Raw genomic sequence first — 114,679 nt, forward strand, 5'->3', positions numbered from 1 at the left:
CGCGAGTTCATCGCTGATGTTCTGGTCTGGGGAACCGGATTCCATGTCACTGATGTCGCCGATAATCTCGACATAACTGGAACCAATGATCTGACACTGAAACAGGCCTGGTCAGGGGGTATGCAGGCCAACCTTGGCACCGCAATTGCCGGGTTTCCTAATTTCTTCATGTTACTCGGCCCGCATACCGGGCTGGGGCACAACTCTGTCGTGCTTATGATCGAAGCACAGGTGGCTCATATCGGTCGTGTTCTAACAGAAATGCAGGAGGGTGGTCTTCGCACCATCCCCCCGAAAACCGACAAACAGGTGGCGTTTACGAAAGAGATGCAGGACCGTCACCTCGAAAGCGTTTGGCAATCTGGGGGCTGCACCTCATGGTATCAGGACGCTGAGGGGCGCAATACAACGCTGTGGCCGGGCACTGTGTCCGAGTACAGAAAACGCATGGCGCGATCCGGGCTCGAACAATATCATCCTGTGAGAGAAACGATCGGAGACCCATGATGTCGATCCTGCTGACGATTGTCCTGCTGCTGGTGGCTTTCCTGCTGTGCATGAACTTCTGGACGCGCCGCCTGACCCGTCAAGGGATCGAGATGGTGCCACAATTGGGACAAATCGTGGCCGTTCAGGGAGGCAGCATCCACTATGTCGAAAAGGGCGACCCCGTTAATCCGACCATCGTCCTGATCCACGGCCTCTCGGGCCAGTTGCAGCATTTTACATACGCATTGATGGATGATCTGGCAGAGGAATATCACGTTCTCGCGGTCGACCGACCGGGTTGCGGTTACTCAACCCGTGATACCGCTGCGCTGGCCGCCCTGCCTGAACAGGCCCGGATGATCCACGCATTTCTGGAAACCAAGAACGTCGACCAGACCATACTGGTTGGCCATTCGCTTGGCGGCGCGGTATCGCTGGCAATGGCATTGGACTATCCCGACACTATCTCGGCGCTGGCACTTCTGGCCCCTCTCACGCAGCAGATGCCCGAACCGCCTGCCGTCTTCAAACCACTGGAAATCCGCTCCGATTGGTTGCGCAGTCTAATCGGAAACACCATCGCCGTGCCGATGGCCCGTAAAACAGCACCGCTGGTTCTGAAAGATGTCTTCGCCCCTGAACCCGCGCCAACCGATTTTCTGAACCGCGCCGGGGGCGCTCTCGGCCTGCGACCTTCGGCCTTCATCACCGCGTCGCAAGACGTCATCGGCGTAGAAAGCAGCATGGGTGAACTAACCCAACGATACAGTGATCTGAAAACGCCCGGGGGCATCCTGTTCGGCACCGAAGATCCGATCCTGTCGGCTGAGACACACGGTGCATCAATGACGAAATTCGGCCTCACCTTCGAAAAACTGGAACACCGAGGTCACATGATCCTGATCACAGAGCCTGATATCTGCGCACGTTTCATCCGCCAGATCGCTGGCATGACCCACGCCGACATGACAAAACAAAACCCTCACTGAAAGTGCACACAAAGAATCCCATCAGACCCTCATTTCCCTCTTGACCCTCTCCGGTCCGTCGCTTACATCGCCTCTCACTCGTGGCGGAGTAGCTCAGTTGGTTAGAGCAGCGGAATCATAATCCGCGTGTCGGGGGTTCAAGTCCCTCCTCCGCTACCAAATTCTCTCATAAAAATCAGATAGATACTCGAGTATCGCACCACTCGCACGCACTCCAAATATGCTTTGGGTGACATTTTGGGTAACAGCAGACGAATTTTGTAGCCTAGGTACCGATTTTCGTGCGCTGGATGCGACCATCGACGCGTGGTGAACAAAACCACGTCTTGCGACCAGTCGTTGAAACGCGAATGCCGAAACTCGGCAGCACCAAATCGTAGACTTCTAAGCGCTTTGGGTCAGGCGCGGTGACGGTTTCAACGTAGCGGGATGTGAGCTTCTTTTTCATACAAGATATATAATCTGACAGTCGACCAATCTCATGGGTGACAGCAGATATTATCTCACGAAAACAGATGCTTGTCTCCGCGCCAGATATGGCGGGATGTGGCCGTATGTGGCGAACCGTCGAGGCGAGTAGAAGCCACAAATTCCCGCTAAAGCTTATTTCCGGCGAATCAAAGACGCATAAGGCGCAATATGGAATGCTTCGGACAAGGCATGAGCCACGAGGCTTAAATAATGCCACCCAAATCTTAAATCTTGGAATTCCTCTATCCGCCTACAGAAATCCTCACGACGGATTCCGGCTGGACTTTTTGGAATCTAAATGCGGTCGTGAAAGCGACAGACATGCGGGCATGTGCGCCAAACCGGTCATAGAGCGGCGTTGCCGGTAACGGCAAGTGTGCGGACAAAGCTGCCATTAGCTAATAAGTGGGCAATGGTAGCGGTTCGCGAAAAGCGGACATTTCAGCTCCACATGTGGGTCCGGACGACGGCCTTGGCTTGAATCAATCACAGTGTAACCTCCGCACGTTTACCTTTTAAGCAGCTACACTAACTCGAAACACGGCCTTCTGTGCGGCCGATAAGACAAACAGCAGCATCTAGGCGACGTCGTACTGCGAAGTTGTCTTGCCAGTTTGACAGGATGTACTCGGGTTTCTCTCCGCCTCCCCTTAACAAATTCGGATTTTTGACTTTGATTAGTAAGCGCGTACAATTGTAACAGCTTTAGGCGCAAAATCCGCAAGTTAGGCCACCTTCACAGCGACGAAGAGAGGAACGCGGGCGGCACGGGAGGGGGATATGAAGAGATTATCGATTTGGCTTTTAGCCTTCGTGTTGCTTACCGGCTGCTGGGAGAAAGAAGAAGAAGCAACCCAAACACTAATACGACCTGTCAGAGCCACCGAGATTTCTGACCTATCCAGTTTGCATGACCGCTACTTTGTCGGAACGGCGAGAGCCGCACGCGAAGTGTCGTTGGCGTTTCGCGTGCCGGGCAATGTTGTCGGTGTCGATGTTCAGGTTGGCGACCTTGTAACGAAAGGTGCCGTCATCGCGGCCTTGGACCCAGCCCCGTATCAGGCCGAAGTCGATCGGCTTACTGCAGAACTTGAGAGCGCTCAAGCGACGTTTGAAAACGCCAAATTGCAAACAGATCGGCAACGATCACTGGTCGAAAAAGATGTTGCTGCTCAGGCTACACTCGACCGGTTTGTCGCGGGCGAAACATCAGCACAAGCAGCAATCAATTCTGTCCAAGGGGCTTTGGACAGAGCCACTCTGGATTTAACCTACACGAGCTTGGCGGCACCGTTCGATGGACGTGTTGTTGCCAAATACATTGAAGATTTTGAAGAAGTTGCAGCACAGACACCGGTGCTACGCATCCTGGACGCCGAGCACATCGAAGTCGTGATCGATATCCCCGAAAGGTACATTGCCCTGATCCCCCACATTGAAGACATAACCGTTACATTTGACGCTCTGGGGGACGTGGTTTTACCGGCGGAAATCAGCGAGATTGGATCAGAGGCTTCGGCAACGACCCGAACCTTCCCCGTCACGTTGATTATGGAGCAACCAGAAGACGCTATTGTTCTTCCGGGTATGGCTGGGCGCGTCCGTGGCCAGCCAAAGGAAGGGCACGAACCATTTGATGCGATCATGGTTCCGGCCAGCGCGGTTTTCGTGCCTGAAGGGGAAACAGATCCGCATGTCTGGGTGTTCGATGTCGGCTCAGAAACCGTAACGGCAAGGAAAGTTTCGCTTGGTACGCCCCGGTCGCAAGGGGTGGCTGTTAGTGAAGGTCTGGAATTTGGTGACGTCGTAGTCACTGCCGGAGCGAACTCTTTGCGAGAGGGTCAGAAAGTTTCGTTACTTTCTGAGGATACAGAGTAATGGGTCTCGCGGCGTTCTCAATCCGCAACGCCAAATTCGTTTGGTTCACGGTTGTCATGCTTACGTTGGGCGGCATTTCGGCTTTCTTTAGTCTGGGACAGCTAGAAGACCCCGAGTTCACTATCAAAACTGCGGTTGTGACCACCCTTTATCCTGGCGCCAGTCCCGAAGAAGTAGAGCAGGAGGTCACAGAACGGATCGAGCTGAAGCTCCAAGAGATTAAAGAGATTGATTACATCTCGAGCGAAAGCAGGGCGGGTGTGTCGACCATTAAAGTCGAAATCCGCCCAAACTATTGGTCGGACCAACTGCCACAAATCTGGGACACGCTGCGCCGCAAAGTCAGAGACGTGGAAACAGACCTGCCCCCGGGCGCAGGTCGTCCTGCGATCAACGATGATTTTGGTGACGTGTTTGGTCTGCTGTTGGCGATGACGTCTGATGGATTCTCCGCCCGGGAACTTGATGATTTTGCCGAAGACTTCAAGCGAGAGCTCTCGTTGATCGACGGCGTAGGGCGTGTAGATTTGTGGGGGGAGCGCGACAGGGTCATTTATCTGGAAACACGCGAAGAAGCCTTGGCCGCATTGGGTGTTTCGGCGCAGACTATCCTCGCTACGTTGCAAACCCAAAATGCGATTGTGGATGCAGGTCGCGTGAACATCGGCGACTACCGCATGCGCATTGCGCCAAGCGGTACATTCACCAGCCCAACTGATATCGCGGATTTGGTTGTTCGGCCAAGTGGTCTGGACCAAGCTCAAAGCGGCCAACCTCGAGGGCCAGAGCTGCTAAGGTTGGGCGAAATTGTTGAGGTCAAGGAAGGCTATGCTGACCCACCAACGACCATGATGCGCTATAACGGCCTTCCGTCTATTGGCTTGGCAATATCATTTCAGTCTGGTGTCAACGTTGTCAGTGTTGGGGAGGCTGTCGACGCCAGAGTAGATGAACTAATCGCAGGCCTGCCGGTGGGCATCGAACTTGAACGGGTTCATTGGCAATCTGACGACGTCAACCTGGCAGTCAGCAGTTTCTTAGTAAGCCTTGGCCAAGCCGTCGCGATTGTTCTGATCGTATTGACTTTGGCGATGGGTCTTCGCATGGGGATCATCATCGGCAGCGGATTGATCCTGACGATACTTGCCACTTTCATTCCGTTAGCGATGCTGGGAATAGATCTTCAGCGCATGTCCTTGGGCGCATTGATCATTGCGCTTGGCATGATGGTCGACAACTCGATCGTGGTAGCGGATGGTGCCATGGTTCGCATGTCACAGGGAATGGACCGCGCAAAAGCCGCAATCGATGCCGCAACGCGACCCGCGATGTCTTTGCTAGGGGCAACGTTCGTCGCTGTTATGGCCTTTTATCCAATCTTTGCGTCCGTTGAGAGCGCTGGAGAGTACTGCCGGACGCTCTTCTCCGTTGTTGGGATTGCGCTTCTCGTTAGTTGGTTGCTGTCAATGACCATCACCCCTTTGCAGTGCGTTGCCATGCTGCCGGAACCAAAGGGGGGAACCAGTGAAACCTTTGACACCGGTCTATACGCCGTCTACCGCCGTTTTCTGGCCGCCGCGATCCGCGTTCGCTACCTGACAATCGGAGTGGCTGTTGGTGCTCTTGTTATTGCGGGGGTGGGCTTTGGTTCCGTCACACAGTTGTTCTTTCCAACGTCGTCGATGACCAAATACATGATCGACTATTACGCACCCGAAGGGACCCGGATAGAAGCCGTATCCGAGGCTATTACCCGCATCGAAGAACAGGTTGGAATGGACGATCGCGTGACGGGTATCGCGAGCTTCATCGGGGCTGGTCCACCGCGTTTCTACCTGCCGGTCGACCCCGAAGGAACAAACCCTTCCTACGCGCAAGTCATTGTGAACGTCGAAGATTACCGCGACATTCCGGAGATGACCAAGGAGATTTCACTTTGGATATCAGCTAATATGCCCGAAGCGACCTCCTTCACACGCCAGTTCGGTGTGGGGCCCAGCAATACTTGGGCTTTCGAAAATCGTATCATTGGTCCAGCAGATGCCGATCCCGAGACATTGCGCGAAATTGGCGACAGAGCAGTTGCGATACTGGATCAGCATCAATGGACGAAAGTGGCGCGCACCGATTGGCGCAACCGTGTCCTGAAAACTGTCCCAGACTATGACCAGGACCGAGCACGGTGGACCGGAATCACCTATGAAGATCTTGGTAACACGACAAAACGTGCATTTGACGGGCGTTCGGTCGGCCTCTACCGCGAAGGTGACGAGTTGCTGCCAATCATCGTCCGGCCTGGCGCGGAAGACGTGGCTGCCGTCGACAACTTTGAACTGTTGCAACTCCAGTCACCGTTTTCTGTTGAGCCTGTCCCATTGGCGCAGGTCGTACGCGGCGTGAATATCCAGCCCGAAGACCCGACGATCAATCGCCGCGACCGGCGCCGCGTTCTGACTGTGCAAGCCAACCCAATAGATAGTGTAACTCTGCCAAGTTATCGCGCCGCAGTTCTTGCCGATTTTGAAGCTTTGGAGGCTGAGTTGCCGCCGGGCTACAGCATGGAATGGGGTGGTGAGTACGAGGACACAGTGTCTGCGCAAGCGTCTTTGATTCCGGGTATGATCCCCGCGTTTTCGATCATGGCATTGATTGTAGTTGGGCTGTTTAACTCATACCGCAGACCGCTGGTTATTTTCCTGACAATACCTTTTGTGCTTATAGGTATTGTTCCGAGCCTGCTTCTCACAAACACACCGTTTGGGTTTGTCGCATTGCTTGGAGGCATGAGCTTGGCAGGAATGATGATCAAAAATGCGATCGTTTTGATCGATCAGATCAACGACAACTTGGCTGAGGGTCAGCCGGATTATGATGCGGTTTTGAACGCCGGCGCCTCAAGACTTCGCCCCGTCGTACTGGCCGCGGCCACTACAGTTTTGGGTGTCATACCGCTGCTGCCTGATGTGTTTTGGGTGGGTCTTGCTGTTACGATCATGGGTGGCTTGACGGTGGGTACGATGCTCACAATGATCCTGGTCCCGGTTTTGTTCGCCACAGTGCATGGCATTCGACAATCATCGAAAGCCCTTTGACGTCGCCTTTCACCCGGTCTTTGGATCAATTTTTTGCGGAGCAAGTAGTTCTTTAGTTTAAACAACTCGTTCGGGGGTCAAGATGGACAATACAGTTCTCTACTTTCTGGTCGGCATCTTCGTGGTTGGCCTAATCTCATTGGGATATTTCGCCAAAGGAAGCGGAGCACTGTTTGTGATTGTGATACTGGTAAGTGTGTTGTTGGCGATGATCGCATTTTTTGGAGGTTACTTTGGCGACGCACCGAAATGAGGTGGGAAGAGCAAAAATAATAGATACGTCGCTAGTTGCGGGAAACGTTATTTGACCCGAGAATGAGGCTTCTTGGATGCGCTGTATTTTTGCTGCTCCGTCGAAGGGATGAATTACCTGTTCTAATGACCGACTTTCACCAGCGGCTTCCGAGATTGATCCTGCTGCTACAGCGCCTACCAAACTTGAGTCCAACAAACGAAACCTCTCGCATGTTAGCATAGACGCGGCTGGAAGCAGGTTTGCTCTCCTCCTTGCGGTCAACAAGTTGCAAATTGCGTTACTAGTTAGCAGATTTACATGAGTCAAAGCGCTATCTGTTTCGCCTACTATGGTTGCTTTTCTGACCTTCACCACTGCCCAAATGATTACCCGCACTGGGGTATAAGCCTGACGGCGCGAAGTCCGCTTAACTACGCATTACGGTCATTGGAGCACCGTGCAGCATCGATCAAAGTTGGCTCGGAGCGGCCATTCGCCATGCTGCGCATCAATGTCCGCTTTCGGGACTGGGTAGCGCATGGGTGACAAATAACCCTGTGGTTGGGTGCGTCGCGTTGTGGCAGCATGTGTCCGCCTGCACACCTTAATCCTAACAAAGCCAAATAGTTAATGTGGTTGGCTGGGGCAGCTTGTGGCGCGGTGCGGGGCAAGCCGGACTAAATCATAATCCGCGTGTCGGGGGTTCAAGTCCCTCCTCCGCTACCAAATTCCCTTAACAATATCAGAATACTGTATGCATTCTGGCATCACTAGTAGCAATGACTCCTTGTTCTGGGTGACATTTTGGGTGACAGCTGACGAGCTTTGCACCTGGTTTTCTTGCAAGCGGACATTGATGCGCACCGCAGCGAAAGACTACTCGGAGCCCACAACAACGAATGCTGCGTCATTCACCAATGTCCGATGTGGCGGTTTACAGTAAGCGATGGACTAGGCTGATTTGGCCGTTTGTTCGCCAGTTCCGCCTTTCGGTAGGCTTCTGGGTATTGCATCGGCTTCAATGGGCCAACAGGGACAACACCATTCCACGAGCGGCCAAAGTATCCCTGCTTGCAGTGGATCAATGAGTTACTTTCGGCCACTCCTTCCAATGCGTAAACGCGGCACAGCCATCGCCAGAGGTTTGGGTAGTCCAGGATTTTGGCGCCGTTCAGTTTCATCCGGACATAATAAACCGGATCATGACGATAGAGCGTCGGGAACAAGCGCAAATCTGCTTCGGTGAACCAGTCCCCGGTAAGGAACGGCCGACCATCGTCCAACAGGTTGTCCAGCTTTTCAAGTGCATTGAAATAGTCAGAGAATGCTTCGGCATAGGCGCTTTGATCAGATGAGAACCCAGCTTTGTAGGCTCCATTGTTGATCGCCATATAAACAAGGCTGTTCAGCACATCGATCTCTGTGCAGAGCGCTGCCTCCTCAGGATAAAGTGTAATCCGGTTGCGGTCGGAAATGACATTGCCCAAGGCGGCGGCGTGACGACCCAGCATTCGAATGATCTCGGCGCTTTCGTTATTCACGATGCGCTTGGCCTTCTTGTCATAGAGGATGGGAACCGACTGTTCGTCAGATCCCTCGGCCTGATAAATCTGTTTGGCGAGCCGATATCCCCGGCCAGTACCAGTTTCATACGTGCATTCCGGTAACGTTTCACCCGTCAGCGTCGCAATTCGCTCGGGATTGAATTCCCATAGACTTGGCCCTTCGGGATCGTCGTCGCCGGTTCGGTTGGGAAAGGCTACGTCCATTGTGATGCTGTCCTGCAGGCCCAGTACATTGCGGGCCAGGGTCACGCGGTGGCACCAGGGACAGTTGAACGCCACGAACAGATGATAACGCCCCGGTGCGGGCGGGAAATCTGCATCACCAATTGACCCGCGGAACCCGCTGACGCCGCGCACGAATTCTCCTTGCGCGCGGCGGGTCGCGGCATTGGTCTGGTCTTCCTGGACCGAGCTATCGCTCTTTTTACCGCTCATGATTGTGTCACCCTCTCAATCGGTGATGCAGAATGATCGGCACCGCCAGTTCCTCTTCGTCACTCAGATGACGTTGCAGGAACGCCTCGATCGTTTGTGACGTGCCATGCAACAGGCCCACTTCATCATGTGCCTGGGCTTCGTCAAGTTGCACAAGCTTGATCGCCCGGTTTGCCGTGCGCGTGAAAGCGTCCAGCACCACGTCAAGGTCAGCATGATCTTTTTCCAACACCTCAAGCCCGGCATCAAACCGTGGATCGGCCGCAGAAAGCTCGGGGAAGTAACTATGATCTTCCCAGCCATGGTGGCCGTGCAGGTTGCCAACCAGCAAACCGCCATAGTAGGATAGGCGGCTGGCATAGTCAGAGGCGTCGCTGTTGCCATCAAGGTAGCTTTCGGTGTCCTGACGAACACGGTGAGCCAACCGTCGAAACATCACATACGCGCCCAGCCAATGCCGGGTCTTTTCCTTGAACCCGGGATGGGCTTCCCAACTGTCGGGCGGGTACTTCTCAAGCAGGAACTGCATCTCGCTTGGCATGTTATCTGTGCGGATATCGTGTGTATCGAGCATGGTTTGGCTCCTTTCCGCAGGGATATGAGGCGTGTTGTGCGCTGAAGTTAGGTCCATCTCCGCACAGCCGGTTTGCTATTTCCGCAGACCTGCGAAACGAACACCGCTCAGGTCGGCCATTTCGCGTTTCCATGTGGTGATATCGTCCGACGTGAAACCAGACAGCGAAGCGTGTCCGCAGGCGCGCGCCAGCACCTGCATCAGTTCGACACTTGCTCCGAAATAGCGCGCCAGACGCTCGGCTCCGACTTGAACGTCAAGCCGTTTGCGCAGTTCAGGCTTTTGGGTCGCAACACCCACCGGGCAGTTGTTCGAATTGCACATGCGCGCGGCGATGCAACCCACGGCCTGCATTGCGGAATTGCTGACGGCAATCGCGTCTGCACCAAGCGCCATGGCTTTCACGAAATCTTCGGTCACGCGCAAACCACCGGTGATGACAAGCGTCACCTCTCGGCCTGTTTTGGCATCCAGATGCCGTCTTGCACGGGCCAGCGCTGGGATGGTGGGAACCGAGATATGGTCACGGAAAATCAACGGTGCGGCACCGGTGCCCCCGCCGCGGCCATCAAGGATTATGTAGTCGGCGCTGGCCTCGAGCGCGAAGTCGATATCGTCTTCGATATGGTTGGCCGAAAGCTTGAAGCCGATCGGAATGCCGCCAGATCGTTCGCGCACCTGATCGGCGATGCGTTTGAAATCGGCGGGCGTATGCAGGTCAGGGAACGTCGATGGTGATATCGCCGCCTGACCGGGTTCGAGGCCGCGCACCATGGCGATTTTGCCCTGAACCTTGTCGCCGGGTAGGTGCCCACCGGTGCCGGTTTTGGCGCCTTGGCCCCCCTTGAAATGAAACGCCTGGACCCGCTCAACAAGGTCAATATCCCAACCGAACCGGGCCGACGCCAGTTCATAAAAGTAGCGAGAGTTCTCGGCCTGCTCTTCCGGGAGCATGCCGCCTTCACCGGAACAGATACCGGTTCCGGCAAGTTCTGCCCCACGTGCCAGCGCGGTTTTGGCTTCTTCGGACAAGGCGCCATAGCTCATGTCCGAGACAAAGAGCGGGATATTGAGGGTCAGGGGCTTTTCTGCGCGTGGACCAATGGTGACTGAGGTTTCCACCACTGCATCATCCAGCAGGGGTTTGCGTGACATCTGCGCCGGCAGAACCTGAATGTCGTCCCAATGCGGCAGGTCCTTGCGCGGCACGCCCATAGCCCCCATTTCACCGTGATGGCCGAGCTTCGAAAGCCCATCGCGGGCCAGTTCGTGGATGCGGGCCACTGTCGGTTCCTCAGGCGTTGCCACGGCAGCCGGCACTTCGCTTTTAGGTGCCGGGGCGGCGTCGCCGGGCTCAAAATCGCCAAGCGTCGCGTGTGTGCCATCGCAAAACGGCGCATTGGCGGATGATTTGCATTGGCACAAGACCGCCGGGCCGTCCTTTTCAGCGGTGAATTTCAGTGGCGTGATCCCGGACCCGGCGTGCGAGCCGTCGCAAAACGGCTGGGATTGGGATTTGCCACACCGGCACCAGTAGTATTCTTTCCCGGCCTCAAGGTCTGTTTTGGCAGGATGTTTAGCCGCGATAATCGGTACTGTTTGCTGGGTCATGGTCAGCGTTCCTCGCTAAAACGGTTACGATCATGGGGTGCGTTGAAATCAATGTCTGGTCCTATCGGCACAACCCGCGATGGGTTCACCGTCTCGTGGGAGCCGTAATAGTGTTTCTTGATGTAGGGGATGTCGACCGTATCGGCGATACCTGCGTGCTGGTATAGATCGCGGACATAATTGGACAGGTTCGGATAGTCGGCGATGCGGCGCAGGTTACACTTGAAATGGCCAACATAAACCGGATCAAAACGCAAAAGCGTCGTGAACAGCCTCCAGTCCGCCTCGGTGACCTGTACCCCCGTCAGGTAACGCTGACCTGACAGGCGCGCTTCGAGCCAGTCGAGGGTTTCAAACAAAGGCATGACGGCTTCTTCGTAGGCTTCCTGGGTGGTCGCAAAACCGGCATTGTACACGCCATTATTGACGGTGTCGTAAATCCTGTCATTCAACGCGTCGATCTCATCGCGCAGCGGCGCAGGATAGTAATCGCCTTTTGCGGCTCCGACGTCATCAAATGCCGAATTGAGCATGCGAATGATCTCGGAGGATTCATTTGAAACGATCGTGCCGATCTTCTTGTCCCACAGAACCGGAATCGTGACCCGACCGGAATACGTGGGATCGGCAGCCGTATAGATTTGATGCATGGAATCGGCGCCATGGATCGGGTCCGGGGTCGAGCCTTCGCCGGGTTCAAATGTCCATCCATTGTCTCCCATGAACCAATGAACTACGGAAACCGAAATGTGATCTTCCAACCCTTTTAGGGCCCGGAAAATCAATGTCCTGTGCGCCCAGGGACAAGCCAAAGACACATACAGGTGATAACGTCCTGCTTCCGCCTTGAAACCGGGATCACCCGTTGGCCCGGCGCTTCCGTCCGCTGTCACCCAATTGCGGAACTGCGCCGCCTTGCGCCGGAAGCGCCCACCGCTGGATTTGGTGTCGTACCATTGGTCGACCCATTTTCCGTCTTGTAGCAAACCCATGTTTTCGTCCTATCGGCTGTCTTTTTTGCTTGAGAGCAAACCTAAATGGTTCCACAATAGTGAACCAGAGATAAAAATATGAACGTCAGGATCGAAAAAAGAGAACGAATGGGGCAAATTGAAGATCTTCGCGCCTACGTGGAAATCGTGAACAACGGTGGGATTGCGCGTACTGCCGAAGGCATGAACATCGCCAAATCCGCGATCAGTAGGCGGTTGAAGCTCTTGGAAGAGCGCTACGGTGTTCAACTAATCGACCGGCAGCCCGGTTCGTGGGAAGTGACGGCCGCCGGGCAGGAACTCTATCAACGCGCGCTGCGCGTTTTGTCCGAGGTAGACGACATCGACGCAGATTTTTCCAATGCACGGCAAAGCCTTTTCGGGCCGCTGTCGGTGTCGATCCCGCGAGAGTTCGGATTGGGGTTCTTGCAGCCTGTGTTGTTAAGTTTTGCGCTGCGTCACCCGGAAATCCGGCTTACGGTTGATTTTGATGACCGGCGTGTAGATCTAGAGCGCGAAAATTACGATCTGGCAATTCGAATTTCCGAAATTGAAGATCCTGACCTGATCTTTGAACGTCTTGGCCAAGCCCGTCATCGCCTGTACGCGAGTTCTGAATATGCAGAGAACAACACGTTGCCCGCGACTATTGACGGGCTTATCAATCACCCGCTCCTGCACTTCGGCGCCTCGCGCCGCGCGACATGGGAATTCGAAACTGACGCCGGCACTAAATCAATCGAATTTCAGCCGGCACTCAATTCGAACAGTGGCCACTTCCTACTTGCGGCGGTAAGGGCCGGGCACGGGATCGCGCGCCTCCCGGACTTCATTGCAGACAAGGCCTATCGCGGGGGGGAACTACAGGTTGTTCTGCCAGATCTTTACTTCGCGGATTGGAACATCATGCTGGCCTATTCCAAAAAACGCCTGCTCAATCGCCGGATGCGCTTGTTTCTCGACGAGATGTCTTCGGCATGTGATGTGCTGTGAAATGTGTCTCTACTTGGCTATTAGGCTTTGGAATACCTAAGCGATTTCACAACTGCGCGTGAGGCGCAGGATATGTCCGCCATGGATTGGAAGCGTTCCCGAGAACAGCGAGGTTTTGGAAAACAGACATTGGTGCAACTGCAGCGAATTTACACTACGTCCGCACAGCGGTCGTTCGACGTGAGCCAAGCGAATGTCCGCTTTGTTAAGCTAAGCAAGATCAAAACTCACAATTCAGAATTTCCTTTTCGGTACCTACGGAATACCTCACAGAGAGACTTGGGTGGACTTTTTTTGGGCTCTCTGGCGCGGCATGACCGCCTTCTTCCGTCTTGTCTATGCCAGCATTTCGGATCGTAAAAACTAAGCTTGTTGACCGCAATAACGCGCGCACATCGGTATAGGTGGCATATATTCTGGTCCGAAAGATGTTAGTGAGGAACTGTCACACAAAGGAATGACAGATGAGAGTATGCGGTTGCGAGATATCGGCACAGGAAGTTCGGCTTGCAGTTGTCGACCTGGATGACGAGGGCAAGGTGGAGATGCTCCGACCTAAGACCACAAGGATTGAACTCGAGGATGATACATCCGAGGCAGATCTGCGTTCATTCATGGCCGCGCTTGATGAGTTTGCTCGCGAAAACGAGGTTGGAACATTTGCGATCAAAACGCGCGCAAAGAAAGGCCGTATGGCAGGCGGTGCGGTCTCTTTCAAAATCGAGACTCTGATCCAACTTACAGAAGGATGTCACACTAGGTTCGTTAATCCGGTGGCTTTGTCCAATTTCGCCAAGAAGGAAGTTAAAGAGTATCCCGAGAAGCTGCCGGTCTATTTGAAGAACGCCTTTCTTTCTGGTGCTTATACATTGGCCAAGGACTGATGTCAGATCTTGGCTGTTGTGGCTGGAAGCCCATGTGTGTGATTCCATGCCCAGCGCTCTATTTTCCACCATTATCAAATGGCTACCTGCCACCGAGCCCTTCTTGCTTCAGGGTTTCCCAGCTTTGAGGGCATTAGAGAATGTTAACGTAGCGTGAACGATGCATTCAAATTTGGTTCAATCTCGTTCAAGTAATTTGGTATTGCTTGCCTCAATTTTGGCCAAGTGTTTATCCGACTATATTTGGGGGAATATTATGTCAAAATCCAAACTTACTATCATCAGCTTATTAGCGGCGACCATGGCTTTCTCGGTGCCTGTTTACGCCGAGGACGTACCTGATGACCCTGACCCGCCCACCCAAACGAAGAAAGGGGATAACGGCTGGGGCAACGGTGCCGATACCACAAATGCAGGGAGTTTCTCAGGCGGCACAAGTTCGTCAAAGAGCACAAACGGAGGCTCGCGGGACGATAGAAACTATCCTTCGGCGCTTGATAGGTTCGAAGGACGGTAACACAGCCGGAATTGAGAATCATTTTGGGCGGCGCTGGCCGCCCATTTCACGTCTGACCGGACCAATTTTGCAGGAGCAGCCAGTGTTTACGCTGGCGACCCAAATCTCAGAGTACTCCAGCATTTCGGATGTGGCTCTGTGTAGCGCCATCAGAGCACAGGTCGCCCACATAGAGATGTAATAGTCTGAATTGGAGCGTTTAGGCGGGTTACCGATGAGGAGGCGGAAATCCGGCGTAGATGCCGTGAAGATTTCCCTTTGGCTTTAATCCCTCTACAAACTCTTATCTAACCACCGCATAGCATCGTTAGTGAACGCTTGCATTTTTTCTACATCTTCTCCCGAGAATACGTCCCTACTAATCGGTTGTAGCACGGCCATCAGACTAGATGTCCCGATGGTCTAAATTTGTCGGTCCCCCAAGCTAGGAAAGGCATATCTCTCAATCGCCAAAAGCCAAATTTCCCCATACCGTTTGCTATGCCACATTGGCAGCAGATATGCGTGCGTGCGCAGGGCGGCTTCGCGACACGTCAGCGTTTCCCGTTTTCTAACGGCATCCGGATCGCTGCCAGACCGAGCCACTTTTCTTTACTCACGCGCTAACTCTCTGGTCTCGGCCAGCCTGACGAACGAGGCGGACCCCAACCCTAGGTTTCTTCTTTTCCCGTATACGACGGTCCTAAGTATCCAAGACTTACCCCGGCTTTGCCAATGCGCAGATACAGACCGCCTCCATCGCCATGCATCCCCGGCTCTTTGAGGCTTTGAACTTTTCGTACTGTAAGAGAAGGCACCGTTTTTCTGTCCCATCATTTGACCGATCAAAAAACATAAGACAGTGCGAGATGGGATGAAAAAGGATAGGACGAAAAGCTGGATATTTTTCTTAGTTTACAGAATGAAGTGAGAATTTCAGAAATCACATGAGAAGCTAGTTTGGCAGTCTCCTCCGCTACCAGCATCCCCAAAGTACGGTACACTTGCTCATTTTGGTGACCAAATTGCTTGTTGATCGCTTGGAGCAGCATATGAAGTTGCATCAGGCGCGATAAAACAGATAGCGATCAGGTGCGATGGTTTCAGGGCCCTGTATCGGGGTGAAACCTACCAGGGGTTGTCCTGATATCAGCAAGCCGCCGGGGCACATCACCTGTTTGACCAGAGGGCTCAGGCGGGCTGCTTCGGCAACGTCGTCTGACTTGATCCCGCGACCAAAATCATAGTGCGCTAGTGCGATAATATGGCCAGCTTCCGCCAATTTCAGTAACATCGGTTCCGCTTCGCCTTGCAGAAAATCTTCTGCAGGAGGCGTGCTGTCAGGATGGCATTGCAATACGCGATCCATTACCCAAATTCGGCGTAAAGGCAGGATCTCGCGTAAATGGTCATAGGTACGTCCATTGCCCAGCCCCAAGTCTAGAACATCTCCGTCCATGGCGTCGATCTGTGCAGCGGCCCAATTCAACCCGTCGCGTTGCGCGGTCAGGCGTCGCAGCATGGAATCCAGTCGACTCATTCGGGTTCTCCTAGAATTTCGTTGCATGGCGCAGTCCAAGGAATTCCTGGCCCATCAAGCAGCCTGTGCAACAGGTCTTTCGTAAACGTCCAGATGTCCTGATCATGGACCAGATGATGCGTCAACACCCCAAATGCTTCTGCATTGTCTGCTCGCCCGGTGCGTCGATCCTGTAGCAGCACGACCACCTGCGAAATCAGCGTATTCGGGTCAGCCAAGCCGCGAGTTCCGCGCCAGTCGATAGGATCGAGATGCGTATTTACCTGCTCGAGACCAGGAGCGGCGAGTGGTGTTTTCCGAGGTGTTGAGGTCGATACTATCCGAAAACCCAGTCCTCGGAGATGAGCTGTAACTTCAGGATCAATCCGGTTCCAAGGTGGCACAAACATCGGGCGTAACTGATCACCGAACAGATTCTGTAGCCGAGTCAGTCCGGCCCTTGCGTCAGAAACAATGGCTTCGATTGGTCGGTGCAAACGGAACTCAGCTTTCTTTTCACCTATGGGTGCGTGGTTCTGATGCGCCCAGCCATGCACAACCGGGATTAAGGCGGTCTGATCACGCACATAATCCGCCAATGACACCTCAGCTGGGCGCGGGATCACCGCCAGATGGACCGGCAGGCCCAGCTCAACGGACATCAAGGTGAGATTTTCGAGCTGTGGCGTCACCGAGATCGCGTCGTCATCGCGCCACCACAAGGGTAGCGTCAAATCCGCTTCTTCCCAGCGCTGCAACTCAATCATCAAGGGTTGCCAATCAGGGCTCATCGACGGGCCTCATACAAGTCTGTCGCAATTTCCACCGATCGGCGGGCGCCATCAAACCCTTCAGACATTTGAGGACGAGCAACACCCGACATGACACGCTCCAGAGCGTTTGCAAGTGAGGGTCCGGATAGTTCAGAACTGTTCAGCACCTCAACCCCATCCAATTGCGAAAGTGCCCGCGCACGCAATCCCTGCTCGACCTCTTTGCCGTCGTCAAATGGGATCAACACAGCAGGGGCACCGCATTGCAGCAGGTCCATGGCTGTATTGTAGCCGCACATACTAACCGAGGCCGCAACAAGCGGAAGCATTTGACGAAAATCGGGGCGAACGGGTTCCAGAATAACCGTGCTCCCCTCGGCCAACTGCGAAAGCTCGGCGATGCGCGCTTTGGCGTCCTGTCCACCCACCAACAGGCGCCAGCGCCTGTTGGGCATCTTTCGGGCGGCCTCAATGGCCGCCTGAAAGATCGGTTGGCCAACTGATCCGCCACCGGCACTTACGATGATCTCGTCCCGACCTGTACCCTCCGGATGGCTTGGCGGTGCGCTTGGTGCGACGAAACCCGTGTAGTGCAGCCGTGCCGCCAGCTGCGGTGAAACAGGCCAACTGATGTCGAGCGGTGTGATCCGAGGGTCGGCATGGACCAGAACGCCGTCATAAAACTCTGCAATAACTTCGTCCGTTCGGATCGCTTTTGCAGGCTTTGATGGCGGCGCAAGAATATCGCGGATTGAACTCAGTATAACAGGGGGGCGAGATATCCCCCGCGCGGCTTTTATTGCCGCTTGGAACTCTGCTGCGAGCGAACGTCGTCCAAACGGATATAGCTCGGTGATCAGAACCTGCGGCCCGAAGCTGCGTACTGCCTGAACCAGTCCGGTTGCGCGTGCTTCGAAATAGGCGGCGTCTGCAACGGTATCATCCTGATCTAGCAATCGGGTAAAATCGGTGCCATCCGACCTCAGCGGCGGCAAACCCAGCAGAGACATCCCGGTCGTATCCAGCTGCGGTGCGGGCATACCTCCGGAAACGACAAGAACCTCATGGTTCTGATCAGCGAATGCGCGCGCCAATGTCAGTGCCCGGCTCAGATGCCCGGTGCCCAACAGGTGGGTAACGACGATCATCACCTTCATTTTCAAGCCTCACGCGCAAGCAGGCGGACGGGTTCGGGCTGGGCCCGCATCGGATTCAACTCGATGACAAATAACCTGTTGCGTTTGATTTTGAACGGGGCGGGGCCTGCAAAGTTCCAGCCCCAAGCCTTGGCCAAAATCACCCGCATGATGCCGATATGGCAGACGGCAAGATTGTCGCCCGTCAGGCCATCCATCCAAGGTGCGATTCTTGCCCAAAGTTCTGCCGGGCTTTCACCGTTAGGTGGTCGGTAATCCCAACCCCACTCTTGAATATGACGATAGCCGCTATCGGGAATCGCGATCAGGTCCACGCCGCGTTGCCCTTCCCAATCTCCCCAGTTCATCTCGGTCAAGGCTTTGGATGTTTTGGGGGCTTTGCCAGATACAAGTTCAGCGGTTTCAGCTGCGCGACTTAGCGGGCTGGACCAGATCGAAGCAGTGTTCCACGGCGATGGCAGACAATATCCCGCAAGCTCGGCACGGGCATCAATATCCAGGGGAATGTCGCTGCGACCCTGAATGCGACCAGCGCGGTTCCATTCGGTATGTCCGTGGCGCAATAGGGCGAGGCGGGTCATTCTTCTTTCTCCAACAAGGGGCGCACGGCAGTCCAGAACCGATCCGTCGCCGACGGGATCAGATGGCGTTGCGCGATGTAGGCGCGGGCGCGATCACCCTCGGTTCGCCGAAGGTCGGGATCATCCAAGAGCAACTGTATACGAGCGGCCAGCCCTTTGGTGCCCGAACTTACATTGGGATGATCAGAGGGCATCAGTACATCACGCACGCCGGGGCGATCTTGTGCCACGACCGGAACACCGCTGGCCTGGGCCTCAAGATAGACCATGCCATAGGCTTCGTTGACGCCGGGCCAGACAAACATCGATGCTTGACGGTAGTGCTCTTGCAATGTGCCTCGATCAAGCTGACCCAGAAACCTGACGCGGGACCCGAACTGCGCCATCAGCGCTTCGACCTTGGGGCGGGCAGGGCCATCGCCTGCTATGTCCAGTAACCAATCGCCGTTGAGATGTTCCAGCGTCTTGGCCAAAATCGTGTACGAGGCCAATTTGTCCCCGGAACGCATCATACCCACAGTCAACATCGGACCATCGGGGGTAGATGCGGAAGGCAATTCAGCAACAGGTAGAAACGGGGGCAATTCTACCAATATTTGTGCGCCGAATTTCTCGCGCTTTAGTGTGATCAGATCGTTGGCTGTGTGATAAAATATTATCTGCGCGGCATCACAGGCGTCGTGCGCCGACTGGGCAAACCCGGCCCATGGACCAGAAAGCCGACTGGTGGCACGGGTGCTTTCCAGTTGTACATATGGGATACCCCGCGCGCGACATACTGCGGGGCCCAATAGATCCGGCGCTTTGTAGTAGTTGTGATATGTCACCCAAAGGTCCGTGTCCGATGGCAGTTCCGCGATCAGCCGCGTAGCTTCGACCATCGCTTTATCTCGCAATTGATTCTGAAGTGCGTGCTCACCCTTCTTGTCGTAAATCCGCAGTTCTGATGCGAGTTCAACAATGTTGTTTTGGGCGCGGATTGCAGTGATCAGGTTGCGTGCCATTTCGCGGTCGCCCGAAGGCTTGGGGCTGTCGGGGGATTTCATCGGCGCATAAAAAGCCACCCGAGCCATCACCGACCATCCGTGCACAATGCGTTTAACCGCTCGGACAGGCGATGTATGCCCGGATCCATACGAAAGTCGGCGATCAAACGGTCATACGCTGCCTCTGCCATTTGCGCGGTTTTGGCCGGGTTCTGGGCAAGGTTGGAAATGGCGGAGGCCAAAGAGGCCGGGTCGTCGTGCGATAGAATTCCATGGACGCCAGTTTCGATGAACTCTGGGATCGCCGATATCGGCGTCGACAAAATCGGAAGGCGCTGAGACGCCGCCTCCATCAGCACGTTCGGTAAGCCATCTCGGTCACCATCTTCAGCAATCCGGCTGGGCAGCACAAACAGGTCAGAGCGGCGCATCTCTGCAATGACTTCAGGTTGGTCGCATGCACCCATCCAGGTGATCCGATCTGACAGCCCTGCGGCATCGGCCTGTACACTCAGTTTATTGGCCAGTGTCCCGCCACCGATATGGGTCCAGTGCCAGTCCAAAGTGTCAGGGAGCAGAGCAAACGCGTCGATAAGGCGATCAAAGCCCTTTTTCTCGACCAACCGCCCGACTGAAAGCATATGAAAGGGTGCGTCGGCCGCCCGCTGGCCACGCTCAGGAGGGGTCGGAAAACGGGACAGGTCCAGACCGTGGTAAATCAACTCAACGCGCGCAGGATCATCAGCCAATTCGCGCAGATGCGCTGCACCGATGGCGGTGCAGGTTGCCCCAAAAGTGGCTCCATAGCTCGCCAGATGTAGTTTTTCCTTCTTTTCCCAGTCTGGCGAGGTCCAAATATCTTTGGCGTGCGCTGAAAAACTCCACGGCAGGCCGCGCATGATCGCAGCGTAACGGGCGACCGACGATGGCGTGTGCATGAAATGCGCGTACAGCGCTTGCGTTTCCTCAGGTAACTCGGCAGCTAGCACGCAGGCCTGTCCGAACCGGCGAATGCGGTTATGGGTTTGGTCTCGGCGCAGGTCTTGCCGCCAGACCCGATATGCCTCTGGGTATCCAGGCAAACCCGAAGCGACGGCGCGTGCAGCGGCAAGCCGTTCCGGTTCGTCATTAAGGTATTCTGGCAGATAGCGTACTTGCCCATTGAAACGATCATGCAGCGGGTGCCGCTTGGCGTCGGTCGGATGGCGCAAAGACCAGATATCGAAGTTGTGGCCAGCCTCCTGCAAGGCAACGAGTTCTTGGGCAATGAACGTCTCGGACAGGCGCGGCCAGCCTTTGACTAGCACCGCAAGCCTGGGGTGTGTTTTGGTCATCCTGTCGCGCGCTCTTGTTCTGCGGCTAGTAGTGCGGTGATGCGATGGGTGACGTAGTTCAGACCATCTAGCAAACCGGCGCTTATGGCTTGCGACGGCAATGGCTGAAGGGGAAGATTACGGATCGCGTGGATCATCGCGTCCGCCGTCAGACCGTCACGATTTTCATCGAGCATTCGCACCAGTCCCAGATCTTCCGCGCGAGAAGCGCGTATCCATTGTTCCAGACGGGGTGTTGTGCGCGGGACGATGACCGCGCGTTTGTCGAAGGACAGTACTTCGCAGAAGGTATTGTAGCCGCCCATGCAGACCACACCGGCTGCTCCGGCGAACAGCGTTTCGATCTGAGATTCAAAGCCTACAGCTGTGACCCGGCCATCAAGTGCGGCGACGCGGGTTTCAAAATCCTCGCGCAATTCACCTGACAGGAATGGCCCATAGACCAGCACGGCACGAGGAGAAAGGTCCGGGTCTTTCTCATAGGCGGACAGCACGAGGTTGACCATCGCTTTACCATCGCCGCCACCGCCGGGCGTAATCAGGATATAAGGTTGCTTGGGGGGCTCGCCGACAGGCCCCAGATCACGCCTTAGATATCCGGTCCAGTGCATGCGTTGTTGCGCTGCCGGACTGAGGGGTAGACCTTGGGTCGGGTCATAGATCGAGCGCAAGCCATATACCCAGATCTCATCGTAGAAACGCTCGGTTGCCGAGTTCGCTTCTTTGCGTTCCCATTCGGCGGCCAGTACATCGGGTTCGTCCAGAACATCGCGCAGACCCAGAACCAGCTTGGTCGAACCCGAGCTCTCAAGATATTCCAGCGTCGGCAACAATTCTCCGCGAAACCCGGTCGGTTCTTTGTCGACTATCAGAACATCCGGGTCAAATTGCGCGACAGCCGTTTGGATAAGGCTTGCACGCAGCTCAGTTACATCATCAATCCCCATGCCAATGGTTTGTGAGGCGTAAGAACCGTCCGAGCGTTTGGTGACGCCAGGCAGGCGAACATGGTCGACCCGTCGTGGAAAAGTAAAACGACCCGCTACCGGAGAGCCGGTCAAGATCAAAGCCGAAGCGCGTTGATCGGCCTGTGTAATCGCTGCCGCCAAAGCTCGAGACCGGCGCAAATGGCCCAGACCGAACGTGTCGTGACTGTATAGCAGGATACGAGGCGCGCGGCCGTGATGTTCGTTTTTGTTACCTCGGCTCATGCCTTCGCCTGTTTCGGTTCCGATGCAACTCCGCGCGTTTGCACCTGAGTATCCTATTTCATTCGCGCCTGCGCGCAAAAGGTGGGAATTTTTCCCTGCAAATGCGCCAAACATTGCGAATTGGCAACAGCATATTCGTTACCTTGTCGTCAATGTGACGCGGCCCCTTTGTTGGCGATTGCCCGCAATGAACAAGATTGCGTGCGATCCTAGGGCTCAGGCCGTCATATTCAATTTTTGGTTGCTTGAAAATACCTTATCCAGACGTTTGCGCCGAGGCCACTGGCCTCACGCAAAGATGCCTTTGCGTGCGCGGATGATTTGAACAGCAGACCAAGCTTCTGTAGTCTTGCCGGCAACTGTGATTTGGGTGCGAGACACTATGAAAACGAATATTCTGGCCGGGCTGTTTCTGGTGCTTTGGGCCGCAATGCTTGCATGCGTACCCGGAGCAGAGGCACAAACCTCGCTGATCCCGGGATATCCAATTGGATCGTCCGAAGAAACCAGCACATCAAGTTCGGCAGAAGAGGGCGATCTGGCAGCTGCGATCCGCGCGGCTTCTGACGCTGGTGCAAGTGTCATCGTAATCGACAGCGCGGGACAGGTGGTTTCGTCAGCCAATAATGGCGGGGCAACATCCGATCCAGAGGTTGCTGACCCGATGGCGGAAGGGTCTCAACTGATGAAGGCTCAGGAGCGGTTCTCGAAATTTCGGGAATCTGTGCGCTCGCGTTTAGAAGCGCTTCCGTATTCGGTTTTTGAGGTGCAGTATGTTCTGAGACAAACCAGCCCGGATGGCCGTATTCAGACCTATTTCGAGGTCTTGGCCTGGAACATTGTTTTTCTTCTGCTGGGACGCTGGTTATCGACCGAGATTTACGGAAAGCGTATCGCCAAGCGCTGGGTTGTTGCCCGCATCAAGGAAAACCCCGTTGGCTATCGCGATAAAATGCCTTTCTTGGTTTACCGCTTCGTAATGGGCATCGGTGGGACGATCTTTGCGATGCTTATGGCGCTGATCGTGGGTTATCTGTTTTTCGGCGAAGCCGAGGATATATCCATTCAGTTCACTGTCACCGCGATTTTTACTGCGTTCTTCCTGTCGCGCACGGTTGCGGACTTGTGGCGGATGATCTTGTCACCGTTTCTCAGCCAGTACCGTTTGCCCCCGTTTTCCGATCGGGACGCCAAGCGGCTATACCGGTGGGCGTCGGCAATCGCGACGTTTGATATCTCGGTCGTGCTTTTCTCGACTTGGGTTGCGGATTTTGGGCTGAACTACAATGTTTATGCTTTGGTTTATGGCAGCCTGACACTGGCCGGTGCGCTGGGCAATCTCTTAATGATACTGTTCAATGCCCGCGCGATTTCTCATGCGATCCGTGGCGGGCGTATGCCCGAACAAGTTTCGTGGATATTACGATTTATCTCGTTCGCCTGGGCGCCGGTATTGATGCTCTACATTGTGTTCAGCTGGTTCAAGCTTGCAGTTGATCTGGTTTTGGAGATCGAGGATTCCGTCCCGATCGTAGCCAGCAGCTATGCAATATTCATGTCAGTGGTCGTTGCATATGGTGCGATGAACTATCTGCTGGAACGCTACTTTGATCGCAATCGTCAGATCGCGGAACTGAATACCGAAGCAGATGAAGCCGAGGCAGGTGAGGCTGCAGCGCTTGTCACACCCGAGGCTGAAAAGCGCAAACATGCCATATTGACCTACGAAGATCTTGCCCGAAGGGTGGCCGGTATTCTGGCCTTTGTGGTGGGGCTATATGCGCTGGTCGTGATCTGGAATCCGCAAGCCAACTGGAGCGATGATCTGCCCATCGAGCGAGCGCTTGATGTGATGGTGATCTTGTTCATCGGCTACATTCTGTTTCATTTTTTCCGGGTCTGGATCGACAGCAAGATTGCAGAAGAGGTTGACGATGGTGCCGCCGATGCCGAGCTCGGCGACGAAGGGGGCGAAGGTGGACAGAGCCGGCTTGCGACTTTGCTTCCCCTGTTTCGCGGTGCCATCCTGGCTGTGGTCGTTGTCACTATCGCGCTGATTGTATTGATGGAACTCGGGATCAATGTCAGCCCGCTGTTTGCGGGTGCCGGTGTTGTAGGATTGGCCGTAGGATTCGGGTCGCAAACGCTGGTGCGCGATATCTTTTCGGGTGCGTTTTTTCTGATGGATGATGCATTCCGTAAGGGTGAATATATCGATATCGGCGATGTGAAGGGAACGGTTGAAAAGATCTCGGTTCGGTCCTTCCAGTTGCGACACCATCTGGGCGCGCTCAACACGATTCCCTTTGGTGAGATCAAGGTGCTGACCAATTACTCGCGCGATTGGGTGATCATGAAGCTGCCGTTGCGTGTGACGTATGACACGGATGTCGAAAAAGTACGGAAGCTGATCAAAAAATTGGGTCAGGAATTGTTGAGTGATCCGGTGATCGGAGAAAACTTTATCCAGCCCCTGAAATCTCAGGGTGTGATCGAGATGCAGGATTCGGCGATGATTATCCGGGTCAAGTTCATGACCAAACCAGGCGATCAGTGGCTGGTGCGCAAGAAAGTATATCAAGATATCCGTGAACTGTTTGCCCGCGAAGGTATCCGGTTCGCGCATCGCGAGGTCACCGTAAGGTTGGCAGACGGCAAAGAGGCCGAAGACTTAACGCCAAAGCAGCGCGAAGCGGTTACAGGCGCTGTTCAGGCTGCGATTGACGAGGATTATCTGGATGATATCGGGCCCGGCGGCGACGATCGCTAAGGCGGCTCCCGCCTCTTTGAGCGGCGTCTCGAATGAGACGCCATACAAAACGTTGGGCGGGGCCGCGCTCCGCGCGGCGGTTGGTCTACGTGGCGAGTGAAGGCCAGACTGGTTCTGATGATCCAAGCTTTGAGGCGGGCAGAGACCATCGCATCTTGGAAGTGCCTACAGTCAGTGCTGGGTTCAAACGGTGACCTGCTCCCCATCCGGAATGTTCTTGCACATCTGAATAATCTGCAAGTAACGCACCGGTGATATCTACTTCAGTATCGCTTTTGGCGAGAGTCGCGAGCAGTTCTGCGGTGCGTGCAAGTGAAAGTCGGGCATCCATGACCGCTTGACCGGATGCAGCCTCGGCCAGAGCCGAAAGAACAGCAGCAGCCATCAAGTATCCAGTCGCGTGATCGAGTGCCTGCACAGGTAGCGGGGTTGGCTCGTCGACCCCCGCCCATTCCATTCCTGCGTGCGCGATACCGGCGCTCATTTGGACCAAACTGTCAAAACCCCGGCGTGTCGCCCAAGGGCCTTGCCAGCCATAGGCGTCCAATGTGACCTCGACCCTGTTGGGGGCAAGCTGATCACGCGTGGATTTAGCCAAGCCAAGCGCGTCTAGGGCACCGGGGCGATACCCATGAACAAATACATCAGCTTGTTTGAGAAGTTCCTGAAGTTGTCCAATTCCCGCGGGCGATTTCAGATTCAGATAGGCGCAATGCTTGCCCAGTGAGATGTCAGGAATGACGCCGGGCTCATCCCAGCCAGGAGGGTCGATCCTAAGGACTTCGGCCCCAAAACCCGCAAGTGTTCTTGTAGAAACCGGCCCTGCCAGTATTCGTGTGAGGTCGAGCACGCGTAGCCCTGCAAGGGGGCGCTCGACGGTCGCCTGTGGCCGGTCGCGTAGCTTGATATTCCGTGGGCCTTGCCAGCCGATCAATGGTTCACGTGCGAGTACACGTCCCTGCGGATGGTCATGCCATTCTGCACGACTGCGCATCGCGGCAGCAACCCCACCCTCGGCGACAATTGCGGCTTCGAGTTCCGAAATGGTTCTGTCTCGGATCGCGCGTTCAACCGATGACCGATCAGGGTTGACCTCGAGTACCTTCAAAGCAGCAGTGCGGTGATGCGGCAGATTGGTGTGCAGTCTGATCCAGCCATCTGAGGCCTGATAGTCTCCTGCGATCGCGTCCCAAAGGTTGGGCATGTCCCATCCGTCGGGTTTGAATGAGAAGCCATACCATAGAGAAGCCAACCGATGGTCCACGGAAACATCCGGCGGTTCTGGCGACAGGTTGAGCGCAGTAACAAGGCGTGACATTTCCTGACCAACAGCAGCAAAACTGGCCGTTGCCAGTTCCGAGACTGCAAAAGCGCTGGGCCGCGCACCCTCCCCGTTGACCCGATATGTGTCAGTTGAAGGGAGGGCGGATAGCAGGCTCATTGCTGGTAGGGGTCCAGACTGTCGCGCAGTCCGTCGCCAAGGAAGTTGAAGGCCAACACGACTACGATGATTGGTAGCATCGGAATCGCCGTCCACGGGTAAATCTCGATCGAAGCAAGGTTCTGCGCGTCATTTAGCATGACCCCCCAGCTGACCGCCGGGGCGCGCAGGCCTAGACCAAGGAAGCTGAGCGCGGTTTCTCCAAGGATCATCGCTGGTATCGACAGTGTGGCTGAGGCAATCAGGTGCGACATGAAGTTCGGAAGCAGGTGCTTGCGGATCACTCGACCCGAGCTTGCGCCCATCATCTCGGCGGCGCGAACATATTCCTCTTCCCGTAACGAAAGGAATTTGGCGCGTACGGATCGGGCAAGGCCGGGCCAGTCGAGTATACCGAGAATGATCGAGATGATGAAGAAGACAGCAACAGGACTCCAATTCGAAGGCACGGCTGCAGATAAAGCCAGCCAAAGTGGGAGTTCGGGCAGAGAACGCAGAATTTCGATCACACGGTTTATGACCCAGTCTATGCGCCCACCAAAATACCCGGCCATCGATCCGAACAGGATGCCGAGGAAGAAAGACACTGAGATGCCGATCAGGCCTACGGTCAGCGACAATTGGGCGCCGTAAAGAATTCGACTGAAGACGTCACGTCCCAAGCGGTCGGAGCCCCATAGGAACAGCGTGGCGCCTTCAGGTGCACAGAACAGGTGGGTGTCGGATTTTATCAGGCCTGCCAGTTTGTACTCGGAGCCCTCACAGAAGAACCGGATCGGGCGCGGGTCTTCTGTGTCGGGTACGAACTTCCATTGGAAGGTTTCAAGGTCCGCTTCTGCAACAATGGGATAGACATAAGGACCTATGAATTCGCCCTCGTGGAACCAGTTGACAGACTGGGGTGGGGCATAGAGGTGCTCACCGTTTCTGTCGTTCGGTCCATAGGGGGCGATGAATCCCGCGAAGGGTAGCATCAGATAGCACAACAGCAGGAATATACCTGAAATCAGACCCAGCTTGTGTGTTCTGAACTTGCGCCAGACTAAGACCCAATTTGGGGCATCGAGATCTGCACGCTCAAGCTGCTGGAGCGAGGCTTGCGGATCAAACGGGGCTTCGTCGACATAGCGACCATCGGGGCGTTCACTCATGCTTCTCGCCCCTCATACCGAATGCGCGGGTCAAGCATGACCAGCAGGATGTCCGAGATCATGGTACCGATCAGCGTCAGCAAGGCCACGAACATCAGAATGAAAGCAGACAGGAACTGATCCTGTGTTTTAAGTGCGGTCAGCAATGTTGGCCCGATGGTTTGCAGACCCAGAACAACCGAGACCAGAACCGAACCTGAAACCATCGAAGGCAGTAGGTTGCCAATATCGGCAACAAAGGGGTTGAAGGCCACCCGCAGCGGGTATTTCGTCAACATCCGCGACGGGGCCATCCCCTTGGCGATAGCGGTTTCAACATAAGGCTTGCCCAACTCATCCAGCATGTTGGCACGCAGGCGCTGCATCATTGCCGAAGCGCCCGAGGTGCCGATAACGAAGGTCGGAACGATCAGGTGAACAAGAATGGATTTCAGCTTGTCCCAGCTCATCGGTTGACCCTCAAAGGAAGGGTCCATCAGGCCGCCAATTGGCAGGTTAAAGTAGCGATGGCCGTAGTAGAAAAGTATCAGCGCCAGCAGGAAGTTTGGCGTCGCAAGGCCCAGATACCCAACAAAAGCAGAAGTATAATCGATCCATGTTCTTGATTTGGCCGCCGCAAGAACGCCCAGCGGCAAGGCCACAGCATAGACGAATAGAATGGCAGCCAGATTAACCACGACAGTCAACCAGAGCGTATCGCCCACGATCTCGCGCACGGGGCGGTCAAATTCGAATGACCAGCCATAATTGCCCTGCAAGAGGCCCTCGAACCCGTGCGGGCCGGGCCAGAAGCCTATCCAGATCAGATATTGTTCCGGCAACGAACGATCCAGAGAATACTCTTTGCGCAGAAACTCGGCCTTGGCCACGCCCGCAGACTGGCCCGAGGCCTGCAACTCAGCGATCTGGTTGCTGAGGTAGTCGCCTGGGGGAAGGTTGATGATCACGAAGATCAGTACCGACACCACCAACAGCGTCAGCAGCATCGTGAAAAAGCGATACACCGCATAGCGCAGCATGACCATTTAGCTGCTCCTGATCAGTCGGCGAAGAAAAACTCGTCGGGACGATGAATGCCGAAATGCGCACCGGGCTCCCAGGCCCACATGGCCTGTTCGGGCACGTTCTTCAGCCGGTTTGACACAACGATTGGCTGCGGTGCGCCGTTAAGAATACCAATGGCATACAGCTGATCCGCGTGAATTTTCAGCATTTTAGTCCAGACTGCCGCGCGCTCTTCATCGGTTGTGGCGATTTCCCAGTCATGCGCGAGTTTCATGAGAAGTTCGGCTTCGGGCAGGTCTGGTGGCTCGCCTGATCCTCCAGCTGTCTGGTAATACTGCCCCCACTTGGGCCAGGCCAGAAAGACCTGATCGGTAGGCGCCAGATAGGCAGGCGAGGTGTGCAATTGCGGGATGCCGTCATCCCAGCCAAACCAGACTGAGGCCATCGTGTTGCCCGAGAAGACCCGATTACGCAGAATGTCCCGATCCAGGGGGCGCATCACAAGTTTGACACCGATCTCGCGCCAGGTATCTGTAACGATTTGGAGGGCATTTTCTACTTCCTGCCTCTCGCCTGCAGTTTCGATAACCAACTCCATAGGACGTCCGTCAGGCAGTAGGCGAATGCCGTCTTTATCCCGCTCGGTCAATCCAGCCTCATCCAACAGCGCATTCGCCATATCGACGTCGTAGTCTGCCCAAGCCTTTGCATTTGCTTCGTCATAGAATGGCGACGCAGGCAAAACTGACATCGCGCCGGGATGGGCCAGCTTAAAATAGAGCGCTTGATTGATTGTTTTGCGGTCTATCGCGAGGGAAAGGGCCCGGCGGACGCGCACATCACGTAGTACGTTGCGCCAGGCTTCGTCTTCGAAGTTCAGGTTTGGATAGATGGCGATTTGGGATGCGACTCCGGTCTTCCACAAGAGCGTTTTGTAGTCTCCTTGCGCTTCGCCTTTTTTCAGGATCGACGCGTCGCGGAATGCCAGCCCGCGCCCTTGCAGGTCACTTTCACCCGCGTTAGTCTTGGCCGCGACAAGACCTGGGGCAACAATCTCCATCTCGACCACATCGATATAAGGGAGCTGTACCCCCTTTGAATCAACCCTGTGATAGTAGGGGTTGCGGATGAAGCTATGCCGGATTTTCTTGCCCGAGCTTGCATTGAGCCAAGGCTGCAATGTGGGCAATTCGTGATTGTCATATTTGTACAGGTTATCCAACTTGTTATGCAGCGCCGCCCAGCTTTTGACCCGCGCGTCTTCGACCTGAAAAGCCAATTCTTCAGGATCGGCAAACTTCTCGTGGTATTTTTTGAGAAATTCTGATGGGCGGTAGATAAACGGTGGGCGTGCCTGTGCAAGAGATTGCAGAAAGTCAGGGTTCGGATTTGCCCACTCGAACACGACGGTCGTTTCATCAGGGAAAGTTACCGTAGGCGTCATACCTTCAACCAGCAAAAAATCAGGTGGGCCTGAAGGGCTGAGCAACTCGTTATTGGCGACGTCTTCCCACCAATATCGGAAATCCTCAGACGTAAACGGAGTGCCGTCCGACCATTTGTGGTCAGGGCGTAAATTCAAGGTAAACTTGCGATTGTCTTCGTTTTCGAAAGAGGCCAACAGATCGGGCACGATGTTGTATTCATGGTCAAAGCCGACAAGCCGCGCATAGCCATAGACCACCATCTGGCGGATGTCCTTGGACCGGGTAACCATGGTTCGCAATGTTCCGCCGGGCGTTCCGAAATCGCGCCCCTTTGCGGCCAGATCAACGATTAGCGGGTCATGCGGAATGCGGTCGGCGACAGGTGGCAGCTTTCCACCTTCAACTTCGGCTTCCCAGTAGGGGATTTCCTGAAGATTGGCCGGGATTTCTGCCGTGGCGGGCAGCCCTGCTGCAACGACCAGCGTGGTCGCCAGAATCAAACAATGAGTGGTCTTAAACATGGCAACGTACCTTATGGCCGGGCTCCAACTCTACCAGCGAGGGTATCACGGTGTCGGAAAATCGAAAGGCGTCATCCCAACTGTCGGGCGAACCCGCGCCCAAAGCAACCAGTTTCAGGTCTATCGGACGATTGATATCCGGTTCAGGCTGGGCGGCAATCAATGCCTTTGTGTAAGGATGACGTGGATTATAGAAGAGAGTTTCAGGTGGGGCTTGTTCAACCACCAGCCCCCGACGCATTACGGCAACTTCATCAGCGATGCGCGCGACAACGGCGAGATCATGCGAGATGAACAGGTAAGACAGGTTCAGACTGTCTTGCAGGTTTTCGAGCAGGGTTAAAATTTGTTCCTGCACAGAAACATCTAAGGCCGAAGTAGGCTCGTCACAAACGATCAAAGCCGGGTCCAACATCATCGCGCGGGCGATAGACAGACGTTGCCGTTGCCCGCCTGAAAACGCGTGCGGATAACGTTTGAGCATGTCTGCGTTCAGTCCGACCCTCTGTAACATTTCGGCTGCTTTATCGCGCTGTTCTGCTACTGTTCCGAGGCGGTGAATTTCCAACGGTTCGGTCATCGCATCCTGAATGCGCATTCGGGGACTAAGTGAGCTATACGGATCCTGAAACACCATCTGCGCCTTGCGCTGGAAGGCAGTACGCTCGGCGCGCGTCATGTTGTGAACTGTGAGCGGATCGGCTTCCTTGTTTGTCCGGAACAGCACTTCTCCGCCGGGGTCCGGCAATTCGGCGCCCAGAGCGATACGCGCTGCGGTGGTTTTGCCCGATCCGCTTTCGCCAACGATCGCAAGTGTTTTGCCGCGCGCCAGCTTCATATCGACGCCGCGGCAGGCGTGGATCAGCTTGTCCGCTCTCCAGCCTTTGCTGGACCGCATAGTGTAGGTCTTCGAAACCCCGGTCATCTGCAATATCAGGTCTTCATCGGGCATCGGTATGCCCACCGCATCCTGGTCAGGTATTTCTGGTGCTGCATCGAACAGTTGCTGGGTGTAGGGATGCGCCGGGTCGTTCAGGATCAGGGCGGCTGGACCGGCCTCCATCACACGACCTTTGTGCATGACAACAACCTGCTCGGCCATGTTGGCGACGACACCCAAATCATGCGTGACCAGAATTAGCGCCATACCGGTTTCACGCTGCAGTTCTTTGATGAGCCCAAGAACCTGCGCCTGAGTTGTTACATCCAGCGCAGTGGTTGGTTCGTCCGCGATGAGCAATTCAGGTTTGGAAACCATCGCCATCGCGATCATGGCCCGCTGTCGCATGCCACCGGACAATTCAAACGGATAGCTGTCATAGGCGCGGGCCGGGTCGGGAAAGCCCACCCGTTCAAATTGCGTCAGTACTTCTTTGCGTGCCTCAGATTCAGATGCGCCGCGGTGCAGCCAAAGAACTTCGCTGACCTGGTTTCCAATTTTGTGAAGCGGAGAGAGCGAGCGCATCGGCTCCTGAAAGATCATCGACACCCGATTGCCTCGAATGTCACGCATTTGACGTTCACTGAGTTGAGTTAACTCCGCCGTGCCTCTGGAATCGTTCAGGGTAATCGTACCGCTACGGATTTGAGCAGTACGGGGCAGGATGCGCAGAGCAGCGCGACACGAAATCGTCTTGCCCGATCCAGATTCACCAACCAATGCAAGTGTCTGTCCAGGCTCGACATCAAAGCTGACATCTTGAACCACGGAAGGACCCTTGCCGAAGCCGATGCTGAGATTCCGAACGGACAACAACGCACTCATGCGGGTTTTCCACCCGTCTGGCCGCTAGGTAACATCGGCTTTGTGAACTCCCTGTCTTTTTTTCGTAGTTTCGCGCGGTTCGGGCGGGGTAGTCAAACACCTTCTGCACCTGAAACGTCGCGGAATCGTGAATTCTTGGCGGTGCGCCTACACATTCCCTTGAGAATTTGTCACTACCTGATCGAAAGGCACACGTAAGGTGCCGTGTCTACAAATAGGGGTAATCGTTGTGCCGGAAGCTCAAAGTCGTCTAGATTTGTTTATTGATCGCATGGTCTCGCAGCGTGCTTGTTTGGATTATGCAATCGCGCAGACCACTGGGCATGAAGGCCCGGTATTTGAGCTTGGGCTGGGAAATGGGCGCACTTATCATCACATGGTTCAGCATATAAAGGACCGCCCAGTTTATGTTTTTGAACGTGCGGTCGCCTCGCACCCCGATTCAACACCGCCCGATGATCGCGTAATTTTGGGTGACGTGCGTGAAACGCTGCCCGCATCGGTCGCGCAGTTTGGCGCGTCGGCCAGTCTGATCCACGCCGATCTAGGGGGACATAACCGGCAAAAGAACGATACATTTGCCCGTCTCGTCTCACCTTTGATCGAGCCGCTGTTGGCGCGTGGTGGGTTGATGGTCTCGAGTGATCGCATGTATTTCGAGGATTTGACCGAGCTGCCGCTGCCGAGTGGTGCGGTTGAGGGTCGCTGCTTTATCTATCAACGCTGATCTGCCGTAGGGTCACTTTGTGATCGGACTCGCGCTGTTGCACTGGGGCGGTCTAACGTTTGGGGTGTGAAGCCTCAGAGGGGATCGTCAAATGCTGTTCTATGATTGCTCGACCGCGCCCAGCCCACGCCGAGCCCGGATGTTCATTGCAGAAAAAGGGTTGGAGATTGAGACGCGCGAAATCTCGATCGCAAATGGCGAGCAACTGAGTGATGCTTTTCGGGCGGTGAACCCCGGCGCGACGATCCCGGTGCTGATCACGGATGAAGGTACCGTGCTCACCGAAAATCTCGGCATTGCGGCCTATCTCGAAGCGCGTTTTCCTGAGCCTGCGTTGATGGGCCGAACAGCGGATGAAAAGGGCGAAGTTTTGATGTGGAACGCCATCGCCGAGCAGCAATGCGGTGCGCCGATTGCCGAGACGTTGCGCAATACCCATCCCTCTTTCAAAGACCGTGCCATCACAGGAACCGCGAACCATGCGCAGATTCCCGAACTGGCGCAGCGCGGAACTGCACGGTTGGGCGCGTTTTTTGATTTACTAGAAGCCCGTCTGCGCGAAAATGATTTCGTATCATGCGGCTCATTCACGCTCGCTGATATCACCACATTTGTATTTGTCGATTTTGCACGTGTCATCAAGATGCGCATTCCTGACGACAACACAGCCACACAAGCTTGGTTTGATTCCATTCGCGCGCGACCAAGTGCCCGAATTTAACGCGCGTTTTTATAGAAGGCACAGAACTGTACAGAAATGTCTAGACAGAAGTGAACAGTGCGTCTAGCGTCCCTTGCGAGTCACCTTGGGAGGTTGGGATGAAATCGCAGTATCGCGTAGTGGTAATTGGCGGCGGCGTTGTGGGCGCTTCGGTTCTGTATCACCTTGCCAAGTTCGGCTGGTCGGATGTGGTGATGTTGGAGCGTCGGCGCCTAGCCTCGGGCTCGTCCTGGCATGCGGCGGGGGGCATCCATGCGTTGAACGCCGATCCCAACATGGCGTCGCTTCAGGCCTATACCATCGATTTGCTCAGCGAGATCGAAAAGGAATCGGGTCAGAACATCGGCCTGCATATGACCGGCGGCCTGACGCTGGCCGGAACGCCTGAACGGTGGGAGTGGTTGCAGGCCAACTACCGCATCTTTCAATCTATCGGCATTGATGATTGCGAATTGTTATCCCCGGAAGAGGCACAGAAACGCTGCCCGATCATGTCAACCGACGGCGTGCTTGGCGCAATGTGGGCGGACCGCGAAGGCTATATCGATACCACTGGAACAGTTCAGGCCTATGCCACAGCAGCCAAAAAGCGCGGAGCCGAGTATTACGAGGAAACCAAGGTCGAACGCCTGACGCAGACCGCGGATGGCTGGGAAGTTGTGACCGACAAGGGCACCATCACGTGTGAGCATGTGGTCAATGCCGCAGGTCTCTGGGCCAAGCAGGTGGGCCGTATGGCAGGGGTGGAACTGCCGGTATCGCCACTCAAACATCACTATCTTATTACTGATACCGTGCCTGAAGTGGCTGAGGCCGATTTCGAGATGCCGATGACTGTCGACCTCGAAGGATTTACCTATATGCGGCAGGACCAGAAGGGTGTTCTAGTTGGCATCTACGAAGTCGATCATGAACACTGGGCCATGGACGGTGCGCCTTGGAATTACGGCGAAGAGCTGTTTCAGGAACAGCTTGACCGGATCGAAAACGAATTGACGTTGGGCTTTGAACGCTATCCGTCGATCCAGAATGTTGGCATCAAGACATGGGTGAATGGCGCGTTTACCTTCTCGCCCGATGGTAACCCGTTGGTCGGTCCAGTCCCGGGCAAGCGCGGTTATTGGTCAGCCTGTGCGGTGATGGCCGGGTTCCTACAGGGTGGTGGCGTCGGCAAGACGCTAGCCGAGTGGATGATCCATGGCGAGCCCGAAGCCGACGCTTGGCCGATGGACGTGGCACGTTATGGCGATTTCGCTCAGAACAAACGCTACATCCGCGAAACAACTGGTCAGTTCTATTCCCGTCGTTTCGTGATGACCTACCCGAACGAGCAGCTGCCCGCAGGCCGCCCGCTGAAAATGGCTCCGGCCCATGACGCGATGACCGAGGCAGGCTGTAAATGGGGTGTTAGCTGGGACCTTGAAGTGCCACTTTACTTCGCGCCGAAAGGGTTCGAGGAGACGCCGACGCTCAAGCGGTCCAACGCGCATGACATCGTGGCTGAGGAGTGCAAGGCCATCCGCGAAGGTGTGGGCCTGCTTGATATCTCGGGTTTCTCGCGGTTTGAGGTCTCAGGTCCGAATGCCGAGGCGTGGCTCGACAAAGTCATGGCCTCAAAACTCCCCGCGCCGGGTCGGGCTAAACTGGCTCCAATGCTGGGCGAGAACGGACGGCTCAAGGGTGATCTGACTGTGCTCAACTGGGGCGATGGCACCTGGTGGATCATGGGCAGCTACTATCTGCGTGCCTGGCATTTGCGTTGGTTCGATGATCACATGATGGATGGCGTCACGGTCCGCGATTTGGGTGAAGAATACTGTGGATTTGCCGTGGTTGGGCCGAGGTCAGAGACTGTGGTCGAGAAACTGGCAGAACAGGACATCTCGGGCCTGAAATTCATGGGTTGTGGTGACTTCGATATCGGACTGGTCCGCGCCCGCGTTGCCCGAATGTCAGTGACGGGCGAAAAGGGATATGAGATCAACTGCCGCTATGGCGACCATATCAAGCTACGCCGTATGCTGTTGGAGGCCGGGGCCGATGAGGAAATCCGCGAATGCGGTTTCAACGCGATGCTGTCGACGCGGCTTGAGAAGAGCTTTGGTATCTGGTCTGCAGAATTCACCCAACTCTATACGCCCGGCATGACCGGGATGGATCGCTGGATCGACTGGGACAAGGATTTTGTCGGCAAAGATGCGGCGCTGGCCGAGCGCGATGGCAACGGACCAGCGCAGGTACAGGTGACGCTTGAGGTCGACGCGTTGGACGCGGATGCCAGCGGGTATGAACCCATTTGGGCAGGCGGCGAACGTGTGGGTTTTGTGACGTCGGGAGGCTTTGGGCACTACACCGGCAAGTCCCTGGCCATGGCTCTAGTAGATCGCGACAAGGCTAATCCAGGGACTGAACTGTCGGTGCATGTGGTTGGCGTTGAAAGCCCAGCCCGCGTGGTTGAGCCGTCGCCGTACGACCCGCAGGGCAAAGCGATGCGGGGTTGATCATGGAAGCAGAGGCCGGAAGACGCCGTCGCCGAGGGCGTGGGGCCGAGGCGGTCCCGCAACCCAGTCGTGACGTGAACTATCGTCAGCTGCGCAATCCGTTTCCGCAGATGGAAGTATTTCCGGCGGATCAGATTGCTGAGATGCACGAGACGGCCTTGCGCACGCTGGAAGAATTGGGTGTGAAGGTCCTGCTGCCCGAGGCGCGCCGGATTTATGCGCAGGGTGGTGCGCGCGTGAATGAAGATAATGAGATGGTCTTCATCGGGCGCGACATGGTCGAGGCTGCGGTGGCGTCGGCCCCGAAATCCATTGCCTGCCGCGCCGGGGCGCGGCGCAGGGATTTCACGCTGGAGCTAGGTTCTTTGGTGTTCCAACCCGGGGCTGGTGCTCCGAATGCGACTGATCTGGAGCGCGGGCGCAGGCCTGCAAACGGGCAAGACTATCTGGAGTTCCTCAAGCTCACGCATCATTTCGATGTCTTCCAGATGATCTCGCCTCAGGTCGAACCGCAGGACGTACCCACCAACGTCAGGCACTATTTCACCACCCAAGCGCAAATGGAATTGACGGACAAGTTCCCCTTCTTCTTCTCGCGCGGAACGCCTCAGGTGATCGACTGTTTTGAGATGCTGTCCATCGCGCGCGGGTTTAGCGATGATGAGTTCCGTGGCAATCCGCATTGTTACACGATCATCAACACCAATAGCCCGCGGACGCTGGATATTCCGATGGCGCAGGGGCTGATCGATTTTGCGCGCCACGGGCAGATGTCGATTATCACTCCATTTACCCTGATGGGTGCAATGGCGCCAATCACCGTTGCCGGAGCCATCACCCTGTCGCATGCCGAGGCGCTCGCTGCTTTGACACTGACGCAGTTGACAAACCCCGGCGCGCCAGTGTGCTATGGGACCTTCACCAGCAACGTTGATATGAAATCCGGTGCGCCTGCGTTTGGAACGCCTTCGCATTTTCAGGCGTCGTTGGCCGCGGGGCAACTCGCACGATACTTAGGCCTGCCTTGGCGATCGGCGGCAGGGTCGGCTTCGAACCTCAATGACGTACAGGCAGCCAACGAGAACCAGTTCGGTCTTTGGGGCTGCCTAATGGCCGGAGCGACAGTGATCATTCACTCAGCCGGTTGGCTTGAAGGTGGCCTGACGGTGTCCTTCGAAAAGATGATCTGTGATGCAGAAGTCCTGAACATGGTGGCCGAACTTTGCGCCGGAGCGCAGGCAGATAGTTCAGAGATAGGTTTCGATTCCGCGCTGAGCGAAGTTGAACCCAGCGGGCATTTCTTCGCGACCAGCCAGACGATGGAACGTTACAACACTGCATTTTACGAGCCACATATTCATGACTATGCCAATTTCGGGACTTGGACCGAGCGTGGTTCGGTCGACGCAAATCACCGGGCGACAGGCGTTTGGAAAGAAATTCTAGCGAATTTCGAAGCCCCAGCCCAGGATGTGAGCCGTCTTGGCACGTTGCATGAATTCATCGCACGTCGCACGGAAGCAGGCGGTGCACCGCCGGAGAGTTGAATGAGCACAAAACCAATCCTCCACCGGGACGATCCGGAAGCTGAACCCTTGACCGGCAATATTAAGGTCACACGTGATGACTGGTTGAACGTCGCCATGGACGTCTTGATCTCGGATGGGGTCGAGCAGGTGAAGGTCATGAACCTGGCGGAACGTATGGCGGTCTCGCGCTCCTCGTTCTACTGGTACTTCAAGTCCCGGCAGGAGTTGTTGGATGCGTTGCTGGCGCGATGGCAGGCGACCAACACGGCAGCATTGATCGCACAATCCGAACTGCCTGCAGAGACGATAACGGCGGCCGTTTGCAATGTTCAGCGTTGTGTCGTGAACTCAGAGCTTTTTGATACGGCGCTTGATTTTGCCGTTCGAGATTGGGCGCGACGATCGGGAAAGGTGCGACGCATGTTGGATCAATCCGACGCGAGACGTCTGGCAGCGCTGTGCACGATGTTCATCCGTTTCAACTATGATGAGACCGAAGCCGAGACTCGTGCACGCGTACTGTACTATATGCAGATTGGATATGATCTGGCGCAGTTGAACGAGCCGATGGCGACCAGGCTATCGATGGTGCCACACTATCTTTACGTCTTCACTGGGGTTGAGCCGCGACCCGAAGAAGTATCCGAATTCAGCGACTATGCGAAACGCCTTTGGGAGAGGACAGGACATGAGCCAACCTGATGCAATCATTATCGGAACCGGCGTAATTGGGGCCGCCATCGCCTTCGAGATGGCAAAGGCGGGTTGGAAGACTCTGTCACTGGACCGCAATACTCAAGTTGGGCATGGATCGACCGCCGGTTCATGCGCCATCGTTCGGATGCATTATTCGACTTTTGATGGCACGGCCTTCGCCTGGGAGGGATACCATTATTGGCGTGATTGGGCAGATTATCTGGGATTGTCCGATGATGCCAATCTGGCACAGTTCCGTGAAACCGGCTGTATGGTCATGAAGACGGAGGCCAATGGATTTCTTGAAAACCATAAGAAGTACAGTACCGAACTGGACTGTCCTTTTGAAGAATGGACACCGGAGAAGATTACGGAACGTCTGCCGATTTACACGTTAGACAGCTTCGCTCCGGCGCGGCGCATGGATGATCCAGAGTTTGGGCAATCGAACGGGGCACATGTTCAAGGCGCGGTTTTCTGGCCTAACGCGGGATATGTGACAGATCCGGCGTTGTCGGCCCAAAACCTGCTGGATGCGGCGAAGTTGCATGGTGCCGACGTTCGCACCGGTGCTGAGGTGCGTGAAATACTGACCAGCGAGGGCCGCGTTGCGGGCGTCAAACTTGCCTCGGGTGAAGAGATCCATGCCAAAGTGGTTGTAAACGTCGCTGGGCCTGGGTCGGCAATTGTTAACGAAATGGCTGGGGTTCTGGGTGACATGACCATCCGGACCCGCCCGCTGCGGCAGGAAGTCGTGCATGTACCGGCACCCGAAGGGTTTGATTTTGAGACACAAGGAACAATTGTCTCAGATAGCGACATCGCCCTTTATTGCCGCCCTGAGCATGGCAACCACATTCTGATCGGCTCGGAAGATCCGGCTTGCGATCCGCATCAGTGGTGCGAAGATGACGTGAATTATAACCACGAATTTACAGACCAGTGGACAACGCAAGCAATGCGCTACGCGCAGCGCGTTCCCAGCCTGGGGATACCCTCACGCACCCGGGGAGTCGTGGATTTGTACGATGCATCGACAGATTGGATTCCGATCTATGATAAATCCAGCCTTCCGGGGTTCTACATGGCCTGCGGCACCAGCGGGAACCAATACAAAAATGCTCCGATCGCGGGCAAGATGATGACCGCTTTGATCGGCTATGTCGAAGGTGGCGCAGATCATGATGCCAATCCGTTGCAGTTCGAGTTGCCCTATTTAGGCCGGACAATCGACACCGGATTTTATTCCCGCAAACGGCCCATCAATACCGAAAGCAGCTTTTCGGTTCTCGGTTAAGACACCTCTGCGCGCGCTGTTTCGAAGCTCTCTTCGCGTACCGGTCCGAACCCTCGTATCTGGTCCGCCGCCGAGAACGCGCGCAACCACTCTGCTTCTGCTCGTGCTGTCGGATTGGTCTGATACATGTTCAGAAGCCCTTCAAACCAATTCAGGATATTACGGTGCAGCCGCGCTTCGGCGTGATATCCGAACGGGTTCAGAGGTGATCCGCGCAATCCGCGCAACCGTGAAAGAACACGCAGAACCGGGTGCATCCATGCGCCCAACGCAAACTTGACCGGTCGCCCGCGCTCATCCTTGCGCCAACTCAGCAGCGGCGGGGCGAAATGATATTTGGTTTTGAAATCACCTTCGAACTGCTGTGCCAGCTCCTCGGAAAAGTCAGAAGATGTCTGCAGACGGGCGACTTCAAACTCGTCCTTGTAGGCCATGAAACGGAACAGATTTCGGGCAATCGTCTCAGCAAGCCCGTCCGGGATGTCTGAGTTTGACGATCGGATCGCCTTGATCCGCTGTGCGTAGCGGTTGGCATATTCGGCGTCCTGATAGTCAGTAAGAAAGGCAACCCGCCGCTCGATCATCTGGTCCAGTGTGTCCTCTGTCTCGGTCGGCTGAGCCAATCCCTGAACGCGTTCCGGATCAACTGCCAAACACCGTCCAAGGGCAAAAGCCAGTCGGTTCTTCTCAACCGCGACACCGTTTAGAAGAATTGCCTGCAACAGCGCGGCGTGTGACACAGGCACCAGCGCCTTTTGCCAAGCATAGCCCAACATGATGACATTGGCGAAAACCGTATCGCCTAACAGCGCTTCGGCCATCGCGTTTGCGTCAATGCTGGTTAAATTTTCCGCACCCACTACGTCTGCAATCGCCTGCTCCCGCGCGTCAACCCGTAGTTGGGCATCACGATGCAGCACAATATCTCCGGTAGGCATCTCGGCCCGGTTCAGAACGACGTGCGTCCCCGGCGCATAGTGAGCCGATGCTTTCGGGGCCGAGCTTACGACCACATCGCATCCGATCACAGCATCTGCAGCGCCATGATCAATGCGCACCTGGTTGAGCGTATCAGGTTCTTTACCGAGGCGGATGTAGCTGAGTACGGTTCCGAATTTCTGCGCAAATCCGGTGAAATCCAGAACCGAAGCCCCCTTACCTTCTAGATGCGCCGCCATGGTGATCAAGGCCCCGATCGTAACCACCCCGGTGCCTCCGACACCTGTCACCAGCAGATCAAAGGGGGACTCCAAAGATGCGGCTGAGGGCAGGCGCAGTCCCGCCTCAAGCGCATCAAGATCCAGATCGACGCTCTGCTTGCGTCGAGTAGCGCCCTCAATGGTCACGAAACTGGGGCAGAACCCGTTCAAGCACGAGAAATCCTTGTTGCAAGAGCTCAGATTAATCTTGCGCTTGCGGCCCAGCGGCGTTTCACGCGGCTCGACACTAAGGCAGTTCGATGCCACCGAACAATCGCCACAGCCTTCGCAGACGAGATCATTGATCCAAACAAATTTCTGTGGGTCTTCCATCATGCCGCGCTTGCGGCGGCGTCGCTTTTCGGTCGCGCAAGTCTGTTCGTAGATCAGAACGGTGACACCGGGTATGTCGCGCAGCTCGCGTTGCAGGCTGTCCATTTCTGCCCGGTCATGAAATGTAGTTCCCGCAGGGAATTCGGCACGGCCGAACTTGGTGATGTCATCCGAGACCAGTGCGATCCGCTCGACCCCCTCGGCGCGGCAGGTTTGCGCGATGCCTGCCACGCTGACTGGCCCGTCCACCGGCTGCCCTCCGGTCATTGCGACCGCATCGTTGTAGAGGATTTTATAGGTGATGTTCGTTCCTGCCGCGACCGCCTGTCGGATCGCGAGGGATCCCGAATGGTACCACGTCCCTTCGCCCAGATTCTGAAAGATATGCTTGCCGCCATTGAATTGTGAGGCCACCACGTGAGGCACGCCTTCTCCGCCCATCTGAGCGTAGCCGACGGTTTCGCGATCCATCCATGATGCCATGACATGGCACCCGATGCCGCTGGCAGCAGTGGAGCCTTCGGGTACTTTAGTCGAGGTGTTGTGCGGGCAACCCGAGCAGAAATAGGGCGTTCGCGTTGCACCCGGGACGTTGATCACGGGCGCTTCCGTCTCGGTCAGCGCGCGCGCTTTAGCAGGCAGGTTTTCTTCTGGAAAGAACGTGTCAAGGCGGGCGGCTACGATGGGGGCTAGCATCAACGGGCTGAGTTCCCCGGTCCACGGGATCAGCGGTTCACCATGGCTGTCATATTTGCCCACCATCTTGTGGGGTTTGTCGCCGGGCCAGTCATAGAAATACTCTTTGAACTGGCTTTCGATGATGCCGCGCTTTTCCTCGACGACCAGAACCTCGGCCTTGCCTTTCACAAAGCGCAACGCGTTGCGGCGGGCCAGCGGCCAGACCATCCCGACCTTGTAGATGTCGATCCCCAAGCGACGGCAAGCGGCTTGATCAAGGCCCAACAAACGCAGCGCCTCCATCAAATCAAGGTGACCTTTGCCGGTGGTCACAAATCCGAATTTGGCGTTGTCGATGTCATAGATGCGTCGGTCGATGGGGTTTTCTTCGGCAAATGCCCGGACGGCACGCAGTTTGTGTTGTATGCGGGTCTCGATTTCAGGCGAGGGCAGGTCGGCCGTCCGCACATGCAAGCCGCGTTCTGGCAGATCGATCCGGGGCGGGGTGAAACTGCGGTCCGGGCGCAGGTCGACCGAACGCGCGCTTTCTACTGTTTCCGAGATCGCCTTGAACCCGACCCATGTGCCCGAAAAGCGGGAAAGAGCGTATCCGTATTCGCCGAATTCCAGATATTCCTCGACCGAGGCCGGGTTCAATGTGGGCATAAACCACGCCATGAAGGCCACGTCCGATTGGTGCGGCATCGACGAACTGACGCAACCGTGGTCGTCGCCCGCCACCACAAGCACGCCGCCTTTCGGGGCGGAACCATAAGCATTGCCATGTTTTAACGCATCGCCTGAACGGTCGACGCCAGGGCCTTTGCCGTACCACATCGAAAAGATGCCCTCGACTTCGCAATGTGGGTCCAACGTGGCCTGTTGGGCACCCAGTACGGCTGTTGCGCCGAGGTCCTCGTTCACAGCGGGCATGAAGGTGATTCTGTCTGCTATTAATCGCTCTTTGGCGCGCCACAGCTCCAGGTCCAACCCGCCCAATGGCGATCCGCGATAGCCAGAGACAAAACCTGATGTATTCAAACCTGCCTGCCGATCGCGCCGCGCCTGATCCATCATGATCCGCGCGAGGGCCTGAGTGCCCGTCAAAAAGACCCGGCCTTGAGTTAGGGAATAGCGATCGTCGAGTTGATAGGTGCGAATATTTCGGTCGAGGTGGCTCATTGCATCGGGTCCATGGGATTATGCCTTTGGTTGAGGATATTTTAACCCAGTTCGAATGGTTAACCGTTCCATTTTGTGTGCCGAGATACGATATTTTGGAAAAAAAACTCACAATAGATCAAAATCTTGATTAGAATATCCAATATGATTGCTCTAGATGACCGAGACCGCCGAATTCTGACGCTGCTGCAGAATGACAGTCGAATTTCGAATGCAGATTTAGCCGACACAGTGGGGATGTCGGCCTCGGCGCTTTGGCGCAGAGTGCGCGCTCTTGAAGACGCAGGGATAATCGAACGCTATGGTGCCTTGGTGAACCCACCGGCGATGGGATTGACGTTCGAAGCAATCGTACATGTGCATCTGACGCGACACGATCCGGACAAAATCGTCGACTTCATCCGAGCGGTGGAACTAAGCCCCGAAATCCAGGAATGCTATGCAACCACGGGGCAGGCGGACTACCACTTGCGTGTCCTTTGCCGAGATCTGGCGGCTTACAATACGTTTCTGGAGGACTTCCTGTTTCGGCTGCCAGCCGTTGCCAGTGCGCAGACCAATGTGGTGTTGCGTACAATCAAAAGAAATCAACCGATCGTGCCTTAAGCTTCAAGCTGCGAAGACCACCCAGGCCCAGGCCATCCCGATATAGGTCAGGTTATGAAGCAATTGATCCAGACCAGCAGCGCGCCAGAAAGCTGCCTGATTGGGTTGTAGCTGTTTGCGATCTGAGTAATTGGCTTTTGCGAAATCTATGTGGAAATGCACGATCCATTCCAATGCAGCAATGATCAGAATAAATTCTATCGGCGCACGAAAGAGCGCAAAGATAATAACCGATCCCACAACATGCACAGCTGCATGTTGTGCGCGTCCCATGTGGAAATACGTGCCACGCCCAGAAAGCATTTTGGGCGTCTGTAAATAATAATCGGCGAACATGTGCTTGATCTGAAGCAGGCAGAGCAACAGAAACACAGCGCCAAAGTTGGCAGGCAAATGAATCCTCCCGATATCGTCCTGAATCAGAAGATTAGGGGGTAATGGCCTGCCGCGCAAATGAACTTGTTCACACAACGCGAAATAAGCGCGAATCGGATTTTCATTTGCGTCTGAGGATACGATTGCGGTAAATTCGTGCCGTTGTATTCACACCAAAATCAGTGATTTGAGCGGTGGGTCATTAGTAGGGGCGGGTTCAATCGAGCGAACGATCTTTCGGTTCATCTGGAAATACTCCAAACGCGATCAGCTGATTCTACTGGCCGTGACTGCGACGCTATTTCCATTACTTTATCTCACCTTGGAGCTCCCCAAACGCATCATCAATGATGCAATCGGTGCGACCAGTCAGATTGTCGACGTTTGGGGATATAGCCTGACACAAACTGCATTCCTGACGATTCTCTGCTTTGCCTTTCTGGCTGCGGTGCTGGCGCATGGTCTGATGAAAATGCGCATAAACACCATGAAGGGTGTCTTGAGCGAACGAATGCTGCGTCGATTTCGGTATCAGTTGATCAATCGCGCGCTTAGATTTCCGCAGCCCTATTTTGAGCGTGTGAGCCAGGGCGAAATGGTGTCGATGGTCACCGCTGAAAGCGAACCCATGGGGGGCTTGATGGGGGACGCGATCAGTCAGCCTGTGCTGCAGGCGGGTCAGATGATCACGATTCTGTCCTTTCTGTTTCTGCAAAGCGTCTGGTTCGGTCTGGCTGCCGTCGCCTTGATTCCTTTACAGGCCTGGTTGATCCCCAAACTGCAGCGTCAAATCAACTTGCTGAACAAGAAGCGCATTCAGGAGGTCCGCGTTCTGGCCGCCCAGATCGGTGAGAATGCCGCCGGTGCATCGACTTTGCGTGCCAATGGGGGGTGGCGGTATCGTCGTGCGATGATCTCGGATCAGTTGGGGCGGTTGTTCGCCATCCGCTTTGAGATCTATCAGAAAAAGTTCTTTATGAAGTTCATCAACAACTTCATCTCGCAGCTGACGCCCTTCATGTTTTATCTCGTCGGAGGCCTGCTGGTATTGCAGGGGTCGGTTTCTTTGGGCGCATTGGTGGCCGCGCTGGCCGCCTACAAAGATCTGAGCTCTCCTTGGAAGGAACTGCTGACCTACTACAACCAAACGCAGGATATGTCGCTGCGGTGGGATGTTGTGATCGAGCGATTCGCACCGGAAGGCATGATTGACGAGTCGCTGTTCGAAGGCGAGCCTTCTGAACGCCCCCACTTGAATGGTGATATCGTGCTGGACCGGGTCTCGGTTCGCGATATTGATGGCAATCAGGTGCTTGACGATCTGAACCTGACTTTTCCGGCCGGCAAGACCATTGGTATCTCGGCAACCAGCGAAGAAGATCGTGATGCACTGACCGAATTGCTGATCCGAGAGATTGCACCGACCTCTGGACGGATCGAAATCGGCGGCATCAATATGGCAGGCCTGCATCAGAGCGTAGTGGCAGCGCGGATCGGTCTGGCTACCTCTCGGCCGGTGATGTTTCAGGGTACGTTGGGCGAGAACGTGATTATGCCGATGCGCCCCCGCCCATTGTCCACCTCATCTGATGATCCGAATTTTGCGGAAACGCTGCGTGCGGGTAACAGCGCGGATCCAATAGATACCAAATGGTTTGATCCGGGATTGGCCGGTTTTGACGATACCGATCAGTTGCGTGAATGGTGGCTGCAGTTGATAGACGGCATGGGTTCAGGTGCCGCTCTGTTTCAGCGCGGGGCAGAACAGGCATTTGATCCCAATGAACATCCGCAGTTGGCGGCCAAACTGATCGAGCTGCGGCCATTGGTACAACAGGTAGTGCGCGAGGCTGGTCTAGCCGAGCAAGCTTTGGTTTTTGACCGGTCCACTTATAACCCCGCATTACCGGTTGCTGAAAACCTCTTGTTCGCGACGCCCTGCGTGCCAGTCAATCAACAACTTTTGGCGCGCCAAACCGTGTTTCTGGGTCAGTTGCGTGAGCTGGGGCTGGATGAAACTCTGGTCAGTCTGACCCGTGACGTGATTGAAATGCTACGCCAGATCTTCGGACTGGATGGAACCGACCACCCATTGTTCCGCAAACTCGGGCTCGAGGCTCAAACCTACGAGGCTGCGGTCGAATTGGTTGAGCAAACCCGCAAAGAAGGCACACAGGGCTTGGACGACGAGCAATTGGCCAGCTTGTTGTCGGTGCCGTTTGTGATCTCGGCGGAACAGATCGGTCCTGCGTTTTCGGACGAGCTAAAAAATCGCATCCTCGAGCTTCGCCACAGCCACTCGGAAAAATTGCTGGAACCTCTGCACGATGTTTTTGTGCCTTTGAATGAGAACGCCTTTGCGCCTGGCCTGACTGTCATGGAAAATGCGTTATTCGGTAAGGTCAGCCAGATTGGTGGTGCGCGAACCGATGAGGCACGCAAGCTGATCGTCGATGCGTTGGCTGAAAATGGCGCGCGTCCGTTGGTGGTTGAATTGATCTATGATGTGCCGGTTTCACTTGGTGGTCAGAACTTGCCGGCGGTGTTTGCTGAACCCTTGGCCTTTACGCGCGCAACAATCAAAAAGCCGGACATTTTGATCCTGGAAACTGCGTTGGCCAGCTATGACATGGAAACGCAGGTCGCGGTTTACAAAAATCTGCGTGAACTTTTGCCCGAAACTACGGTAATCTACCTGAATGATACGTTCGAAAATCCAGATGTTTTCGACATGCATGTCGAAATTCGTCAGGGTCGGGTCGTGACTGGCGAAGGCCCAACCGACGTCGAGGGTGACAGCGCTGCATCTGCCGACCTGAGTCGCAAATTGCGAGCGCTGGAACAAACACCGTTGTTCTCGGGTCTTGACCGCCGTCAGCTCCGCCTGCTGGCCTTTGGTGCGCGTTGGTTCGAGGCCAAGGCCGGCCAGGTGGTGTTCCTAAAGGACGACCAGCCAACCGATGGGGCCTATGTCGTCCTCGAAGGCGAAGCGGGTCTTTATCTGCCGCGTTCGGGCGAGGACGACCAACTTATCATAACCGTCGGCGCTGGTGCTTTGGTCGGTGAGCTCGGATTGATCCGTAAAGAGCCACGGGCCTTGAGCATGGTGGCAGAAACGGACCTGTCCTGTCTGCGAATTGGTGAAGAAGAATTCCTGGCCGTGGTCGAAAATGATGCCGCCACAGCCTTCAAGCTGCTGCAGGTTATCGCAGGATATGTCTCGAACTGATCGGCCTAGGCATCTGGCTCACAAAACAGGCTATAGAGAAGTTCGATCATCTGCGCAGCTTTGCCATCATTCAGTGCGTAATAGATCGTTTTGCCATCGCGTCGGGTTTTTACTAGTCCTTCGTCGCGTAAGCGTGCAAGCATTTGGCTGACCGCTGCCTGCCGAAGCTCCAGCAAATCCTCCAACTCTCCTACAGAACGCTCGCCGTCTCCCAGATGGCACAGGATCATCAGGCGACCTTCATGTGCCAGGGCCTTGAGGAATACCGCTGCCCGTGCCGCACTTTCTTTCATATCTGCGGGGGTTTCCCCCGACAAAATTTGAGTGTCGTTATCCTGAGGTCTCACGCAACAACCTAAGATCTACTTCTGGGTCGGATCAATATGCCTTACTTGCCGTCCGATTGTCACCCCTCGACCACAGGAGCGCCGCCCTGAAATGCATTTCCATTTACATAGTCGCAGGGCGCTTCCTGCATCTCTAAGTGCAGACCATCACCTATGTAGGGGTGTGCGCGCGCAAGGTCCTCGTCAACGTCAATACCAAGCCCGGGCTTGGTGGGAGGAGTGACAAAGCCCTCGTTGACGCGGATGCTTCCTTTGATCAGTTGGTCGTGAAACGGCGTTTCGATACTTTCCAGAAGCAACAGGTTTGGAATCGATGCGGCCAGATGAATGTTGGCAGCCCATTCAATCGGGCCCGCATATAGATGCGGTGCCATCTGCGCGTTAAAAACCTCGGCCATGGCGGCGACCTTCTTCATCTCCCAGATACCGCCTGCACGGCCAAGTGCGGGTTGCAGTATTTCGGCGGCGCCTGCGCGCAATACCGCGCCGAATTCGGCCTTGGTCGTCATCCGCTCACCCGTCGCGACAGGTATGCGGACATTGCGCGCCACGCGAGCCATATCTTCGATCATGTCCGGAGGAGTGGGCTCCTCAAACCACAAAGGTGAATAGGGCTCCAGCGCTTGTCCCAGACGAATTGCTCCGGCGGTGTTGAACTGACCGTGGGTGCCGAATAGCAGGTCGGCCTTGTCTCCGACCGCCTCGCGAATGGCGTTACAGAATGCAACTGACATTGAGATATCCGACATAGCAGGCATATGCCCGCCGCGGATCGTATAGGGCCCCGCCGGATCGAATTTGATAGCTGTGTAGCCGCGTCGAACCATTTCTGCCGCACTTTCACCGGCCTGTTCCGGCGAGGTCCAGAAGTCAGCCAGATCGTGCTGAGGAAGCGGGTAGAGATAGGTATAGGCCCGGATACGGTCGTTCATCCTGCCGCCCAGAAGTGCATAGACCGGTCGGTCCCGATCTTTGCCAAGAATGTCCCAGCATGCGATCTCTAAGCCCGAAAACGCGCCCATGACAGTCAGATCCGGGCGCTGCGTAAATCCGCTGGAGTATGCACGCCGGAACATCAATTCGATATTCTCGGGGTTCTCCCCTTGCATGTGCCGTTCGAACACATCGCGGATGACATGGGTCATGGCATCGTGTCCGACCGAGGATGCATAGCATTCTCCCCATCCAACCACACCCGTATCGGTCGAGACTTTGACCAGAATCCAATAGCGCCCACCCCAGCCTGGGGCCGGAGGGGCGGTAACGATGACATCGAGATCCTGCAGTTTCATCAGGCGCTCCTTTCAGGGGTTCAGTCGCGGTCGAACATGATCACATTGCGCTTAGCAGCACCGGTCTTGGTATCCTCGATGGCTTCGTTGATCTGTGAAAGGGACCAGCGACCCGAGATCAATTCGTCCAGTTTCAGCCGCCCCTGTTCATAAAGATCAATCATCCATGGAATATCGCGCTGGATCACGACGTCTCCCATTTTTGACCCAACCATGCCTTGCCCAAGCGCTGCCAAAACAACGGGTTCATAGCTGGACATGTCACCAGAATGCGGCATCCCGATCATGATCGCTTTGCCACCGCGGCCCAGATAGCGCGGGGCCTGGTCATAGGCTGGGATTGCGCCAACGGTAATCAGAACCGCGTCTGCTCCACGCCCGCCAAGCGCTTTATACGCGGCTTTCCACGGCTCCCTGAGGTTGCCCAGAACACCATGCGTCGCTCCGAACTCTTTAGCGATCTCAAGCTTTTCTTCGGTCATGTCGACAGCAACGATACGGCGCGCGCCGGCGATACGTGCGCCTTGAATCGCATTTAGGCCAACCCCACCGGCACCAATCACCACAACATCCTGCCCGGGGCGCAATTCAGCGGCGTTTACGGCGGCACCGACCCCGGTGATCACGCCACACGAGAGCAGGCTGGCGAGATCCTTTGGTAGTGTTTCGGGAATTCTGACGATCTGACGATGGCTAACCACGACTTTCTCGGCAAATGCACCGCAAGCCATCGCTTGTTCCAATGCGCCCCCGTCTGCGGTTCGTAGCGGTCCTTTGATCGTGTCATATGGCGTTTCGCAAATTGTGGGTTTTCCCCCAGCGCAAGAGGGGCATGACCCGCACGCACGGATCAGTGTCACGACCACCGGGTCACCAACATTAAAATCGCCTGCACCGTCTCCGACTGCCGAGATTGTCCCAGCGGCCTCATGCCCGTAAACGGCAGGTAGGTGACCGCCCCATGCCCCGCTGGCGAATGAGATATCCGAATGGCAGATTGCCACGGCCTCCAGCGTAACTTCTACCTCACCCATTCCAGGTGGGGCGATCAGAATGTCTTCGATGATTAGCGGTTCGCCGAACGCCCGGCACACGGCTGCTTTGATGGATTGCATGTTTTTCCCCGTTCCCGTTTGAGCTCACGGTGGCCCGTCCTGGTCTAACCTGCAAGGTGGTTTCCGTCACGTATATGTCGTTGTTATGCCAATGCGGCGCGCGCGTTCATAAATGCAGCAGGCTGTTATCAATCTTTCCGCCTCGCATTCCGCAAGAGCCGAACGAATAGCTGGGCCAGTTTTACACCCCGCCTTCGCGGTGATTGCGATCGCTTGTCATCGGGCCCCGGTCACATTCGTTCCGAGATCTGGTGCATCAATCCGGCCAGATGCTCAGGGTGCGAGAAGAACGGTGAATGAGAACTGTCGATGGTCAGGCACATACCGGCGTCTGCGCATCCAGCCATTTCGGCTTGATACTCGGTCGGCACTGTACGGTCATCAGTCGTTCGGATGTATCCTTTTGGGACGCTGGCGAAGTTTTTGCCTGTATCTAATGGTGTCGCTTGCGGCGCGATAGCTTGGGGGCATAAGCGACCAAACGCGTAGGCCACAACCTCATGCGGGCAGTCATGATAAAACAGATCATGAACCCGATCCGGCACAACCGTATACGATAGACCATCAGAAGATTTTTCGACGGCATCACCTATCAGCTGGCGAGGCGCGCGTTTACGCATTTCAATCATGGAAAGCCCGGATTGCGGGACATATGCGCTGAGATAAATTACACCCCGCATGGCGTCCGGATCAGCCTCGGCAGCGGCGCTGACGGGATAACCACCCCAGGAGTGTGCCACGATGATCGATTGTGGTGTTGAGGCTTTCAAAATTGAATCCCGGCACGAATCGAGGGTCACATCCTGAATTGGAGTTGGGTCCGAACCATGGCTTGGCATATCGATAGCGCGGGCAGAATGCCCGAATGTGGTCAATTCCGGAATCAGGTCACGCCAGCACCAGGCACCGTGGCATGACCCGTGGACTAGTAAGAAGTCCGCCAACTCTTTCTCCCTCAGATATGGCCGATCTCGATCAGGAAATTGCCAAGCAATTCGGCATATTCCTGCGGGCGCTCGACACATGGCAGATGACCCGCCCGTCGGATCAGTGCAAAGCGCGAGCCAGGTATCAGATCAACCGTTTCATGTACCAGATCGGGCGGAGTCGAACCGTCCTCGCTGCCGGCAATTCCCAATGTGGGCAGCCGCAGGCCGCTGGTGGGCGTATAGAAATCTGTGCCCGAAATTGCGGCACAACACCCCAGATAGCCCTCAACTGGTTGCCGAACCATCATGTTTCGCCACAAGGGCATCTCAGGGCCGGACTGGAAGTGTTTCGAGAACCAACGCTCCATTGTGGCGTCAGCAAGAGCTTCGATCCCACCGGCGCGAACGGCTGCCATACGATCTTGCCAGATCTTAGGCGTCCCAATCTTGGCAGCGGTATTCGACAGCACCAGTGCGCGGATCTGGTCCATGCGCTTTACCGCCAATCCCTGCGCAATCATACCGCCGATGGACAGGCCGACAAACACGCAGTCTTTTACCTCGAGATGATCCAGCAGTTGTTCAGCATCTCGTATCAAGCTCCCCATTGAGTATGGGGCGGCCGGTTGGGACGATAATCCGTGTCCGCGTTTATCGAATCTGATGATCCGTAACCCTTTGGGTAGAAAAGGTATAATCGGGTCCCAAAGGCGCATGTCGGTACCCAGTGAATTGGCAAATACAATGGGGGCTCCGTCGACATCTCCGTCAATTCGATAGTGTAGACTTACGTCTTTCAGGTTAGCGATACGCATGTAATCGGTCCCCGTCTGCTCAGGGTGCCTAATAAAACAAACTCGATCAGATTTTGCACCGATCGCTTCCGATTGTCAGGTAAGGAATTCCAACGCTTGTTCAAATATCTGTGGATCTACATTCCCGCCCGAGGCCACGACGATCACGGTATCCCCCTCAATTTGATCTTTCCGAAACAGCGCTGACGCCAAAGACACCGCTCCACCTGGCTCCAACACTATCTTGAGGCGCAAAAAGGCGAGGGCCACGGCGTGCAGTGCCTCTTGTTCAGATACTGCAAGTCCGGGGCCGCAAAGCCGTTGAAGAATCGGAAAGGTAATTCGCCCCGGTTGCGGTGTCAGGATTGCGTCGCAGATGTTGCCGGATGAGGCATTGTTGCTCTGGATAGCGCCAACCTGCAGAGAGCGTTTAACATCGTCAAACCCCTCGGGCTCACATGGGCGCGCGCGTAGGCCGGGTGCATGATGTTCCAGAGCCAGTGCAACGCCAGAGGTCAACCCACCTCCGCCGCAACATACGAGGACATCGCCTTCGGTCACGTCAAGCTCGAGCGCCTGACGCGCCAACTCCAATCCCGTCGTACCTTGCCCTGCAATCACTTGCGGCTCATCATAGGGTCGGATCAGCGTCAAACCGCGCTCAGTAGCCAACGCTTCACCGATGTCTTCACGGCTTTCGGTTGCACGGTCGTAGAGGACCACTTCACCCTCCAGCGCGCGGGTGTTTTCAATCTTCAGCTTCGGCGCATCCGACGGCATGACGATGACTGAAGATATCCCGTGTTGAGCTGCTGCATAGGCAACGCCCTGCGCGTGATTGCCCGAGGAATAGGCGATCACGCCGCGGTTGCGCACCGCGTCATCCAGCGCAGAGATTGCGGACCACGCGCCGCGAAACTTGAAACTACCGGTGTGTTGCAGGCATTCGGGTTTTACCAATACGCGGCGACCCGCGATTTCATCCAGAAAAGGAGATGACAGAAGCGGGGTCTCGCGCACGTGCCCCTTCAGCCTGTCGGATGCGGCTTCGATCATGTCAATGTTGCTCATGTGGCATCCAATATTTGGTGGATAAGGTCGAGGGATTGCAGTTCGTTCAGGAACGGAACGTGACCACGGTCCGGCACTTCCGTTGAGATCAGTTTAGGGTGGCGCGCGTGCATTTCTTGTACTGTGGCAGTGCTCAGCAGGTCGGAATTCGCACCCCGGATAACGCCAGTTGGGATATCGTGCAACGCGTCGAACATAGGCCAAAGGTCAGGAGCGGGCGTGTTTGCCGCCTGTTCGATCAGCGCGTTTCTCAGGGCAGGGTCATAGCGCAGGTCCAGACCGGTGTCGGTCTGGATGTACTGGTTCTCAACCTGCTGTCTCCAGATGTCCAAAGAGACACCTGGGAATTGCGGTTCCATAATGACCCCAAGGGCGTGTGCCGCATCGTCGTAGGTCTTTGAAGTTGGGCGGTTGCCGACATAGTCCAAGATCTTGGCAATACCACCGAGTTCGATCACCGGACCAACGTCGTTTAGGATAACACCTGCCAGACGGTCAGGATGGCTGGTGGCCAGCGCCATGGCAATCAGGCCCCCGCGCGAGGTGCCCAACAGCGTTACCTTGCCCAAGCCCAGGTGATCCAGCAATTCAACAGCATCCTGCCCCTCGCGCAGAATGTTGTAGTTCATGTAGTCCGCATCAAAATCGGATTTTCCGCGCCCGCGATAATCCATCGAAATCATTCGAAGATCCGCCACATGCGGTGCAAGAAATGAAAAGTCTCGGCAATTTCGGGTCAAACCCGCCAGGCAAAGCAGTGGCTGACCTGTACCTGTCTCTTCGTAATAGAGGCGCCTGCCGTCCGAAGTGGTGAAATACGCCATCAAAGCCCCGCCAATTGCGGGATCGTTGTCAGGTCAGACAGCACATGGGCAGGTTTCCAGGGCAGGCGGTCCATCGGTTCCCCTGCGCGATTCACCCAAGCGGTAACAAATCCATAACCGCTTGCCCCAGCGGCATCCCAGCCGTTTGAACTGACGAACAGCACTTCGTCACGCGCGCAGCCAAACCGGTTTTGCACGAGGTCATAGACGCTGGCGTGGGGTTTGAAGACCCCGACGCTTTCAACCGACAACACGCCATCAAGCACATCTCCGATCCCAGCAGATTGAACCGCACCATCCAACATAGGAGGTGAACCGTTGGACAGGATGGCCGTCTGCATTCCGCCTGCTTTCAGCGCCTTCAGCATCTCGGGGACTTCGGGAAAGGCCTGCAACTCCCAATACAAATCCAGCAGGCGCTGCCGAAGGGTGTTATCCCCTTGCAGGCCAACCGCTTCCAACGCCCAATCCAGCCCATCTTGCGTGACGTCCCAAAAGTCACAATGCGCATCAGCGACAGCACGCAGCCAAGTGTATTGCAGTTGCTTCAGACGCCAGTGATTGGCCAATTCGGGCCATTTATCCGCCAGCGCCTCGAACCCCGGTTCCGCTGCGGCCTGCCGGGCAGCAGCAGCCACGTCAAACAGAGTGCCATACGCGTCGAATACACATGTGGTGATAGCCATCCGATCCTCCCCTGATCGGGCGCAGGTAAACACAACCGGTTCCGGGGTTAAAGAGGGCAGGGTTTACAATGCCGTGTCAGCCTCTAGGCTGCGCCGTTCATTCCTTTCAGGCCGGAGGCCACCATGACCGCAATAAAAGATGGCGACACCGTTCGCATCCACTACACCGGAACTCTGTTGGACGGCAAAGTCTTCGACAGCTCCGAGGGGCGCGATCCGCTTGAGTTTGCGGTTGGTTCCGGGCAGATCATCCCCGGTCTGGATGCTGCCCTGCCGGGGATGGAGATTGGCGAGAAAAAGCGTGTCGAGATTGATTGCGTCGAAGCCTATGGTCCGATCAATCCGGGTATGCGGCAACAAATACCGCGTGAAGGCATCCCGGATGACATTCCGCTGGAACCCGGCACGCAATTGCAGATGCAAACACCTGACGGTCAGGCGCTGCCAGTGACTGTTGTCGAAGTAGATGAGGCGACGGTGACCCTGGATGCAAATCATCCATTGGCGGGGCAGGATCTGGTATTTGATATCGAAATAGTTTCGATCAACTGATCCCGTTCAGATCAAAGGCCGGGGATATGTGACAACATAGGCTCAACCGCATCGCGTACGGGCGGTTGGGTCAGAAACACAAAGGCAATCAGCAGCGATGTGAGTATTAGCAGGAACAGACGTGCACGCCCGCTTCCTGACTTGCGTTTCAACGCTGGCGAGCGCGCGTTACTCGCAAGGATTTGTTCAAGTTTGCTCATATCGTAATCCCTGCGGGGCAAAGATGGTCAAATCTTGGCACCCGCAGGGAAAGATATGGTCACATGGCCTCGGGCTGAGGCATACCCAGAATATGATACCCGCCATCGACGCGGATGATCTCACCCGAGGTGTAGCTTCCCGCATCTGAAGCCAGATAAACGGCAGTGCCGCCAACCGCTTCAAGCGTGGCGTTCGAACGCATGGGGGCGTTCTGGTCGCAGAACTTGTAGGTCTTGCGCGCTCCGCCGATGGCGGCACCGGCGAGCGTCTTCATAGGGCCGGGTGAGATGGCGTTGACGCGGATGCCGTCGGGGCCTAGATCGTTTGCCAGATAACGGGTCGCAGATTCCAGCGCCGCTTTGGCTACGCCCATGACGTTGTAATTCGGCACCACCTTGTTCGAGCCCTGATAGGTCAGGGTCAGAAGCGTGCCGCCATTGTCCTTCATCAGGGGATAGGCGCGGCGCGCGACCTCGATAAACGAATAGGCCGACACATCCATTGAATGCTTGAAGTTTGCGCGTGTGGTGTTCAGGAAACGGCCCGTCAGTTCGTTCTTGTCCGAATAGGCGATAGCGTGGACGACAAAATCGATGGTCTGCCAGCGCTTTCCCAACTCGCCAAATGCGCGGTCTAGTGATGCGTCATCGGTGACATCCGCATCGACCATGAAGTCGCTGCCAAGGCTCTGGGCCAGAGGTTCCAGCCGCTTGCCGAACGCCTCGCCCTGATAGGTGAAAGCCAGTTCAGCGCCCGCCTCGTGCATGGCTTTGGCGATGCCCCATGCAATCGAGCGGTCATTTGCCACGCCCATGATCAGGCCGCGTTTACCCTTGAGAATATCCGACATCTTGTTCACCCGTTATACTTCGACAGAACCATGGATCCGTTGGTGCCGCCAAAGCCGAAGCTGTTGGTCATCACGCTGTCCAGGCCTGCGTTTTCAACTACTTGAGTTGCAATTTCACCGGGCAGGATGCCTTCGGCAAGTGTGTCGACATTGATCGACGGAGTAATGAAATCATGTTCCAGCATCAACAGGCAGAAGATCGCCTCAAGCGCGCCAGCCGCGCCCTGCGCGTGGCCGGTCATCGATTTGGTTGATGAAATCGGAGGTACGCTGCCTTCGCCAAAGATACGGCGTACGGCTTCGACTTCGCCTACATCGCCAACCGGGGTCGAGGTGCCGTGGGCGTTGATATAGCCGACCTTGCGGCCTTCGGGCACGGTCGACAGCGCCAGACGCATCGCGCGTTCGCCGCCTTCGCCAGAGGGTGCTACCATGTCGTGCCCATCAGATGTCGCGGCATAACCCGTGACTTCGGCATAAATCTTGGCGCCACGGGCCAGCGCATGTTCGAGCTCCTCAAGAACTACGATGCCGCCACCACCGGAAATTACGAACCCGTCGCGGTTCTGATCGAATGCGCGCGAGGCTTTGTCGGGCGTGTCGTTATATTTGGACGACATCGCACCCATCGCGTCGAACAGGCAGGACAGGGTCCAGTCCAGTTCTTCGCCGCCACCTGCGAACATCACGTCCTGCTTGCCCAGCATGATCTGTTCAGCCGCGTTGCCGATGCAGTGCAGCGACGTCGAGCAGGCAGAGGTAATCGAATAGTTGATGCCCTTGATCTTGAACGCCGTCGCAAGGTTCGCTGAAATCGTCGAGCACATGCATTTAGGCACTGCAAACGGGCCGATCCGTTTGGTCGCGCCGGTTTTCAGCACGGTTTGGTGTGCGGTCAGCATCGCGCTGGTCGAAGGCCCGCCCGAACCCGCGACCAGACCGGTGCGCGGATTGACGACCTGATCTTCGGTCAGCCCGGCATCAGCGATGGCCTGGCTCATCGCGATATGGGCATAAGCTGCGCCCGGTCCCATGAACCGCAGCGTGCGCTTGTCCACGTGATCAGCCACGTCGATTTTCAGCGATCCGGCGATCTGGCTGCGAAAGCCATGTTCGACCATCTGTTCGTTGGCCTCAATGCCAGATTTGCCTGCTTTCAGCGAGGCAAGCACCTCTTCAGCGTTGTTCCCGATCGAGGACACAACCCCCAAACCGGTGACGACTACTCGACGCATGTGCGTACTCCTTGTTTCGGCCGGTCAGGCTCAGGCGTCTGACAGAACGACCTTCATGTCCTTGACGTCGTATATCAATTCGCCATCGGCTTCGACGATGCCATCTGCCACACCCATTGTCAGACGGCGCGTTTGTATCGCTTTTTTGAAATCAATTTTATAGGTCAGCATCTTCCGGTCCGGGCGTACCATCCCGGTAAGCTTGACCTCGCCGACGCCAACGGCCATGCCACGGCCTTGCCAGCCGCGCCAACCGAGGTTGAAGCCGGTCAGTTGCCACAGACCGTCCAAGCCCAGACAGCCGGGCATGATCGGGTTGCCGGGGAAATGGCAGTCAAAGAACCAAAGGTCGGGTTTAATATCAAATTCGGCCAGTACATGGCCTTTGCCATGCGCACCACCATCGCCCGAGATATCGGTGATCCGGTCCATCATCAGCATCGGCGGGGCGGGCAACTGCGCGTTGCCAGGGCCAAAAAGCTCGCCGCGGGCGCATTTCAGCAGATCGTCCTTGTCAAAACTGCTTGGGAATTGGGCCATTCTGCCGCCTCTCCTGCCTGGGTCTGTTCGTTATATCTGGTCTCGTCTAGCACCCGTTTGCAAGGTCCTGCAAGACCAGCACGCCATATCATGCCGTGACACGTATACTTCTTGCGAATGAATTTCATTTGAAATTGCAGGTCGGGCGCACTTATATTAAGGGCAGCAAAACACAGGTATCGGATTCATGACACCTCAGAGCCGTGACATCGCTGCAAATTGGTTGGTTGACGCAGGTTTGCGCCCCACGCGCCAAAGGGTTGCTTTGGCCGAATTGCTTGTGGGTGACGGGTTGCATCGTCATGTGACCGCAGAAAGCCTGTTTGAATCCGCAAAAGCCAAAGGTGACGCGGTTTCGCTGGCGACCGTATACAACACATTACGCGCGTTCTGCGATGCCGGGGTTCTGCAGGAAATCACTGTGGACGGATCCAAAAGCTATTTCGACACCAATACGCACGACCATCCGCATTTCTATTGGGAAGACGAAAGCCGCCTGAGCGATGCGCCGTCAGACCAATTGGTGATTCAGCAATTGCCGGAAGCGCCTGAAGGCGTCGAAATCGCATCGGTCGATGTGGTGATCCGCTTGCGGAAGAAATAACCGCTAATCCTTTCGTAACAGCGTAACCAATGCATGTTCGGCCTGCGTGATCAGTGGATCAGTAGGCCCCGTGCCATGCCGCGCCAAAACGACGGATTCGGTTGCGTCCGGATCGATGATCGGCAGGCTTACCAGGCGGACCTGATCATAGCTGAAGCCGCTTTTAGGGCTGGTATAACTTATCCCGATACCTTCCCCATGAGCAGCCAGACTACGCGAAAGCTCGAGTGATTCCGCCCGGTGCGAGATTGTGGGATTCAGACCTTTGCGTCTGAAGAGCGCGAGCACATGCTGCGCGGACAGACCCTCTTTGGACAGAATCAACGGATGTGCCGCGAGCTCGGTTAGGGTCACCTGCTCGGCCCTCGCCAGTGTATGATCGGGTGAAAGCAGTGCATGTGGCGTGCTGTCGAACAGCTTCTTGCACAAAAAACCGGCGTCCATGCCCAGATCATACGTAAGCGCAAAATCATATCTGCCATCGATCAGGCCGGAAATCAGACCTTCGAACGTTTCAACCCCGTGTGTCAGGACGACATCGGGCAAGGACTCTCGCAGACGGTGCAGAGACTGGGCCAGAAGAAAGGGGGCCAAATCGACGAAGCATCCCAGGCGCAATCGGTTCTCGCTGGTTAGCGGCTGTTTTGACTGTTCTAATAGGGCTGCTCGGTTCAACACGGCTTCGGCTTCTTCGATAAATTTGCGGCCTTGCGGGGTTAATGCCATCGCGGCACCCCGCCTTCGGGCAAAGAGTGGATATCCCAAATGTGATTCGACCCGGGTCAGCGCATTGGACAAGGCGGGTTGCGAGACGTTCAGGTGCTGTGCTGCCGCAGACAGGCTGCCATGTCGACCAATGGCGCAGACATATTCGTATTGGCGGAGTGTAAGGTATAACATTAGGTTAATACCTAAATCGAAAGATATGATTTGAACAGAGGGCTCATTCATGCGCAGATCGGGCGACAAATCCAAGGAGACCGCGATGACTCACCCTCTTGTTTCCCAAGCCATGATTGACGACTTCCATACGGACGGTGTTGTGTTGGTCAAAGGCCTGTTCGCCGATCACATTGAAACCCTGCGGGCCGGGGTTGCGGCAAATATGGATGAACCGGGTCCCTATGCGTCAGAGAACAAGAAAGACGGTGAGACTGGCCGTTTTTTTGACGACTATTGCAACTGGTCTCGTATCCCGCAGTTTCGTGAAGTGATCGAAACATCCCCTGCTGCCGAAGTTGCAGCCGACCTCATGCAATCGCAATCCGTGCAGATGTTCCACGACCATGTACTGGTGAAGGAGCCCGGGACCTCAATGGCGACTCCGTGGCATCAGGATGGGCCCTACTATTTTGTCGATGGCCAACAAAATATAAGCTTCTGGTCACCGTTGGACCCGGTGAAACAAGCGACCTTGCGTTGCGTCGCCGGATCGCACCGCTGGGAAAAAGAAGTGCTGCCTACTCGCTGGGTCTCGGAAGAAGGGTTCTTTCCTGATGAGGGGCAATACATGCCGATCCCGGACCCGGATGCCGAGGGTATGAAGATTGTGGAGTTTGAAATGGAGCCCGGTGACGCCGTGGCCTTCAATTATCGCACGCTACACGGGGCCCGAGGCAATACTTCTGACAGTCGGCGCAGGGCCTTCTCGCTGCGGTTGGTTGGTGATGACGCGCGTTATGTTGAACGTCCGGGGCGGACTTCGCCGCCATTTCCGGGGCATGACATGGTGCCGGGGCAACGGCTGCGCCAGGACTGGTTTCCGGTTCTGTTGCAGCGTTAGGATCTAGAACCACTGGCCCGATTCAATCAGGCCCAGATCCAGCAACTGGCGCGAATCCCACTCGAACGGAGTTGAATGGTTCCAGCAGAAGTCAGAGATATCGAACGTCGACCCGGCGTTCGTCTTCAACGCCTTGGCCGCACGGAAGGAGCAGATCGCGGCGGTCAGGTTGTTGTGCCACGGGCATGCGTAGGTGTTGTATTCCGCCTCGTTGAACGTGTGATCCGGCAGAAGCTTCAGATCGGATTTTGCTTTAAACAGCGAAATCCGATCGATGCGGCGCCGTTCATAGGGGATATGATCTTCGAACCGCCAGCGGAGGCCACCGGACATATCCAGCTGCCGCTCTAGCGGCTTGCCAGATGCATCATGCCGCGTGTGGGCGTAGTATCCGGTCTTGTCCAGCATTGCTTGATCAGGGGCCACGCCGTTGGGAAAGGCCGTCAGATCGTTCGCATACAGATCGATCACATGGGTCAACATCGCCTGACGCCGCTCTTCTGAATGGAAGGCGAGCAATTCGCCAACCGAGCGGGTCTCGCAGAACGGATAGAACAGGTATTCCGCGTTGTAGCAGTAGTATATCCAGACGCCTTGCGTGGCTTGGATGATCCGGTTTACGGCGTCAAAAACGACTGTTCTGGGCGCGCATGTCATCACAACCCGGTAGACCCTCTCGCTCAGATCATCGTCGATCGCAAATTCCTGTGGCAGGAACGCGATCACCGATTTGAACCCCAGTTTTAGGTGGTGATGCAGCGTGCTTTCCAATTCGACTTCATCTTCGGCGAAGATCAGCGCTATAGGGCCCTTGTTCAGGGCCTCACCGCCGGATTTAAGAAGGTGATCAAGGGAATCGTATTGCATCGTTGGCTTTGTTTCCGCCTCGCTGGAAATTCCCGCCAAATTCGGGTAATTGCGCCAGCATTGCAAGCGGCGTTCGATCCGTATAGACGACGCCGACCCAGCGACTGCAAAGGCCAACCCATGTCTGAACCGAAAAAGCTGTTTATCAAGACCTATGGCTGTCAGATGAACGTCTATGACAGTGAACGCATGGCCGAAGCGCTGGGCGGGCAGGGGTATGTCGAGACCAAGTCGGCCGATGATGCGGATATGATCCTTCTCAATACTTGCCACATCCGTGAAAAGGCAGCTGAGAAAGTCTATTCCGAACTGGGCCGGTTCAAGGGTCTGAAAGCAGACAAGCCGGATTTGAAGATTGGTGTCGCTGGCTGCGTAGCCCAAGCCGAGGGCGAAGAGATTATGCGCCGTCAGCCTCTGGTCGATCTGGTGGTGGGTCCGCAAAGCTATCACCGCCTGCCTGAGATGGAGGCGAAGACGCGCGCGGGTGAAAAGGCGCTGGATACCGATTTCCCCGAAGAAGACAAATTCGAAAAGCTCAAGAACCGTCCCAAAGCGAAGCGTGGCCCGACTGCTTTTCTGACCGTGCAGGAAGGCTGTGATAAATTCTGTGCATTCTGCGTGGTGCCCTATACCCGCGGGGCCGAGGTCAGCAGGCCTGCAGACCGCATTATTCGTGAGGCGCAGGATCTGGTCGAACGCGGCGTGCGCGAGATCACGTTGCTGGGGCAGAACGTAAATGCCTATCACGGGGCTGGGCCGAATGGGGACATGACCCTTGCCGGTCTGATCTGGGAGTTGAACAAGGTCGATGGGCTGGAGCGCATCCGCTTTACCACCTCGCACCCGAACGACATGGACGATGCGCTGATCGAGGCGCATGGGACCTGCGAAAAACTGATGCCTTATCTGCACCTGCCGGTGCAGTCGGGATCGGACAAAATCCTGAAACGCATGAACCGCAGTCACACGGCTGAAAGCTATCTGCGGCTAATCGAACGCATCCGCGAAGCCCGGCCCGATATTCTAATGTCCGGCGATTTCATCGTAGGCTTCCCCGAAGAGACAGATGAGGATTTTCAGGCTACTCTGGATTTGGTGGAAGAGGTCAAATACGGCTACGCGTATTCATTCAAGTATTCTACCCGCCCCGGTACGCCTGCGGCAGAACGGCCACAGGTCGATGCCGAAGTGGCAGACGAGCGTCTGCAACGGTTACAAGCCTTGATTACACGTCATCAGCGAGTGATTCAGGATTCCATGGTTGGCAAAACAGTCAGTGTCCTGTTTGAAAAATCTGGGCGTCAACCGGGCCAGATGGTTGGAAAATCTGAGTATCTTCACGCGGTTCACGTTTCGGATGCAGATTTGGCACGTGGAGATTTACGTAAGGTAAGGATCAAATCCTCTGGCGCGAACTCGCTAGGCGGCGATTTGATTTAATCCAATATACGTATGCTGCAAGGGTTCCTTCCGACCAAATTTAACCCTTGATTTATGACTTGGAACTATGCTCCGAGAGAGGCCAGATTTCTCGGGTGTGGGTTTTGCGGCCTACGAAACTGTTGACCCGAAGAGGCAAGCCATGATGGCGGAGGGTGCGAGTAGTGAGTTGGATATGTTTTCCAAAATCGAAGATGTCCCGCGTTTTGACGGCCCTCTTATTGATGTTATCTTGCGCTGCTCCGACTTTGGCTGGGGATGTGACCGGGGAAGTCACTGAACCTGACGTGATTTCGTCCGAACGATATGCCAACGATATCCGGGCGTTTTATCTGGGGGTGAGCGCCAGTCGTGCAACGGGTGGTTCCGATGAGTTTGGCTTGCAGGTCAATGGCGGCTCAGTTTTCGGGATCGGAGAGGTCAGTACTGACGGCAACTTTGCCGGGTTTCGCGGGGGTTGGCGCGGGATTTTGCCTGCGAGAGGCGGGCGCGACTATGTCTATGGTCTGGAAGTCGGCTACGACTTTGGCACCCTGGACGGCAGCACGTCGGGACAGATCCGCGGAACACCCGTCAGCGGCAGATCTGCAATTTCCGATGTATTCTCGATCCGCCTTCGAAATGGACTTACAAACCGCAGCAAGAGTGTCCTTTACTTCGTTACAGTGGGCTATGTGCGTGGTGATATCACAACGTCGGCTTCTGTGACCGAAGTGGGTGGGACTACCCGCTTTGAAGACGTTGATCGACGTCAGGGTTTTTCTGCCAGCCTGGGTGCCGAGCATAAACTGAATGACGATTGGTCGATCACTGGTGAGCTCGAATATCTGCAGTTCGAATCAAAAACCGTGGAACTGGGCCCTTCTTTCAGCACCAAATCGACGCCAAGCTACCGCGGATTGCGGATCGGATTGAATTATACATTCTGAACCATTCGCAAAAACTGATATTTTATGCGCAACAACGCCGTTGATCGGCGCATTTGTCATCCCGTTTGCAAAAAACGAAACTGCGCCTTGCGTCCACCTCACGATGTTGTCTACGCTCGGGGTGAAACGCCAAGACAGGAGAACGGATTGGCCATCGGTGCCCTGACCCCACCGCAAGAAGATATGCCCCAGCGTGAGGCGCTTGTTGAGTTCCCAGACAACAGACTACTAATCGATTTGTGCGGCGAATATGACCGTAACCTGACCGATATCGAACAAAAGCTTTCGGTGCAGATCCTGCGGCGTGGAAATCAGTTGGTCGTGCTGGGTGATGAAGAATCGCAAAAACAGGCGATTGAAGTGCTGCAGGCGCTCTACACTCGGCTTGAAGGTGGGCGAGATGTCGAAGCAGCAGATGTCGACCGAGAGTTGCGCATGGGCAATTCCGAGGCCGGAACCGGCACGCGGGATGGTGACCAGCTTGAGATGTTCAAAGGCGGAACGGTCGAAATCAAAACCCGTAAGAAGCTGGTTGAGCCGCGGACAGACGCCCAGAAGGCATATGTTCAGTCGCTCTTCAACAATGAGCTGGCCTTTGGAATCGGCCCTGCAGGTACGGGTAAAACTTATCTGGCTGTTGCTGTGGGTGTGTCGATGTTCATCGGAGGCCATGTGGACCGGATCATTCTCAGCCGTCCAGCGGTAGAGGCCGGCGAAAAGCTGGGTTACCTGCCCGGTGACATGAAGGATAAAGTCGATCCCTACATGCAGCCGCTTTATGATGCGCTGAATGATTTCCTCCCGGGCAAGCAGCTGGCTAAGCTGATCGAAGAAAAGCGGATCGAAATCGCGCCTCTGGCGTTTATGCGTGGGCGGACGCTGGCGAATGCCTTTGTCGTGCTGGACGAGGCGCAAAATGCCACCACCATGCAAATGAAAATGTTCCTGACCAGACTTGGCGAAGGCAGCCGCATGGTGATCACCGGAGACCGGTCACAGGTCGATTTGCCGCGCGGTGTGCAATCGGGTTTGGCGGATGCGGAAAGACTGCTGAAGACGATCCCGAATATCAGTTTTAATTATTTCACGTCGAAAGATGTCGTGCGCCACCCGCTTGTCGCCGCCATTATTGAGGCGTATGAGGCCGACACGGGCCGCGAAACGGGGTGAAACCCAAGGTTCCGATGGGTTTTGGAGCCTTGGAGAGCCGGTATGAATCTGGATGTAACGATCGAAGACGAGCGCTGGCGGGAATTGGAGCCGCTGGCGCAACGTGCACTCATTGAAGTTCTTGATTATTGCGGTCTCAAATCGGACCTCTGCGAAATCAGCTTGTTGGGTTGTAACGATGAACGGATCGCAGTTCTGAATGCCGAATTCCGGGAAAAACTGAAGCCGACAAATGTTCTAAGCTGGCCTGCCGAAGATTTGTCCCCTGATCAGCCTGGGGGCATACCAATGTTGCCCGAGCCCGATTTCACTGGGGAAATCGCATTGGGAGACATTGCGATTTCATATGACACCTGCGCGCGTGAGGCCATCGCAGCGGGTAAATCAATAGAAGATCATGTGACTCACTTGATAATTCACGGCACGTTACATTTGTTAGGATACGATCACATTCGTGACCTCGACGCCACTTTGATGGAACGGGTTGAGATCGAAATACTTGGCAAACTGGGTATAGATAACCCATATAATGTATGACAGGGGCAGCTTTGCCCGATCATTTGGAACAGGATAATGGGCGATACAGACGGCAGTTCTAGGGCAGCGCAAGGCGCGCATTCACAGAACAGCAACACGGATAGCGATGAAAAAGGCGGGCTTTTATCCCGGATTTTCGACGCATTTTCACCTCCGGGCGATGAAGCCAGTCAGGTGAACGGGGCTAAGGTCACGGATTCACAACCGAGGGGTATGATCAACCTGCGCAGAATGCGGGTCGAAGATGTCGCGATACCCACGGCTGAGATTATCTCGGTTCCCTCGACAACACCCAAGGACGAGTTGGCGCAAATTTTTCGCGATAGTGGATTGTCGCGAATCCCTGTGTACGAGGGAACGCTCGACACGCCACTGGGCTTTGTCCACCTCAAGGATTTCGCGCTGACCCATGGATTTAATGGCAACTCGTCCGAGTTTGATTTGACGTCAATGCTAAGGACCTTGCTGTTCGTTCCGCCCTCGATGCCGATTGGTGTACTTTTAACCAAGATGCAAACTGAACGTCGTCATATGGCGCTGGTCATTGACGAATACGGTGGTGTCGACGGCCTGCTGACCATCGAAGACCTAATCGAACAGGTTGTGGGCGAAATTGCCGACGAACATGACGCCGATGAAGATCAGCTTTGGATACAAGAAAAACCCGGCTACTACGTGGTTCAAGCTCGGGTTCCGCTTGAAGATTTCGAAGCCGAAATTGGTCGTTCATTGACCAGCCACGAAGATGTGGACGAAGAAGAGATCGACACTTTGGGCGGTTTGGTCTTCATGCTATCCGGGCGCGTCCCGGCGCGTGGTGAGGTGGTATGCCACCCCGAAGGGCCTGAATTCGAAGTTCTTGACGCAGACCCACGCCGCATAAAGCGGTTGCGCGTCATGTTGCCGGATATCGCTGCATGAATCCTGCCCAGGGGTGGCCCTATTGGTTGCGGTTGCTGCTAGCGGCATCCTTGGGAATCTTGGCTGCTTGTGGGCTTGCCCCGTTGGATTTTTGGCCAGCGGCATTGGTGGCGCTGATCCTGCTTACTCCATTGTACTTGAACTCTGAAACATCCCGCCGCGCGGCTTTGCTGGGGTGGGTGTTCGCCACCGGGTATTTTGCCAATGCGCTAAACTGGATCATCGAACCATTCTTGGTTGACGCAGAACGCCATGCCTGGATGGCACCCTTTGCACTGATCTTCTTGTCAGGCGGGTTGGCATTGTTCTGGGCGCTGGCCTTTGGAGTTGCAAAACGCATCGGTGGATCGCCGATCGTGCAGGGTATGCTACTGGCTTTGACGCTCTCTCTGGCCGAGTTTGCGCGGGGTTACATACTAACAGGGTTTCCTTGGGCGGGTATTGCCCAGATCTGGGTGGATACGCCTTTTTCTCAGCTCCTGTCGCTGATAGGACCTTATGGCTTGGGCGCGCTGACGCTGATTGCGACTTTGCCACTCGGTGCAGCCATCGCCAGTGATCGGACTCCACGCGGTCTGGGGATGCCAATCTTTGTGCCTGCGGGGTGCGCTGTATTGGCTCTGGCTTACGCCGCGAACCGGCCGTCGGTTGAATACACCGGCCGTATCGTGCGGCTGATACAGCCTAATGCTCCACAGCACCAAAAGTGGGACCCGGAATATGCACCCCTGTTTTTTGCCCGCCAACTTGAATTCACGGTAGCCGAGCCCAGGCCAGATCTGATTGTCTGGCCAGAAACTTCGGTTCCGGCGTGGCTTGGCAGTGCGCAGCCCTATCTTTCAGCAATTGGTGAAGCGGCGCAGGGTACGCCTGTTTTTCTAGGTATTCAGCGTGCTGCCGGACGGCAGATCTATAACTCGATGATCTATTTGAATGGAGATGGTCAACAGGCAGGGCTCTATGACAAACACCACCTGGCCCCATTCGGAGAATATGTGCCCTTTGGTGAATTGATGGCGCGGTTTGGAATTCACGGAATGGCGGCAACCACGGGAAGTGGTTTCAGCGCTGGGCCGGGCGCTGCCCTGATGGATGCAGGAGGGCTTGGGAAAGCTCTGCCGCTGATCTGTTATGAGGCCGTATTCACACAAGATGTTCTGTCCGCGCCGGGCCGGGCAGATTTTCTGTTGCAGATCACTAACGATGCGTGGTTCGGGACTCGCTCCGGTCCGTATCAGCATCTTGCACAGGCACAGATGCGCGCTATCGAGCAGGGTCTGCCGATGTTGCGCTCGGCCAATACCGGTGTTTCTGCGATGATTGACCCTTTGGGGCGAATTACTGACGCGTTGGCGCTTGGGCAGGCCGGGTTTATCGACGCCGAATTGCCGCAGCCCCAAGCCGCGACGATATATTCCCGGATTGGGGACAAACCGGTGTTTTTCCTTCTATTAGCAGCTTGGGCGTTGCTCTGGCGTCATACCCGTAGGTTCAACGGTCAAATACCGATTGACCCTACCTGACTGCGCGCGTATTCGGTCAATTGCCCTTCACAACGGCTTCCTGACGTGATGGGAAAATCTTAGTGGAGCACATTTATGTCCCGACAGAATTACACTTTTACTTCGGAGTCCGTGTCCGAAGGACACCCTGATAAGGTCTGCGATCGTATTTCCGATGCGGTGCTAGACGCCTTCCTGCGTGAAGAGCCCGAAGCCCGCGTTGCGTGCGAAACTTTCGCTACAACGGACCGTGTGGTCATCGGTGGCGAAGTGGGACTGTCGGATCAGGACAAGCTCCACGATTACATGGCGCATATCGATGATATTGCGCGCGCCTGCATCAAAGATATCGGATACGAGCAGGACAAGTTTCACCACGAAACTGTCGAGGTGACCAACCTGCTGCACGAACAGTCGGCTCATATTGCGCAGGGCGTCGACGCCGCTGACAACAAAGACGAGGGCGCAGGCGATCAGGGTATCATGTTCGGGTACGCCACGACTGAGACCCCGGCGCTGATGCCGGCTCCGATCCAATATTCGCATGCAATCCTTCGGCGTCTGGCCGAAGTTCGCAAGAACGGTACCGAGCCCGCGCTGGGTCCGGACGCGAAATCGCAGCTGTCGGTCATCTACCGGGATGGCAATCCAGTTGGTGTCAGCTCAATCGTGCTGTCCACTCAGCATCTGGATGAGGCGCTGACCTCGGATGATATCCGCCAGATTGTCGAACCCTATATTCGCGAAACCCTGCCCGATGGCTGGCTGACCGCCGAGACCGAGTGGCATGTGAATCCCACCGGCAAGTTCGTGATCGGCGGCCCCGATGGCGACGCGGGTCTGACCGGGCGCAAGATCATCGTGGACACCTATGGTGGTGCTGCTCCGCACGGGGGCGGTGCGTTCTCTGGCAAGGACCCGACCAAGGTGGACCGCTCGGCTGCGTATGCCGCACGCTACCTGGCCAAGAACGTGGTAGCGGCAGGAATGGCGGAACGCTGCACCATTCAGTTGAGCTATGCGATTGGCGTCTCCAAACCTCTGTCGATCTATGCCGACACACACGGGACAGGCCTGATCGCTGACGCGGTTATCGAGAAGGCTGTCGGTCAAGTCATGGACCTGACACCACGCGGCATTCGCGAGCATCTGCAACTGAACAAGCCGATATATCAGCGTACTGCAGCCTATGGCCATTTCGGACGCGAACCCGATGCAGATGGCGGATTCAGCTGGGAGCGTACCGATTTGGCCGACGCTCTTAAGCAGGCTGTCTGAGCGCCGTTCACCTATTCAAAAAATACGCCGGAGGTGTGGGGGCCAGCCCCCAACCTCCACCCTTGCCTCAGGCACGAGTCAGCAGTATGGGCACGGGCATGAGCAACCAGACCCCACAGCGCCCCCGCAGGAACTTTTATGGCCGCTTCAAAGGCAAGACCTTGAAGCCCAGCCAAAAGACTTATCTGTCAGAAGATCTGGCCGCCCTGTCTCCAGGTGCGGTAGATTGGGAAACCAACCCAGAACGCACCGCTTTGGACCTAGAGGGCCTGTTCGGTGGCAAGCCTGTCTGGCTCGAAGTCGGATTTGGCGGTGGCGAGCATTTGGTGCATCAGGCGCAAAACAATCCCGGTATCGGCATTATCGGAGCAGAGCCTTACATCAATGGTGTCGCAATGTTGTTGGGCAAAATTCGTCAGGCTGGTGCCGAAAACCTTGCCGTGCACCCTGGCGATGCGCGGGATTTGTTTGATGTGCTGCCCGAGGCCAGCATCTCGCGCGCCTTTCTGCTCTACCCTGATCCGTGGCCGAAAACACGTCATCATCGGCGCAGGTTCGTGACCCCTGAACATCTGGAGCCTCTGGCGCGTGCATTGAAACCGGGGTCGATATTTCGTGTTGCCACCGATATCCCCGACTATGTGCGCCAGACTCTTGACGAGGTACCGCGTGCCGGTTTCGAGTGGCTGGCCGAGCGCCCCGCCGACTGGCGCGAGCCTTGGGATGACTGGATTTCCACCCGCTACGAACAAAAAGCCCTACGCGAGGGGCGTACCCCGCATTATCTGACCTTCCGACGCAAAGACTGATTGCCGCTGGACCAACCGGCCCCAATTCGCTAATCGGCCTGAGGACCGATAGCGAAAACAGGAGCCCCCATGTCCGGACACGGCACGCCCATCCCGATGACGTCGCATCCATGCGGCCCGCTGACCGGCACGGCAGAGGTGCCTGGCGACAAATCAATCTCGCACCGGTCCCTGATCCTCGGGGCGATGGCTGTTGGCGAAACCAGGATTTCGGGCCTGCTTGAGGGCGAGGATGTGCTGGACACGGCCAAGGCCATGCGGGCCTTCGGGGCCGAAGTTACGGATCACGGAGGCGGCGAATGGTCGGTGCACGGCGTAGGCGTAGGCGGCTTTGCGGAACCCGATCAGGTGATCGATTGCGGGAACTCGGGCACCGGTGTGCGCCTGATTATGGGAGCGATGGCAACCTCTCCGATAACGGCGACCTTTACCGGGGATGCCAGCCTGAACAAACGTCCGATGGCCCGGGTCACCGATCCTCTGGTGCTGTTTGGTACGCAATCTGTCGGTCGTAATGGTGGACGCCTGCCGATGACCATTGTCGGCGCTGCGGACCCCATCCCGGTTCGTTACGAGGTGCCTGTGCCATCGGCTCAGGTGAAATCCGCTGTTCTGCTGGCAGGGCTGAATGCCCCCGGCAAGACCGTGGTAATCGAGAAAGAGGCAACCCGTGATCATTCCGAACGGATGCTGGCCGGGTTCGGCGCAGAAATCACCGTCGAGGATACCGACGAGGGTCGAGTGATTACCCTGACCGGGCGTCCAGAATTGAAGCCGCAGGTCATTGCGGTGCCGCGTGACCCATCTAGCGCAGCGTTCCCAGTATGTGCCGCGCTGATTACCCCCGGATCGGACGTTTTGGTGCCGGGCATCGGATTGAACCCCACGCGTGCAGGTTTGTTTACAACGCTACGCGAGATGGGTGCGGATCTTACCTATGAGAACGAGCGCGAAGAGGGTGGTGAGCCCGTTGCAGATCTGCGGGCAAAATACTCGCCGAATATGAAGGGAATTTCCGTCCCGCCAGAACGCGCTGCCTCGATGATTGACGAATACCCTGTGCTGTCCGTTGTTGCCGCCAATGCAACCGGCACAATGATTATGGGCGGCGTCAAAGAGTTACGCGTCAAGGAAAGTGACCGGATCGATGCAATGGCGCGTGGCCTGCGCGCGAATGGCGTGACGGTAGACGAGGGTGACGATTGGTGGTCAGTCGAGGGCCTAGGCATTGGTGGTGTTCCCGGCGGCGGCATTTGTGAGAGTTTCCTCGATCACCGCATTGCCATGTCCTTCATGGTGATGGGTATGGGCGCGAAAAAGGCGGTTTCGGTAGATGATGGTGGTCCGATTGCAACTTCGTTCCCGATCTTTGAGCCGTTGATGACGGGTTTGGGTGCCAAGCTGCTTCGCGACAACCGGCCGGTCTGATGCTCGAGCAGCGGTATACGGTTGCGATCGACGGCCCTGCTGCGGCAGGTAAGGGCACGATCTCGAAGGCGGTAGCCGCGCATTTTGGGTTTGCCCATCTGGATACTGGATTGCTTTACCGAGCGGTTGGACGACGCATGCTGCAAGGGGAAGAGCCTGTTACGGCGGCGCAATCTCTAACCGCAGAAGAGTTGGGTCAGGATGACCTTCGTACGGCCGAGATCGCACAGGCGGCCTCAAAAGTGGCTGTCATACCCGAGGTTCGTAGCGCGCTGGTTGATTTCCAACGTGCCTTTGCGCGACGTGTCGGAGGCGCAGTTCTTGACGGTCGTGATATTGGAACCGTTATTTGTCCGAATGCCGAGGTCAAACTGTTCGTCACGGCCAGTGCCGAAGTGCGCGCGGAACGGCGATATCTGGAGCTTGCAGCCAAAGACGATGACGTCTCGCGCGAACAGGTGCTGGCAGACGTCAAAGAACGCGATGCCCGCGATGCTGAACGCAGCACTGCACCGATGAAGCCCGCAGTTGATGCTGTGCTGCTGGATACCTCGGACCTGAGTGTCGATGCTGCACTGGCCCGTGCGATCGAAGTCATCGAAATGACCCTGCCTAAAGCATAATCGCCTTCAGGCAGGGCCAATTCCTTACAGCTCGCCTACAGCGATGCTTTTGATGTTGGCCCACTGATCATCGGCGGTTTTTGCTGTCCCGGTGACGTCTTTCAGGAAAGATGCACGGGTGTCTGCGTTCAGGAACAAGAACAGCTTTCCGTCGGCAACCAGATATTGATCCGGGTCGCCGTCAAATTTCTTTCCGACCGAAACACCGAATGAGCAATATCCACCGTGTTGAGGCAAGTATGCTGCTGGGTTGGCCTCAAACGCTTCAAGGTTTGCAGCACTGGTGAAATAGTAGGACGCGCCGTCATAGGTCGCTGTATGGGCTGCAAAACCCTCGACCGGATTGCCGTCATTCACCAGGGCCACCAGATCTACACCATGTACCGCCAATGGAGCGCCAGCAGCAGAGATACCCTTTGAGACGTTTATTTCATCTGCAGCAAATGCAGGGGCAGTAAGGGCAAGTGTCATCGCAAGGGCCGTAAGGGCAAGAGATTTCATTTGGTTATTCCTTTCCATTTGGTTCCTGGCCGCAACAGTCGTCGGCCGATGGGGTGAAAATAGGAAAGGCTTTTCGGACGTGTAATCGCCGATAGAACGCAAAGTATTGCAGATCGTCCTAACCGATGCATGATGTGTGATAAGTGTTCACAGAGCTTTGTTTGGTTCGTCAGAGCTGAACGTCATATTGTCGTTTCTATATCTGTAGGAGGCGCCACATGATCCGAATAGTTCTGTTTCTGGTGTTAACAGCCACAGGCATCGCTGCTCAGGAAGCTGAAACCCCGTCTCCGATCAATGAACCCCCGATGACCTACGAACGTCTGGGTAAAATCCTGTTTGCACTGGATCCCGAAGCGCAACCCCACGGGCCTGGTTTTGAACTGACGATCTCGGAGGTGCGCGTATTTGTTGTGACGGATATCAATGCGGACCGTATGCGCGTGATGGTTCCGATCCGACCTGCAGACGGTCTGACTCAGGCCGACATGCAACGGATGATGCAGGCCAATTTCGATACGGCATTGGATGCGCGATATGCGATCGCGAACGGTAGGGTTTGGGCGGTGTTCTTGCACCCGCTTTTGTCGCTGGAAAGGGATCAATTGATTTCGGGTATCGCGCAAACTGTGAACATCGCACAAACATATGGCACCCTCTATTCCAGCGGAGGAGCACAGTTTGGCGGCGGCGACAGCGGTGAGTTGCAGCAAGAGCTGTTCAAGGAACTGTTAAAAAAGGGCGAGGAAATCTAATTTCCGACAGTACGGCCCAAAGAACGTCTTGCTAGAAGGGTTATGTTATATGATATCGTAACACAGGCTTGAAAGATGGAGTTTCTGTGTGTCTGCGCGTTACGATGTAAAACGAGGTGTGATCCCTGCCAACGCCGGTAGGGCGATCAAAGGCAATTCAGGCCGTAATTTGCGGACTCAGCTCAAACGTCGTAGGCGGCGGGGCTCGCCGATGCAGGCCTATGACGCATTACCGCAAGGCCTTAGGCAGTGGCTGGCGTCTGCCTGTTTGCCATGGAGTCCGGCCTCGGCTCTCAAAATCTGGGACCAAGCTGGGGGTTCGGCAAATCCCATGGCCGCTATTCTGCGGCTTGACGCCATTGAGCGATCCATGTTGCAGCAAGATGCGTTGATCTGGGGCACGCCGGGCAAGCAATCAAGCGCTGATCCCGCCGCATAAGCCAGCGTTTGTTGGCTTTGCACTTGCGCAAGCATTGGAATCCGCCTATACGCGCGCTGTCGATACAAGGGCGGTCAACGTCCGGATGACGTTTCTGAGCAGGGCCGGGTAACCTCGGCCCTTTGTGTTTGTTTGCTCAGGGGCGCACCGGATCACGCCTGAAGACATCATGAAACAAGACCGGCGGAGACAACCGCTCGGCCAGCAAAAACGTACTGTAAAGGAAAACAACGCCACATGGCTAACGCATCCATGGAGGAATTCGAAGCCCTCCTGAATGAAAGCTTCGAAATGGACACACCCGAAGAGGGTTCTGTTGTCAAAGGCAAGGTTCTGGCGATCGAAGCCGGCCAAGCCATCATCGACGTAGGCTACAAAATGGAAGGCCGCGTTGATCTGAAAGAATTCGCAAATCCCGGCGAAGCCCCTGAAATCGCTGTTGGTGACGAGGTCGAAGTTTACCTGCGCGCCGCAGAAAACGCCCGCGGCGAAGCCGTCATCTCGCGCGAGATGGCCCGCCGTGAAGAGGCATGGGATCGTCTGGAAAAAGCATATGCCGACGACCAGCGCGTCGAAGGTGCAATCTTTGGTCGCGTCAAAGGTGGCTTCACCGTCGATCTGGGTGGCGCAGTCGCGTTCCTGCCCGGCTCGCAGGTTGACGTTCGCCCCGTGCGCGACGCTGGCCCGCTGATGGGTCTGAAGCAACCGTTCCAGATTCTGAAAATGGACCGTCGCCGTGGCAACATCGTTGTGTCGCGCCGCGCAATCCTGGAAGAATCGCGTGCCGAACAGCGTGCCGAAGTTATCGGCAACCTGTCCGAAGGTCAGACCGTCGAGGGTGTCGTCAAGAACATCACCGAATACGGTGCATTTGTTGACCTGGGCGGCGTTGACGGCCTGCTGCACGTCACCGACATGGCATGGCGTCGTGTGAACCACCCGTCCGAGATCCTGACGATCGGCGAAACCATCAAGGTTCAGGTCATCAAGATCAACAAAGAGACCCACCGCATCAGCCTGGGCATGAAGCAGCTGCAGGAAGATCCGTGGGATCTGGTTGCTGCCAAGTACCCGCTGGGCTCGGTCCATCAGGGTCGCGTCACCAACATCACCGACTACGGCGCGTTCGTCGAACTGGAAGCTGGTGTCGAAGGTCTGGTGCACGTGTCCGAGATGTCCTGGACCAAGAAAAACGTCCACCCCGGCAAGATCGTTTCGACCAGCCAGGAAGTCGACGTCATGGTTCTGGAAATCGACGGCGCCAAGCGTCGCGTATCTCTGGGCCTGAAGCAGACTCAGCGCAACCCATGGGAAGTGTTTGCAGAAACACACCCCGAGGGCACCGAGGTCGAAGGCGAAGTCAAGAACATCACCGAATTCGGACTGTTCATTGGCCTCGAAGGCGACATCGACGGCATGGTTCACCTGTCGGACCTGTCCTGGGACGAGCGTGGCGAAGATGCGATCCAGAACTACCGCAAGGGCGACATGGTTTCGGCCGTTGTCTCGGAAGTTGATGTCGAAAAAGAGCGTATCTCGCTGTCGATCAAAGCCCTGGGCGGTGACAAGTTCGCCGAAGCCGTGGGCGGCGTGAAGCGTGGCTCGATCGTAACCGTCGAAGTGACCGCGATTGAAGATGGCGGCATCGAGGTGGAATACGAAGGCATGAAATCCTTCATCCGCCGTTCGGACCTGTCCCGTGACCGCGCCGAACAGCGCCCCGAGCGTTTCTCGGTCGGTGACAAGGTCGACGTCCGCGTCACAAACGTCGACAGCAAGACCCGCCGTCTGGGCCTGTCGATCAAGGCACGCGAAATCGCCGAAGAGAAAGAAGCCGTGGAACAGTACGGTTCTTCCGACTCTGGCGCATCGCTGGGCGATATCCTGGGTGCAGCGCTGAAGTCCGGCGACTGATTCAGGGCGAAAGCCTAACCAAGAAATTCGGCCCCGTGCGCATGCGCGAGGCCGTTTTTGTTGCGAATCAATATGTTCCAATTATCCGGGTTTTTTCCCGTCATGTTCGCTCAATAGGTGTAGAAAACGAGCTTGTGCGCTAATATTCGCGTTAGAATGTGGCAAAATAAGTCCAATCGATGCAGAGTATGCGTTCCCCCAAACCGGGTTTTTTCCTATACTGTCAAATCAGTAGGCCAGACATACCGGACGCCTGGGAGGGTATTACGCATGATCCGTTCAGAACTGATTCAAAAAATCGCCGACGAAAACCCGCATCTTTATCAGCGCGACGTCGAACGGATTGTAAATACGGTTTTTGAAGAAGTGACCGATGCAATGTCGCGCGGTGATCGCGTTGAGCTGCGCGGCTTTGGCGCTTTCTCCGTGAAAAAACGCGATGCTCGTGTAGGGCGAAATCCCCGCACCGGAGAAACCGTACAGGTCGAAGAAAAATGTGTTCCGTTTTTCAAGACCGGCAAGTTGCTAAGGGATCGGTTGAACGGTAAAGCGTAAGTCATGATGCGCTACATTCGTTATGCTTTTCTTGCTGCCTTAGGGATCATATTGGTCTCCATCTCTCTGGCCAATCGTGAACTGGTTGAACTAAAGCTGATGCCGGATGCACTGGCAGAGTTGCTTGGGTTCAACTTTTCAACCTCGCTCCCTCTGTTCTTGGTTGTCCTTGGTGGCGTTGTGGCCGGTCTGGTCATCGGCTTCCTTTGGGAGTGGCTGCGTGAGCACAAGCACCGTAAAGACGCCACTGTGAAGAAAAGCGAAGTGCGCAAGCTTGAGCGCGAGGTCAAGAAGCTCAAGAAAAAGCAGAACGATGGGCAGGATGATGTGCTCGCTCTGCTGGATGAGGCAAGCTGAGGCCGACTATGTCCGGTGAAATCAGTGTCAAAATATGCGGTCTTACCGCACCTGATCATGTGCGTGCGGCAGTTGAAGCAGGTGCACGGTATCTTGGCTTCAATTTCTTTCCTAAATCGCCGCGTTACGTATCCGCTGTGCAAGCGGCAGAGTTGATGCAATCTGTGCCTGTTGGGGTCGCTAAGGTGGCTTTGGTTGTGAATGAGTCGAACGAGGTTTTGGATCAGATTACCGAAACCGCACCGTTCGATATGTTGCAGTTGCACGGTGGCGAAAGCATCGAACGGGTCTCGGAAATCAAATCACGCTATGGGTTGCCAGTGATGAAGGTCATTGGAGTGGCTGATGCTGAAGACTTGGATGCGATTGATGCCTTTAGCGACGTCGCTGACCAGATTTTGATCGATGCCAAACCACCAAAAAATGCTGTTCTACCGGGCGGCAACGGCTTGGCGTTCGATTGGCGTCTTATGGCCGGGCGGAAGTATTGGCGCAAGCCGTGGATGCTGGCGGGTGGTTTAACTCCCGACAACGTGGCGGAGGCCATTCGTACCACAGGAGCCCGGCAAGTGGACGTCGCTTCGGGCGTTGAAAGTGCTCCGGGTATCAAGGATGAGGCCTTGATCAGCGCATTTATCGACGCCACACGGTGATCTGAACAATTGTCTGCTGCGTATCTCCGGAAAAGGGGAGGAGACAATGCTTGCGGCAATTGGCGGTGTTTCGTTAAGACGATGGTACTACGGGCCGGAACTATTCTGGCGGGCGCGTCAGGCGTTGCTTCAGGCGCGCGGCGATCCATTGTGCCTGGAAGCACAGGTCTTTTTACATCAGGGCATGTTTTTTTCACTCAGTGTTTGGGAAGACGTAGAGGCTATGCTGACATTTGCCCAATCGGGCCCGCATCGATGTGTGGTGGATGCGGCTTCGCGCTTGGCCAAGACCTATGAATTCCACCATTTTCCCTGCATTGCTGTCCCTAGCAGGGATCAGGCTTTGAAGGTCTGGGCGCAATGCGTCCAGGATCAGCAATGATGCGTTTTGCCATGGCAAATCCTGCCGCTACCACCTATGAAAGTCGCGTACGACGAGTGGAGACACCCATGGCCAACGATCTTTTTAATTCCTTCATGTCCGGCCCGGATGAGCAGGGCCGTTTCGGCATCTTCGGCGGACGGTTCGTCAGCGAAACGCTGATGCCGCTGATCCTGTCGCTGGAAGAGGAATATAACAAAGCCAAGGATGACCCTACTTTCTGGGCCGAGATGGATGATCTGTGGGCCAACTATGTGGGCCGCCCCTCGCCGCTGTATTACGCGGAACGCCTGACCGAGCATCTGGGCGGGGCCAAAATCTATCTGAAGCGCGATGAGCTGAACCACACTGGTGCGCATAAGATTAATAACGTGCTGGGCCAGATCATTCTTGCGCGCCGCATGGGTAAGACCCGGATCATCGCGGAAACCGGGGCAGGGCAGCACGGCGTAGCCACCGCTACCGTCTGTGCCAAGTTCGGCCTGAAATGCATCGTCTATATGGGCGCGCATGACGTACAGCGTCAGGCCCCGAATGTATTCCGTATGCGCCTGCTTGGGGCTGAGGTGATTCCGGTGACAAGCGGTCGGGGTACGCTGAAAGACGCGATGAACGACGCGCTGCGCGACTGGGTAACCAATGTGCGCGACACCTTCTATTGCATCGGCACAGTGGCCGGTCCGCACCCGTACCCGGCGATGGTACGCGATTTCCAGTCGATCATCGGTAAGGAAGCCAAAGAGCAGATGCACAAGGCCGAAGGTCGTCTACCCGACACCATCATCGCAGCCATTGGCGGTGGATCGAATGCGATGGGCCTGTTCTATCCGTTCCTTGATGACAAAGAGGTCAACATCATCGGTGTCGAAGCAGGCGGCAAGGGCGTGAACGAGAAGATGGAGCATTGCGCCTCGCTCACTGGTGGTCGTCCGGGCGTGCTGCATGGCAACCGCACCTATCTGCTACAGGATGATGACGGGCAAATTCTCGAAGGCTATTCCATCTCGGCGGGTCTGGATTATCCGGGGATCGGGCCTGAGCATTCCTGGCTGAACGATATCGGCCGTGCCAACTATGTCTCAATCACCGACAACGAGGCGCTGGAGGCGTTTCAGCTGTGCTGTGCGACCGAGGGCATCATCCCGGCGCTCGAGCCCAGTCATGCGCTGGCGCATGTGATGAAGATCGCACCAGATTTGCCCAAAGATCACCTGATCTGCATGAACATGTGCGGACGCGGCGACAAGGATGTGCAGACGGTTGCGAAATACCTGAACTTCGACATGTCCGACACCGAAGGCCGTACAGCAGACTGATCACCCAAAACAGGCTTTGCGCCTTTGAGGAACTGTGCCAGTTTGCTAATCATGAGCGGCGCGTCCTCAAAGGCTGAACTTAATCGGCTTGACCAAAAATACGATCAGGCAGCCCCCGGCTGGTCGGATAAGATGCGGCTGCTAGGGTATTTTGATGCCTACCTAGGATTTCTGTCGTCAGAACCGCTTGCAGACTTGGGGCGTAATGCGCTGGATATCGGGTGTGGGACGGGTGCTTTCGCCGAAGCACGCACAGTCATCCGGCCCGAAGGTAACATCGCGCTGCTCGAGCCTTCTGCCCGGATGCTGCACTTGGCGCATTCAGCTTTGCAGCGCCGCGGATTCGATGCGACGCTCATTCAATCCCGATTGGACGATTTTCAGCCGGAGGCCCGATTTGACTGCCTACTGGCCGCGCATGTTCTGGAACATTGCGCCGACCCTACTGAGGCTCTGCGCCAAATGCGCGATCTTGCCGAACCCGGGGCGACGCTCTGGCTGGTCGTGAGCAAACCGCATTGGTGCAATGCGATCATCTGGTTTCAGTGGCGGCACCGGACCTACAGGCCAGAGACGGTGGTGGAGATGTTGTCCCGCTCAGGATGGGATCTGCAAGCTGAACACAGCTTTCCGACCGGGCCTCCATCGCGCACGTCACGTGGATATCGGGCGACCGCGATCTAGGTCTCGTCTTCGGAACGCTGCGCCTGCAGGATATGCAGGGGAACGATATCCAACGCTCTCTGATGGGTGGCTTCAAGGTGGACCAAGGGTGCACAGCCCTCGTCATAGGCTTGCAAGAAGCGCGACGCACATAGGCACCAGCTATCGCCGGGTTTGAGACCTGGGAAATCGAATTCAGGTCGAGGCGTGCTCAGGTCATTGCCGACATATTTCGAGTACGCCAAAAACTCAGCGGTCATTACTGCGCAAACCGTGTGGCTGCCCTGGTCTTCCGGGCAGGTGTTGCACACGCCGTCGCGAAAGAACCCGGTCAGAGGATCGCGAGAACAAGGGGCGAGTACGCCTCCCAGAACATTGATGCTGTCTAGCTTTTGCATGGCTGCATCTTACAGGCTTTGCGCAATTTTGCGGAACATTTCGACATTCAGCTCGTTGACGCCGGGTTCGCGGAACTTTCGGTCAGCGCCAGTTGTCACGATCAAGACCCCGCGTGGCTGGTCGAAATAGATATACTGGCCATAGATGCCGCGCGCCATGAATTCACCCTCATGCGCCCCAACAGGTATCCACCACTGATAGCCATAACCGATCTCGCCGGGGTCTGTCGGGGCGCTAGGCCAAGTAGATGTGTCGATCCAATCCGCAGGTACAATCTGCCGGCCATCGCGTTCGCCACCCTGCAAAATCAACTGCCCGAACCGTGCAAAATCGCGCGTTGTGAAGTTGAGACCGCCCAAAACAAATGCAACGCCTGCGCCATCGGTGATGTAGTAACCGTCCCGCTCCAACCCCAGCGGCTCGATCACTTTCTCGGTCAGCAGCTCTGCGACGCTGCGCCCTGTCGCGCCCCGGATAACCATTCCGATTACATGGGTATCTATGGACACATATTGCCAAGTTTCGCCCGGCGCGACAAAGCTGTCCCGCAGTGAGGCCGCAAAATCATCCAGCTCACCACCCAAGGCAACCACACGCCCCATTCGGTTGATGTCAGAGTCGTAATCCAGATAATCTTCGTCGAAGGTCACGCCGCTGGCCATATTCAAGACATTGCGGATCGTCGCAGTGTCATAGGCGCTGCCCTTGAGCTCTGGGGCGTATTGTGCAACCGGGTCATCCAGCGATGAAATAGCACCCTCGGCCATCAGAATACCAAACAGGGCCGACAAATAGCTTTTTGCAACTGACCACGAAATCCTCCGGTCATCGGGTCCGGTGCCCAGATAATACTCCTCAAATCGGATCGCTCCGTCTTGCATCACAAGCAAAGAAGTTACCGCGCGATCTTCGATCCACTGGTCAGTTCCATCGGGCAGATCGAAACCGGGGCCATAAGGCAGTTCCCAGGTCGGGCCGTCACCGCGCGGCAAATCGGTGGTCAGAAACGCCTCGTTCATGTGCGAAAAATTATACACGATCTTTTCTTCTGAAAACAAAGAGTTCACGGCCATCAGGCGTTGAATCTCTTCGCGTTTCCAAAAGCCGACCACCAACGCCGCTAACGCCAGAGCCAACACAAGACGTAGCAGCCACTTAAAAGCAGATCTCATCCGAAGTCTCCCATTACACCTAACAGTGGACCCTGGTCAGTTCCATTACGCAATTACTACGTTGCGGAAGCATTACCTGAATTTGTCCAACAGCTTCTGCATGGCTGAACGCTCATCTGGAACAGATGCGGCCTCGACTCTCGTTTTAGGGGGGCTTTCAGGTTTGCCAGACTGCTTCGACGATCTTGGCGGAGCGGTTCGCAAAGCAACAGCATTCATGAACTTGCCGCTTTCGTCATCGGCAAGATAATCCGCACCATCCGAAACCCCGCGCAGGACGCTATCCAGCCAGTCTGCATCGGCTTTGGCAAAATCACTCAGAACATAGGGTGAGACCATTTCCTTACGGCCCGGATGCCCAATGCCCAGCCGCACGCGATCATAGGCCGGGCTGATATGTTCGTGGATCGACCGCAACCCGTTATGTCCCGCATGTCCGCCGCCAGCTTTCACACGTACCTTGCCCGGGGCCAAATCAAGCTCATCATGGAAGACGGTCACGTCGGTCGAATCGAGTTTGTAGAACCGCATTGCCTCGCCCACGGACTGGCCCGAACGGTTCATAAATGTCTGAGGTTTGACCAGCAGCACTTTCTGCCCGCCCAGGCGACCTTCGGCGATCTCAGCCTGAAATTTAGATTTCCACGGGCCAAAGCCATGGTCTTCGGCGATCCGCTCCAATGCCATAAACCCGATATTGTGCCGGTTACGGGCGTATTTCTGCCCGGGATTTCCTAAGCCGACAAACAGTTTCATCGCATCGTCCTTAACAGCGTAATCTCAGCGGTTGATGCCACATCTTACCGTCTCGTTTCCAGCCCAACATCTGCATAAAAAAACGGGGCTACAAACGAGCCCCGTTACACTATTCGGATATGATCCGAACTTATTCTTCAGCTTCGTCCTGGCCGATGACTTCAACTTCATCAGCTGCAACTTCGCCCTCTTCACCCTCTTCATCGTCGCTTGTCGACAGACCGGTGGGTGCCGAAACGTTGGCGATCACGAAGTCACGATCGATGGTTGGTTTGGTGCCAGCAGGCAGATCAACCGAAGAAATGGTGACAACGTCGTTGATTTCCATGCCTGTCAGATCAACGGTGATCTTCTCAGGAATGTCACCCGCGGTGCACAACAGTTCAACTTCTGGACGCACAACGGTCAGAACGCCACCCTTCTTGATGCCGGGGGCCGCTTCTTCGTTGACGAATTCAACAGGTATGAACAGCGCGATCTTTGTGGTCCGACGCAGGCGCATCAGGTCCAGGTGTGTCGGCAGGTCTTTGACAACGTCACGCTGAACGTCGCGGCAGATGACGCGAACGTCTTCGTGGCCTTCAACCTTCAGGTTCCACAGGGTCGACTTGAACCGGCCTGCTTTCAGTCGCTTGAACAGGACGTTGAACGGGATTTGGATCGGCAGCGGGTCTTTGTCGCCACCAAACACAATGCCCGGAACCATGCCGTCGCGGCGTGCTTGACGAGCGGCGCCCTTGCCTGTCCCCGTCCGTTCCAGAGCTACGAGATCAGGAATCTCTCCAGCCATGATAATTCTCCAATGTTAGGGCGGGCATCCTCCAAGGCTGTATGCCCGCGTGAAGCCGCGTCCTTAGCTTGATTCAATTGGTTTGGAAAGGGCTTTTTGTGGCCTGAGGAATTTTGCGAGGCTCTGCCTCGCGCTCCGGGTTATTTAGGGCCAGATGAAGATGGGGTCCACTTCTTCATTGGGCTGCAAATATCTCGGGGGAGACGCCCAAAGGCGGCAGGGGCAGCGCCCCCTTTTTTTGGTAAGTCGAGGATCAGGCCTGCCAGCGGCCGCCGAAGTCTTCCGGGACCAGAAGATTGTGGCGCCCCAGATCAGCCACGTTGCGCTCACCGCAAAGTGCCATCGTTGTATCGAGCTCTTTCTGGATTACCTCCAAAGCCGTCGTCACACCCTTCTGACCCATCGCACCCAGCCCATAAACAAAGGCGCGGCCTATGAAGGTTCCTTTGGCCCCAAGCGCCAGAGCCTTTAGCACGTCTTGCCCCGAACGAATGCCGCTATCCAGATGCACTTCGACATCATTGCCAACGGCATCCATGATCTCAGGCAGAACCCGGATTGAACTGAGTGCACCGTCCAGCTGTCGCCCGCCGTGATTTGATACGACGATGGCGTCCGCACCCAGCTTGGCGGCCATCTTTGCGTCTTCGGCGTCCAATATACCCTTGAGGATTACTTTGCCGCCCCACTGTTCCATCAGCTTCTCAACCTTGCCCCAGTCGAGGCTGGGATCGAACTGTTCAGCAGTCCATGTTCCCAGTGAGCGGGTATCGGTGATGCTGTCGACATGACCGACGATGTTACCGAATTCCCGGCGCTTGGCGCCCAGCATTTCGATACCCCAGGCCCATTTTGTCATCAGGTTGGCAATGGTTTTGGGGGTCAGCTTTGGAGGGGCGGAGAGGCCATTCTTCAAGTCCTTGTGTCGCTGACCGAGGATTTGCAGGTCGAGCGTGATCACCAAGGCTGAGCATTTCGCATCCTTCGCGCGCTGGATTAGTCGCCCGACGTAGTCTTGATCCTTCATTGTATAGAGTTGGAACCAGAACGGAGCGGTCGTGTTTTCAGCAACATCTTCGATCGAGTTGATTGACATCGTCGAAAGGGTGAAGGGCACGCCAAAGGCCTCGGCAGCTTTGGCCGCTTTGATCTCACCATCTGCGTGTTGCATGCCTGTGAGACCTACCGGAGCCAGTGCCACCGGCATCGACACATCCTGTCCGATCATCTGCGACGCGGTCGAGCGCCCGGTCATATCTACGGCCACCCGCTGACGCAGGCGGATGTCTTCGAAATCCGAGGTGTTCTCGCGGAATGTTTGTTCCGTCCAACTGCCGCTTTCCGCATAGTCAAAAAACATGCGTGGAACCCGGCGTTTATAGATCCATTTGAGATCTTCGATATTGGTAATTGTCGGCATGGATCTGGCTTCCGCAGGATTGGTTAAGTTTCTTTACCAATTTTTCCTTCGCCCTGCAATGGCGATCAACTGCGGTTGGTTGCCGCGTGGTTAAAAACGAAAAATACCGCAGCAAGTTGAACGCCTGCTGCAGTGAACACCGATTTGAAATAACATGAGTTATCAGGCGGTGTGCGCGCCGTCAGCAAGTGATTTGACGAAGTCCAACACCTCGGACACTGGTTTTCCAGACCCGATTTGGCTGACAATCGCGGACCCGACAACGGCGCCATCTGACACGCTGGCAATGTTGCGTGACTTCTCTGGCGTATTGATCCCGAACCCGACAATGACCGGTAAATCGGTTGCGGCTTTGATCCGTGCAACCTCGGGTCCGACATCGGTCGCCTGCGCCTCAGCAGCGCCGGTGATGCCGGTAATCGACACGTAATAAACAAAGCCAGACGTGTTCTGCAGCACGCGAGGTAGGCGGTTATCGTCGGTTGTCGGTGTTGCCAGCCTGATAAAGTTCAACCCGGCAGCCTGTGCTGGCAGGCAAAGCTCTTCGTCTTCTTCAGGTGGCAGGTCGACGACGATCAGCCCGTCAATTCCGGCAGACTTTGCATCCGTCAGAAAGGTCTCAACTCCTCGACTGTAGATCGGGTTGTAGTATCCCATCAGCACAATCGGCGTGGTATCATCGGTTTCGCGGAAAGCGCGTGCCAGATCAAGCGTGCGCTGCAACGTCATCCCGCCATCCAACGCCCGTTGACCAGCGGCCTGGATGGTGGGGCCATCCGCCATCGGGTCGGTAAAGGGCAGGCCCAGTTCGATCACATCGACGCCTGCGCCGGGCAAACCCTTTACGACCTCCAGCGACGTTTCATAGTCGGGATCCCCGGCCATGACATAAGCTACAAATGCCTTTTTACCCTGTTCTTTCAGAGCGGCGAATTTGGCGTCGATACGGGTCATCGGAAGTCCTTGCACTCGGGTTTGGACCTGATGTGCAGAAACTTTCGCTGAAAATCAATCCCGCTTGGTGGACTAGAGATCAGAACGAGTAATGATACCGCAGCAGTAGTGAGTTCACACCGGGGTTATCGCCCTGCGTACTAGCATTGGATTTGTGCGTGATGGCAACCGACAGTTTGTTCCCACTTTCAAGCGTATAACCAAGACCCAACAGGCTGCGAATCTGAAAACTGCCTCCCAAATCATTCTGATCGCTTCCTTCGCTATAGTAGCCGGGCATGACGCTGCCTTCGATAAACCATCGGTCGGCAAAGCTATATACTCCGATCAATCCGGCACCAATATGCGTGTCGCCGTCTGTATCAACCGAGAGAGCCCCACCCCATGTTGCGCTGAACCGAGTTGCCTCGTGAAACGGGCGATGCTGATACTCAAGCGAAAAAATGGCCTGATCGTCTCCGTCGCTGTGGGAGTAATCTGCGTAGCCAGCGCCGAAAATGATGGATTGTGCATGCGCAGAAGTCGCCGCCAGCGCGAAGGCCAGAATAACAAGGGGTTTCATCGTACCTACTATGTCCGTCGTTCGTTGGTATTAGTTTTATTGGGGACTGTAAGTGCAGGAATTCAATGAGGGCAAGAACACAATGTCATGCCAATTTCGTGAAGTGGCAGATCAGACTCGGAGGTGGGAGGGAGTGCTACGCCTTGCGCATTGCGCCAGACCTGCCTAGAAGCGGCGCTCGAATGGTATCAGGAGGCCGTCATGGGCTTTAAAATGGGAATCGTGGGTTTGCCGAATGTTGGCAAATCGACCCTCTTCAATGCGCTGACAAAAACTGCGGCAGCCCAGGCGGCGAATTTCCCATTCTGTACCATCGAACCCAACGTGGGTGATGTTGCTGTTCCTGATGATCGCCTGGACAAATTGGCGGCGATCGCCAGTTCTAAACAGATCATTCCAACGCGCATGACCTTTGTAGATATCGCCGGTCTGGTAAAAGGCGCATCAAAGGGCGAAGGACTTGGAAACCAATTCCTGGCAAATATCCGTGAGACCGATGCGATTGCTCATGTTCTGCGCTGTTTTGAGGATGGTGATGTGACCCATGTGGATGGTCGTGTCGATCCCGTGGCGGATGCGGACACGATCGAAACCGAGCTTATGCTGGCCGATCTGGAAAGTATTGAAAAGCGCCGTGCCAATCTGGTGCGCAAGCTGAAGGGGAACGACAAAGAGGCGCAGCAGCAGGATCGCCTGCTGGCCGAGGCACAGTTGATGCTGGAAAACGGCAAGCCCGCGCGATTGGTCGAAGTCTCGGACGAAGACGCCAAAGCCTGGAAGATGCTGCAGCTGCTGACCACCAAACCGGTGCTCTATGTCTGCAACGTGTCCGAGGAAGAAGCCGCTGAGGGCAATGAATATTCCGCCAAGGTTGCCGAGATGGCAGCTGCGCAGGGCAATGCTCATGTCATCATCAGTGCTAAGATCGAAGAAGAGATCAGCCTGCTGGAAAACGAGGAAGCGCAGATGTTCCTTGAGGAAATGGGGCTAGAAGAACCCGGCCTCGACCGCCTGATCCGCGCTGGTTACGATCTGCTCAAGCTGGAAACCTATTTCACCGTAGGCCCGAAAGAGGCCCGCGCCTGGACCATCCGCACCGGCACCGCCGCACCACAGGCGGCTGGCGTGATCCACGGCGATTTCGAGAAAGGCTTCATCCGCGCCGAGACCATCGCCTATGATGACTATATCGCCGCCAATGGGGAACAGGGCGCGAAAGAAGCGGGCAAGATGCGAGCCGAGGGTAAAGGTTACATCGTCAAGGACGGCGATGTGATGCATTTTTTGTTCAATACTTGAACAGCGGTAGCTTCACCGCTCCAATGCTAGGATGTCATTGAGCAAGCACCCGAGCCGGGACCGCTTTGAGCCCTAAGTGACCAAGCACACCGTCACACTTATGCCGAAAAACGAAATGCCAAAATAATAGTTACAAGACCGAAGAGCCCCCCGAACAATAGCCCGAAGAAATGTACAAAACCAATCAGCGCTATCCGTATGTGGGAGCGCCTTAGTGGATCGTCCTTTTTTCGGAGCCATGCCGACGCAAGCGTAAGTAAATTGAGGTTTATGAGCTGACCAGACTCCATTAGTGCTTTATATTCTGGCCTCTTTGTTTGGCGACGAAAGCACAGCGGCATCAAAACAAACAAGAAAATAATCCAAATAAGACCCACTAGATTCCTGTACTCGATTGCGTCGATAGAACAGTTCCGACAATTATCCCAAGACAAAGCGGTTCGTCGCAATAGACCTTGGGACAGTACCAAGTGCCTTGGCTGTGAAGAGTGGTTGGCACAAAATACCCGTTCCGTAACAGTAAGCAATGGCAGCTTTGTCCGCTTCTCTGACATTCAGATACCATCTCAGGAAGTTTGCCTGCTCGTAATTTGCTCTGCATACTCGCGTTAGGCTGAGATTCCAGTCAGATCTCGCGTTTCTACGCATTGAAAACCTCGCTAGAATAACTTTTTTAGCTTGCCGTTCGAGAAGACCCCAAATGATCGAAATCCGCGACCTGCAACTCCTCAGCGCCCTTGCCCGACACCGCCACTTTGCCAAAGCGGCTGAGGAGTGTGGCATTTCCCAGCCTGCGTTCTCAATGCGCATCCGTAATCTCGAGGATCGATTGGGTGTCTCTATTGTCCGGCGCGCCAATCGGTTTCAGGGCTTGACCGAAGAGGGCGAGATGATCGTTCAGCGGGCGCGACGCATTCTCGATGACACCAAGGCTTTGGAACAGCAGGTGTTGGCTGCCAAGGGCGAGATCACCGGCACGCTTATTCTGGGCGTGATCCCTACGGCGATTGCCTTCACCGGACGACTGACCAAGCGGTTGCGCGACGCCCACCCGCGTATCGTGACCCGGATCGAGACCATGTCCGCGACCGCGATCCAACACCGGTTGGACGAAGGCAGTCTGGACGCGGGTATTACCTATGGCGACAGCATCGGCACCGACTTGCGGCAGGTGCAGCCGTTGTACGAAGAAACCTACGTCCTGTTGGTTCCTTCGCATATGACCGATGAGACAGGCCCGATCCCATGGGCGCGCGTGGCCGAGTTCCCGCTTAGCCTATTGGAGCCTCAGATGCAGAACCGGCGAATTCTGGACCGGATATTTGCCGAACAGGGCTTGCACCCGGATATTGTGGCCGAGACCAGTGGGTTCACTGCCTCGATGGTTATGGCGCGCGAGGGGCTGGCTGCCACTGTGATCCCGCGCGTGTTGGTGCGGGCGCTGGGGGATTTGAAAGATACCAAAGTGCTGCCTTTGGTCGACCCGGTGGTCAGCAAGCCGATTTGTCTGGCGACCCTGACTCGCGACCCGGAATTGCCCACGGTCGGCGCATTACGTGATGTGGTGGCGTCTTTACGGTGATAATCTGTCGTTATCGTACGATTGAGATATGCGATTTGACGATATGCTAGTCTGATGAGACACGGAGCCTTAATCGGAGGGCATCATGGCACCATTAGATATCAAGCCATCAGGCGCACCCAAGGGCGTCTGGAAGTCAGGTAAAGGCAAAGGTCGGCACACGCCTAAAGGCCGTCAGTTCACGGATGAGGCGCAGGCTGAAATCACGCGTCTGTTGGGTGACCGCCCGCGTCGCCGCGACCTGTTGATCGAATTTCTGCATTTGATTCAGGACGAACACGGCCATATCAGCGCCGATCACATTGCCGCCTTGGCGGTTGAGATGCGGATCGGGCAGGCTGAGATTTATGAGACGGCCACCTTCTATGCGCATTTCGACGTGGTGAAGGAAGGCGAGACGCCTCCGCCCGCGCTGACGATCCGGGTCTGTGATTCTCTTTCGTGTGAAATGGCCGGTGCCCAGCAACTTCAAAAGGCGCTCGAAGATGGTCTTGACCCGGCAGAGGTCCGCGTTGTTCGCGCACCTTGTATGGGCCGTTGTGACACCGCGCCTGTTCTTGAGATCGGTCACAATCATATCGATCATGCGACCCCTGAAAAAGTACAGGCGGCGATTGCGGCCGAAGACACGCATGCGCATCTGCCCGACTACGAAGCCTTTGCCGCTTATGAAGCTAATGGCGGCTACGCCAAGCTGAATGAGCTCCGCGACGGCGGTGACTGGGAGAAAGTGCAGGAAGACGTTCTGTCCTCGGGCCTGCGAGGCCTGGGTGGCGCAGGTTTCCCATCCGGCAAGAAATGGGGCTTCGTTCGCATGAACGAAGGTCCGCGCTATCTGGCTGTAAACGGGGATGAGGGCGAGCCCGGCACGTTCAAAGACCGCTTCTACTTGGAGCGTACACCGCATGTCTTCCTCGAAGGTATGCTGATCGCCGCATGGGCAGTCGAGGCCGAGACGTGCTTTATCTACATGCGTGACGAATACCCGGCGGTTCTGGAAATCCTACGCCGTGAGATTGCCGCGCTGGAACAGGCCGGGATTGTTGAGCCCGGCTATATCGATCTGCGCCGCGGCGCCGGAGCTTATATCTGCGGTGAAGAATCCGCGATGATCGAATCGATCGAAGGTAAAAAGGGCCTGCCGCGTCACCGTCCTCCGTTCGTGGCGCAGGTTGGGGTCTTTAACCGCCCGACCTTGGTGCACAATGTCGAGACCCTCTATTGGGTGACCAAAGTTTGCCGTGAAGGGCCTGAATGCCTTAACAGCACCGAAAAGAATGGTCGCAAGGGTTTGCGTAGCTATTCGGTCTCGGGGCGGGTCGCGAAGCCGGGTGTTTACCTTCTGCCTGCTGGCTCGACCATTTTGGATGTGATCGAAGCTGCTGGTGGTATGGCCGAAGGGCAGACCTTCAAGGCTTATCAGCCAGGTGGTCCATCCTCGGGCCTGTTGCCCGCGTCGATGGACGATATCCCATTGGACTTCGACACGCTGCAACCGCACGGCACATTTATTGGCTCTGCCGCTGTGGTGGTTCTGTCCGATCAGGACACCGCGCGCGATGCGGCGCTGAACATGTTGCGCTTCTTCGAAGACGAAAGCTGCGGCCAGTGCACGCCCTGCCGTGCAGGCTGCGAAAAGGCGGTCAAGCTGATGCAAGCCGAAAAATGGGATCAGGACCTGCTGGAAGACCTGTGTCAGGTCATGGGCGATGCCTCGATCTGCGGTCTGGGGCAGGCGGCCCCGAACCCGATCCGCCTGGTCATGAAACATTTCGCTGACGAAATCTGAGGGAGACAGCCATGCTTGATGCAAGCCCAAACAAGACCGTCACCTTCAACCTGAATGGCGAAGATGTCACCGTGCCCGAGGGCTGGACCATCTGGGAAGCCGCCAAGGGGCAGGGGTTCACAATCCCGCACCTGTGTCACAAGCCGCAACCCGGTTACAAACCCGACGGCAATTGCCGTGCCTGCATGGTCGAGGTGGAAGGCGAGCGCACGCTGGTTGCCTCCTGCATCCGCCCGGCGGCGGACGGTATGGTCGTGAAGACCGACAGTGATCGGGCCGAGAAATCGCGCGCCATGGTCATGGAGCTGTTGGTCGCGGATCAGCCTGAGGAAGCACACGACACCTCCAGCCACTTCTGGGATATGGCCAAGCTGAACCATGTCAGCGACAGCCGTTTCCCGGCGAAAGAGGCCGAGAAAATCCCGCTGTTGGATGACAGCCACGTTGCGATGCGCGTCAATCTGGACGCTTGCATCAACTGCAACCTCTGCGTCCGGGCCTGCCGCGACGTGCAGGTCAACGACGTGATTGGTATGGCCGGACGTGGCCACACAGCGCAAGTGGTGTTCGACCAGAACGACCCGATGGGTGCTTCGACCTGTGTGGCTTGTGGTGAATGCGTGCAGGCCTGCCCGACCGGTGCCTTGATGCCCGCCACTATTCTGGATGAGAACCAGCAGGGTGACAGCAAGGATTACGACAGTGAAACCGAAAGCGTCTGCCCGTTCTGCGGCGTCGGCTGTAAGGTCTCGCTGAAGGTCAAAGACAGCAAGGTCAAATATGTCGAGGGCATCAACGGTCCCGCAAACGAAGGCCGTCTGTGCGTCAAAGGCCGCTTTGGTTTCGACTACATCCACCATCCGCATCGCCTGACCAAGCCGCTGATCCGTCGTGAAGATGCGCCTGAGAAGGGCCTGAATGTCGATCCCGGCAACCTATCAACTCATTTCCGCGAAGCGACTTGGGAAGAGGCGATGGATCTGGCCGCCACCAAGCTGAAGGCTCTGCGCGACGAAGACCCGCGCAGCGTTGCAGGCTTCGGCTCGGCCAAGTGCACCAATGAAGAAGCCTATCTGTTCCAGAAGTTCATCCGTCAGGGTTTCCGCCACAACAACGTCGACCACTGCACCCGTCTGTGCCACGCGTCGTCTGTTGCGGCCCTGATCGAAAACGTCGGCTCCGGCGCTGTTACTGCGACCTTCAACGAGATCGAAAACGCGGATGTGGCGATCATCATCGGGGCCAACCCGATCGAGAACCACCCCGTAGCCGCGACTTACTTCAAGCAGTTCACCAAACGTGGCGGCAAGCTGATCGTGATGGACCCACGCGGCGTCGGCATGCGCAAGTTTGCAGATGAGATGCTGCAATTCCGTCCGGGAGCGGATGTCTCGATGCTCAACGCGATCATGAATGTGATTGTGGAAGAGGAGCTCTATGACAGCCAGTACATCCACCGCTGGACCGAGAACTGGGAAGCCGAGAAAGAGCATCTGCGCCAGTTCACGCCCGAAGCGATGTCGCCGATCTGTGGTATTGAACCGGATCAACTGCGCCGAGTGGCGCGCACCTTTGCACAAGCCAAGGCCGGTCTGATTTTCTGGGGTATGGGTGTCAGCCAGCACATCCACGGAACCGATAATTCGCGCTGCTTGATCTCGCTGGCCTTGATGACCGGTAACGTTGGCAAGCCGGGCGCGGGTCTTCACCCGTTGCGGGGTCAGAACAATGTTCAGGGCGCCTCAGATGCGGGTCTGATCCCGATGTTCCTGCCGGATTATCAGTCAGTCACCGATGACAGCATCCGGGCCAAGTTCAACAATGTTTGGAACGATGAACGCGACTTCTCGAACGAGAAGGGCCTGACGGTCACCGAGATCATCGATCAGGCTTACGCAGGCAACATCAAGGGCATGTACATTCAGGGTGAAAACCCTGCCATGTCTGACCCGGATGTAGGCCACGCGCGTGAGGCTCTGGCCAAGCTGGAGCTGATGATCGTGCAGGATATCTTCCTGACCGAAACGGCGAACTATGCCGACATCATCCTGCCCGCCTCGGCGCTCTATGAGAAGAACGGCACCGTGTCCAACACCAACCGTCAGGTACAACGTGTGCGTCCTGCTGTGACGCCTCCGGGTGAGGCGCGCGAGGATTGGAAAATCACTGTCGAGCTTGCGCAGCGCATAGGTCTGAACTGGGAGTACACGGACGTGTCCCAGGTCTTTGCCGAGATGAAGCTGACCATGGCCTCGCTCGACAATATCACTTGGGAAAGGTTGGAGACCGAGACCATCACCTATCCCTCGCTCAGCGAAACCGATCCGGGACAGGCCATCGTGTTCGGTGACGGGTTCCCGCGCGCAGATGGTCGGGCCCGGTTCACCCCGGCCAGCGTCATTCCGCCGGATGAGGCGCCGGATGACGAGTACCCGATGATCGCCACCACGGGCCGGCAGCTGGAACACTGGCACACCGGGTCGATGACCCGCCGGGCCACTGTTTTGGACGCCGTAGAACCTGAAGCGAACTGCTCGATGAACCCGCGTACGTTGAAACTGATGGGGATTGAGCCGGGCGAGATGATCCGTCTGACTACTCGCCGCGGTTCGATTGAAATCATGGTGCGAGCCGACCGAGCGATTGCCGAGGATATGGTGTTTATACCATTCGCCTATGTCGAGGCGGCGGCGAATATCCTGACCAACTCGGCCATCGACCCATACGGCAAGATCCCTGAGTTTAAATTCTCGGCCATTCGTGTCGAAAAGATCGAAGACGCCATCGCGGCGGAATAAACTTCACGTACTCTTAGAAAGGGCGGCTCATTTGAGGTCGCCCTTTTTTGTGATCAGTAATCCCGTTCGAAGAATATACCCAACCCCGTCTCACCCCGGCCATCCACCGTACCACGCACTGTAAAGCTGTCGGTGACGTCCAGGTTCAAATTCACTTCGGTATCGCCTTCGGTATTGACGGTGAAATCGGTATAGAGGTTGTCGCTTAGATATGCGCCTGCCCCTAGGCTGCCACCGCCGCCTTCCGTTGCGCCAAGGTCTACAGTGTCAAGCCCCGTAGCCTCGCGCACGCCCTTGGTTGCATCCCCACCCGCGCCGCTGAGCTGGGCCAGTGAAGCCGCCATCTGCGCGATCACAAAAGGCGACAACTCCGAAAAACGGTTGCCGAACAGCAGCATGGCCAGTGCTTCTTCGGTCGGGCGTTCGGGGTCTGAGAACACGTCCACTTCGGGCGAATCCAGAGGACCTGCGATCTCAATGGTGGCTGTACCGTCCGAGGTGCTGGTCGAAGATTCAAACTCGATATAGGGGGTCAGGTCGCCTTGCAGTGTCACCAGACCCTTGGTCAGCGCAAGACGACGGCCCAGAATGTCGATGTTACCCCGGATCAATTCGATCTGACCCGATGGGACGACGGATGTAGTGGTTCCGCCAATCTGAATGCGCCCTCCCAATTCGGCGTTGACACCTCGGCCTCGAACAAACACGGCTTTGGGGGCAAGCAGGCCGATGTCCAATGACATGCGCGAGTTGCTTTTGGCTTTGTCTTCGGTTTCGACCAGATTGGCACGTTCCCGCGTCACAAAACCGGCACGGCTTTCGTTAATATGGTCGATTGTTGGGATTGGTGCTGCGCCAACTGCGCCTGCCGCTGCGGCAAGGTTTATGTTAGTTTCACCAAAGTTTATCTGACCGGCCAGAGCACTGTTTCCAGCCAATGCCCCGGTCAGGGCAATCTGGCCGTTCAATGTGGTCTCATACAAAAGCCTGTCTGTCAGAACGAGATTATTGAGCTTCGTGGTGATCTGAGTGTTGAAGGGCGAGGTCAGATTGATCGGGCCATTGACGGTGAAGCCTCCTCCTGCCCGCAGGCCACCCTGCAGTGCAACAGTTGCACGGCTTTGCGCGATGTTGACCGTTCCGCCGATATCGGTGATCGTTTGCCCCACATCTGGCAGCGCCATTGATGCGCCGGATGTTGAAATCGTTCCGCTGAGCGCATCCAGTGCAGGCGCCCCTTTCAGGGCTAGATCGAACCGAGCTTTACCTGCCAGGCTATTGGGTGAAATAAACGCATTGGCGATACCTATGTTGATACCGCCTTGCATCTTCAAGTCTGCCTCGCCGCTACTTTCATCAAGGGTACCCGCGACCGTAGTGTTAATCTCGGCGGGGCCGTCGGCTTTGGCGTCGATAGTCCACTTGCCTGCATCACGACGAGCATTTCCATTGGCAGACAGGGTTCCAGGGAAATCGGGGATCAGACGTTCGAGCCGATTGATCTTGGCCTCAAAATCAAAGTCGGCTGAACCATTGGTGTCAACGGTTCCCGACAAGTCGGCATAAGAGCTCTCAGGTCCTTGCAAGCGGGCGTTGCCCTCAAGGCCAGACCCGGTCGGGGCGACATTGCCATCAAGTTTTAGCGGGCCCGACAGAGTAGGCGAGACCCGACCCACATTGTCCAGCATGGCCGAGAAATTCAGGCCTCCTGCTTCACGGTCCAATCGTCCCGATGCATCTGCAGTCAGCGCTGTTCCGTTCAGATTGAACGTGCGGATGTTAAGACCTTGATCGTCGTTTGCGGCATCCACGTTTAGCGTTGTTCTGCCCTGAACAAGCGCATCAATCACGTTTATACCTGTTCCAAGATCATCCGCTCTGAGTTTGCCAATGATCTCAAAAGTCTTGCTACCTTGCGCGGCTCTGCCTGTGACATCAGCATTGATTGATCCCGTCAGGTCGCGCCCGACGAGGCCTGAGAACACTGTCAAATCCGGTGCCGTTACCTTTGCACTGCCGTCTACGGCAATGTCGCCGATAGGATCATTAATCGTAGCACCGACCTCGGCGGTCAACGCGGCGCTTTTGATTGTAGCATTTCGGACGACGACCTGATCGCCGGAATGTGCGCCGTCCAGATTGATCGATACCCGGCCTCTCAACAGCGGATCGAACTCAATCATCCCTGTTTCGATATTTGTACCGATTACGCTGGCCTGGCCGTCAAACTCCAGTGTTTGTACGGTGCCCTTGCCATCCAGCCGGGCCTGCACCGCACCGGAGAGATCACGCTTAGCGAGGCCCGAGAATACCTTCAGATCGGGGGCGTTGACGTTGGCCTGCCCATCGATCGTCATGTTGCCATCAAGGGTCGTGACCGTACCGCTGGCCTGAGCAGTCAGTGCATCACCACTGATCGAAAGCTCCCGTATGGACACGCCATCGGTTCCGCGTTTGGCATCTAACACAATGTCGGTTTCACCGGTGATCATTGGGTCGATATCGTCGCGGCCAGTAACCAAATCGAGCCCGTTTACTGTTAGCTTGCCATCAAAGCTGCGTTCCAGCGGTGAGCCTTTGCCTTCAACTTTGATCGAAGCTTCGCCACCTAGCTGCAGCTGTGCGAGGTTCGAAAACCTCGATAGGTCGGTGGCCTGCAGCAGTGCCGCGCCATCAACCTGCAACCCTGTCTCAAGCCCGCTGATCACGGCATCGGTTTCAAGGGTATAGTCGCTGCCAACCAGTTCGAAACCGGTCAGTTGTAAGGACTGGTCACTGCCATAATCGAACCGTCCATCCAGCGTGATCTGATCCCCAACGGCAGCTTTCAGCGCTGGATCAGTCAAATCGATGCCATCAAGCACGGCCTGGACGTCTCCATCCATCGATAAGCCGCTGGATTGATCCAAGGTGCCCTGCCCAGTAATTCTGGCGTGATCAATATTCAGATTGGGGGTCTCAACGTTGTCAGTTGTCAGGCTCAGATCCCAATAGTTACCGTTTTTGGAGTTGTACAAGGCCGAAATCTGCGCCGCGCCAATGGACGTGTCGCCGCCACTGACGGGCAGAACAACTTTGTCGCCTTCTGGTGGCGTGATGCGGCCTTGAAGGGCAACCAGTTGCAAAGCACCGCCCGAGGCAAGGCTCACCTCGCTTTTCAGTTCCAATGCTTCTGAGGTGATCTCAATGTCCGAGATGTCCAGCGCGCCATCGGAATGGGTGCGCCCGTCCACGAAAAGCCTCGTGTCTGTGCCAAAAAACGTGTCCATCTCTTGGGCCAGGAACGGAGTCAGGTCGCCGCCGACATCGGCAGTAAATGCAATCCCATCGGATGCAGTGCCATTCTCTTCGGCTGTCCGCAGTCGAACTTGGCCAGATACGCGAAGCTGTTGATCGCTGCTCAGCCCGATATCGGCGTTGAAATCTGATACCGGCCCCGAACCTTTTGCGGTCAGTTTTAGCGGCGGGGCATCGGGGATGGACAGGGCCGTTGCGATCAACCCGCCCGAGGCTTCGGCGACGGTGAGGTCCAGGTCGATCTGGCTGTTATCGTTCTGGAATCCGGCTTTGAGATCAATCGTATCACCCGCTCGATCCAGCCGGTCGATATCCAGCGTTGTATCCAGCGTTCCGTCCGCCAGCGAGAGGTTACCATTCACGGCAAGATCAGCCGCGACGCCGATCAATGGCTCACCCAAAGACAAGTCATCGACCCGAAGCTCGCCAATTTCAATGGAAACCGGAAGCTCGGGCAGTTGAAAGGGTTGGGTCTCAGCTGAAGGCGGCGGTGTGTCCTTAGTCGTCGTGCCCGGGGCACGGACGATGTCAATCTCTTGCGCCGACAATGTATTGACTGAGAATCGACCCCGCAGCAACGCCAGCCGGTTCCAATCCAGCTCAGCATTTTTGATGGTCAGCCAGACACCTTCGTCATCGGCGACGGTAATTTCCTGAATCGTCGCTCGTGAACTCAGCGCGCCTTCCAGACCAATCACCCGCACATTTTGATCGTCACCTGACAGGGTGTCCTGCAGGAACTGCTCGATCATGCTGCCGCCTTCGTCCTGCGCGGTCGCTGCGAAGGGTACGATGATCACTGCTGAACCCAGCAATACTGCTGAACCCAGCAATAGAGGATATATAAAGCGACGCATCAGAAGGCCTGCCCGATCCCGAGGTAGAACTGCAACCCATCGCCCGTGTCACCCTGAACTGGGACGGCTAGGTCAAAGCGCAATGGCCCGAAACCGCCCAGATCATAGCGAATACCTAGCCCGGCGCCAGAATGCTCTTCCGCGCCGCTGCCGATGAACGAGGACGTGTCGACGACGCCATAGTCATAGAAGCCGACCAACGAGATTGTGTCGGTGACTTTGCCACGAACTTCAGCTGACAGTCCCAGAAAGGACTTACCGCCGGCAACACCGTCCCCGACTGGGATGCCGAGGCTTTCATAGGGCTGACCGCGTACCGTTCCCGCGCCGCCCGAGAAGAACAGGAAATCCGGCGTCACACCGTCTGGCGGCGGGCCAAGGACTGATCCAAGTTGAACGCGCCCGGCGAGCACCAACCGGCCGCCTGTGCCTATGTCGTTATAGTAACGCCCGTCAAAAAACATCCTCAGGCCAGTGTCAGAACCAGAGAACCCGACAAAGGGCATTACCTGCGAATCCAGATAGTAGCCGCGCGTGGCGCTGACCTTGCTATCCCGTTCATCCCATTCAGACCGGAAAGGCAGGATGAAGTACCGGAACTTGCGGCCATCGCCATAGGCGTCATCCGCGTCTGACCATTGGAAACCGGCTGAGGCTTCGGCATAAAGACGGTTCGAAAAAGTGCGGCGGGCACCATAGGCAAGCGAAGCGATAGTGACGTTATAATTCTCGGTATTTCGCCGTTCCAGCAGCGCGCTCCAGAATGTATTGTCGTCTGGGCCGAGCCGGTCTGGTTGATCCAGACGCAGGCCAATGCGCCCGTCGATATCCTCGGCGCCGCCAATGTTGCGGATCGCAGCCTCGAACCTTAGCCGCTCTGCCCGCCGGAACACATTTCGATGGGTCCACGTGGCAGTTAAATCCAGCCCATCGCGCGAGGCGATCTCAGCCCCGAATGTCAGCCGACGGGGGGGGAGGTCTTCGAATGTGGCATCGAAATCCAAAGTGCCGTCCGGGTTGGGCTCATCATGTTCCTTAATAGAAACCGTGCTGAATGTGCCGGTGCGCCGCAGTCGGGTTCCAACCTTTTGTACCTGTTCTGGGGAATAAACTTCACCCGAGGGGAAGCCTGCAATTTTTTCGATCGACCGATGGCGAACGTTAGTGTCGCCTTGGATGTTCATTTTGCCGAACCGAAGCCTTGGTCCCGGTGCCAGATCAATTGTGGCATCCAGTCGTGCCTGCGCATGTCGCGCGATTACTCTTTGGTCCGACACCCCTGCCTTTGCGTGGCCCGTATCGCGCCAACCTTGGATCCCTGCGGATGCCGCTTGTTGGATTGCTCCGGTGGTGGCCGTTTTGCCTGTGGCAAATTCCTCGGGTAACAAGGTTTCTGGTGCTAATGGTTGAACGACAGCCGTGCCAAATTTGAACTTCGGCCCTGGTGTGACCAATATCGCTGCACGTCTGAACTGGGTAGGAACATTCAAAGAGTTGATATTTGCAGCTTCCTGCCCGTCCAACTTGATGCTGACAACGGGGCTGAAATACCCTTCGTCATACATAATTTGAACGATGGTGCGGTAGTCGGACAGAGCAGCCGACAGGATTTCCAGCGACGTATCCAGTCCACGCGATTCTGAGGTGAAAACCGATGAGGTCTCTTCCAGTCGGTCAATCAGATCTTTTGATGCGCCGGGAGCGGAGAGGGTGGTTTCCAGCGCGGATGCAAGATTGGGAGACAACGCCAAAAGAGCGCAAAAAAGCCAGCTCCTCAGAACGCTGCGCGGTCTGCTCCCTATCATTGTCTGGCTCCAACTGCCCCAAGTCGAAATCACTATGGCCGCGAAACAATAGAAATGCGGCTTGTTGAATTCATTTAGAGCATTTGGCGGCGCCAAGGGGAAGAACTAAACCAAACTCAGTTGCTATTATTGGCTCGACCGTGTCCCAATTTTTCACAGATCGGCATTTCGGAACCACCTAATGATCGCGTCGCGATCTTCGGGCTCCATGAAAGTGACGTTTGCAGGGGGCATTGCGTGGGTGACGCCTGATTGCAGATATATCTGCTGCGCGTTCTGCGCGATGTCGGCCTCGGTTTCCAGCAACACACCTTTGGGTGCCCACAGGATGCCTTCCCAGACAGGCTCACGCGCGTGGCACATGGAACAGCGCCCCAAAACAATATCGTGCGCTTCTTCAAAGCCATCCGCCGCCGCAAATTTCTGTTCATATGGTGTAAGCTCTTGCGCTTCGGCCTCTTCCAACGGGTCGTGCATAGAAGCGGTCGACAGCCACATGATGGCCATGAACAGCAGTGCAGTCACCAGCCAGGTCCAGGTTGGATTACCGGCGCGCGCATGGCGGGTGTTGAAATAGTGGCGAATGGTGACGCCCATCAAAAAGACCAACGCGGCGATGATCCAATTGTACTCGGTGGCAAAGGCCAGCGGGTAGTGGTTCGACAGCATCAGGAACACAACGGGCAAGGTTAGATAGTTGTTGTGGGTAGAACGCAGTTTGGCGATTTTGCCGTACTTAGGATCAGGCGTACGTCCGTTTTTGAGGTCATCCACAACAATGCGCTGGTTTGGCATAATTATGAAGAACACATTCGCCGTCATGATTGTGGCCGTGAAAGCCCCGAGATGCAGCATCATCGCACGGCCGGTGAAGATTTGGTTATAACCCCATCCCATGGCCACCAGCAGGACAAACAACAGAACCATCAGCAGCGTCGGGCGTTCACCGAGACCAGACTTGCACAGAAAATCATAGACCAGCCAGCCAATGGTCAGCGACGCGGCCGAGATCAGGATGCCCTGCCACAGCGCCAGATCAGCTTTATGCGCATCGATCAGATAAAGCTCGCCGCCAACCCAGTAGACGATCATTAATAGCGCGGCGCCGCTCAGCCAAGTCGCGTAGCTTTCCCATTTGAACCAGGTCAGGTGGTCAGGCATGCGCTCCGGCGCGACAAGATATTTCTGGATGTGATAAAAGCCACCGCCATGGACTTGCCATTCCTCGCCGTCCGCCGGGCCGGGAATATCGCGGTTCAGGCCAAGGTCCAGCGCGATGAAATAGAAGGATGATCCGATCCAGGCGATCGCAGTGATGACGTGTAGCCAGCGCACGCCAAAACCAATCCAATCCCAGAACACGGCGAAGTCGTACATTGATGAGGTCTCCGATAAGTTATCGCCACACTAGGCAAACGGGCTTTTCTTCGGTATTCCCGTATATTGTCAAACTGTATCAAAAAAAACGATAAGATGTCCTATCTCGATAACATTCGAACCTTTGTACGGGTTTATGATCTAGGCAGTATGTCAGCCGCCGGACGCGATATGCGAATCTCACCTGCGGTGACGTCAGCGCGGATTTCGCAGTTAGAAGATCACCTCGGGGTTCGTCTGTTCCAGCGAACCACACGCAACTTGACTCCAACTGAGCAAGGGCGTGCATTTTACCCCGGTGCAGTTGCAGTTCTGGATGCGGTGGATGAGGCAGAAGCGCAAGTCACACATCTGACCGAAGCGCCGCGCGGGTCGCTATTCGTCGCAGCGCCCCTGGGTGTCGGGCGCCGCCTTCTGGCACCTCATGTGCCTGATTTTCTGTCAGAATACCCTGAGATTGATGTGCGTCTAAGGCTGACAGACCGATCTGTCGACCTAACCACCGAAGGGTTGGATCTGGCCTTTTTCATCGGTCAGCCCGAAGACAGCACATTGCGCATTCGCAAGATCGCGGATTGTCAGCGCGTGCTATGCGCGGCCCCTGATTACGTGAGCCGTTGTGGGATGCCCGAATCTGGAACGGATCTGATTTCAGGCAAACATGAGTGTTTGAACCTACGCTTCCCCGGAGCGGCAGAGTTTCAGTGGATGCTGGAAACGCCTGATGGCCCGAAACGGTTCGCTGTTTCAGGCCGATATGAGTGCGACGATGGCGATGTTTTAACCGATTGGGCGTTATCGGGGCAGGGAATTGCTATGAAGCCTGTGTTCGAAGTGTCCGAACATCTGAAGGCAGGACGATTGATCCCGGTGGCGATGCAAACGCCACCGGTGCCGGTTCAAATGGCTTGCCTGTATACCCATCGCCGCCACCAAGATCCCAAGGCACGGCTGTTTATGGATTTCATGATTGATCGTATCGGCAAGGTGGTCCGCAGCGCCGAAATCTAGGTCTAGCTGCCCCGATAGGTCGAATACCCATAAGGGGATAGAAGCAGCGGCACATGGTAGTGGGCATCCGGGTCGGACATACCAAAGCGGATAGGCACCTGATCCAGAAACAGAGGATCATCGCCGTCCTGACCCGTCGCGCGGAGGTAATCGCCGGCAAAGAAAATCAGTTCATACGTGCCGGCTTTGAAGTCGTCCTGCGGTAGGATCGGACTGTTGGTGCGACCATCCGCGTTGGTCTCCATCTCGACCAGTTTGCGATGAGAATCTCCCGACACTTCGTAAAGAGAGATTTTCAACCCCTCAGCAGGGCAGCCGCGTGCCGTGTCCAGAACATGGGTCGTCAGATAGCCAGCCAAGGGTCTCTCCTATGTGTTTCTTTTGGTGTGCCACAGTCTGGGCCAAACAGCAAAATGGTTGAAATGCCGAAAGAACTGGAAACAGTGTTCGGATTGATTTGATAATCAATGTACCGTTTCTGCGGTAAAGCTGTCAAAACACCTAATCGGACTGGAAGACCCTATGCAGCCGCCTCGTTACCCCCGCGATATGATCGGATATGGAGCCAACCCGCCTGACGCCGCATGGCCCGGCGGGGCGAAACTGGCAGTACAGATCGTGCTGAACTACGAAGAGGGTGGTGAAAACTGTGTTCTGCATGGGGATGCTGCGTCTGAGGCGTTCTTGTCCGAGATAGTCGGGGCGGCGCAATGGCCGGGCCAGCGTCACTGGAACATGGAATCGATCTATGAATACGGCGCGCGGGCAGGGTTCTGGCGCCTGCATCGGTTGATGAAAGATCTGCCGATCACTGTCTACGGTGTGGCGACGGCTTTGGCGCGCTCGCCAGATCAGGTGGCCGCAATGAAATCGGCAGGGTGGGAGATTGCCAGCCACGGGCTGAAATGGGTCGAGCACAAGGACATGCCCGAGGATGAAGAGCGGGCTCAGGTTGCAGAAGCTATCCGCTTGCATACCGAAGTTGTGGGGGATCGCCCGCGTGGCTGGTACACCGGGCGCTGTTCGGACAACACTGTGCGTCTGGTCGCCGAAGAGGGTGGTTTTGCCTATGTCGCGGACACCTATGCAGACGATCTTCCATACTGGATGCAAACCGGTGGCCGGGATCAGTTAATTGTTCCGTACACGCTGGATTGCAACGATATGCGCTTTGCCACACCGCAGGGGTTCAACGCCGGGGATCAGTTCTATTCTTATCTGAAAGACAGTTTCGATGCGCTTTATGCAGAAGGCGAAGCTGGCGCACCCAAGATGCTGTCGATTGGTCTTCATTGTCGCTTGATCGGGCGTCCGGGACGCGTCATGGCGCTGAAACGGTTTCTGGATTACGCGCTCGGGTTCTCGGATGTGTGGTTTGCAACGCGATTGCAGATTGCGGAACATTGGGCTGAAACGCACCCGCCGGCTGAGCGCCCAAAACCCTCACAGATGGGCCGCGACGAATTTGTCTCCGCTTACGGAGGTAACTTCGAGCATTCCGCATGGATCGCCGAGCGTGCGTTTGGTCTGGAACTGGGCGCGGCACATGACACGGCGGGTGGATTGCACAATGCTCTGACCCGCATGTTCCGGTCCGCCTCGGACGAGGAACGGCTGGGTGTGTTAACGGCCCACCCCGATCTTGCTGGTAAACTGGCGCAGGCCAAGCGGCTGACACAGGAAAGCACGTCTGAGCAGGCTTCGGCCGGTCTCGATGCGCTGACGGATGACGAACGAGCCACCTTTACCGAATTAAATCAGCGCTACACCGAAAAATTTGGTTTTCCGTTCATTATCGCTGTTAGGGACCACAATAAGGCCTCGATCCTGGGCGCATTTGAGCGGCGGATCGAACAGGATCGCGAGACCGAGTTCGCTGAGGCATGCCGACAGGTCGAACGGATCGCCGAATTCCGTCTGCGCGATGTGCTGCCCTCATGACCCAGATTGTCGCTGAAACGATCTCGGCAGCAGCGTTCGCGCCATTTGGCGATCTGATTGATATCTCAGGTGAGCCTGACAAGATGATCAATCAGGGCCAATGCGGCCGTTATCACGACCGGGCTGGGCTGGATTTCGGTAACGCGCGTGCCGGTATTAGCCTGTTTAACGCCAACCCGCGCGAATTGCCTTACCGGCTGGAAATGGTCGAGCGTCATCCCGATGGCAGCCAGGCCTTTATTCCGATGACTCACCAGCCTTTTCTGGTGATCGTCGCACCGGATGAGGGCGGAAAACCCGGGCAACCAAGGGCTTTCATCACGCTCCCCGGACAAGCTGTGAACTATCACCGAGGCACTTGGCACGGGGTTCTAACTCCTCTGCACGGGCCCGGCCTGTTCGCGGTCGTCGATAGGATCGGGGACGGTCCAAATCTAGAAGAATACTGGTTCAGCACTCCGTACGAGGTGGTCGACCGCTGAATCCAAATACGAAGCCGCCAAAGAAGCGGTAAGAACCCCATTGGATCTTAGGGAGGACAATGAGATCATGGCCGAAACTTCGATAGGGACCCCCGAACAACTTCGGGACCCGAACTATACGCCCGCCTTACACAAGGCGATACCGCTGGGCATTCAGCATGTGCTGGCGATGTTTGTTTCAAACGTCACACCGGCCATCATCGTGGCCGGAGCCGCCGGGTTTGGATTTGGATCCAATTCCCCTGATTTTCCTGAGCTGCTCTACCTGATCCAAATGTCGATGCTGTTCGCGGGTCTGGCAACCTTGTTGCAGACTGTGACGCTGGGCCCAGTTGGCGCGGCACTGCCGATTGTTCAGGGAACAAGCTTTGCCTTTCTGCCCATCATGATCCCGCTTGTCGCTGGTAAGGGTGTGGATGCTTTGGCAGCACTGTTCGGTGGTGTCCTGATCGGTGGTCTTTTTCACGCCTTTCTAGGCCTGTTCATTGGCAAGATACGTTTTGCGCTTCCGCCGCTGGTGACCGGGCTTGTCGTGACAATGATCGGTTTGGCGCTGGTCAAGGTTGGCATTCAATATTCTGCTGGTGGCGTGCCTGCGATTGGTACTCCGGAATACGGATCGCTGCTCAACTGGTCGGCGGCGTTGGTCGTTGTTGTCGTGACGCTGGGCCTCAAGTTCTTTGCGCGTGGTATGCTGTCGGTGTCTGCCGTACTCGTCGGATTGGCGGTTGGCTACGTCTATGCCCTAATGGTCGGTATGGTGACGTTCGAAGCCATCGGCAACAGCTGGTCGCGGGCCTCTGCATTCGCACTGCCAGTCCCGTTCAAATATGGCTTTGAGTTCTCATTGGCGGCCATTATCGGATTCTGTCTGATGTCTTTCGTCTCGGCCATTGAGACCGTCGGTGACGTATCGGGGATCACCAAGGGTGGTGCAGGTCGCGAGGCGACAGACAAAGAAATCGAAGGTGCAACATATGCCGATGGTTTTGGAACTGCACTCGCCGGTATTTTCGGCGGGTTTCCGAATACATCGTTCAGCCAGAATGTCGGCTTGATCGCAATGACAGGCGTCATGAGCCGTCATGTTGTGACCTGCGGGGCCTTGTTCCTGATCCTGTGTGGTCTCGTGCCGAAGGTCGGAGCGATCATTCGCACAGTACCCATCGAAGTGCTGGGTGGCGGCGTGATCGTCATGTTCGGCATGGTGGTTGCGGCAGGCATCTCGATGCTGTCGGACGTGGATTGGAATCGCCGCAACATGGTGATCTTTGCGATCTCACTGTCGATTGGTCTTGGGTTGCAGCTGGAACCTGGTGCGGTCCAGCACCTGCCGGATACGCTCCGCATTCTGATGACAAGCGGCCTGCTGCCAGCGGCTCTGATCGCCATCGTGCTGAACCTGGTCCTGCCTGAAGAGCTGGCAGAAGAATCGACCGAGGAAGTTTCTGGCGGAATGGCCGGTCACGGCTCTGGCAGCCTGCCTCACGAATGAGGCCTATGAGCAATCCCGCAGCGCGGCTCAGCGCTGCGGGTCACCCCGCTTCGGCCATCAAGCGTGCGACATCCAGCATGCGGGCCGAAAACCCCCATTCATTGTCATACCAACCAAAGACCCTGATTTGGTTCTCTCCGATCATACGCGTCTCGGGCCCGGCCAAAACGAGTGATTCAGGACGGGAGCGCAAATCAGATGATACCAAGGGCAGATCGGTCCAGCCCAGTACGGCAGAAGCTGCGACCGCGTTGCGAAACGCTTGGTCGAACTGATCCGCGCTCTTGCCCCGTTCAAGGGTGGCGACAAGATCGACAGCAGATACGCTGGCCGTGGGAACACGCACCGCAGCCCCCGAAATGCGACCGGCAAGATTTGGCAGCACAACATCGATCAGATGTGTGGCGCTTGAGGTCGTGGGCACCATCGACAATGCTCCGGCGCGCGAACGGGCCAGATCCCCACGCGGCGCATCAACCATGGGCTGGCTGTTAGTATAACAGTGAATCGTGGTCATGTGGCCAGAGACAAGCCCGCCGATTTCATCGATCAGCTTGACCAGTGGGGCCAGCCCGTTGGTGGTACATGACGCATTCGACACGATCCGTGCGTTGCCCATTTGATCTTCGTTTGCACCCAGTACAACCGTGACCTCGGCAGCAGGTGAGGGGCCGGAAATCAGCACTTTGCCCGCCCCGGCAGTCAATCCCCGGCTGGCAACATCCGATGTGCGCGCGATGCCGGTGCAATCCAGCATCACATCGACGCCGGACAGATCGACCTTTGCCAAATCTGCGCTGTGGGACATTGGAACAATCCGGCCATCGATGTTCAATGCTCCACCTTCGGCTGCCACCGAACCTGGATAAGGTCCGAAAGTGCTGTCGTACTTGAACAGATATGCGCAGGTTTCGAGCGGTGCGATATCGTTGATCAGCACCAGCTCGATATCCGAATTCTGCGACGGGCCTAGGACCTGTCGCAGGATGGTGCGGCCGATACGGCCGAATCCGTTGATCGCAAGTTTCATGCGCAAGCTATGGCAGGCAGATCATGCGATCTCAATCAAAGTATTGTACCAATTTCAGTTGCAGCTGACCTGTGAAAAGAACTGGCCCGAGATGTTCTGATACATGCTGGAATAGATCGCCTTGCATCCGGTCGCCTGCTGTATCGCAGCCATCGCCTGAATGGTGCGCAGACGTGGCGGGGGGCCAAAGGGGTTCAGATTGTTGTTGTCCCGCGTGGCCCGATAGACCACAGGCGCGTCCGAGACCTGCGTCACCGCCCAGGTACGGCTCATGACGAAAACGGACTTGGTTTCTTCCTTGGCTGCGACCGGCTCGGCGTTGAACGCCGAAAGGCCAAGGGTGGCAACCAGTGCAATCATCGTACCGCGCAGTAACATTGAACAATCTCCAGTGCTGAAAACTTACGTAATTTCATCAGATTCCAGCGATTCTGTGAACCCCTATACCGGACATTGACGCTATGGTCGTCTATCGCGAGGGAACCGACAGAGGCATATGCCGATTTACATCTTTATATAGCAGATATCGGAACCGACCCGGACCACCCGCATAACAGGCTTGGGGGCAGAAAGCGCGCAGCCACATATAATCTCCGGCCTCGACCTCGACCCAATCCTGATTGAGTCGATAAACCGCCTTGCCCTCCAGCACATAAAGGCCGTGTTCCATCACATGGGTTTCTGCAAATGGGATTACGCCACCGGGCTCGAAATTGACGATGTTGACATGCATGTCATGCCGCAGGTCATGCGGATCGGTAAAACGCGTGGTAGACCAACGCCCTTCGGTGCCGGGCATTTCGACGGGCGTCACTTCGCATTCGTTGGTGATGATCGGATCAGGGGCTGGCAGACCGGGCACGGCCTGATAGGCTTTGCGAACCCAATGGAACCGGGCAACGGAATCGGCGCGATTGTGCAGGGCCCAGTCACTTCCGGGCGGGATATAAGCATATCCTCCGGTCTCAAGTACGTGCTCCGCTTGGTTCAACGTCAGGGTTACAGAGCCTTCGACTACAAAAATCACACCTTGTGCGTTTGGGTCTGTTTCCGGAGTATCACTGCCGCCACTGGGCTGAACCTCCATGATGTATTGCGAGAATGTCTCTGCAAACCCACTCAGAGGCCGCGAAAGAACCCACAGGCGTGTCCCTTCCCAGAAAGGAAGAAAGCTGGTGACGATGTCGCGCATCGTGCCTTTCGGGATCACCGCATAGGCGTCGGTGAACATGGCGCGGTCAGTCAATAACTGCTCTTGCCCCGGGTGACCGCCTGTAGGTGCATAGTATTTTGGATGTGTCATCAAGTGCCTCTGGTTCGTCTTGGGGTAATATGAGGCGAACGGGCGGAGGGACCTAGCACCCGCCTTGCAATAGGTTTGTTCGGGATAATTTGAAGGTGACCAAGTTGGGCTTGGCCACACACCCACAGAGGTATATCTATGAGCGTGAAAGTTGTTCAGATCGGCGAGGCCCCATAATGAAAGCCTTCTTTTATTCAGCGCTCGTTACCGTTCTATTACTGGGTTCGAGTGGAATCGCTCAGGCCAAATCGATTTCCCGAATCATCGCGGAAATGGGGTTGAGCCCTGCGGATTTCCAAGTGCTAAGCGCCACCTCGAATGCGTTGTTGTCCTCAGGCTCGCCCTCGGTTGGGCAAGAGAGGGCATGGCTTAATCAGGATACGGGCTCAAAAGGGACGATCCGAGTTCTCAGCGTTCAGGATAATTGTGTAATACTCCAGCATATTGTGCAGCCCGAAGGCGCGGAACAGGCTCGGGATATCAGAACACGCCGTTGCAGAACTGCCGATGGTAACTGGATACTGGCACCTTAAAGGCTGTCGCTGGGTCGGCGTCTGACCTCATGTATCTACGCCCAATCCAATCGAACGTTTCTGCCGCGACCTCAGGCACCTCACTGTGATGCAGTGTATGGTATCGTTTTATCTGAATGACGTTCCGTCACCCAACTGGACAGTGTCATAGGTGCTGAGCCATCCTCGGACCCAAGCGTCGGGTGCGCGCGGTGCTGTAGAGAGGACTATACATGACCATGACATTCGGACTGCGCGATGAAAATCGCGCCTTGTTGCAACGTGTTGCTGATATGATCCGGGATGAGGTCATGCCGCTTGAACAGGAGTATCATGCGGAGATCAACAAAGGCGATCGCTGGCAATACACCGAGCGTCAGGCCGAAATCCTCGAAGGTCTAAAGGACAAGGCCAAAGCGGCAGGGCTGTGGAACTTTTGGCTGACGGACAGTGATAAGGGCTTTGGCCTCAGTACAGTTGAGTACGCCTATTTTGCCGAAGAAATGGGTAAGACCCCTTTGGGGGCTGAAGTATTTAACTGCTCAGCACCTGATACCGGGAATATGGAGGTCTTTGAGCGCTACGGCTCGGACGCGATGAAGGAACAGTGGCTGAAGCCGTTGCTCGATGGCCAGATCAGGTCGGCCTATCTGATGACCGAACCGGATGTGGCGTCGTCGGATGCCACGAATATCTCGATGTCCTGTGTGCGGGACGGTGCTGACTACATTCTGAATGGTGAGAAATGGTGGTCTTCCGGGGCAGGTGATCCGCGCTGCAAGGTCTATATCGTGATGGTCAAAACGGGCAGAGATGATCTGCAGAAACACCAGCGCCAGTCGATGATCGTGGTGCCAGCAGGCACGCCTGGCATCGAGGTATTGCGGCCGATGGAAGTCTACGGCCACGACGATGCACCTCATGGTCACATGCATATCCGTTTCACAGATGTCCGGGTTCCAGCCGAGAACATCCTGCTGGGCGAAGGGCGCGGGTTCGAGATCGCGCAGGGTCGTCTGGGGCCGGGTCGCATTCATCATTGCATGCGCGCCATCGGTCAGGCCGAAGCCGCATTGGAACAGATGTGCAAGCGGTCACTGCAACGCCAAGCATTCGGGAAGAAGCTGGCGCAACTGGGCGCCAATTACGACATCATTGCCGAATGTCGGATGGAGATCGAAATGGCCCGACTGCTCTGCCTAAAGGCGGCATGGTACATGGATCAGGGCGATGCGCGGGCGGCGGCCCCTTGGATCAGCCAGATTAAGGTCGTGGCGCCCAAAGTAGCGCTGAAGGTGATCGACGAAGCTGTGCAGATGTTTGGCGCGCAAGGGATCAGCCAGGATACACCTTTGGCCAACGCGTGGACCCATATACGCACCTTGCGTCTGGCGGATGGGCCAGACGCGGTGCATCGTCGCCAGGTCGCGCGCGCCGAATTAAAGAAATACACGCAAGAAAAAGTCTGAGGCAGAAGCAACCGCGATGATATCGGATGTGTTGGGGCAGGCGTATTTTCATCAGAATACGCAAGGTGAGTTTGTCGGCAATGATCCCGCGCGCGGGCCCTGGTCAGCAGATCACTGTCATGCGGGGCCGGTCAGTGGCCTGATTGTGCGAGCGGCCGAGACCGAGGTCGGACCAGATAAGATGTTGACCCGTCTCACGGTCAATTTGCTGCGCCCGCTGCCTTTGGCCGGTTTGCGGGTCGCGGCGGAGACCACGCGCCACACAAAAACGCTGGCGACCACACGCGTCACCGTTCATGATCTAGATGATACGCTTTGTGCAACCGCAACCACCATGCATGTGGTGCGCAGGGACCTTGGGTCTGTTCCCAATGTCGACCTGCCCGCACCGCGATTGGAAGATGTCGTCGATGGCCCATTTCCAATCGGTGAAATGCGGCATGATCTGCCTGGTTTTGCCCATCACTCAGAAATTGGCTATCCAGCCGGCGGCAATCAGGGCGCTGGTCCCAAAATCGTGTGGATGCGCACGCCCACCTTGGTTGATGGCGAAGATCCCTCGCCGATACAGGCGCTCTGCCCGCTCGCGGATTGTGGTAATGGCATATCATGGAATGCGCCCACGACCGAGATGGGATTCATGAACACCGATCTGACGATACAAGTCCATCGAGAGCCCACCTCAGACTGGCTGGCCTCCGATTCGATTTCGCACTGGCAGCCGTCGGGGATTGGTATGTCGCAGTCGGTTTTGTTTGACACGCAGGGACCTGTGGGAACGGCGCTACAGACTCTGGTTCTGTTTCCGCCCAATTAACTCGGCTGGATTCTGCGATACTCTGGGGAACCGGATTGCCGATGCCTGCCCCGCACCCTATCTTTGCGCTATGCGTTGGATTGCGACCCTTCTAACCTGCTGCCTGCCATTTCCGGTTTTGGCCCACCCGCACGTCTTTATCGACACGGGACTGGAGTTCGTCGTCGATGAGGCAGGCAACCTGACCCATGTGCGTGTGACCTGGGCCTATGATGAATTCTATTCGCTGCTGGTGCTGGAAGACATGAGATTGGATCAGGACGGCGATGGCGTGCTGACCGAAGCGGAAGAAAAATTTCTAAGCGGCTTCGATGCGCAATGGGTCGAAGGGTACAATGGCGATTTGGTCATTCGTATGGGCGAGACCGTGATCCCCCTGTCTGGCCCGTTAGAGCCACAAGCGACGACTGAAGATGCACGTATCGTGACCACGCATTTGCGCTCGGTGGAAGGCGCGCCCGTTCCGGCAAGTGACCTGTCGATCAAAGCCTTTGATGAGAGCTTTTACACCGCCTACGAGGTGACCCGGCCTGTGACGGTTTCGGGTCCTGTCATCTGTCAGATTGATCGGAGCGATCCAGACATTGACGCAGAACTGGCGCAGATGCAGGCGTTTTTACGGACACTCGATGCCGACTATGACCTCGAGGAGAATGACATCCCCCTGGTTGGTGAGAAATTCGCAACTGAGATCAGACTTTCATGTCCAAATACCTGATCGTTCCCGTCGTCATCGCTTGCGGGTTGCTCCTTTGGTTCTGGGGCAGCGGTGGCTTTGACCATCTGGCTGCATGGGCGGCTGGTGAGCAGCGGGAGTTCCAGAACCAGATCGCCCGCGCCTTGCGTGCGGCCCGGGCCGAGCAGCCCGAAGCTATCGCGACGCTACTAACTGTCTGTTTCGCATATGGTTTTTTCCACGCCATTGGACCAGGTCATGGCAAGGTTTTAATCGGAGGGTACGGGTTGGGCCGTCGTGTCGCGTTTTGGCGACTATCCGCGATCAGTGTTATGTCTAGTCTGGGTCAAGCAGTCACGGCAATCGTGTTGGTATATGCCGGTGTGCTCGTGTTCCAGATGTCGCGCGAGTCGTTGGTAGGCACGACCGAACAGGTCATGGCGCCGATCAGCTATGGCATGATTGCGGTAATCGGCTTGTGGTTGGTCTTTCGCGCGCTGCGCAGCTTTGTACGGCATCGCAAAAGCCAGACATCGCATACGCACGACCACCATCACCATGCGCATGATCATGACCACCATCATCACGACCATGAGGTTTGCGCTGACTGCGGCCACCGCCACGGCCCGACTGCCGATGAGGTCGCTCAGGTCGGCAGCCTGCGCGAGGCAATGGTTTTGGTCGCAGGCATCGCTGCACGACCCTGTACCGGGGCGTTGTTTGTGCTGATTCTGACTTGGCAGATGGGTATCGCGATGGTTGGCATCGCGGGCGCGTTCGCTATGGCGCTGGGCACTGCAACGGTGACGACTCTGGTCGGATGGACGTCCTTCGGGCTGCGCGGCGGGTTGCTTGCCTCAGCCTCGGCCACGCGCTTTGCATCAGTGCTGGCCCCTACAATCGAACTGGTTGCAGGACTAATAATCGCTGTGATTGCAAGCGGGCTGCTGCTGCGGACTTTGTAACCTTAGTCGAAAACTGGCTCCGGATATCCGACCCTTGCCAAATACAGCCCTTGCGGGGGGCAAACTGGGCCGCAAGCCGAGCGATCAACTGCCACTAGCGCTTCGCGCACGTCCTCGGGCGTCCACGCTCCGGCCCCCACGCGCTCTAACGTTCCAACAAAGCTACGTACCTGATTGTGCAGGAAAGACCGCGCGCGTACGTGGAAGTGTATTTCGAGACCCGAGAAGCCCTGAACTTGCTCGACCCGCAATTCATCCAGCGTTTTAACAGGGCTGGCGGCCTGGCAGATGGAGGATCGGAAGGTGGTGAAATCATGACGCCCGATCAGCATATCCGCCCCGGCCTGCATCGCCGCGACATCCAGAATATGATTAATCTGCCAGACCTGCCCATGATCATGGGTCGCAGGTGCGCGGCGCATCAGGATGCGGAACAGATATTGCCGCTCAAGCGCCGAGAACCGCGCGTGCCAGTCATCATCCACCTGTGCGGCTTTCACGATGGCGACAGGCTGCGGCTTGAGGTGATAATTCAACGCCTCGGACAGGCGGAACGGGTCCCAGTCCTTGGTCAAATCGCAATGAGCCACTTGCCCCAGCGCATGCACACCCGCATCGGTGCGGCCTGCGGCGGCGATGGTATGCTCTCCGGGTTCGATCCGCGACAGAGCCAGTTCGATCGCACCCTGAACAGACGGCAGCTCTTTCTGCCGCTGCCATCCGGCGAACGGTTCCCCTTGGTATTCGACTTTCAACGCGTATCTGGGCATGGGGCGCTGGTATCGCGCCTTGGTCGGTCGGGCAAGGGGGCGAAAGCTCTGGCAAGTGCGGTAACCGCTACCTATCTTGGCACAAACGATAATTGCGGGGCGACGGCTTGGTCATCTCATCATTGGCAGACAGTTTGGTACGCAGCGTCGAATCCGTCGGCGACCGCGTGTCCGAAACGTTCTTTGAGCCGGTCATACGGCTGGGCGTCACGGGATTGGCGCGGTCTGGTAAAACTGTATTTATCACATCGCTGGTGGCCAACCTCCTGGACCGCGGCCGTATGACCGGCCTTGTGGCGCAGCAAGAAGGGCGTATCACCGCCAGCTATCTGCAGCCGCAACCCGACGATACCGTGCCCCGATTCGATTTCGAATCCCATCTGTCCGCGCTCACCGGACCTGCGCCGCACTGGCCGGACAGCACACGGGCGGTGTCTGAACTGCGCCTGTCATTCAAAGTGCAACCAGCAGGTTTGCTGTCGGGGCTGCAGGGACCGCGAACATTGCATCTGGACATCGTGGATTATCCCGGTGAATGGCTGCTGGATCTGGCCCTGCTGGATAAATCCTACGAAGATTGGTCGCGGGGAACGCTGGAGCACATATCCAACCGTCCACAAGCAGAGGCGTTTCTGGCCAAGGCCAAAGCGGCCGATCCAAACGCGCCGCATGATGAGCCGCAGGCGCAGGACTTTGCTCGCAGCTTCACAGACTATCTAAATGCCGCGCGTGAGGCCGGGTTCTACGACTGCACTCCCGGTCGGTTCCTTTTGCCGGGAGATCTCGCAGGCTCTCCAGTGCTGACCTTCGCGCCTTTGCCGGTGTCTGAAGCATCACGCCGAAGGTCGCTGCACCGCGAGATGGAACGGCGCTACGAGGCTTATAAATCGCGGGTGGTCAAACCCTTCTTCCGCGATCACTTTGCCCGGATCGATCGGCAGATCGTACTGGTTGATGCACTGGGCGCGATCCACAAAGGCCCGCAAGCGGTTGAAGATATGCGCCGCGCCATGGCCGATATCCTGTCGGCCTTCCGCCCCGGTCGCAATGCGTGGCTGAACAGGCTGCTGCTTGGCAAGCGGGTCGAGCGTATCCTGTTTGCGGCCACTAAGGCGGATCACCTGCATCATTCGCAGCACCCACATCTGACAGCGATTATCGAGGCCCTGACCCGTGAAGCGCGCGATCGCGCCAGCTTTGCGGGTGCTGAGACGGCGGCCTTATCGTTGGCTTCGCTTCGAACCACGACGGAAGAGATGCGCAGCCATAACGGCGTTGAACTCCCTTGCGTGCGCGGCACACTACTGGATAGCGGCAAGCAGGCGGCGTTCTATCCCGGTGATCTGCCAGAAGACCCGGCCCATCTGCTTGGCCCTGCGCGCAACGGGGCCGAAGGATGGCTGGGCGAGGATTATGGCTATATGGCCTTCGCGCCGGCGCATCTGACCCTGAATCCCGGAGACGGTCCGCCGCATATTCGGTTGGACCGGGCCGCGCAGTTTCTAATTGGAGACAGGTTGTGAACGTGATCCTCCGCCCCGCGCGCAGTACAGATGCCGGAAAGACGGGCGCTATTCTGCACGGTTTCGCACGGGAAAACAACTGGATGCCAGAGCTGCATTCCGAAGCTGAAACCATTGCATTTTGCGGTCGCATGATCGATTTGGGCTGGGTCACTGTCGCCGAGGTGCTAGGCCAGGTCGCCGGATTTCTGGCGTTGGACGGGGAAGAAGTGCAGTCGCTCTATTTGACAGCACCGGCGCGTGGGCAGGGGATCGGACAGCAATTGCTTGATCTTGCGAAGACGCAGCGCCCCAATCTCAATCTATATGCGTTTCAGGCCAATCACCGCGCCTGCCGGTTCTACGAACGCAACGGGTTTGTCGAGGTCGCGCGCAGCGACGGGTCCGAGAATGACGAAAACCTGCCAGATATCAAATATGTCTGGACACGTGAGGAGGAGGTCGATGTCTAAGGGCCCCGTGCTGATTGATCTGGAAGACGACACCCCGGCAGCCGATGTTTCAACTGCACCTCCCGTACCTGATATTGCACCTCCTCAGGGGCAGGC

General features: G+C 56.1%; 103 protein-coding genes, 1 tRNA gene and 1 riboswitch (2 of these 105 running past the window's edge). Of the genes, 56 read left to right on the forward strand and 48 right to left on the reverse strand.

The window, feature by feature from the left end:
* From ACR3EJ_RS07825 to ACR3EJ_RS07850, 6 genes are all read left to right on the forward strand, one after another.
* Nucleotides 1-507: the 3' portion of an NAD(P)/FAD-dependent oxidoreductase gene (locus ACR3EJ_RS07825; protein ID WP_260023146.1), read on the forward strand. The gene continues 180 nt to the left of window position 1, outside the view; only the last 507 of its 687 coding nucleotides appear in the window; its start codon lies beyond the left edge, outside the window; the stop codon is at nt 505-507.
* Nucleotides 507-1,478 carry an alpha/beta fold hydrolase gene (locus ACR3EJ_RS07830; protein ID WP_170545776.1) on the forward strand — a complete coding sequence of 324 codons (972 nt, stop codon included), beginning with the start codon at nt 507-509 and terminating at the stop codon, nt 1,476-1,478. The genes ACR3EJ_RS07825 and ACR3EJ_RS07830 overlap by 1 nt, the downstream gene beginning before the upstream one ends.
* An 82-nt stretch (nt 1,479-1,560) precedes the next feature.
* Nucleotides 1,561-1,637 (forward strand) — tRNA-Met (locus ACR3EJ_RS07835).
* Between the two features lie 1,092 nt (nt 1,638-2,729).
* Nucleotides 2,730-3,827 (forward strand): efflux RND transporter periplasmic adaptor subunit, encoded by a 1,098-nt coding sequence (locus tag ACR3EJ_RS07840; RefSeq protein WP_170547606.1) that lies wholly within the window; start codon nt 2,730-2,732, stop codon nt 3,825-3,827.
* On the forward strand, nt 3,827-6,919 hold the full coding sequence (locus ACR3EJ_RS07845) for an efflux RND transporter permease subunit (RefSeq protein WP_170547604.1): 3,093 nt from the start codon (nt 3,827-3,829) through the stop codon (nt 6,917-6,919). The genes ACR3EJ_RS07840 and ACR3EJ_RS07845 overlap by 1 nt, the downstream gene beginning before the upstream one ends.
* A gap of 82 nt (nt 6,920-7,001) precedes the next feature.
* Nucleotides 7,002-7,172, forward strand: coding sequence for a hypothetical protein (locus ACR3EJ_RS07850; protein WP_170547602.1), 171 nt, complete (start codon nt 7,002-7,004; stop codon nt 7,170-7,172).
* Nucleotides 7,173-8,065: 893 nt separating this feature from the next.
* On the opposite strand, the gene ACR3EJ_RS07855 is transcribed toward ACR3EJ_RS07850, so the two are convergent.
* The 4 genes from ACR3EJ_RS07855 to ACR3EJ_RS07870 all read right to left on the reverse strand — a co-directional run bounded on the left by ACR3EJ_RS07855 (nt 8,066) and on the right by ACR3EJ_RS07870 (nt 12,331).
* Nucleotides 8,066-9,154 carry a glutathione S-transferase C-terminal domain-containing protein gene (locus ACR3EJ_RS07855; protein WP_170545748.1) on the reverse strand — a complete coding sequence of 363 codons (1,089 nt, stop codon included), beginning with the start codon at nt 9,152-9,154 and terminating at the stop codon, nt 8,066-8,068.
* Between the two features lie 7 nt (nt 9,155-9,161).
* A complete protein-coding gene (locus ACR3EJ_RS07860) occupies nt 9,162-9,728 on the reverse strand; it encodes a hemerythrin domain-containing protein (protein WP_170545745.1) in 567 nt (188 codons plus the stop codon).
* A gap of 75 nt (nt 9,729-9,803) precedes the next feature.
* Nucleotides 9,804-11,339: a glutamate synthase-related protein gene (locus tag ACR3EJ_RS07865; RefSeq protein ID WP_170545742.1), complete on the reverse strand. Its 1,536-nt coding sequence runs from the start codon at nt 11,337-11,339 to the stop codon at nt 9,804-9,806.
* Between the two features lie 2 nt (nt 11,340-11,341).
* Nucleotides 11,342-12,331 (reverse strand): glutathione S-transferase family protein, encoded by a 990-nt coding sequence (locus ACR3EJ_RS07870; RefSeq protein ID WP_170545739.1) that lies wholly within the window; start codon nt 12,329-12,331, stop codon nt 11,342-11,344.
* Between the two features lie 108 nt (nt 12,332-12,439).
* On the opposite strand from ACR3EJ_RS07870, the gene ACR3EJ_RS07875 reads away from it, so the two are divergent.
* The 3 genes from ACR3EJ_RS07875 (at nt 12,440) to ACR3EJ_RS07885 (ending at nt 14,725) form a co-directional block, all read left to right on the forward strand.
* On the forward strand, nt 12,440-13,324 hold the full coding sequence (locus ACR3EJ_RS07875; protein ID WP_170545735.1) for a LysR family transcriptional regulator: 885 nt from the start codon (nt 12,440-12,442) through the stop codon (nt 13,322-13,324).
* A gap of 464 nt (nt 13,325-13,788) precedes the next feature.
* A complete protein-coding gene (locus ACR3EJ_RS07880) occupies nt 13,789-14,208 on the forward strand; it encodes a DUF3010 family protein (protein ID WP_170545732.1) in 420 nt (139 codons plus the stop codon).
* A 256-nt stretch (nt 14,209-14,464) separates the two neighbouring features.
* Complete coding sequence (locus ACR3EJ_RS07885; RefSeq protein ID WP_139056590.1) at nt 14,465-14,725, forward strand: hypothetical protein; 261 nt, start codon at nt 14,465-14,467, stop codon at nt 14,723-14,725.
* A 1,042-nt stretch (nt 14,726-15,767) separates the two neighbouring features.
* On the opposite strand, the gene ACR3EJ_RS07890 is transcribed toward ACR3EJ_RS07885, so the two are convergent.
* The 7 genes from ACR3EJ_RS07890 to ACR3EJ_RS07920 are packed head-to-tail and all read right to left on the reverse strand — an operon-like array spanning nt 15,768 to nt 22,265.
* Nucleotides 15,768-16,244, reverse strand: a complete 477-nt coding sequence (locus ACR3EJ_RS07890; protein WP_170545729.1) for a class I SAM-dependent methyltransferase — start codon at nt 16,242-16,244, stop codon at nt 15,768-15,770.
* Entirely contained in the window at nt 16,241-17,014 is a 774-nt protein-coding gene (locus ACR3EJ_RS07895; protein WP_170545726.1) for a polysaccharide deacetylase family protein, read from the reverse strand. Before ACR3EJ_RS07895 ends, ACR3EJ_RS07890 begins: the two co-directional genes overlap by 4 nt.
* Nucleotides 17,011-18,153 carry a glycosyltransferase gene (locus tag ACR3EJ_RS07900; protein WP_170545723.1) on the reverse strand — a complete coding sequence of 381 codons (1,143 nt, stop codon included), beginning with the start codon at nt 18,151-18,153 and terminating at the stop codon, nt 17,011-17,013. The genes ACR3EJ_RS07895 and ACR3EJ_RS07900 overlap by 4 nt, the downstream gene beginning before the upstream one ends.
* A gap of 2 nt (nt 18,154-18,155) precedes the next feature.
* The gene (locus tag ACR3EJ_RS07905) at nt 18,156-18,734 is read right to left on the reverse strand and encodes a histidine phosphatase family protein (protein WP_170545718.1); all 579 of its coding nucleotides are present in this window, start codon (nt 18,732-18,734) and stop codon (nt 18,156-18,158) included.
* Nucleotides 18,731-19,807 carry a glycosyltransferase family 4 protein gene (locus ACR3EJ_RS07910; RefSeq protein ID WP_170545715.1) on the reverse strand — a complete coding sequence of 359 codons (1,077 nt, stop codon included), beginning with the start codon at nt 19,805-19,807 and terminating at the stop codon, nt 18,731-18,733. The genes ACR3EJ_RS07905 and ACR3EJ_RS07910 overlap by 4 nt, the downstream gene beginning before the upstream one ends.
* Nucleotides 19,807-21,054, reverse strand: a complete 1,248-nt coding sequence (locus tag ACR3EJ_RS07915) for a glycosyltransferase family 4 protein (protein ID WP_170545712.1) — start codon at nt 21,052-21,054, stop codon at nt 19,807-19,809. The genes ACR3EJ_RS07910 and ACR3EJ_RS07915 overlap by 1 nt, the downstream gene beginning before the upstream one ends.
* Nucleotides 21,051-22,265 carry a hypothetical protein gene (locus ACR3EJ_RS07920; RefSeq protein ID WP_170545710.1) on the reverse strand — a complete coding sequence of 405 codons (1,215 nt, stop codon included), beginning with the start codon at nt 22,263-22,265 and terminating at the stop codon, nt 21,051-21,053. The genes ACR3EJ_RS07915 and ACR3EJ_RS07920 overlap by 4 nt, the downstream gene beginning before the upstream one ends.
* A gap of 382 nt (nt 22,266-22,647) precedes the next feature.
* Here ACR3EJ_RS07920 and ACR3EJ_RS07925 point away from each other — a divergent pair, with 382 nt between their 5' ends.
* A complete protein-coding gene (locus ACR3EJ_RS07925; RefSeq protein WP_170545708.1) occupies nt 22,648-25,035 on the forward strand; it encodes a mechanosensitive ion channel domain-containing protein in 2,388 nt (795 codons plus the stop codon).
* Nucleotides 25,036-25,120: 85 nt separating this feature from the next.
* Here ACR3EJ_RS07925 and ACR3EJ_RS07930 read toward each other — a convergent pair whose 3' ends face one another.
* From ACR3EJ_RS07930 to ACR3EJ_RS07950, 5 genes are read right to left on the reverse strand one after another with little or no spacing between them, the layout of a single operon-like run.
* A complete protein-coding gene (locus ACR3EJ_RS07930; protein WP_170545703.1) occupies nt 25,121-26,476 on the reverse strand; it encodes a CoA transferase in 1,356 nt (451 codons plus the stop codon).
* Entirely contained in the window at nt 26,473-27,627 is a 1,155-nt protein-coding gene (locus tag ACR3EJ_RS07935) for an ABC transporter permease (protein ID WP_170477642.1), read from the reverse strand. The genes ACR3EJ_RS07930 and ACR3EJ_RS07935 overlap by 4 nt, the downstream gene beginning before the upstream one ends.
* A complete protein-coding gene (locus ACR3EJ_RS07940; RefSeq protein WP_010437945.1) occupies nt 27,624-28,652 on the reverse strand; it encodes an ABC transporter permease in 1,029 nt (342 codons plus the stop codon). Before ACR3EJ_RS07940 ends, ACR3EJ_RS07935 begins: the two co-directional genes overlap by 4 nt.
* A 14-nt stretch (nt 28,653-28,666) precedes the next feature.
* The gene (locus ACR3EJ_RS07945) at nt 28,667-30,580 is read right to left on the reverse strand and encodes an ABC transporter substrate-binding protein (protein ID WP_170545700.1); all 1,914 of its coding nucleotides are present in this window, start codon (nt 30,578-30,580) and stop codon (nt 28,667-28,669) included.
* On the reverse strand, nt 30,573-32,345 hold the full coding sequence (locus tag ACR3EJ_RS07950; protein WP_170477635.1) for an ABC transporter ATP-binding protein: 1,773 nt from the start codon (nt 32,343-32,345) through the stop codon (nt 30,573-30,575). The genes ACR3EJ_RS07945 and ACR3EJ_RS07950 overlap by 8 nt, the downstream gene beginning before the upstream one ends.
* Nucleotides 32,346-32,574: 229 nt before the next feature.
* On the opposite strand from ACR3EJ_RS07950, the gene ACR3EJ_RS07955 reads away from it, so the two are divergent.
* The 6 genes from ACR3EJ_RS07955 to ACR3EJ_RS07980 all read left to right on the forward strand — a co-directional run bounded on the left by ACR3EJ_RS07955 (nt 32,575) and on the right by ACR3EJ_RS07980 (nt 39,816).
* Entirely contained in the window at nt 32,575-33,072 is a 498-nt protein-coding gene (locus ACR3EJ_RS07955) for a class I SAM-dependent methyltransferase (protein WP_029621662.1), read from the forward strand.
* A 91-nt stretch (nt 33,073-33,163) separates the two neighbouring features.
* A complete protein-coding gene (locus tag ACR3EJ_RS07960; RefSeq protein WP_170545698.1) occupies nt 33,164-33,793 on the forward strand; it encodes a glutathione S-transferase in 630 nt (209 codons plus the stop codon).
* 98 nt (nt 33,794-33,891) lie between these two features.
* Nucleotides 33,892-36,294 (forward strand): GcvT family protein, encoded by a 2,403-nt coding sequence (locus tag ACR3EJ_RS07965; RefSeq protein WP_170545696.1) that lies wholly within the window; start codon nt 33,892-33,894, stop codon nt 36,292-36,294.
* A gap of 2 nt (nt 36,295-36,296) precedes the next feature.
* Entirely contained in the window at nt 36,297-37,841 is a 1,545-nt protein-coding gene (locus ACR3EJ_RS07970; RefSeq protein WP_170545693.1) for a trimethylamine methyltransferase family protein, read from the forward strand.
* Nucleotides 37,842-38,525 carry a TetR/AcrR family transcriptional regulator gene (locus ACR3EJ_RS07975; protein ID WP_170545690.1) on the forward strand — a complete coding sequence of 228 codons (684 nt, stop codon included), beginning with the start codon at nt 37,842-37,844 and terminating at the stop codon, nt 38,523-38,525.
* A complete protein-coding gene (locus ACR3EJ_RS07980) occupies nt 38,512-39,816 on the forward strand; it encodes an FAD-dependent oxidoreductase (protein ID WP_170545688.1) in 1,305 nt (434 codons plus the stop codon). Before ACR3EJ_RS07975 ends, ACR3EJ_RS07980 begins: the two co-directional genes overlap by 14 nt.
* Here the strand turns inward: ACR3EJ_RS07980 and ACR3EJ_RS07985 are convergent.
* A complete protein-coding gene (locus ACR3EJ_RS07985) occupies nt 39,813-43,208 on the reverse strand; it encodes an indolepyruvate ferredoxin oxidoreductase family protein (RefSeq protein WP_170545685.1) in 3,396 nt (1,131 codons plus the stop codon). The two genes, ACR3EJ_RS07980 and ACR3EJ_RS07985, sit on opposite strands and share 4 nt — an antisense overlap.
* Before the next feature lie 144 nt (nt 43,209-43,352).
* On the opposite strand from ACR3EJ_RS07985, the gene ACR3EJ_RS07990 reads away from it, so the two are divergent.
* Nucleotides 43,353-43,814, forward strand: coding sequence for an Lrp/AsnC family transcriptional regulator (locus tag ACR3EJ_RS07990; RefSeq protein ID WP_170545682.1), 462 nt, complete (start codon nt 43,353-43,355; stop codon nt 43,812-43,814).
* Between the two features lie 3 nt (nt 43,815-43,817).
* Here ACR3EJ_RS07990 and ACR3EJ_RS07995 read toward each other — a convergent pair whose 3' ends face one another.
* Nucleotides 43,818-44,207, reverse strand: coding sequence for a DUF3307 domain-containing protein (locus tag ACR3EJ_RS07995; protein WP_010437966.1), 390 nt, complete (start codon nt 44,205-44,207; stop codon nt 43,818-43,820).
* A 169-nt stretch (nt 44,208-44,376) separates the two neighbouring features.
* Here ACR3EJ_RS07995 and ACR3EJ_RS08000 point away from each other — a divergent pair, with 169 nt between their 5' ends.
* On the forward strand, nt 44,377-47,418 hold the full coding sequence (locus ACR3EJ_RS08000; RefSeq protein WP_170545679.1) for an ABC transporter transmembrane domain-containing protein: 3,042 nt from the start codon (nt 44,377-44,379) through the stop codon (nt 47,416-47,418).
* Between the two features lie 5 nt (nt 47,419-47,423).
* On the opposite strand, the gene ACR3EJ_RS08005 is transcribed toward ACR3EJ_RS08000, so the two are convergent.
* The 8 genes from ACR3EJ_RS08005 to ACR3EJ_RS08040 all read right to left on the reverse strand — a co-directional run bounded on the left by ACR3EJ_RS08005 (nt 47,424) and on the right by ACR3EJ_RS08040 (nt 54,476).
* A complete protein-coding gene (locus ACR3EJ_RS08005; protein ID WP_170477613.1) occupies nt 47,424-47,711 on the reverse strand; it encodes an ArsR/SmtB family transcription factor in 288 nt (95 codons plus the stop codon).
* 113 nt (nt 47,712-47,824) lie between these two features.
* A complete protein-coding gene (locus ACR3EJ_RS08010) occupies nt 47,825-49,057 on the reverse strand; it encodes a mandelate racemase/muconate lactonizing enzyme family protein (protein ID WP_170545676.1) in 1,233 nt (410 codons plus the stop codon).
* 20 nt (nt 49,058-49,077) lie between these two features.
* Nucleotides 49,078-50,172 (reverse strand): Zn-dependent alcohol dehydrogenase, encoded by a 1,095-nt coding sequence (locus ACR3EJ_RS08015; protein ID WP_170545672.1) that lies wholly within the window; start codon nt 50,170-50,172, stop codon nt 49,078-49,080.
* Nucleotides 50,173-50,402: 230 nt separating this feature from the next.
* Nucleotides 50,403-51,116, reverse strand: a complete 714-nt coding sequence (locus ACR3EJ_RS08020) for an alpha/beta fold hydrolase (RefSeq protein ID WP_170545670.1) — start codon at nt 51,114-51,116, stop codon at nt 50,403-50,405.
* A gap of 11 nt (nt 51,117-51,127) precedes the next feature.
* Nucleotides 51,128-51,916, reverse strand: a complete 789-nt coding sequence (gene pcaD, locus ACR3EJ_RS08025; RefSeq protein ID WP_170545667.1) for a 3-oxoadipate enol-lactonase — start codon at nt 51,914-51,916, stop codon at nt 51,128-51,130.
* A gap of 75 nt (nt 51,917-51,991) precedes the next feature.
* A complete protein-coding gene (locus tag ACR3EJ_RS08030; RefSeq protein WP_170545664.1) occupies nt 51,992-52,966 on the reverse strand; it encodes a threonine/serine dehydratase family protein in 975 nt (324 codons plus the stop codon).
* Nucleotides 52,963-53,790: an alpha/beta fold hydrolase gene (locus ACR3EJ_RS08035; RefSeq protein ID WP_170545662.1), complete on the reverse strand. Its 828-nt coding sequence runs from the start codon at nt 53,788-53,790 to the stop codon at nt 52,963-52,965. Before ACR3EJ_RS08035 ends, ACR3EJ_RS08030 begins: the two co-directional genes overlap by 4 nt.
* The gene (locus tag ACR3EJ_RS08040) at nt 53,790-54,476 is read right to left on the reverse strand and encodes a haloacid dehalogenase type II (RefSeq protein WP_170545659.1); all 687 of its coding nucleotides are present in this window, start codon (nt 54,474-54,476) and stop codon (nt 53,790-53,792) included. The genes ACR3EJ_RS08035 and ACR3EJ_RS08040 overlap by 1 nt, the downstream gene beginning before the upstream one ends.
* A gap of 123 nt (nt 54,477-54,599) precedes the next feature.
* Between ACR3EJ_RS08040 and ACR3EJ_RS08045 the strand changes: the two genes are divergently transcribed.
* Nucleotides 54,600-55,028, forward strand: coding sequence for an FKBP-type peptidyl-prolyl cis-trans isomerase (locus ACR3EJ_RS08045; RefSeq protein WP_170477588.1), 429 nt, complete (start codon nt 54,600-54,602; stop codon nt 55,026-55,028).
* Between the two features lie 11 nt (nt 55,029-55,039).
* On the opposite strand, the gene ACR3EJ_RS08050 is transcribed toward ACR3EJ_RS08045, so the two are convergent.
* Genes ACR3EJ_RS08050 through fabA form a run of 4 tightly spaced genes read right to left on the reverse strand, consistent with a single transcriptional unit; the run spans nt 55,040 to nt 57,854 of the window.
* The gene (locus ACR3EJ_RS08050) at nt 55,040-55,228 is read right to left on the reverse strand and encodes a hypothetical protein (RefSeq protein WP_170477585.1); all 189 of its coding nucleotides are present in this window, start codon (nt 55,226-55,228) and stop codon (nt 55,040-55,042) included.
* A 59-nt stretch (nt 55,229-55,287) separates the two neighbouring features.
* Nucleotides 55,288-56,079 carry an enoyl-ACP reductase FabI gene (locus ACR3EJ_RS08055; RefSeq protein ID WP_170477581.1) on the reverse strand — a complete coding sequence of 264 codons (792 nt, stop codon included), beginning with the start codon at nt 56,077-56,079 and terminating at the stop codon, nt 55,288-55,290.
* 5 nt (nt 56,080-56,084) lie between these two features.
* Nucleotides 56,085-57,314, reverse strand: coding sequence for a beta-ketoacyl-ACP synthase I (gene fabB / locus ACR3EJ_RS08060; RefSeq protein WP_170545657.1), 1,230 nt, complete (start codon nt 57,312-57,314; stop codon nt 56,085-56,087).
* Nucleotides 57,315-57,344: 30 nt separating this feature from the next.
* Nucleotides 57,345-57,854, reverse strand: a complete 510-nt coding sequence (fabA, locus tag ACR3EJ_RS08065) for a bifunctional 3-hydroxydecanoyl-ACP dehydratase/trans-2-decenoyl-ACP isomerase (RefSeq protein ID WP_170477575.1) — start codon at nt 57,852-57,854, stop codon at nt 57,345-57,347.
* 187 nt (nt 57,855-58,041) lie between these two features.
* Between fabA and irrA the strand changes: the two genes are divergently transcribed.
* The gene (irrA, locus tag ACR3EJ_RS08070; protein WP_170477572.1) at nt 58,042-58,458 is read left to right on the forward strand and encodes an iron response transcriptional regulator IrrA; all 417 of its coding nucleotides are present in this window, start codon (nt 58,042-58,044) and stop codon (nt 58,456-58,458) included.
* A gap of 3 nt (nt 58,459-58,461) precedes the next feature.
* Here irrA and ACR3EJ_RS08075 read toward each other — a convergent pair whose 3' ends face one another.
* Nucleotides 58,462-59,358 (reverse strand): LysR family transcriptional regulator, encoded by an 897-nt coding sequence (locus ACR3EJ_RS08075; RefSeq protein ID WP_170545654.1) that lies wholly within the window; start codon nt 59,356-59,358, stop codon nt 58,462-58,464.
* Nucleotides 59,359-59,443: 85 nt separating this feature from the next.
* Between ACR3EJ_RS08075 and ACR3EJ_RS08080 the strand changes: the two genes are divergently transcribed.
* Nucleotides 59,444-60,241: a phytanoyl-CoA dioxygenase family protein gene (locus ACR3EJ_RS08080; RefSeq protein WP_170545651.1), complete on the forward strand. Its 798-nt coding sequence runs from the start codon at nt 59,444-59,446 to the stop codon at nt 60,239-60,241.
* Nucleotides 60,242-60,244: 3 nt separating this feature from the next.
* On the opposite strand, the gene ACR3EJ_RS08085 is transcribed toward ACR3EJ_RS08080, so the two are convergent.
* Nucleotides 60,245-61,108, reverse strand: a complete 864-nt coding sequence (locus ACR3EJ_RS08085; protein WP_170545648.1) for a hypothetical protein — start codon at nt 61,106-61,108, stop codon at nt 60,245-60,247.
* A gap of 120 nt (nt 61,109-61,228) precedes the next feature.
* Between ACR3EJ_RS08085 and miaB the strand changes: the two genes are divergently transcribed.
* The 10 genes from miaB to ACR3EJ_RS08135 all read left to right on the forward strand — a co-directional run bounded on the left by miaB (nt 61,229) and on the right by ACR3EJ_RS08135 (nt 71,745).
* Nucleotides 61,229-62,548 (forward strand): tRNA (N6-isopentenyl adenosine(37)-C2)-methylthiotransferase MiaB, encoded by a 1,320-nt coding sequence (gene miaB / locus ACR3EJ_RS08090; protein ID WP_170545645.1) that lies wholly within the window; start codon nt 61,229-61,231, stop codon nt 62,546-62,548.
* Nucleotides 62,549-62,772: 224 nt separating this feature from the next.
* Nucleotides 62,773-63,477, forward strand: coding sequence for an outer membrane protein (locus ACR3EJ_RS08095; RefSeq protein WP_480423330.1), 705 nt, complete (start codon nt 62,773-62,775; stop codon nt 63,475-63,477).
* Between the two features lie 147 nt (nt 63,478-63,624).
* Nucleotides 63,625-64,647, forward strand: coding sequence for a PhoH family protein (locus ACR3EJ_RS08100; RefSeq protein ID WP_170545639.1), 1,023 nt, complete (start codon nt 63,625-63,627; stop codon nt 64,645-64,647).
* A gap of 42 nt (nt 64,648-64,689) precedes the next feature.
* Nucleotides 64,690-65,184, forward strand: coding sequence for an rRNA maturation RNase YbeY (ybeY, locus tag ACR3EJ_RS08105; RefSeq protein ID WP_170477555.1), 495 nt, complete (start codon nt 64,690-64,692; stop codon nt 65,182-65,184).
* A 36-nt stretch (nt 65,185-65,220) separates the two neighbouring features.
* Complete coding sequence (locus tag ACR3EJ_RS08110; RefSeq protein ID WP_170545637.1) at nt 65,221-66,105, forward strand: hemolysin family protein; 885 nt, start codon at nt 65,221-65,223, stop codon at nt 66,103-66,105.
* Nucleotides 66,102-67,628 (forward strand): apolipoprotein N-acyltransferase, encoded by a 1,527-nt coding sequence (gene lnt / locus ACR3EJ_RS08115; RefSeq protein WP_170545634.1) that lies wholly within the window; start codon nt 66,102-66,104, stop codon nt 67,626-67,628. The genes ACR3EJ_RS08110 and lnt overlap by 4 nt, the downstream gene beginning before the upstream one ends.
* Nucleotides 67,629-67,649: 21 nt before the next feature.
* Nucleotides 67,650-67,698, forward strand: a riboswitch (SAM-SAH riboswitch).
* Nucleotides 67,699-67,703: 5 nt separating this feature from the next.
* Complete coding sequence (metK, locus tag ACR3EJ_RS08120) at nt 67,704-68,885, forward strand: methionine adenosyltransferase (RefSeq protein WP_170545631.1); 1,182 nt, start codon at nt 67,704-67,706, stop codon at nt 68,883-68,885.
* 98 nt (nt 68,886-68,983) lie between these two features.
* The gene (gene trmB, locus ACR3EJ_RS08125) at nt 68,984-69,694 is read left to right on the forward strand and encodes a tRNA (guanine(46)-N(7))-methyltransferase TrmB (protein ID WP_170545628.1); all 711 of its coding nucleotides are present in this window, start codon (nt 68,984-68,986) and stop codon (nt 69,692-69,694) included.
* 69 nt (nt 69,695-69,763) lie between these two features.
* Entirely contained in the window at nt 69,764-71,122 is a 1,359-nt protein-coding gene (gene aroA / locus ACR3EJ_RS08130) for a 3-phosphoshikimate 1-carboxyvinyltransferase (protein ID WP_170545625.1), read from the forward strand.
* Nucleotides 71,122-71,745: a (d)CMP kinase gene (locus tag ACR3EJ_RS08135; RefSeq protein ID WP_170545621.1), complete on the forward strand. Its 624-nt coding sequence runs from the start codon at nt 71,122-71,124 to the stop codon at nt 71,743-71,745. The genes aroA and ACR3EJ_RS08135 overlap by 1 nt, the downstream gene beginning before the upstream one ends.
* A gap of 24 nt (nt 71,746-71,769) precedes the next feature.
* On the opposite strand, the gene ACR3EJ_RS08140 is transcribed toward ACR3EJ_RS08135, so the two are convergent.
* On the reverse strand, nt 71,770-72,246 hold the full coding sequence (locus ACR3EJ_RS08140; protein WP_170545618.1) for a YHS domain-containing (seleno)protein: 477 nt from the start codon (nt 72,244-72,246) through the stop codon (nt 71,770-71,772).
* A 218-nt stretch (nt 72,247-72,464) separates the two neighbouring features.
* On the opposite strand from ACR3EJ_RS08140, the gene ACR3EJ_RS08145 reads away from it, so the two are divergent.
* The 9 genes from ACR3EJ_RS08145 to ACR3EJ_RS08185 all read left to right on the forward strand — a co-directional run bounded on the left by ACR3EJ_RS08145 (nt 72,465) and on the right by ACR3EJ_RS08185 (nt 79,301).
* Nucleotides 72,465-73,001 carry a hypothetical protein gene (locus ACR3EJ_RS08145; protein WP_170545615.1) on the forward strand — a complete coding sequence of 179 codons (537 nt, stop codon included), beginning with the start codon at nt 72,465-72,467 and terminating at the stop codon, nt 72,999-73,001.
* Nucleotides 73,002-73,119: 118 nt separating this feature from the next.
* Entirely contained in the window at nt 73,120-73,440 is a 321-nt protein-coding gene (locus tag ACR3EJ_RS08150) for a DUF6525 family protein (protein ID WP_480423331.1), read from the forward strand.
* Between the two features lie 237 nt (nt 73,441-73,677).
* Nucleotides 73,678-75,354: a 30S ribosomal protein S1 gene (gene rpsA, locus ACR3EJ_RS08155; RefSeq protein ID WP_010438032.1), complete on the forward strand. Its 1,677-nt coding sequence runs from the start codon at nt 73,678-73,680 to the stop codon at nt 75,352-75,354.
* A gap of 270 nt (nt 75,355-75,624) precedes the next feature.
* Nucleotides 75,625-75,909, forward strand: a complete 285-nt coding sequence (gene ihfB, locus ACR3EJ_RS08160; RefSeq protein ID WP_008758048.1) for an integration host factor subunit beta — start codon at nt 75,625-75,627, stop codon at nt 75,907-75,909.
* A gap of 6 nt (nt 75,910-75,915) precedes the next feature.
* Nucleotides 75,916-76,266, forward strand: a complete 351-nt coding sequence (locus ACR3EJ_RS08165) for a LapA family protein (protein ID WP_170545869.1) — start codon at nt 75,916-75,918, stop codon at nt 76,264-76,266.
* A gap of 8 nt (nt 76,267-76,274) precedes the next feature.
* The gene (locus tag ACR3EJ_RS08170; protein WP_170545612.1) at nt 76,275-76,919 is read left to right on the forward strand and encodes a phosphoribosylanthranilate isomerase; all 645 of its coding nucleotides are present in this window, start codon (nt 76,275-76,277) and stop codon (nt 76,917-76,919) included.
* A 46-nt stretch (nt 76,920-76,965) separates the two neighbouring features.
* Nucleotides 76,966-77,301, forward strand: a complete 336-nt coding sequence (locus tag ACR3EJ_RS08175; protein ID WP_170545609.1) for a hypothetical protein — start codon at nt 76,966-76,968, stop codon at nt 77,299-77,301.
* A 68-nt stretch (nt 77,302-77,369) separates the two neighbouring features.
* Nucleotides 77,370-78,617, forward strand: coding sequence for a tryptophan synthase subunit beta (gene trpB / locus ACR3EJ_RS08180; protein WP_170545607.1), 1,248 nt, complete (start codon nt 77,370-77,372; stop codon nt 78,615-78,617).
* A 51-nt stretch (nt 78,618-78,668) separates the two neighbouring features.
* On the forward strand, nt 78,669-79,301 hold the full coding sequence (locus tag ACR3EJ_RS08185; protein WP_170545604.1) for a class I SAM-dependent methyltransferase: 633 nt from the start codon (nt 78,669-78,671) through the stop codon (nt 79,299-79,301).
* On the opposite strand, the gene ACR3EJ_RS08190 is transcribed toward ACR3EJ_RS08185, so the two are convergent.
* The 7 genes from ACR3EJ_RS08190 to ACR3EJ_RS08220 all read right to left on the reverse strand — a co-directional run bounded on the left by ACR3EJ_RS08190 (nt 79,298) and on the right by ACR3EJ_RS08220 (nt 85,333).
* Nucleotides 79,298-79,678 (reverse strand): DUF2237 family protein, encoded by a 381-nt coding sequence (locus ACR3EJ_RS08190; protein WP_170477497.1) that lies wholly within the window; start codon nt 79,676-79,678, stop codon nt 79,298-79,300. The genes ACR3EJ_RS08185 and ACR3EJ_RS08190 overlap by 4 nt on opposite strands.
* Nucleotides 79,679-79,687: 9 nt before the next feature.
* Entirely contained in the window at nt 79,688-80,851 is a 1,164-nt protein-coding gene (locus ACR3EJ_RS08195) for a serine hydrolase domain-containing protein (RefSeq protein ID WP_170545601.1), read from the reverse strand.
* A gap of 72 nt (nt 80,852-80,923) precedes the next feature.
* Nucleotides 80,924-81,607: an aminoacyl-tRNA hydrolase gene (gene pth, locus ACR3EJ_RS08200; protein WP_170545598.1), complete on the reverse strand. Its 684-nt coding sequence runs from the start codon at nt 81,605-81,607 to the stop codon at nt 80,924-80,926.
* 130 nt (nt 81,608-81,737) lie between these two features.
* Nucleotides 81,738-82,397: a 50S ribosomal protein L25/general stress protein Ctc gene (locus ACR3EJ_RS08205; protein WP_010438055.1), complete on the reverse strand. Its 660-nt coding sequence runs from the start codon at nt 82,395-82,397 to the stop codon at nt 81,738-81,740.
* A 253-nt stretch (nt 82,398-82,650) separates the two neighbouring features.
* Nucleotides 82,651-83,817: an alpha-hydroxy acid oxidase gene (locus tag ACR3EJ_RS08210; RefSeq protein ID WP_170703637.1), complete on the reverse strand. Its 1,167-nt coding sequence runs from the start codon at nt 83,815-83,817 to the stop codon at nt 82,651-82,653.
* A 162-nt stretch (nt 83,818-83,979) separates the two neighbouring features.
* Entirely contained in the window at nt 83,980-84,771 is a 792-nt protein-coding gene (gene trpA, locus ACR3EJ_RS08215) for a tryptophan synthase subunit alpha (RefSeq protein ID WP_170477486.1), read from the reverse strand.
* 79 nt (nt 84,772-84,850) lie between these two features.
* Nucleotides 84,851-85,333: an acyloxyacyl hydrolase gene (locus ACR3EJ_RS08220; RefSeq protein ID WP_170545591.1), complete on the reverse strand. Its 483-nt coding sequence runs from the start codon at nt 85,331-85,333 to the stop codon at nt 84,851-84,853.
* Nucleotides 85,334-85,534: 201 nt separating this feature from the next.
* Here ACR3EJ_RS08220 and ychF point away from each other — a divergent pair, with 201 nt between their 5' ends.
* The 4 genes from ychF (at nt 85,535) to fdhF (ending at nt 92,801) form a co-directional block, all read left to right on the forward strand.
* Entirely contained in the window at nt 85,535-86,632 is a 1,098-nt protein-coding gene (ychF, locus tag ACR3EJ_RS08225; protein ID WP_170545588.1) for a redox-regulated ATPase YchF, read from the forward strand.
* Between the two features lie 700 nt (nt 86,633-87,332).
* Nucleotides 87,333-88,214, forward strand: coding sequence for a LysR family transcriptional regulator (locus ACR3EJ_RS08230; RefSeq protein WP_010438067.1), 882 nt, complete (start codon nt 87,333-87,335; stop codon nt 88,212-88,214).
* 85 nt (nt 88,215-88,299) lie between these two features.
* Nucleotides 88,300-90,003 (forward strand): NAD(P)H-dependent oxidoreductase subunit E, encoded by a 1,704-nt coding sequence (locus ACR3EJ_RS08235; protein ID WP_170545584.1) that lies wholly within the window; start codon nt 88,300-88,302, stop codon nt 90,001-90,003.
* Nucleotides 90,004-90,014: 11 nt separating this feature from the next.
* On the forward strand, nt 90,015-92,801 hold the full coding sequence (fdhF, locus tag ACR3EJ_RS08240) for a formate dehydrogenase subunit alpha (protein WP_170545581.1): 2,787 nt from the start codon (nt 90,015-90,017) through the stop codon (nt 92,799-92,801).
* 53 nt (nt 92,802-92,854) lie between these two features.
* Here the strand turns inward: fdhF and ACR3EJ_RS08245 are convergent, their stop codons facing one another.
* The 3 genes from ACR3EJ_RS08245 to ACR3EJ_RS08255 form a co-directional block, all read right to left on the reverse strand.
* Entirely contained in the window at nt 92,855-96,955 is a 4,101-nt protein-coding gene (locus ACR3EJ_RS08245) for a translocation/assembly module TamB domain-containing protein (protein WP_480422908.1), read from the reverse strand.
* Complete coding sequence (locus ACR3EJ_RS08250) at nt 96,955-98,760, reverse strand: BamA/TamA family outer membrane protein (protein WP_170703634.1); 1,806 nt, start codon at nt 98,758-98,760, stop codon at nt 96,955-96,957. The genes ACR3EJ_RS08245 and ACR3EJ_RS08250 overlap by 1 nt, the downstream gene beginning before the upstream one ends.
* A 153-nt stretch (nt 98,761-98,913) precedes the next feature.
* Nucleotides 98,914-100,137 carry a urate hydroxylase PuuD gene (locus ACR3EJ_RS08255; protein ID WP_170545570.1) on the reverse strand — a complete coding sequence of 408 codons (1,224 nt, stop codon included), beginning with the start codon at nt 100,135-100,137 and terminating at the stop codon, nt 98,914-98,916.
* A gap of 96 nt (nt 100,138-100,233) precedes the next feature.
* On the opposite strand from ACR3EJ_RS08255, the gene ACR3EJ_RS08260 reads away from it, so the two are divergent.
* The gene (locus tag ACR3EJ_RS08260) at nt 100,234-101,148 is read left to right on the forward strand and encodes a LysR family transcriptional regulator (RefSeq protein ID WP_170545567.1); all 915 of its coding nucleotides are present in this window, start codon (nt 100,234-100,236) and stop codon (nt 101,146-101,148) included.
* A gap of 2 nt (nt 101,149-101,150) precedes the next feature.
* Here the strand turns inward: ACR3EJ_RS08260 and uraH are convergent, their stop codons facing one another.
* Nucleotides 101,151-101,507: a hydroxyisourate hydrolase gene (uraH, locus tag ACR3EJ_RS08265; RefSeq protein WP_170545565.1), complete on the reverse strand. Its 357-nt coding sequence runs from the start codon at nt 101,505-101,507 to the stop codon at nt 101,151-101,153.
* 163 nt (nt 101,508-101,670) lie between these two features.
* Between uraH and puuE the strand changes: the two genes are divergently transcribed.
* The 3 genes from puuE to ACR3EJ_RS08280 all read left to right on the forward strand — a co-directional run bounded on the left by puuE (nt 101,671) and on the right by ACR3EJ_RS08280 (nt 105,066).
* Nucleotides 101,671-103,089 carry an allantoinase PuuE gene (gene puuE, locus ACR3EJ_RS08270; RefSeq protein ID WP_170703633.1) on the forward strand — a complete coding sequence of 473 codons (1,419 nt, stop codon included), beginning with the start codon at nt 101,671-101,673 and terminating at the stop codon, nt 103,087-103,089.
* Complete coding sequence (locus tag ACR3EJ_RS08275; protein WP_170545560.1) at nt 103,086-103,571, forward strand: ureidoglycolate lyase; 486 nt, start codon at nt 103,086-103,088, stop codon at nt 103,569-103,571. Before puuE ends, ACR3EJ_RS08275 begins: the two co-directional genes overlap by 4 nt.
* 67 nt (nt 103,572-103,638) lie before the next feature.
* Nucleotides 103,639-105,066: a nucleobase:cation symporter-2 family protein gene (locus ACR3EJ_RS08280; RefSeq protein WP_170545556.1), complete on the forward strand. Its 1,428-nt coding sequence runs from the start codon at nt 103,639-103,641 to the stop codon at nt 105,064-105,066.
* A 40-nt stretch (nt 105,067-105,106) separates the two neighbouring features.
* On the opposite strand, the gene ACR3EJ_RS08285 is transcribed toward ACR3EJ_RS08280, so the two are convergent.
* The 3 genes from ACR3EJ_RS08285 to ACR3EJ_RS08295 all read right to left on the reverse strand — a co-directional run bounded on the left by ACR3EJ_RS08285 (nt 105,107) and on the right by ACR3EJ_RS08295 (nt 107,399).
* A complete protein-coding gene (locus tag ACR3EJ_RS08285; protein WP_170545544.1) occupies nt 105,107-106,096 on the reverse strand; it encodes a type I glyceraldehyde-3-phosphate dehydrogenase in 990 nt (329 codons plus the stop codon).
* A gap of 54 nt (nt 106,097-106,150) precedes the next feature.
* On the reverse strand, nt 106,151-106,474 hold the full coding sequence (locus tag ACR3EJ_RS08290; protein ID WP_010438086.1) for a hypothetical protein: 324 nt from the start codon (nt 106,472-106,474) through the stop codon (nt 106,151-106,153).
* Nucleotides 106,475-106,565: 91 nt separating this feature from the next.
* The gene (locus ACR3EJ_RS08295; protein WP_170545542.1) at nt 106,566-107,399 is read right to left on the reverse strand and encodes a bifunctional allantoicase/(S)-ureidoglycine aminohydrolase; all 834 of its coding nucleotides are present in this window, start codon (nt 107,397-107,399) and stop codon (nt 106,566-106,568) included.
* A gap of 176 nt (nt 107,400-107,575) precedes the next feature.
* On the opposite strand from ACR3EJ_RS08295, the gene ACR3EJ_RS08300 reads away from it, so the two are divergent.
* From ACR3EJ_RS08300 to ACR3EJ_RS08320, 5 genes are all read left to right on the forward strand, one after another.
* Nucleotides 107,576-107,932, forward strand: a complete 357-nt coding sequence (locus tag ACR3EJ_RS08300) for a hypothetical protein (RefSeq protein ID WP_170545540.1) — start codon at nt 107,576-107,578, stop codon at nt 107,930-107,932.
* Nucleotides 107,933-108,144: 212 nt separating this feature from the next.
* A complete protein-coding gene (locus ACR3EJ_RS08305; RefSeq protein WP_170545538.1) occupies nt 108,145-109,380 on the forward strand; it encodes an acyl-CoA dehydrogenase family protein in 1,236 nt (411 codons plus the stop codon).
* Between the two features lie 16 nt (nt 109,381-109,396).
* A complete protein-coding gene (locus ACR3EJ_RS08310) occupies nt 109,397-110,197 on the forward strand; it encodes a thioesterase family protein (RefSeq protein WP_170545535.1) in 801 nt (266 codons plus the stop codon).
* Between the two features lie 70 nt (nt 110,198-110,267).
* Nucleotides 110,268-110,915 (forward strand): DUF1007 family protein, encoded by a 648-nt coding sequence (locus ACR3EJ_RS08315; protein ID WP_170545532.1) that lies wholly within the window; start codon nt 110,268-110,270, stop codon nt 110,913-110,915.
* A complete protein-coding gene (locus tag ACR3EJ_RS08320; protein ID WP_170545529.1) occupies nt 110,900-111,838 on the forward strand; it encodes a nickel/cobalt transporter in 939 nt (312 codons plus the stop codon). The genes ACR3EJ_RS08315 and ACR3EJ_RS08320 overlap by 16 nt, the downstream gene beginning before the upstream one ends.
* Nucleotides 111,839-111,840: 2 nt before the next feature.
* On the opposite strand, the gene truA is transcribed toward ACR3EJ_RS08320, so the two are convergent.
* Nucleotides 111,841-112,608, reverse strand: coding sequence for a tRNA pseudouridine(38-40) synthase TruA (gene truA / locus ACR3EJ_RS08325; protein ID WP_170545525.1), 768 nt, complete (start codon nt 112,606-112,608; stop codon nt 111,841-111,843).
* Nucleotides 112,609-112,715: 107 nt separating this feature from the next.
* On the opposite strand from truA, the gene ACR3EJ_RS08330 reads away from it, so the two are divergent.
* The 3 genes in view from ACR3EJ_RS08330 to ACR3EJ_RS08340 are tightly spaced (each overlapping or abutting the next) and all read left to right on the forward strand, a layout consistent with a single transcriptional unit that may run on beyond the window.
* Nucleotides 112,716-114,131: a YcjX family GTP-binding protein gene (locus ACR3EJ_RS08330; RefSeq protein ID WP_170545522.1), complete on the forward strand. Its 1,416-nt coding sequence runs from the start codon at nt 112,716-112,718 to the stop codon at nt 114,129-114,131.
* Complete coding sequence (locus ACR3EJ_RS08335; RefSeq protein WP_170545519.1) at nt 114,128-114,583, forward strand: GNAT family N-acetyltransferase; 456 nt, start codon at nt 114,128-114,130, stop codon at nt 114,581-114,583. Before ACR3EJ_RS08330 ends, ACR3EJ_RS08335 begins: the two co-directional genes overlap by 4 nt.
* Nucleotides 114,576-114,679 carry the start of a YcjF family protein gene (locus ACR3EJ_RS08340; protein WP_170545516.1) on the forward strand. The gene runs 886 nt beyond the window's last position, so 104 of the gene's 990 nt are visible here — the first part of the coding sequence; it begins with the start codon at nt 114,576-114,578; the stop codon falls past the right edge of the window. The genes ACR3EJ_RS08335 and ACR3EJ_RS08340 overlap by 8 nt, the downstream gene beginning before the upstream one ends.

This window comes from Ruegeria sp. AB11 (assembly GCF_056536325.1).

Excerpts from the sequence above, each read along its gene's own strand:
- ACR3EJ_RS07830 (WP_170545776.1), top strand. The coding sequence starts at position 507 with ATGTCGATCCTGCTGACGATTGTCCTGCTGCTGGTGGCTTTCCTGCTG.
- ACR3EJ_RS07840 (WP_170547606.1), top strand. The coding sequence starts at position 2,730 with ATGAAGAGATTATCGATTTGGCTTTTAGCCTTCGTGTTGCTTACCGGC.
- ACR3EJ_RS07845 (WP_170547604.1), top strand. The coding sequence starts at position 3,827 with ATGGGTCTCGCGGCGTTCTCAATCCGCAACGCCAAATTCGTTTGGTTC.
- ACR3EJ_RS07850 (WP_170547602.1), top strand. The coding sequence starts at position 7,002 with ATGGACAATACAGTTCTCTACTTTCTGGTCGGCATCTTCGTGGTTGGC.
- ACR3EJ_RS07855 (WP_170545748.1), bottom strand. The coding sequence starts at position 9,154 with ATGAGCGGTAAAAAGAGCGATAGCTCGGTCCAGGAAGACCAGACCAAT.
- ACR3EJ_RS07860 (WP_170545745.1), bottom strand. The coding sequence starts at position 9,728 with ATGCTCGATACACACGATATCCGCACAGATAACATGCCAAGCGAGATG.
- ACR3EJ_RS07865 (WP_170545742.1), bottom strand. The coding sequence starts at position 11,339 with ATGACCCAGCAAACAGTACCGATTATCGCGGCTAAACATCCTGCCAAA.
- ACR3EJ_RS07870 (WP_170545739.1), bottom strand. The coding sequence starts at position 12,331 with ATGGGTTTGCTACAAGACGGAAAATGGGTCGACCAATGGTACGACACC.
- ACR3EJ_RS07875 (WP_170545735.1), top strand. The coding sequence starts at position 12,440 with ATGGGGCAAATTGAAGATCTTCGCGCCTACGTGGAAATCGTGAACAAC.
- ACR3EJ_RS07880 (WP_170545732.1), top strand. The coding sequence starts at position 13,789 with ATGAGAGTATGCGGTTGCGAGATATCGGCACAGGAAGTTCGGCTTGCA.
- ACR3EJ_RS07885 (WP_139056590.1), top strand. The coding sequence starts at position 14,465 with ATGTCAAAATCCAAACTTACTATCATCAGCTTATTAGCGGCGACCATG.
- ACR3EJ_RS07890 (WP_170545729.1), bottom strand. The coding sequence starts at position 16,244 with ATGAGTCGACTGGATTCCATGCTGCGACGCCTGACCGCGCAACGCGAC.
- ACR3EJ_RS07895 (WP_170545726.1), bottom strand. The coding sequence starts at position 17,014 with ATGAGCCCTGATTGGCAACCCTTGATGATTGAGTTGCAGCGCTGGGAA.
- ACR3EJ_RS07900 (WP_170545723.1), bottom strand. The coding sequence starts at position 18,153 with ATGAAGGTGATGATCGTCGTTACCCACCTGTTGGGCACCGGGCATCTG.
- ACR3EJ_RS07905 (WP_170545718.1), bottom strand. The coding sequence starts at position 18,734 with ATGACCCGCCTCGCCCTATTGCGCCACGGACATACCGAATGGAACCGC.
- ACR3EJ_RS07910 (WP_170545715.1), bottom strand. The coding sequence starts at position 19,807 with ATGGCTCGGGTGGCTTTTTATGCGCCGATGAAATCCCCCGACAGCCCC.
- ACR3EJ_RS07915 (WP_170545712.1), bottom strand. The coding sequence starts at position 21,054 with ATGACCAAAACACACCCCAGGCTTGCGGTGCTAGTCAAAGGCTGGCCG.
- ACR3EJ_RS07920 (WP_170545710.1), bottom strand. The coding sequence starts at position 22,265 with ATGAGCCGAGGTAACAAAAACGAACATCACGGCCGCGCGCCTCGTATC.
- ACR3EJ_RS07925 (WP_170545708.1), top strand. The coding sequence starts at position 22,648 with ATGAAAACGAATATTCTGGCCGGGCTGTTTCTGGTGCTTTGGGCCGCA.
- ACR3EJ_RS07930 (WP_170545703.1), bottom strand. The coding sequence starts at position 26,476 with ATGAGCCTGCTATCCGCCCTCCCTTCAACTGACACATATCGGGTCAAC.
- ACR3EJ_RS07935 (WP_170477642.1), bottom strand. The coding sequence starts at position 27,627 with ATGAGTGAACGCCCCGATGGTCGCTATGTCGACGAAGCCCCGTTTGAT.
- ACR3EJ_RS07940 (WP_010437945.1), bottom strand. The coding sequence starts at position 28,652 with ATGGTCATGCTGCGCTATGCGGTGTATCGCTTTTTCACGATGCTGCTG.
- ACR3EJ_RS07945 (WP_170545700.1), bottom strand. The coding sequence starts at position 30,580 with ATGTTTAAGACCACTCATTGTTTGATTCTGGCGACCACGCTGGTCGTT.
- ACR3EJ_RS07950 (WP_170477635.1), bottom strand. The coding sequence starts at position 32,345 with ATGAGTGCGTTGTTGTCCGTTCGGAATCTCAGCATCGGCTTCGGCAAG.
- ACR3EJ_RS07960 (WP_170545698.1), top strand. The coding sequence starts at position 33,164 with ATGCTGTTCTATGATTGCTCGACCGCGCCCAGCCCACGCCGAGCCCGG.
- ACR3EJ_RS07965 (WP_170545696.1), top strand. The coding sequence starts at position 33,892 with ATGAAATCGCAGTATCGCGTAGTGGTAATTGGCGGCGGCGTTGTGGGC.
- ACR3EJ_RS07970 (WP_170545693.1), top strand. The coding sequence starts at position 36,297 with ATGGAAGCAGAGGCCGGAAGACGCCGTCGCCGAGGGCGTGGGGCCGAG.
- ACR3EJ_RS07975 (WP_170545690.1), top strand. The coding sequence starts at position 37,842 with ATGAGCACAAAACCAATCCTCCACCGGGACGATCCGGAAGCTGAACCC.
- ACR3EJ_RS07980 (WP_170545688.1), top strand. The coding sequence starts at position 38,512 with ATGAGCCAACCTGATGCAATCATTATCGGAACCGGCGTAATTGGGGCC.
- ACR3EJ_RS07985 (WP_170545685.1), bottom strand. The coding sequence starts at position 43,208 with ATGAGCCACCTCGACCGAAATATTCGCACCTATCAACTCGACGATCGC.
- ACR3EJ_RS07990 (WP_170545682.1), top strand. The coding sequence starts at position 43,353 with ATGATTGCTCTAGATGACCGAGACCGCCGAATTCTGACGCTGCTGCAG.
- ACR3EJ_RS08005 (WP_170477613.1), bottom strand. The coding sequence starts at position 47,711 with ATGAAAGAAAGTGCGGCACGGGCAGCGGTATTCCTCAAGGCCCTGGCA.
- ACR3EJ_RS08010 (WP_170545676.1), bottom strand. The coding sequence starts at position 49,057 with ATGAAACTGCAGGATCTCGATGTCATCGTTACCGCCCCTCCGGCCCCA.
- ACR3EJ_RS08015 (WP_170545672.1), bottom strand. The coding sequence starts at position 50,172 with ATGCAATCCATCAAAGCAGCCGTGTGCCGGGCGTTCGGCGAACCGCTA.
- pcaD (WP_170545667.1), bottom strand. The coding sequence starts at position 51,916 with ATGCGTATCGCTAACCTGAAAGACGTAAGTCTACACTATCGAATTGAC.
- ACR3EJ_RS08030 (WP_170545664.1), bottom strand. The coding sequence starts at position 52,966 with ATGAGCAACATTGACATGATCGAAGCCGCATCCGACAGGCTGAAGGGG.
- ACR3EJ_RS08035 (WP_170545662.1), bottom strand. The coding sequence starts at position 53,790 with ATGGCGTATTTCACCACTTCGGACGGCAGGCGCCTCTATTACGAAGAG.
- ACR3EJ_RS08040 (WP_170545659.1), bottom strand. The coding sequence starts at position 54,476 with ATGGCTATCACCACATGTGTATTCGACGCGTATGGCACTCTGTTTGAC.
- ACR3EJ_RS08045 (WP_170477588.1), top strand. The coding sequence starts at position 54,600 with ATGACCGCAATAAAAGATGGCGACACCGTTCGCATCCACTACACCGGA.
- ACR3EJ_RS08050 (WP_170477585.1), bottom strand. The coding sequence starts at position 55,228 with ATGAGCAAACTTGAACAAATCCTTGCGAGTAACGCGCGCTCGCCAGCG.
- ACR3EJ_RS08055 (WP_170477581.1), bottom strand. The coding sequence starts at position 56,079 with ATGTCGGATATTCTCAAGGGTAAACGCGGCCTGATCATGGGCGTGGCA.
- fabB (WP_170545657.1), bottom strand. The coding sequence starts at position 57,314 with ATGCGTCGAGTAGTCGTCACCGGTTTGGGGGTTGTGTCCTCGATCGGG.
- fabA (WP_170477575.1), bottom strand. The coding sequence starts at position 57,854 with ATGGCCCAATTCCCAAGCAGTTTTGACAAGGACGATCTGCTGAAATGC.
- irrA (WP_170477572.1), top strand. The coding sequence starts at position 58,042 with ATGACACCTCAGAGCCGTGACATCGCTGCAAATTGGTTGGTTGACGCA.
- ACR3EJ_RS08075 (WP_170545654.1), bottom strand. The coding sequence starts at position 59,358 with ATGTTATACCTTACACTCCGCCAATACGAATATGTCTGCGCCATTGGT.
- ACR3EJ_RS08080 (WP_170545651.1), top strand. The coding sequence starts at position 59,444 with ATGACTCACCCTCTTGTTTCCCAAGCCATGATTGACGACTTCCATACG.
- ACR3EJ_RS08085 (WP_170545648.1), bottom strand. The coding sequence starts at position 61,108 with ATGCAATACGATTCCCTTGATCACCTTCTTAAATCCGGCGGTGAGGCC.
- miaB (WP_170545645.1), top strand. The coding sequence starts at position 61,229 with ATGTCTGAACCGAAAAAGCTGTTTATCAAGACCTATGGCTGTCAGATG.
- ACR3EJ_RS08095 (WP_480423330.1), top strand. The coding sequence starts at position 62,773 with ATGTTATCTTGCGCTGCTCCGACTTTGGCTGGGGATGTGACCGGGGAA.
- ybeY (WP_170477555.1), top strand. The coding sequence starts at position 64,690 with ATGAATCTGGATGTAACGATCGAAGACGAGCGCTGGCGGGAATTGGAG.
- ACR3EJ_RS08110 (WP_170545637.1), top strand. The coding sequence starts at position 65,221 with ATGGGCGATACAGACGGCAGTTCTAGGGCAGCGCAAGGCGCGCATTCA.
- lnt (WP_170545634.1), top strand. The coding sequence starts at position 66,102 with ATGAATCCTGCCCAGGGGTGGCCCTATTGGTTGCGGTTGCTGCTAGCG.
- metK (WP_170545631.1), top strand. The coding sequence starts at position 67,704 with ATGTCCCGACAGAATTACACTTTTACTTCGGAGTCCGTGTCCGAAGGA.
- trmB (WP_170545628.1), top strand. The coding sequence starts at position 68,984 with ATGAGCAACCAGACCCCACAGCGCCCCCGCAGGAACTTTTATGGCCGC.
- aroA (WP_170545625.1), top strand. The coding sequence starts at position 69,764 with ATGTCCGGACACGGCACGCCCATCCCGATGACGTCGCATCCATGCGGC.
- ACR3EJ_RS08135 (WP_170545621.1), top strand. The coding sequence starts at position 71,122 with ATGCTCGAGCAGCGGTATACGGTTGCGATCGACGGCCCTGCTGCGGCA.
- ACR3EJ_RS08140 (WP_170545618.1), bottom strand. The coding sequence starts at position 72,246 with ATGAAATCTCTTGCCCTTACGGCCCTTGCGATGACACTTGCCCTTACT.
- ACR3EJ_RS08145 (WP_170545615.1), top strand. The coding sequence starts at position 72,465 with ATGATCCGAATAGTTCTGTTTCTGGTGTTAACAGCCACAGGCATCGCT.
- rpsA (WP_010438032.1), top strand. The coding sequence starts at position 73,678 with ATGGCTAACGCATCCATGGAGGAATTCGAAGCCCTCCTGAATGAAAGC.
- ihfB (WP_008758048.1), top strand. The coding sequence starts at position 75,625 with ATGATCCGTTCAGAACTGATTCAAAAAATCGCCGACGAAAACCCGCAT.
- ACR3EJ_RS08165 (WP_170545869.1), top strand. The coding sequence starts at position 75,916 with ATGCGCTACATTCGTTATGCTTTTCTTGCTGCCTTAGGGATCATATTG.
- ACR3EJ_RS08170 (WP_170545612.1), top strand. The coding sequence starts at position 76,275 with ATGTCCGGTGAAATCAGTGTCAAAATATGCGGTCTTACCGCACCTGAT.
- ACR3EJ_RS08175 (WP_170545609.1), top strand. The coding sequence starts at position 76,966 with ATGCTTGCGGCAATTGGCGGTGTTTCGTTAAGACGATGGTACTACGGG.
- trpB (WP_170545607.1), top strand. The coding sequence starts at position 77,370 with ATGGCCAACGATCTTTTTAATTCCTTCATGTCCGGCCCGGATGAGCAG.
- ACR3EJ_RS08185 (WP_170545604.1), top strand. The coding sequence starts at position 78,669 with ATGAGCGGCGCGTCCTCAAAGGCTGAACTTAATCGGCTTGACCAAAAA.
- ACR3EJ_RS08190 (WP_170477497.1), bottom strand. The coding sequence starts at position 79,678 with ATGCAAAAGCTAGACAGCATCAATGTTCTGGGAGGCGTACTCGCCCCT.
- ACR3EJ_RS08195 (WP_170545601.1), bottom strand. The coding sequence starts at position 80,851 with ATGAGATCTGCTTTTAAGTGGCTGCTACGTCTTGTGTTGGCTCTGGCG.
- pth (WP_170545598.1), bottom strand. The coding sequence starts at position 81,607 with ATGAAACTGTTTGTCGGCTTAGGAAATCCCGGGCAGAAATACGCCCGT.
- ACR3EJ_RS08205 (WP_010438055.1), bottom strand. The coding sequence starts at position 82,397 with ATGGCTGGAGAGATTCCTGATCTCGTAGCTCTGGAACGGACGGGGACA.
- ACR3EJ_RS08210 (WP_170703637.1), bottom strand. The coding sequence starts at position 83,817 with ATGCCGACAATTACCAATATCGAAGATCTCAAATGGATCTATAAACGC.
- trpA (WP_170477486.1), bottom strand. The coding sequence starts at position 84,771 with ATGACCCGTATCGACGCCAAATTCGCCGCTCTGAAAGAACAGGGTAAA.
- ACR3EJ_RS08220 (WP_170545591.1), bottom strand. The coding sequence starts at position 85,333 with ATGAAACCCCTTGTTATTCTGGCCTTCGCGCTGGCGGCGACTTCTGCG.
- ychF (WP_170545588.1), top strand. The coding sequence starts at position 85,535 with ATGGGCTTTAAAATGGGAATCGTGGGTTTGCCGAATGTTGGCAAATCG.
- ACR3EJ_RS08230 (WP_010438067.1), top strand. The coding sequence starts at position 87,333 with ATGATCGAAATCCGCGACCTGCAACTCCTCAGCGCCCTTGCCCGACAC.
- ACR3EJ_RS08235 (WP_170545584.1), top strand. The coding sequence starts at position 88,300 with ATGGCACCATTAGATATCAAGCCATCAGGCGCACCCAAGGGCGTCTGG.
- fdhF (WP_170545581.1), top strand. The coding sequence starts at position 90,015 with ATGCTTGATGCAAGCCCAAACAAGACCGTCACCTTCAACCTGAATGGC.
- ACR3EJ_RS08245 (WP_480422908.1), bottom strand. The coding sequence starts at position 96,955 with ATGCGTCGCTTTATATATCCTCTATTGCTGGGTTCAGCAGTATTGCTG.
- ACR3EJ_RS08250 (WP_170703634.1), bottom strand. The coding sequence starts at position 98,760 with ATGATAGGGAGCAGACCGCGCAGCGTTCTGAGGAGCTGGCTTTTTTGC.
- ACR3EJ_RS08255 (WP_170545570.1), bottom strand. The coding sequence starts at position 100,137 with ATGTACGACTTCGCCGTGTTCTGGGATTGGATTGGTTTTGGCGTGCGC.
- ACR3EJ_RS08260 (WP_170545567.1), top strand. The coding sequence starts at position 100,234 with ATGTCCTATCTCGATAACATTCGAACCTTTGTACGGGTTTATGATCTA.
- puuE (WP_170703633.1), top strand. The coding sequence starts at position 101,671 with ATGCAGCCGCCTCGTTACCCCCGCGATATGATCGGATATGGAGCCAAC.
- ACR3EJ_RS08275 (WP_170545560.1), top strand. The coding sequence starts at position 103,086 with ATGACCCAGATTGTCGCTGAAACGATCTCGGCAGCAGCGTTCGCGCCA.
- ACR3EJ_RS08280 (WP_170545556.1), top strand. The coding sequence starts at position 103,639 with ATGGCCGAAACTTCGATAGGGACCCCCGAACAACTTCGGGACCCGAAC.
- ACR3EJ_RS08285 (WP_170545544.1), bottom strand. The coding sequence starts at position 106,096 with ATGAAACTTGCGATCAACGGATTCGGCCGTATCGGCCGCACCATCCTG.
- ACR3EJ_RS08290 (WP_010438086.1), bottom strand. The coding sequence starts at position 106,474 with ATGTTACTGCGCGGTACGATGATTGCACTGGTTGCCACCCTTGGCCTT.
- ACR3EJ_RS08295 (WP_170545542.1), bottom strand. The coding sequence starts at position 107,399 with ATGACACATCCAAAATACTATGCACCTACAGGCGGTCACCCGGGGCAA.
- ACR3EJ_RS08300 (WP_170545540.1), top strand. The coding sequence starts at position 107,576 with ATGAAAGCCTTCTTTTATTCAGCGCTCGTTACCGTTCTATTACTGGGT.
- ACR3EJ_RS08305 (WP_170545538.1), top strand. The coding sequence starts at position 108,145 with ATGACCATGACATTCGGACTGCGCGATGAAAATCGCGCCTTGTTGCAA.
- ACR3EJ_RS08310 (WP_170545535.1), top strand. The coding sequence starts at position 109,397 with ATGATATCGGATGTGTTGGGGCAGGCGTATTTTCATCAGAATACGCAA.
- ACR3EJ_RS08315 (WP_170545532.1), top strand. The coding sequence starts at position 110,268 with ATGCGTTGGATTGCGACCCTTCTAACCTGCTGCCTGCCATTTCCGGTT.
- ACR3EJ_RS08320 (WP_170545529.1), top strand. The coding sequence starts at position 110,900 with ATGTCCAAATACCTGATCGTTCCCGTCGTCATCGCTTGCGGGTTGCTC.
- truA (WP_170545525.1), bottom strand. The coding sequence starts at position 112,608 with ATGCCCAGATACGCGTTGAAAGTCGAATACCAAGGGGAACCGTTCGCC.